A 114,564-nucleotide genomic window follows, 5' to 3' on the forward strand; every position below is an offset into this window, starting at 1 on the left:
CGACGATCGCGCCGGACTCGTCTCCGCCCTGGCCGACCGGGTCTCCGCCGCGGGCGCGAACTGGGAGCAGAGCGAGCTCGCCGAGCTGGCCGGCGCGTTCGCCGGAATCGTGCTGGTGAGCGTTCCCGACGACCGGCTGGACGAACTCACGGACTCTCTGCGCTCGCTCGACGGTCTGCTGAAGGTCGCGGTGCACGCCGGGGGAGCGCCCTCCGCGGCGGCATCCGACGATGCGGCATCCCACGACGTGCACCTGCTCGAGGTGACCGTGCTCGGGAACGGCCGGCCCGGCATCGTGCGCGACGTGTCAGCCGCGATCGCGGCGCACGCCCTGTCGATCGAGACTTTCCGCAGCCGCACGCTGGCGGCTCCCATGGCGGGCGGCACGCTGTTCGAGGCGACGGCCGCGGTGCGACTACCGGCGGGGGCGGATGCCTCGCAGATCAGGGCCGCACTCGAAGAGCTCGCGAGCGAGATCCAGGTCGATCTGACGGTGGTCTGACGCTCGTGGACGAGCGCCCGGGCGAAGACGACCCGGCGGTGGTCGCTGCTGCCGTCGGCGTCGAGCTGCGGGCCGGCGCCGACCGCACCGTGCGGCGGACCAGCAGGCGTACATGAAGTCGGACATGCCGTTCCTCGGCGTGCGGGTGCCGCAGGCGCGCGCCGTGGCACGCCGGATCGGTCGGGATGCCTCACCCGAGACCGTCCTCGCCGTCGTAGGCCTGCTGTGGGATGAGGCGACCCACCGCGAAGAGCGATACGCCGCACAAGCCCACCTCCGCGCCCGGCGCGGTCGGCGCGCTCAGCGCAGGGCGAGGGGCGCGACGGCGCACGCGACCACGAGCGGCGCGGCCACGGCGCCCGCGAGCACGGAGCGCCGCCATGGCGCGTCGATGCCGACCCCGCGCAGCCGCTCGTGCCAGAGGATGGTCGCAAGGGACGCCCACGGCGTGACGAGCGGGCCGGCGTTGACGCCGACGAGCAGCGCTGCCAGTCGCGCGGGGGAGTCGCCGACAGGTTCGAGGGCGAGGTAGGCGGGCAGGTTGTTGATCGTGTTCGCGCCGAGTGCGCCGACGCCCGCCGCACGCCAGAGTGCCGGCAGGTCGTCGCCTGAACCGGTCGCAGCCGCCAGCAGCATCGGCAGGCCCCTGCGCCACGTCGCCGACCGCCAGGAACAACCCCGCAGCGAACAGGACCAGCTGCCAGGGCACGACCGAGGCGCTCAGGCGGCGGGGCGAACGCCACGCGAACACGGCAATGAGCACGAGAGCTCCGAGCGTCGTCGGCATCCACGGCGCCAAGCCGCTCACGAGCAGCGCAAGCATCACGACGAGGACGATCGCAGCGACACGCAGGAGCGTCGGATCGCTCACCCATGGCGTCGGTCGGGGCACAAAGCGCCCGCGCAAGGCGCGCCGGTGCAACACCCAGAGCAGCAGGGCCGTCACGACCACCGCCACCACCGCCGACGGGCCGAGCAGCCCCACGAACGCCGAGAGCCAGTGCCACGGCATCCATCATGGCCCCGCGATAGGATCGAGACATGGATTCCGTTCGCGTCATCGTCGCCGCTGCCGCGGCGCCCTCGACACGAACGCGTCAGGCCTGAGCGGGCGGAGCGCGGCAGGCGCTCGAAGCTGAGTCGCCTTTCCGAGCCACCACCTATGGAGTTGTTCCCTTGACCGATGTCTCACCCGCGGCCGACGTGTCCTACCCGGCCGACGGTTTCGCCCTCTTCCCCGATCGTTCCGTCATCGCTCTGCGCGTCAACGGCGAGCTGAAAGACCTCGCCACGGCGGTGCACTCCTCCGACGAGGTCGAGCCCGTCACGGTGGAGAGTCCCGACGGGCTCGCGATCTTGCGCCACTCGACGGCGCACGTTCTCGCACAGGCGGTGCAGCGCATCCGCCCGCAGGCGAACCTCGGCATCGGACCGCCGATCACCGACGGCTTCTACTACGACTTCGGTGTCGCCGATCCCTTCACGCCCGAAGACCTCAAGGCGATCAAGAAGGAGATGGAGCGCATCGTCCGCGAGGGCCAGCGGTTCGTCCGCCGGGTCGTCACCGAGGACGAGGCGCGCGCCGAGATGGCCGACGAGCCGTTCAAGCTCGAGCTCATCGACCTGGCCGGCGGGCCCGGATCGGGAGCGAACGCGGCCGAGGGAGCGTCGGCGGAGATCGGCGCCGGCGAGCTCACGATCTACGACAACGTCACCAAGGACGGCGAGACGGCCTGGCGCGACCTCTGCCGCGGACCGCACGTGCCCTCCACGCGCCTCGTCGGAAACGGCTGGGACCTCACCCGCATCGCGGGCGCGTACTGGCGCGGCAGCGAGAAGAACCCGCAGCTGCAGCGCATCTACGGCACCGCATGGCCCACGAAGGACGAGCTGCGCGCCTACCAGGCGCGCCTCGAAGAGGCTGCCAAGCGAGACCACCGCAAGCTCGGCAAGGAGCTCGACCTGTTCTCGTTCCCCGACGAGATCGGTTCGGGGCTCTCGGTCTGGCACCCCAAGGGCGGTATCGTCCGCGGCGAGATGGAGCAGCACGCGCGCCGCCGCCACATCGCGGGCGGCTACACCTACGTGTACACGCCGCACATCTCCAAGGAAGACCTCTTCCTCACCTCGAACCACCTGGTGACGTACAAGGAGGGCATGTTCCCGCCGATCGTCATGGATGAGGAGCGGGATGCCGAGGGCAACATCACCAAGCAGGGCCAGGACTACTACCTGAAGCCGATGAACTGTCCGATGCACATCCTCATCTACAAGGAGCGTGCGCGCAGCTACCGCGACCTGCCGATGCGTCTCGCCGAGAACGGCACGGTGTACCGCAACGAGCTCTCGGGCGCCCTGCACGGTCTCACCCGCGTGCGCGGGTTCACGCAGGACGACTCGCACCTGTTCGTGACCGAGGATCAGCTCGAGACCGAGGCGACCCGCGTGCTGGAGTTCGTCATCTCGATGCTGCGCGACTTCGGCCTCGACGACTTCGAGCTCGAGCTGTCGATGCGCGACGACGAGAAGTCGAAGTGGATCGGCTCGGATGAGTTCTGGGAGTACTCGACCAACGCGCTGCGCAACGTCGCCGTGGCATCCGGCCTCAAGCTCACCGAGGTGCCCGGCGAGGCCGCGTTCTACGGTCCGAAGATCGACCTCAAGACGCGCGACGCGATCGGCCGCACCTGGCAGCTCTCGACGGTGCAGGTCGACCCGAACCTGCCCGAGCGCTTCGGCCTGGAGTACACCGGCCCGGACGGCGAGAAGCACCGCCCGATCATGATCCACCGGGCGCTGTTCGGCTCGATCGAGCGGTTCTTCGCGATCCTGCTCGAGCACTACGCCGGCGCATTCCCGGTGTGGCTCGCGCCCGTGCAGGTCGTGGGCATCCCCGTCGCCGACGACTTCGCGCCCTACCTCGACGAGATCGTGACGCGGCTGCGCGAGCGGGGCGTCCGTGCCGAGGTCGACCACTCCGCCGACCGCATGCCGAAGAAGATCCGCACGCACACCACGCAGAAGGTGCCGCTGCAGCTCATCGCGGGCGAGCAGGACCGGTCGGCGGGCACGGTGTCGTTCCGCTTCCGCGACGGGTCGCAGACCAACGGCATCCCCGTCGACGAGGCGATCGAGAAGATCGTCGCCGCGATCGGGTCGCACGCGCTCGTCAACACCGCGGAAGACCTGGCGTGACGGTCGAGGATGCCGGCGACGCGCGCCTCGAGCAGGCGAGCGAGTTCGCCGGCGTCCCCGACGGCTTCCAGCGGCTGTGGACTCCGCACCGCATGGTGTACATCAACGCCGGCGCCGACGTGAACCGCGGCGACGGATGCCCGTTCTGCGCGGCGCCGCAGAAGTCGGATGCCGACGGCCTGATCGTCTACCGCGGGGTCACGTCCTACGCGCTGCTGAACCTCTTCCCGTACAACTCCGGGCACCTGCTCGTCTGCCCCTACCGCCACGTCGCGACGTACGATCAGGCGACCGAGGAAGAGGTCGCCGAGATCGGCGCGATCACCCAGACCGCGATGCGGGTGCTCCGCCAGGTCAGCAACTGCGACGGCTTCAACATCGGCATGAATCAGGGTGCCGTCGCGGGCGCCGGGGTCGACGAGCACCTGCACCAGCACATCGTGCCGCGGTGGGCAAGCGACGCGAACTTCTTCCCGATCATCGCGCGCACGAAGGCCCTGCCGCAGCTGCTCGGCGAGGTGCGCGAGGCCGTGGCATCCGCCTGGCCGGCCTGATCGCGCCGCGCCGGCTCAGCGCACGCGCGTGACGGCGAACTGCTCGCGCGGGTGCGCGTAGAACTCCTGCGCCTCGACGAGCTGCAGCTCGCGCTGACCCGACTCGTACGTCAGCTGCAGCAGGTCGAACACGCTCGAGACGGTCTTCGAGAGTGCGGATGCCGCGTCGCCGGTCGCCCGGTAGTGCGCCGTGAACAGCGCGGCCGTGACGTCTCCCGACCCATTCGCCTTCATCGGGATGTGCGGCGTCTGCACGATCCACGCGCCCTCGGCGTCGGCGGCGAGCATCTCGATCGTGCCCTCCGGGCGGTCGGGGCGCTCCACGCTCGTCACGAGCACCGTCGAGGGGCCCATCGCGCGGGCGGCGTCCACGGAGGCGAGCGTCGAGTCGAGGTCGGTCGGCTCGGTCTCGGTGAGAAAGCCCAGCTCGAACTGGTTCGGCGTGACGATGTCGGCGTTCGGCACGACCCGCTCACGCAGCAGCACCGGGATCGCCGGGGCGACGAAGCATCCGCTCTTCGCGTTGCCCATCACGGGATCGCACGCGTACACGGCATCCGGGTTCGCCGACTTCACCCGCGCGACCGCGTCGAGGATCACGTCGCCGATGCCGTCGCTGCCCTGATAGCCCGAGAGCACGACGTCGATCTCGCCGAACACGCCGCGCTCCTCGATGCCGATGATCACGTCGCGCACGTCGTCGGGTGAGATCAGCGGCCCGCGCCACGCCCCGTATCCGGTGTGGTTCGAGAAGGTGACGGTGTACACCGGCAGCACCTCGACGCCGATGCGCTGGAGCGGGAAGACGGCCGCGGAGTTTCCGACGTGGCCGTACGCCACGGCCGACTGGATGGAGAGGATCTTCATGACGGGTTCGCCCTGCTTTCGGGGGATCGGGGATCGGATGCGGACGGCGCGGCCGCGGCGGCCGCGACCGTCCGGGCGGCGACGAGGTCGGTGACGAGGCGTTCGGCGTCGGCGTCGTCGAGGTCGTGCACGGTGAGGCGGAGGTGCCGGGAGGCCGCGGCGCCCGCGAGCATGAATTCGTCGCCGACGCGCGCGAGCCAGCCGCGGCGCATGAGCTGCTCGGCGACGAGGCGCGCGGGCGCGCCGACGTCGAGCCAGAGGCTCAGTCCGTCGCCCGCGCGGGTCGGCAGTCCGGCAGCGTCCAGGCGTCGGGCGAACGCGGCGTTGCGTTCCGCATAGTGCGCGCCGGCCGCCTGGATCTGCGCGGTCACGTCGCCGTCGGTCAGCATCGCGACGGCGAGGCGCTGCAGCAGGTGGCTCACCCAGGTGGTGCCCGGGCTGAGGCGGAGCGCCAGCCGCTCGGCGGTGTCGGGATCGGACGCGGCGACCGCGAGGCACATGTCGGGCCCCAGGAACTTCGACACCGAGCGCACGAGCGCCCAGCGCTGATGCGCGGGACCGATCACGGAGTGGTACGGCTCGGGGGAGAGCAGCGAGAAGTGGTCGTCCTCGATGACGAGGACGTACGGATGCCTCGCGAGCACCGCGCGCAGCGCCTCGGCGCGCTCTGCGGTGAGGCTCGCTCCGGTGGGGTTCTGCGCGCGCGGGGTGCAGACGACGGCGCGCACCCCGGCGTCGAGTGCGGCCTGCAGGCCCTTGACCGTCATGCCCTCGTCGTCGACGGGGACGGCGACGGGCCGGTAGCCGCCGAGGCGCACCGTGTTGAGGCTCGACAGGAAGCACGGGTCTTCGAGGGCCACGGCGTCCTCGCGCGTGAGCGCCTGCGAGAGCAGACGGTCGATCGCGTCGGACGCGCCCCCGGTGATCGTGAGCGCGAACTCGCGCTCACCGCCGACGGCGTCGCGCATCCAGTTGGTCGCCCACGCGGCGAGGTCCGGGTCGATGACCGGCTCGCCGTAGAGCACGGGCCGCCCGGCGGCGCGGCTGAGCGCTCGCGAGGGGTCGGGGATCCGCGCCGGGTCGGGGTTGCCGGTGCCGACGTCGCGGAGCACGCTGCCCGCGGCGAAACCCTCCTGCGGCATCCGGCGCACCGCGGCGAGGCGGGTGCCCGCGCGGCCGCGAGACTCGACGATGCCCGCCTGCGCGAGCTGGCGGTACGCGGCGACGACGGTGTTGCGGTTGATGCCGAGCGCATCGGCGAGCGCGCGCACAGAGGGGAGCGCGTCGCCCGCGGTGAGCTGCCCCCGCTCGGCGAGCTCGCGCACGCTCTCCGCGATCTCGCCGGCGGTGCGGCCCACGATCGGGGGCGCGGGCACGTCGAGGATCATGCGCCCAGCCTATGACACGGGTCATGCTACGTTTTGGCCTAGGTCATAATCCGGACTTTTGAGAGAGGCATCCATGTCTGCATCCACCACCGGCACCTCGCGCGTCAAGCGCGGCCTCGCCGAGATGCTGAAAGGCGGCGTCATCATGGACGTCGTCACCCCCGACCAGGCGAAGATCGCCGAGGACGCCGGGGCGGTCGCCGTGATGGCGCTCGAGCGCGTGCCCGCAGACATCCGGGCGCAGGGCGGCGTGTCGCGGATGAGCGACCCCGACATGATCGACGGGATCATCTCCGCCGTGTCTATCCCGGTGATGGCGAAGGCGCGCATCGGACACTTCGTCGAGGCGCAGGTGCTGCAGGAGCTCGGCGTCGACTACATCGACGAGTCGGAGGTGCTCTCGCCCGCCGACTACGTCAATCACATCGACAAGTGGGACTTCACGGTGCCCTTCGTCTGCGGGGCGACGAACCTCGGCGAGGCGCTCCGGCGCATCACCGAAGGCGCCGCGATGATCCGGTCCAAGGGCGAGGCCGGCACGGGCGACATCTCCGAGGCGATGAAGCACATCCGCACGATCCGCGGCGAGATCGCGGCGCTCCAGGCGCTGCCGAAGGACGAGCTGTACGTCGCCGCGAAGAACCTGCAGGCACCGTACGAGCTCGTCGCGGAGGTCGCGGCGGCCGGCGCGCTGCCGGTCGTCATGTTCGTCGCCGGCGGGGTCGCGACGCCGGCCGACGCCGCCCTCATGATGCAGCTGGGCGCCGACGGCGTGTTCGTCGGCTCGGGCATCTTCAAGAGCGGCGACCCGGCGGCCCGGGCGGCGGCGATCGTCAAGGCGACGACCTTCTTCGACGACCCGAAGGTCATCGCCGAGGTCTCGCGCGGCCTCGGCGAGGCGATGGTCGGCATCAACGTCGCCGATCTGCCGGCCCCGCACCGGCTCGCCGAGCGCGGATGGTGACCGCCCGGCGGCGGCTCTGCCGGCGGCTCCGGCGCGTGGCGTCATCAGGCGTCGGAGAGGTGGGGCTGGTGTGTACGCGCGGTGCGCGGCAGGTGACACCCGCACCGCCGGTCCGACGGATGATGACCGGGGGCGGGCCGCGATGACCGTGCGCGTCGGGGTGCTCGCCCTGCAGGGCGACGTGCGCGAGCACTCCCGCGTCCTGGCGGCCCTCGGCGTCGAGCCGGTGCCGGTGCGCCGACCGGGCGACCTCGACGCCGTCCAGGGCCTGGTCCTTCCCGGCGGCGAATCGAGCGTCATCGACAAGCTCGCACGGGCATTCGGAATGCGGGAGCCGATCCGGGCGGCGATCGCGGAGGGGATGCCGGTCTACGGCACCTGCGCGGGCCTCATCCTGCTCGCCGCTCGCATCGCGAACCCCATCGTCGGGCAGGAGAGCTTCGGCGGCCTCGACGTCACCGTCCGCCGGAACGCGTTCGGCGGTCAGGTCGAGTCGTTCGAGACCGATCTCGTCGCGCACGGCTTCGACGCGCCGGTGCACGCGACCTTCATCCGCGCGCCGGTCGTCGTCGGGACGGGTCCCGACGTCCAGGTGCTGGCGTCGCTGCCCGAGTCGGCCGGCGGAGGCATCGTGGCCGTGGCGCAGGGGAACCTCCTCGCCACTGCCTTCCACCCCGAGGTGTCGGGCGACACCCGGTTCCACGAGATGCTCCTCGCGCGCATCCGCGGGCGTGAGGTCGGCGGCGCCCGCTAGCCTGCAGTCATGACCAGCTGGGTGGCGCTCCTGCGCGGTGTCAACGTCAACGGCGTGACGATCCGGAACGCCGACCTCGCCGCGGTGTTCCGCGACGAGGGGCACGCGGACGTCGTGACCGTACTCGCGAGCGGGAATGGCCGGTTCAGGGCGCAGGCCGAGGCGGCCGATCGCTCCGCACTGAAGGCGTCGATCGAGGCCGCGCTGCGCCGCCGGTTCGACTACGACGCGTGGATCGTGCTCGTCACCCTCGACGAGCTCGCCGCCGCGCTCGAGGGTTTCCCGTTCGACGCCGCGGACGCCGACCGCCAGCCGTATGTCATCTTCTGCGCCGATGCCGGCGTGCGGGACGCGCTGATGGATGCCGCGGCGACGGTCGATCCCGCCGAGGACCCGAACGGCGCCGGGTTCGGCTTCGTCTACTGGAGCCCGGTGAAGGGTCACACGGTGGACAGCCCGTTCGGGAAGATCGTCGCGAAAGCGGCCTACCGGCAGACGACGACCACGCGGAACCTCCGCACGCTGGCCAAGATCGTCGGGTGACGCCGACGACGGGCGGATGATGCCGAGGGCCGCAGGCCCGTAAACTGGGCGTCATGTCCGGACACTCCAAATGGGCCACGACCAAGCACAAGAAGGCGGTCATCGACTCGCGCCGTGCCAAGTCGTGGGCGAAGCTCATCAAGAACATCGAAGTCGCCGCCAAGCTCGGCGGCGCCGACCTGGCCGGCAACCCGACCCTGTACGACGCCGTACTGAAGGCGAAGAAGACCTCGGTCCCCAAAGACAACATCGACCGCGCCATCAAGCGCGGCGCGGGCATCGGCGGCGAGTCGGTCGAGTACACCTCGATCATGTACGAGGGGTACGGCCCGAACGGTGTCGCCCTGATGATCGAGTGTCTGACCGACAACAAGAACCGCGCCGCCGCGGAGGTGCGCACCGCCCTCAGCCGCAACGGCGGGACGCTCGCCGATCCCGGTTCGGTCGCCTACAACTTCACGCGCAAGGGCGTCATCGTCGTCTCGGGTGAGGGAACCACCGAGGACGATGTCATGCTCGCCGTGCTCGAGGCCGGCGCCGAAGAGGTCGAGTCGCACGCCGACGGGTTCGAGGTCATCACCGAGGCGACCGACCTCGTGCCGGTGCGCTCCGCGCTGCAGGACGCGGGCATCGAGTACGAGTCGGCCGATGTCGAGTTCGTGCCGAACCTCAAGGTCGAGATCGACGCCGACACCGCGCGCAAGGTGTTCCGCCTGATCGACGCGCTGGAGGACAGCGACGACGTGCAGAACGTCTTCAGCAACTTTGACCTCTCCGTCGACGTGCAGGCGGAGCTCGAGGACGACGAGTAGGAGCTGACGCCGCAACCCTGATGCGCAGACGCGCCGCACCTCGCCGGTGCGGCGCGTCTCGCGTCTGGCGTGCTGTGCCGCGGCGCGTCACGCCGCCGAGGCGGCGCGCCCGCACGTAGCGTGGGGGAGTGGCATCCGCTCTTCGCGTGCTCGGCATCGACCCGGGCCTCACCCGTTGCGGCGTCGGCGTCGTCGACGTCGCGCGCGACCGCTCGGCGACGCTCGTGCACGTCGGTGCCGTGCGATCGGGCAGCGAGCTGCCGATCGGCGAACGCCTGGCCGTGATCGCGGCGGGCCTTCGATCGGTGCTTGCCGCGCACCGCCCCGACGTCGTGGCCGTGGAGCGCGTGTTCGCGCAGCAGAACCGCGCCACGGTGATGGGCACCGCGCAGGCGAGCGGGGTCGCACTGCTGCTCGCCGCCGAGCACGGCCTGCCTGCGGCGACCCACACGCCCTCCGAAGTGAAGGCCGCGATCACCGGCTACGGCTCGGCGGACAAGCTGCAGGTGCAGACGATGGTCGCGCGTGTGCTGCGCCTCGACGCGCTGCCGCAGCCGGCCGACGCCGCCGACGCCCTCGCCATCGCGCTCTGCCACGCGTGGCGTCGCGGCTCTGCGACGCCGGGCGCCTCGGGCGCGCTCACCCCCGCGCAGCGCGCGTGGGCCGACGCCGAGCGCGCGGCCGCCCGGCGATGACCGTGGCGGTGGACGCGCTCTGATGCGGTCAGTCCTGCACCTCGAGACGCCCCGACGCGTGTCGCTCGAACAAACGTCCGAACCGGGTCGTAGGCTGACGGGATGATCTCCTCGCTGCGCGGCTCGGTGCTGCATGTGGATGCCGAGTCGGCCATCGTCGAGGTGGGTGGCGTCGGGTTCGCCGTCGCCGTGCCCGCCCCGCTGGCCCGCACGCTGCGGGTCGGCGACGAGGCGTTTCTGCACACGAACCTCGTCGTCCGCGACGACGCGCTCTCCCTGTTCGGCTTCGCTGAGCGCGGCGAGCTCGAGACGTTCGCGCTGCTGCTCAGCGTGTCTGGCGTCGGACCCAAATCGGCCCTCGGGGTGCTGTCGGCGCTGTCGGTCGACCAGATCGCCGATGCGGTCGCGGCAGAGGACGACGCGCCGTTCCGGCGCGTGTCGGGCATCGGGCCGAAGACGGCCAAGCTCATCGTCGTCCAGTTGGCGGGAAAGCTGCACGCCGCACCGCGCGGCGGGGGCGATGCGGGCGGCGCCGCGCCCACCGCGATCGCGGCGCAGGTCGTCGCCGCGCTCGTCGCGCTCGGCTGGAGCGAGCGGGTCAGCACCGAGACGGTGCACGAGATCGTCGGCGGAGCCTCGGCGGCCGAGCGCGCCGCCGTGCCCGCTCTGCTGAAGCTCGCCCTCGCTCAGCTGGGCCCGAGCAGGACGGAGCGCACGGGTGTCTGACGCATTCCCCGGGAACGCCGACCGCGACGCCCCGCACGACCCCGCCGCTCCCGAGGACGAGTCGGAGCTCGCCGTCGAGGGGGCGCTCCGCCCGGGCTCGCTCGCCGAGTTCGTCGGTCAGCAGAAGGTGCGCGGGCAGCTGCAGCTGCTGCTCGACGCCGCCCGCATCCAGCAGCGCCCGCCCGACCACATCCTGCTGTCGGGACCTCCCGGCCTCGGCAAGACGACCCTCGCGATGATCGTCGCCTATGAGAGCGGCCGCCCGCTGCGGCTCTCGTCGGGGCCCGCGATCCAGCACGCCGGCGACCTCGCGGCGCTCCTGTCGAGCCTCGTGCCCGGCGAGGTGCTGTTCATCGACGAGATCCACCGCATGGCGCGCTCCGCCGAGGAGATGCTGTACCTCGCGATGGAGGACTTCCGCATCGACATCATGGTCGGAAAGGGCGCGGGCGCGACGAGCATCCCGCTCGATCTGGCGCCGTTCACCCTGGTGGGCGCGACGACGCGGTCGGGGCTGCTGCCCAACCCGCTCCGCGACCGCTTCGGCTTCACCGCGCACCTCGAGTATTACGAGCCCGACGAGCTCGAACGGGTGATCGCCCGCTCGGCGAACATGCTGGGCGTCGAGGTGCCGCCCGCCGCGCGTGACGAGATCGCCCGACGCTCGCGGGGCACACCCCGCATCGCGAACCGCCTGCTCCGGCGCGTGCGCGACTACGTCATCGTGCACGGCGATCAGTCGACGACCTCATCGACCTCGACGCGCGGAGCGGCAGGGGGTAGGGCGGCGACCGAGAGCGACGTGCACGCGGCCCTCGACCTCTACGACGTCGACGCGATCGGCCTCGACCGGCTCGACCGCGCCGTGCTCGACGCCGTGGTGCGCCGGTTCCGCGGCGGCCCGGTCGGCCTGTCGACCCTCGCCGTCACGGTCGGCGAGGAGGCGGAGACGATCGAGTCGGTGGTCGAGCCCTACCTCGTGCGCATCGGATTCCTCGGCCGCACCCCGCGCGGGCGCATCGCGACGCCCGAGGCCTACGCGCACCTGCGCGTGCCACAGCCGGGCGAGGCCGCGATCTTCGATGACCTATAGATCTTCGATGACCTATAATCGCTGAAGGCTTCTGCCGCCCTCTTCGCGCCGATCGGCGCGCACTCGAAAGGTCGTTCCCATGGATTGGATCCTGCTCGTCGCGATGGCGGCGCTGCTCGTCTTCATGTTCTGGAGCTCGCGCCGTCGCGCGGCCCGGATGAAGGCCGAGCAGGAGGCGAAGTCGCGGGCGATGCTGCCCGGCGTCAAGGTGCTCCTCCAGGGCGGCCTGTACGGCACGCTCGTCGAGTACGACGGTGAGGACCTCTCCAAGTCGGCGCGTGTCGAGCTGGCCCCCGGCATGGAGGTCGAGGTGCACAGCCAGGCCATCCTCCGCGTGGTCGACGAGACCGAGGAGACCGTCAGCGAGGACGAGTACCTGCAGGCGGAGTCCGACCAGGCCGAGTACGCGGCCGATGTCGCCGACGGCGGTCTGTCGTCGCTGAGCGACGACCAGGAGCGCGAGCGCGCGAAGGCCGCGGATGCCTCGGCATCCACCGACGCGGCGGCGAGCGACCTCACCGCCTCCGACGTCGACCCTCGCGACAAGCCCCAGTCCTGACGCGCGCCGCCGCGGCGGCGTCCCCCGAAGAAAGCTGAGCCTTTCGTGGCCACTCCCACCCCTGTGCGTCACGCGTGGCGCGCACTGACTGCGCTGCTCGCGATCGTGGTCGTGCTGTTCGGCATCAACGCGATCGGCGTGTACGTCGTCGGCAAGAGCTCGTGGCTGCCGTCCCTCGCCCTCGACCTGCAGGGCGGCACGCAGATCATCCTCGAGGCGAAGACGCCCGACGGCTCGAACCCGACGTCGGAGCAGATGGATCAGGCCGCGTCGATCATCCGGCAGCGCGTGGATGCCTCGGGTGTCGGCGAGACCGACATCACGACGCAGGCGGGCAACCAGATCGTCGTGCAGATCCCCGGCCAGGCCGACGACGAGACCCGCGACCGCATCACCGCCTCGGCGCAGATGCAGCTGCGCGCCGTGCTCTACACGACCGCCGCGAGCACGTCGTACGTGGGCGAGGACGGCAACCAGACGCCGTACCCCACCCCCGACCCGGGACTCGCGTCGACCCCGACGGCGTCGCCGACCAACGGCAGCGACCTCAACTGGGTGACGCCGGCCCTGCAGGCCCGCTTCCTCGCGTACGACTGCGCCGACGAGGCGAACGACCCGGGCAACGAGCCCAAGGACCAGCCGCTCATCGCCTGCAACCCCGCAGGAACCGAGAAATACATCCTCGGCCCGGTGGAGCTCGACGGATCGTCGATCACCGACGCCACGGCGGGCATGGACACGCAGAACGGCCAGTGGGTCGTCAACGTGGTGTTCGACGCGGACGGCGCGAAGACCTTCGGCGAGGTCAGTCAGCGCCTGTACGCCTACACGCAGGCCGGCACCACGCCGCAGAACCAGTTCGCGTTCGTGCTCGACGGCAGCGTGATCTCCGCCCCGTCGATGAACGGCGTGATCCTCGACGGCAAGCCGCAGATCAGCGGGTCGTTCGACCAGGACAGCGCGAAGGTGCTCGCCGATCAGCTGAAGTACGGCGCGCTGCCGCTCAGCTTCGAGGTGCAGAGCTCGAACTCGATCTCGGCGACCCTCGGCTCGCAGCAGCTGCAGATCGGTCTCATCGCCGGCCTCATCGGTCTGGCGCTCGTCGCCCTCTACTCGCTGATCGTCTATCGCGCGCTCGGCTTCGTGATCATCGCGTCGCTCGCGGTGATGGGCGTGCTGACCTACATCACGCTGTGCATCCTGGCCTGGCGCATGGGCTTCCGCCTGTCGCTGGCCGGCGTCGCGGGCCTCATCGTCACGATCGGCTTCACGGCCGACTCGTTCATCGTCTACTTCGAACGCATCCGAGACGAGCTGCGCGACGGCAAGTCGATCACGGCAGCGGTCGAGGACGGCTGGGGTCGGGCCAAGCGCACGATCTACATCTCGAAGTCGATCAACATCCTCGCCGCCGTGGTGCTCTACATCCTCGCGGATGCCACGGTGAAGGGCTTCGCGTTCACGCTCGGCCTCACGACGGTGATCGACATTCTCATCTTCATCCTGTTTACCCACCCGGTGATGCAGCTGCTCGCGCGCACTCGCTTCTTCGGCGGCGGTCACCCGCTCTCGGGGCTCGACCCGGAGGCGCTCGGCGCGGTGTACCGCGGTCGCGCGCAGTTCCGTCAGCCGGTCGCGGCGTGCGTCGGAACCGGCGGCGCGGCACGGCGTGCGGGGCGCTCGCGCGGCGAGGCCGAGCGGCGCCAGACCATCGCGGAACGCAAGCAGGCGGAGCTCGCCGCCAGCAGTCGCAAGGCGACGGAGGGGGACGACTGATGCGCTCCATGAACGAGCTCGGCAACGACCTCTACACCGGCAAGACCTCCTTCCCGTTCGTCGGGCGACGGAAGCTCTGGTTCATCATCGCCGCGGTTCTCGTGATCGGTGCGGCCCTCGTGCCGCTCATCCGCCCCGTGCAGTTCTCGATCGAGTTCACCGGCGGATCGCAGTTCACCGTCAGCGGCCTGTCGAGCCCCGATCAGACCGTCGCCACCGACGCGGTGCGCGAGGTCGTTCCCGGCGCGAACACGAAGGTCACGACGATTGGCACGACCGAGGGCGAGCAGTCGCTCCGCGTGCAGACCGACCAGATGACCGACGCCGAGACGCGGGCGGTCAGCGCGGCTCTCGCCGAGGCGTTTCAGGTGCCCGCCGACGAGGTCAGCTCGTCGTTCATCGGCCCCAGCTGGGGGCAGGATGTCACGCGCCAGTCGCTCTGGGGCCTCGCGATCTTCCTCGCGCTCACCTTCGTGATCCTCGCGCTGTACTTCCGCACCTGGAAGATGTCGGTCGCCGCCATCATCGGCCTGATCGACGTGCTCGTCATCACGATCGGGGTGTACGCGCTGTTCGGCTTCGAGATCTCGCCGGCGGCGGTGATCGGCTTCCTCACGATCCTGTCGTACTCGCTGTACGACACGACCGTCGTGTTCGACAAGATCCGGGAGAACACCCGCGCCGGCGAATCGTCGGGGCGCACCTTCGGCGAGTCGGTGAACCTCGCGGTGAACCAGACTCTCATCCGCTCGATCAACACAACGGTGGTCGCCGCGATCCCGACCGGAGCGATCCTGTTCATCGGCGCCCTGTGGCTCGGTGCGCAGACCCTCACCGACATCTCGCTGTCGATCTTCGTCGGCACGATCGTCGCCGCGTACTCGACGCTGTTCGTCGCGGCACCGCTCTACTCGCTGCTGCGCGAGAACGAGCCGGCGATCAAGGAGCGCGACGCACGGGTGCTCGCCGCGCGCGAGCGCGCCGCCGTCGAGGTGTGAGCGGACCGACGTTCGCCCGGGCATAGGATTGTCGGATCGCAAGGGGAGGTGAGCGGATGACCGAGACGGTGCCCGTGCCCGCTTCGGCCGCCCCGGGAAGCGCCCCCGCGCCGCAGGGCTCGTCGCTTCGCCGTCTCGTGCCGCGGATCTTCTCGCGCACGCCCTCGCGCAACGGCGTCGAGCAGCTCGTGCGGATCGTCCGCACACACCACCCCAAGGGCGACGTCGCGATCATCGAGCGCGCATATCAGACTGCTTCCCGCGCGCACGCGAGTCAGAAGCGCCAGAGCGGCGAGCCGTACATCACCCACCCGCTCGCGGTCGCCCAGATCCTCGCCGACCTCGGGCTCGGTCCGCGCGCGATCGCCGCCGCGCTCCTGCACGACACGGTGGAGGACACCGACTACAGCCTCGAGCAGCTGACCGCCGACTTCGGCGACGAGGTCGCGATGCTCGTCGACGGGGTGACCAAGCTCGACAAGGTCAAGTACGGCGACGCCGCGCAGGCCGAGACCGTGCGCAAGATGATCGTCGCGATGTCCAAGGACATCCGCGTGCTCCTCATCAAGCTCGCCGACCGGCTGCACAACGCGCGCACCTGGGGCTTCGTGCCGCCCGAGAAGGCCGCCAAGAAGGCGACCGAGACCCTGGAGATCTACGCTCCGCTGGCCAACCGCCTCGGCATCCAGGCGGTCAAGAGCGAGCTCGAAGACCTCTCCTTCGCGGTGCTGCACCCGAAGCTCTACGCCGAGATCGACAGCCTCGTCAAGCAGCGCACGCCCCAGCGCGAGGAGTACGTGCACACCGTCATCGACGCCGTCGAGTCGGACCTGCGCGACCTCCGCATCCGCGGACGGGTGATGGGACGGCCCAAGCAGCTGTACTCCGTGTACCAGAAGATGGTCGTCCGCGGTCGCGAGTTCGACGACATCTACGACCTCATCGGCATCCGTGTGCTCGTGGCGACGGTGCGCGACTGCTACGCGGTGCTCGGCGCGATCCACGCCCGCTGGACCCCCATCCCCGGGCGCTTCAAGGACTACATCGCGACGCCGAAATTCAACCTGTACCAGTCGCTGCACACGACGGTGATCGGCCCCGGCGGCCGCACGGTCGAGATCCAGATCCGCACGAACGAGATGCACCAGCAGGCCGAGTACGGTGTGGCCGCGCACTGGAAGTACAAGGAGCGGATGGCGGGGAAGACCCCCGACACCAAGTCGGTCGACGCCGACATGGCCTGGCTCGCGCACATCTCCGACTGGCAGGCGGAGACCGCCGACCCGGGCGAGTTCCTCGACTCGCTGCGCTTCGAGATCGGGGCGAAGGAGCTCTACGTCTTCACGCCGAAGGGGCGCGTGATCGGCCTTCCCGCCGGCGGCACCCCCGTCGACTTCGCCTACGCCGTGCATACCGAGGTCGGCCACCGCACGATGGGCGCGAAGGTCAACGGCCGCCTCGTGCCGCTCGACACGCCGCTGAACTCCGGCGACGTCGTCGAGGTCTTCACCTCGAAGAACCCCGACGCCGGCCCGAGCCAGGACTGGCTCTCGTTCGTGAAGTCGACCCGCGCGCGCAGCAAGATCCGCGGCTGGTTCACGAAGGAGCGGCGCGAAGAAGCGGTCGAGCAGGGCAAGGAGGCCATCGCGCGCGCGATGCGGCGGCAGAACCTGCCGCTGCAGCGCCTGATGAACCAGGACTCGTTCACCGACGTCGCCCACCAGCTGCGCTACGAGGACGTCACCGCGCTGTACGCCGCGGTCGGCGAGGGGCACGTCTCCACGCAGTCGGTCATCGAGAAGGTGACGGCGCTCGTCAGCTCGCAGGAGGACACCTCCACCGGTCCGATCGAGATCCCGCACGTCGGGCGCTCGAAGGCGCCGCGCGGGGGAGACTCCGGCGTGCTCGTGCGCGGGGCGCCCGACATCCTCGTCAAGCTCGCGAAGTGCTGCACGCCGGTGCCGGGTGACGAGATCGTCGGCTTCGTCACGCGGGGGAGCGGCGTGTCGGTGCACCGCGCCGACTGCACGAACGTGCGCTCGCTGATGGATGACCCGGACCGGATGATCGACGTGTCGTGGGCGCCCACGACCAAGAGCGTCTTCCTCGTGCACATCCAGGTGGAGGCGCTCGACCGCTCGGGCCTGCTGAGCGACATCACGCGGGTGCTGAGCGAGCACCACGTCAACATCCTCTCCGCCTCGGTGCAGACCAACGACGACCGCCTGGCGCTCAGTCGCTACGTCTTCGAGATGGGCGACATCGTGCACCTCGACCGGGTGCTGAACGCGGTGCGCCGCATCGACGGGGTCTACGACGTCTACCGCGTCACGTCGTCCTGACCGTCTCGGAGGCCGCGGGAGTCACCGCGTCCGCACGCTCGCGCAGCATCGCCAGCGCGGCGCGCTTGAAGTGCACGGCGCCCGCGCGTTCGAGCACCGCCACCGCCTCGGCGGCGAGCTCGGGGCGCCAGCGCAGCAGCGCGTCGACGTGGGCGCCCGAGACCTCGCCGCTGTGCTGAGCGCGGGCGAGGTCGGCGAGGGTCTGGGCGGGCGTGGTCACCCAGATGCCGCCGACCCGTTCGTCGACCCCGGGCGGGAGCGGATGGTCGTGGTACACCAGCCGCGCGTCGAGCAGCTGGTGCGGTCGCACGGCGGACCGGCGCTGCACGGCGTGCCGGGTCGGGGCATCCATCACCGCGCCGTGCACCCACGCCGCGCTCGCGCGCACGACGGTGAGGAACGGCGGGATGAGCCGGCGCAGCGACGCGGCACGCAGCTCGCGGGTCTCCACGGCGTCGGCGGGCATGTACGCCTCGCCGACTTCGACGAGGTCGCCGTCGAGGCGCGCGCCGGTCAGCTCCGCACGCGACAGGGGGTCATCGGCGAAATACAGGAACGGCCAAGACATGTCTGGCAGTGTGCCACCGCGGGCGCGCCCAGAGGGTCTCGGCGATGGATCTGTGGAGGAACGCGCGCCGAGCGCTCAGCCGCCGAGCGCCTTCAGCCAGCTCTTGCGGGCCTCGAGCGCCTCGGTCGCCTTCGCGATGGCGGCGGCGTTCTTCGACGCCTTCGCCTTCTCGAGATCGGCCTCGAGCCCCGAGATCGCATCGCGCAGCTGCTGCGTCATATCGTTCTGACGCGCCGTGGTCTCCGGGTTGTTGTTCTTCCACGCGGCGTCTTCGCGCGCCTTCAGCGCCTGCTCGATCTTGCGCAGGTCGTCGTCGAGCGCACGCTCGGCCTCGCGCGGGTAGACGCGGCCGATCTCGTCCCACTTCCGCTGGATGCCGGTGAGGATCGTGCGGGCCTTCGCGTTGTCCTTCTCGGCGCGGACGGCGGCCGCCTCGTCGAGGAGCGCCCGCTTGGCCTCGATCTTCTCCTTCGACGCCTCGGCGTCGGCGAGCTCGCGCCCGGCGCGGGCGGCGTAGAGCGCGTCGCCGGCCGCCTTGAAGCGCGCCCAGAGTGCGTCGTCGGCCTTCTTGCCGGCGCGGCCCGAGAGCTTCCACTCGTCGAGCAGGGTGCGGTAGGCGCCGATGCCGTCCTCGCCGCGGCTGGCGAGCGCCTCGGCGCGCTCGACGAGACGCGCCTTCGAGTCGCGCGCCGACTTGTGCTGCTCGTCGAGGCCGGCGTAGAACTCGCGGCGGTGCTTGTCGAGCGTCGCCCGCGCGTCGCGGAAACGCTTCCAGAGCTGCTGGCCGGTCGCCTTCGGCAGGCGCGGGCCGGATGCCTGGTGGGCCTGCCACTGCTCGAACAGGGCCGTCACCTCGGCGCTCGTCTGCTTCCACTGGATCGACTTCGGGTCGCGCGCGGCGATCGCCTCGATGCGCTCGACGAGCGCGGTGCGCTCGGCGATGGCGGCGTCGACGGCGGCGCGCTGCGCCTGCGCCTCCTCGGCCGAGGCCTCCGAGAGCGCGGCATCCAGCGCGGCGAGCCGGGCTTCGAGTGCGGCGAGGTCGCCGACGGCGGCGGCACCGACGACGCGCTCGCGCACGGCGCGCGAGGTCGCACGGAGGTCCGACGCCGAGGCGCCGCCGGCACGGTGGCGGGTCTCCAGCAGGGTGACCTCGCCGGCGAGATCGGCGAACTTGCGCTCGAAGTAGGCGAGGGCCTCGTCAGGAGTGCCGTCGGGGTACTGGCCCACGACGCGCCATTCGGAGCCCTCGCGCACCGAGACTGTGCCCTCGTCGTCGACGCGGCCGAAGGGCTCCGCGCTGGCGGGCGTCTGCGGCGCGGGAGCGCGGCGTGCGGGCGGGCGGGGGACCGGAACGCGACCCGGGGTCGGGGCAGGTGCGGGCACCGGCGCGGGGGCGTGGCTCGGCGCGGCCTCGAGCTCGACGGCCTGCTCGACGACCTCGCCCTCGACGATCTCCTCGGCGACGACGTCGGGGGCCTCGGTCTCGCCCTCGACGACCTCGATGCGCACGATGTCGATCGCGGTCGAGGAGGTGTCGGTCGCCGCGGGCTGCGCCTCGTCGGCGGCGGAGTCGTCGGTGGACTCGCGTGCGACGGGCTCGGCGGCGGCCGCTTCGTCGTTCGCGGGAGCAGTGGCGTCAGTCACAGGTAGCACCTCGTCGCGGATCGCGCCGCGTGGGGGTCGAGCGACGGGCGGCGCAGCAGGTGCTCCGTCCGGTCGGCACGGGAGTTCGGTCGGCCAACAGCCTATACGTCGCGCGCCCCGCGCACCGCGGGGGCCGCGATCACGGCGTGGGTGTCGGCGTCGGAGTCGGCAGCTCCGTCGTGGTGGGTTCGGGCGCCGGCGTCGTCGACGACGTGGGCGACGGCGTGGGCGTGGGCTCGGGGGTGCCCGGGCCGACGGTGAAGTAGGCGACCTGTGCGGCGATGATCGCGACGAGAAGCACACCGCCCGCGACACCCGCGACGAGGTTGTCGCGGCGGCGGCGCGCGGTCAGGCTCTCGTGGAACTCCTGACGCGCACGGTACGCGCGGGCGCGCTCCCGCTCGTCGCGCGACTGCTTCTTGCCTGCACCGTTCGCCACGGATTCCTCCTCGCAGCACCGGTCGTCGGAGCCGCATGAATCCTATCCCGGCGGGCCTCGGTCGCCCGTGCGGCCCGGTGTCGGCCCCCGCGGTTAGCCTGGACGGGTGGCACAGGCATCCGCGCTCTTCCAAGGTCAGACACCGCTGGCCGTGCGCATGCGTCCCACCTCGCTCGACGAGGTCGCCGGGCAGGGCCATCTGCTGCGGCCCGGCTCTCCGCTCGTCGCTCTCGCCGACCCGGCCGGCACCTCGAAGAACACGGTCTCGGTGATCCTCTGGGGGCCGCCCGGCACCGGGAAGACGACGCTCGCCCAGGCGATCGCGCGCACGTCGGGGCGGCGCTTCGTGGAGCTGTCGGCGGTGACGGCGGGCGTCCGCGACGTGCGCGAGGTGATGCAGGATGCCATGACGCAGCGCGACCTCTACGGCGCGTCGACGATCCTCTTCCTCGACGAGATCCACCGCTTCACGAAGGCCCAGCAGGACGCCCTTCTGCCCGGGGTGGAGAACGGCTGGGTGATCCTCATCGCCGCGACGACCGAGAACCCGTCGTTCTCGGTGATCTCGCCGCTGCTCTCCCGCTCGCTGCTGCTCACCCTGCAGCCCCTCACCGACGACGACCTCGGCGCGCTCGTCGACCGTGCCGTCGGCGATCCACGCGGGCTCGCCGGCGAGGTGACGCTCGACCCTGCCGCGCGCTCCGCGATCGTGCAGCTCGCCTCGGGCGACGCCCGGCGGGCTCTCACCTCGCTCGAGGCCGCGGCGGCGATGGTCGCGCCGGCGTCGGATGCCGCGGAGGACGGCGAGAGCCCCGCAGAAGCCCCGACGGATCGGCCGGTGATCACCGCCGACGTCGTCGCGCAGGCCGTCGATCGGGCGCTCCTGCGCTACGACAAGCAGGGCGACGAGCACTACGACGTCATCAGCGCGTTCATCAAGTCGATCCGCGGCTCCGACGTCGACGCGGCCATCCATTACCTCGCGCGCATGATCGAAGCCGGCGAAGACCCGCGCTTCATCGCACGGCGACTCGTGATCTCGGCATCCGAGGACATCGGCCTGGCCGACCCGCAGGCCCTCGTCATCGCGGTGGCCGCGGCCGACGCCGTGGCGTTCATCGGCATGCCGGAAGGGCGCATCCCGCTCGCCGAGGCGACCGCGTACCTCGCGACGACCGCGAAGTCGAACGCGGCGTACGTCGCGATCGACAAGGCGATCGCCGATGTGCGTGCGGGCGGGTTCGGCCGCGTACCCCCACCGCTGCGCGATGCGCACTACCCCGGCGCCAAGCGGCTCGGGCACGGCAAGGGGTACATCTACCCGCACGACCTCGAGGTCGGGGTGGCCACCCAGCAGTACCTGCCCGACGAACTGCGCGGACGGCACTACTACGAGCCGACCGGGCGCGGGCTCGAACGCGACATCGGGGCGCGCGTGGAGAAGATCCGGAAGATCCTCGGCGACTGAGCCCGGCGAGACGGGACGCCGCGCGCCGCGGTGCGAGGATCGATGCCATGGACGACGCTCGCATCCCGCACTGGCAGCTCCTCGGCAGCACCCCGATGTTCGACGGATACACGCGCGTTCGGCGCGACACCTACCGCCTCCCCGACGGGTCGGAGTCGGACTGGGACCTGCTCGAGCAGGGCGACACCGTCGCGGTCGTCGCGTTCACCACCGCGGCCAGCGTGCTGGTTTTCGAGCAGTTCCGGGTCGGCCCCGCCCGGCCGATCGTCGAGCTGCCCGGCGGGCTGATCGACCCCGGCGAGAACGCGCTCGAGGCCGGCGCCCGCGAACTCCTCGAAGAGACCGGGTTCGCGGCCGCAGCGCTCTTCGACGCGGGCAGCGAATGGGCAGGCGCCAACTCCACCCGCCGGAAGTCCGTCGTCATCGCCGCCGGATGCCGCCGTGTCGCCGAGCCCCGATGGGAAGCGGGCGAGACCGGGAGGATCGGCGAGCTCGAGGCATCCGCCCTCGTGCCGCACCTGCTCTCCGGCGCGCTCAGCGACGCCGGGGCCGCCCTGCGGGGCCTCCACGTGTTCGCCCGCGCCGAGCTGACTGACCCGCCGCTCGTCGCGCTGCAGGCGCGCGTGCGCACACTGCTCGACCCCGCCACCGAACGGCCGGGGGACACTGACGCCGGGGATCCGTTCGATGCGTTCTGGAGTGACGTCGACCTCAGCGACGCGGATGCCGCCCGTACCCTCCTCGAGGAGACGATCCGCGCCGCGGAGGCGAGCCCCGCGCGCATCGACTACGAGCGGGCGTCGCTGCACGACTCGCTCGGCGAAGAGGATGCCGCGGTGCCGCTCTACCGCGCCGCGCTCGCGGGCGGCCTCGAACCCGCCCTCCGCACGCAGGCGACGATCCAGTTCGCCAGCACGCTCCGGAACGTCGGCGACGCGTCGGGCGCGATTGCGCTGCTGCGCGACGTGCCGGGGGATGATCCGCTCATCGCCTCGGCGCGGGCGTTCCTCGCCCTCGCCCTGCACTCCGACGACAAGCCCGTCGACGCGCTGCGGGTGGCGCTCCAGACCCTGGCGCCGCGCCTGCCGCGTTACCAGCGGGCGGTCGGCGCCTACGCCGGAGAGCTGGCGAAGCCCGACCGCGTGCGCGCGATCTCCGTCGGAGTGCTCGTCCGCGGCGATGAGGTGCTGCTGGAGGCGTACCCGGCGAACGACCGGCACGCCGAGTTCCTCCGGGCGCCCGGCGGCGGGATCGACTTCGGCGAGTCGGCCGAGGAGGCGCTGCGCCGCGAGTTCGCCGAGGAACTGGATGCCACGCTCGAGCACGTGCGACCGCTCGCGGTCACGGAGAACATCTTCGACGGCGCGGGCGCTCGTGGCCACGAGGTCGTGCACGTCTACGCCGTGGAGAGCGCGGACCTCGCCGGCCTGCCGAGCGGGGATCGACTCGCCGTGCGGGACAGCCACACGACGGTCGGCTGGTACGACCTCGCCGCGCTCCGCCGCGGCGGCGTGTCCGTGTACCCCGTGGGAGTGCTCGACCTGTTCGGGTGAGCGTGTGTCAGGCTGTCCGCGTGTCTGCCTTCGCTCTCGGCGTGATCTCGGTCGTGCTGCTGAACCTCTACGCGGTCGTGCTCGTCGTGCTGCGATCGCGGGTGTACGGCGTGCCGCTGTACCGCCCGATGCTCCTGAACGTCGCGCTGTCGTCGCTGCCGGTGCTGCTCGCGATCGTGTTCGGGCTGGGGTTGATCGTGCTGACCCCGGTGTTCGGGGCGATCACCGAACGCCTCTCGGGAGCGGGCGCGGTGTTCCTCTGGGCGTACCTGCTGACGGCGACCGTCGCGTGGCTGCTGCTCTTCCCGAACTCGGTGTACCTCATCACCGAACTGAACTTCAGTCACCGCTCCGAGGTCACTCCCGTGCCGCTCTGGTACGACATCGTGCAGACCCTCGCCCTGACGCTCTCCGGCATCGCCAACGCCGTACTGAGCCTCGGCGTGGTGCAGCTCGTGTACATCGTGATGGTCGACGCGGCCGGGGGCGGGATCCCCGCCGGCAGCTGGGTCTTCGCCGCCGTGATCATCGTGCTGGGCGCCGTCGGTGTGTACCTCGGGCGCTACCTGCGGCTGAACAGCTGGGATGCGCGGCATCCGGGCTCGCTCCTGCGGAAGCTCCGCGCGCACCTCGGACAGCGCGGCAAGGCGCTCGAGGCGTTCGGGTTCGTGCTGACCCACGCCCTTCTCATCGGGCTGCTCTACGTGCCGCTGTTCACCCTCGCCTGGTCGGCGCTGCGCTCCACCGCCGGTTGAGGCCCCGGGGACCCGCTCTGATAGCATGGGGTGGCTCGAAACCGGTTTTCGGGCATCCCCTCTCTTCTTCACCGACCTTCCGGCATGCCCCGGCGTGCAGTCCGGACAGGGCGAGGAGAGGCGATACGTCCGCGAGGCGCGACAGTCGCGTCCGCGTAACGAAAGGAACACTTCGTGGCTACGAAGTCTCAGGACCGCCGCAAGGTGCGTCTGTCGCGCGCCCTCGGCGTCGCGCTCACCCCGAAGGCCGCCAAATACCTCGAGAAGCGTCCGTACGCTCCGGGTGAGCACGGCCGCACCAAGCGCAAGCAGGACAGCGACTTCGCCGTCCGCCTTCGCGAGAAGCAGCGTCTGCGCGAGCAGTACGGCATCCGCGAGAAGCAGATGCGCAACACCTTCAACGAGGCCCGCCGCAAGGACGGCCTGACCGGTGAGAACCTGGTCGAGCTGCTCGAGATGCGTCTCGACGCCCTCGTGCTGCGTGCCGGCTTCGCCCGCACCACCGCGCAGGCCCGCCAGCTCGTCGTGCACCGTCACATCCTCGTCGACGGCCAGCTCGTCGACCGTCCGTCCTTCCGTGTGAAGCCGGGCCAGCTCATCCACGTCAAGGAGAAGAGCGAGGCGCTCGAGCCCTTCCAGGTCGCCGCCGCCGGTGGCCACGCCGAGGTGCTGCCGAACGTTCCCGGCTACCTCGAGGTCGAGCTCGACAAGCTGCACGCGAAGCTCGTGCGTCGTCCCAAGCGCGCCGAGGTGCCCGTCACGTGTGACGTGCAGCTCGTCGTCGAGTACTACGCCGCGCGCTGAGCGGATCCGCTCCACCGCACAGGTGCACGGAAGGCGTCGGGGTTCACCCCCGGCGCCTTCCGGCGTTTACGGCCTAACATGGATGCCATGAAGAGCTTGCTGTGGTTCGTGCTGGGACTGGCGGGGGGCTTCGTCGCGGCCCACCTCGTGAACAAGGACCCGCGCGGCCACGAAGCGCTCGTGGAGGTCGACGCCCGCATCACCGAGTTCACCGACCGCATCGGCGAGGCCTACCGCGCGCAGGAGGCGAAGATCGACGGCATCGCCGCCGAGGTGAAGGATGCCGCGGCGAACGCCCTCGGCGCCGCGAAGGACGCCGCCGCCGACGCGATCGACGCGGCGGGAGACGCGGCATCCACCGCCGCCTCCGCCGCCAAGAAGACGGCCGCCCAGCTCACCGACTGACCCCGGCACATCGCCGCGCCCCACGGGGGCGCGGGTGCCGCATGCCCGAGGACCCACTCATGAAGACCGCCGAGATCGCGAAGCGCTACCTGACCTATTTCGAGAAGAACGGGCACACGATCGTGCCCTCCGCACCGCTGGTCAGCGACGACCCGGCGCTGATGTTCGTGATCGCCGGCATGGTGCCGTTCATCCCCTACCTCTCCGGTGACGTGCCGGCGCCCTACAAGCGCGCCGCGGACAACCAGAAGTGCATCCGCACGAACGACATCGAAGAGGTCGGCAAGACGCCCCGCCACGGCACCTTCTTCCAGATGCTCGGCAACTGGTCGTTCGGCGACTACTTCAAGGAGGGTGCGATCCGCTACGCCTGGGAGCTCCTGACGAGCCCCGAAGCGGACGGCGGCCTCGGCTTCGACCCGAAGGACCTCTGGGTCACGGTGTACGAAGAGGACGACGAGGCCCACGACCTGTGGCGCGAGATCGCCGGGCTTCCCGAGGAGCGCATCCAGCGGCTCGGCAAGGACACGAACTACTGGTCGACGGGTCTTCCCGGCCCCGCCGGCCCCTGCTCGGAGATCTTCTTCGACCGCGGCCCGGCCTACGGCATCGACGGAGGACCGGCGACCGACGACGACCGGTACGTCGAGATCTGGAACCTCGTGTTCATGCAGTACGAGATCACGAACGTGCGCTCGAAGTACGACTTCGAGATCGTGGGGGAGCTGCCCGCACGCAACGTCGACACCGGCATGGGCCTCGAGCGCATCGCCTTCCTCAAGCAGGGCGTCGAGAACATGTACGAGACCGACCAGGTGCGCCCCGTGCTCGATCGGGCAGTGGAGCTCTCCGGCAAGACGTACGGCGCGAACCACGACGACGACGTGCGCTTCCGCGTGGTCGCCGACCACGTGCGCTCCTCGCTGATGCTCCTGAGCGACGGCGTCACGCCCTCCAACGAGGGGCGGGGGTACATCCTTCGCCGCCTGATGCGCCGGGTCATCCGCGCGATGCGTCTGCTCGGCGTCGAGGGCCCGACGTTCGCGGAGCTGTTCGCCGCGTCGCGCGACGCGATGAAGGAGGCGTACCCGATCGTCGAGATCGACTACCCGCGCATCTCGCAGTACGCCCTCGCCGAGGAGGCGACGTTCCTGCGTACGCTCGCCGCCGGGTCGGAGAACCTCGACGCCTCGATCGCCGCGGCGAAGGGCGCCGGCCGGGAGCGCATCGACGGTGCGGAGGCCTTCCTGCTGCACGACACCTACGGCTTCCCGATCGACCTCACGATGGAGATCGCCGAGGAGGCCGGGCTGCGTGTCGACCGCGACGCGTTCGACACGCTCATGCAGGAGCAGCGCGCGCGGGCCAAGGCCGACGCGCGCTCGCGCAAGCGCCAGCTCGCCGACACGAGCGTCTACCGCGACCTGCGCGCGCAGGGCGAGACGGTCTTCACCGGGTACACCGACCTCGAGACCGCCTCGACGGTGCTCGGCATCCTGCACCACGGGGTGCCGGTCACGCGCGCGTCGGCAGGACAGATCGTCGAGGTCATCCTGGCCGAGACGGCGCTCTACGCCGAGAGCGGCGGACAGGTCGCCGACAAGGGCGTGATCGTCGGCCCCGGCTACGAGCTCGAGGTCATCGACGTGCAGCGGCCGGTGCCGGGCCTCGTGAGCCACACCGTCGAGGTCACGAGCGGCGAGGTGGGCGTCGACCAGCCCGCGACGAGCGTCGTCGACGCGGTGAACCGCCGCGCCGCCCAGCAGGCGCACTCCGCGACGCACCTCGTGCACGCGGCGCTGCGCGACACGCTCGGCAAGAGCGCGACGCAGACCGGTTCGCTCAACCGCGCCGGCTACCTCCGCTTCGACTTCTCGTGGGGTCAGGCGCTGTCGGATGCCACGAAGAGCGAGATCGAGGAGATCGCCAACGTCGCCGTGCGCGACAACCTCGAGGTGACCACCCGGGTGCTCTCGCTCGACGAGGCGAAGGCCGCCGGCGCGATGGCGCTGTTCGGCGAGAAGTACGGCGAGACGGTGCGGATGGTCGACATCGGGGGGCCGTGGTCGCGCGAGCTGTGCGGTGGCATCCACGTCGCCTCCAGTGCCGAGATCGGCCTCATCAACGTCATCGGCGAGTCGTCGGTCGGCGCGTCGAACCGTCGCGTCGAGGCGCTCGTCGGCCAGGACGCCTTCCGCGAGCTCGCCACCGAGCGCGCCATCGTCGCGCAGCTGACCTCGTCGCTGAAGACCCCGAAGGACCAGCTCGCCGCGCGGATCGCCCAGCTCTCGGCGAACCTGAAGGCCGCCGAGAAGAAGATCGCGCAGTTCGAGGCCAAGGCCCTCGAGGGGCGCGTCCCCGCCCTTGCCGCCGCGGCGACTGCCTCCGGCCCGTTCCGCGTAGTCACCGAGTCGGTGGGCACTGCGGCATCGGGAGACGACGTGCGCACGCTGGCGCTGCAGGTGCGCGAGCGCGTGGGCGCCGACGCCGTCATCGCCCTCGGCGCGGAGGTCTCCGGTCGCCCGGTCGTGATCGTCGCCACCGGCGAGGCGGCTCGTGGTGCCGGCGCCAAGGCGGGCGTGCTCGCCAAGGCCGCGGCCGCCGCGCTCGGCGGCGGCGGAGGCGGACGCGACGACGTCGCTCAGGGCGGTGGTACGGATGCCGCGGCGCTGCCCGCAGCGCTGCGGGCCGTCGCCACGGCACTGGAGACCGCGAGCGCGTGAGCGGCTTCCGCCGCGGCGTGCGGATCGGCATCGACGTCGGCAAGGCCCGCGTCGGGGTCGCGCGGTGCGACCCCGACGGCCTGCTGGCGGTTCCCGTCGAGACCGTGCCGCGGAACGAGGCATCCATCGCGCGCATCACGGCGCTCGCGTCGGAGTACGACGCGTTCGAGCTGCTCGTCGGCCTGCCGGTGAGTCTCGCGGGCAACGACACCGCCTCGACGGACGACGCGCGCACGTTCGCGGCCGAGCTCGGAGCCGCGTCGGGCCTTCCGGTGCGCCTCGTCGACGAGCGGCTGAGCACCGTCACGGCGCATGCGGCGCTGCGAGGTGCCGGGCGCTCTCAGCGATCGTCTCGTAGGATTGTCGACCAAGTCGCCGCAGTGGTGCTGCTCCAGCAGGCCATCGACGTCGAAAAGGGCACCGGTACCCCGGCCGGTGAACCTTCGCCAGACCCTCAGGAGCCCGCCTGATGCCCGAAACGCCGCCGAACGACGACCCGTTCGCGGAGCTGTTCAGCCGCTTGCCGACCGCACCGTCGCGAGATGCGGCGGCCACGCCGCGCGCCGCGGCGCGAGCTGACACCGCGCCTGGCGCGGGTGAAGACACACCCGCCGCCGGTGAGCGCGTCGCCGCGCGCGGTGCGGCTACCGCTGCCGGCTCTCCGGATGCTGCCGCGTCCGCCTCGCCCGACCCCGCCGAGGGCGCCGCCCCGGCGCCGCGCTCCCGTCGCGCGGCGCGTGAGGCCGCGCAGGCCGCGGAGCGGACGTCCGCCGATCAGTCCGCACCGGCGTCGCAGGAGTCCGTCGCGACGGCGCCGCAGGAGGCGGCAGCGCCCCAGTCGCAGGAGCCCGCCGCGACGGCGCCGCAGGAGGCCGCGCCGGCGCCCGTCTCGGCCGCGTCGGCGGTCGGCACCCCCTCTGCCCCGCAGGCCGCGCCGCCCCCCGAGAAGCCCGCCCGCGCCGTGTCGGCGGCGCCCGCCGCCGGTCCGGCACGCCGCACCGCCGCGGCGCCCGAAGAACCGGCGGCGGCCAAGACGCCGCTGCCCACCGCGGCGGCGGCATCCGCCCCGGCGGCGGGAGGCCGCACGCCGCAGACCCTCGACGCGCTGTTCGAGTCGTCGCACGACGATGACGAGCACGCCCGGACCGCACGTCACCACCGCGAGCGGCGCAAGGGGCGCATCGCCGCCTGGGTGATCCTCGGCGTGGTGCTGGCGATCCTCGGGGGCATCGTCGCCGGCGGCTTGGCGGTGTGGAACACCTACGAATCCCAGATCCGCTCATTCATGGGCTGGGAAGAGCCGAAGGACTACGAGGACGGGATCGCCGAAGGCGAGGCGACCGTCACGATCGTGTCCGGCGACACCGGGGCATCCATCTCGACCTCGCTCTACCAGGCGGGGGTCACGAAGACCGATGAGGCGTTCTACGACTACCTCATCTCGACCGGGCAGAACCCCGAGTTCCAGCCGGGTGTCTACACGCTGAAGCAGAAGATGACCTCGGCCGCCGCGCTGACGATGCTCGAGGATCCGGCCAGCCGCCGCGAGAACACCGCGCAGCTGCCCGAGGGGCTCACGATGGAGTCGACGCTCATCCGGGTCTCCGACGGCACGGGCATCCCGCTCGCCGACCTCCAGGCCGCCGCGGCCGACCCCTCGGTCTACGGCGTGTCCGCCGCGTCGCTCGAGGGATGGCTCTTCCCGGCGACGTACACGTTCGACCCCGACACGACGCCGCAGGAGGTGATCAAGACGATGGTCGACCGCACCGTGCAGTCGCTCGACGCGGCCGGCGTGCCCGTCGACCAGCGGGAGCGCATCCTGACCGTCGCCTCGATCATCCAGCGCGAGGCGCGGTTCACGGCCGACTTCTACAAGGTCTCGCGCGTCATCGAGAACCGCCTCGCCCCGGACAACGACGAGACCCACGGCTACCTGCAGATGGACTCGACCGCCCAGTACGGGTACAGCGAGATCAACAAGGGCACCGCGAGCTCGTCTGCCGAAGCACTCGAGAACGACAACCCGTGGAACACATACGTCCACCCCGGGCTGCCGATCGGGCCGATCGCGAACCCGGGCGATGTCGCCATCGATGCGGCGATGCACCCCGCCGACGGGCCCTGGCTGTACTTCGTCACCGTCAACCTCGACACCGGCGAGACCGTCTTTACGACGACCTACGCCGAACACGAGAAGGCCGTGGCGCAGTGGCAGGAGTGGTGCTCGGCCAATGACAGCGACGACTGCTGACGCGCCCGGCACGCCCGGGGCGGAGGCATCCGTCCTCGAGGTATGGGGTGACCCCATCGCGCACAGCCTTTCGCCGCGCCTACACGCCGCGGCGTATCGCGAGCTCGGCTGGGCGTGGCAGTACGGGCGTCGGCGGGTGGCGGCGGACGAGTTCGCCGCCGAGATCGCCGGGCTGGGCCTCGCCTACCGGGGGCTGTCGATCACGTTCCCACTGAAGGCCGAGGCGTTCGCCGCGGCGACGCGCCTCGACGAGACATCCGTGCTGACCGGTGCGGCGAACACGCTCGTTCTGCGCGGCGGGGAGCGGCTCGGATTCAACACTGACGTCGACGGCCTCGTCGCCGACCTGACCGAGCAGGGCGTGGCCGGTCTCGCCGAGGCGCGGATCGTCGGCGCGGGCGCGACCGCGACCTCCGCGCTCGTGGCCCTCGCGCGCCTGGGCGCCGACCGCGTCGAGGTGCTCGCCCGGCGACCCGAGGCGGCGGCGCCGCTCGTCGGCCTCGGTGAGCGTCTCGGTGTCGGGATCTCCGTCGCCACCCTGCTCGGGTCCGACGGGGGGCCGGTCCCGCTCACGCTCTCGACGCTGCCGGGCGGGGCGGAGCTCCCCGCCGACGCGGCGGCGCGCCTCGCGGGCGACGGCGGGCTGCTGTACGACGTCGTGTACGGCCACTGGCCGACGGTGCTCGCCGATGCGTGGCAGCGCGCGGGCGCCCCGGCGGTCGACGGGCGCGGGATGCTGCTCCAGCAGGCGGTGCGGCAGATCCGCGCGTTCGCGACCGGCGAGGTCACTGAACCGCTGCCGCGGGAGCAAGACGTCGTGGCCGTCATGCGCTCCGCGCTCATGGAAGACTAGAGGGATGCTCCGCGTGCTCACGGCCGGCGAATCGCACGGCCCCGAACTCGTCGCCTTCATGGAGGGCCTGCCGGCCGGCGTGCCGATCTCGCGCGCCGCCATCCAGCAGGACCTCGCCCGCCGCAAGCTCGGCTACGGCCGCGGGTCGCGGATGAAGTTCGAAGAGGACGAGCTGACGATCTCGGCCGGTGTGCGCCACGGACTGTCGATCGGCAGCCCCATCGCGCTTCGCGTCGGCAACACCGAATGGCCCAAGTGGACCGAGGTGATGAGCGCCGAGCCCGTCGAGCTCACTGACCGCTCCCGCGGGCGGGGCGCTGCGCTCACCCGGCCTCGGCCGGGGCACGCCGACCTCGTCGGCATGCAGAAGTACGGATTCGACGAGGCGCGGCCGATCCTCGAGCGCGCGAGCGCCCGCGAGACGGCGGCCCGGGTCGCCCTCGGCGCGATCGCCCGGTCGTTCCTCGGCGAGCTGGGCATCCGCCTCGTGAGCCACACCCTCTCGATCGGACCGGTGCGGGTGCCCGACGGCGCCGCTCTGCCGACCCCCGACGACGTCGACGCACTGGATGCCGATCCGCTGCGCTGCTTCGACGCCGCGACCTCCGCGGCGATGGTCGCCGAAGTCGACGACGCGAAGAAGGACGGCGACACGCTCGGCGGGATCGTCGAGGTGCTGGCCTACGGCGTGCCGCCCGGGCTCGGATCACACGTGCAGTGGGACCGGCGGCTCGACGGGCGCCTCGCGCAGGCGCTGATGTCGATCCAGGCGATCAAGGGCGTCGAGGTCGGCGACGGCTTCGAGACCACCCGTCGCCGCGGCTCCGCCGCGCACGACGAGCTGTTCGCCGCGGACGGCGGCATCACCCGCGCCTCCGACCGCGCCGGCGGCACCGAGGGCGGCATGTCCACCGGCACCGTCTTGCGCGTGCGGGCGGGCATGAAGCCGATCGCGACCGTGCCGCACGCCCTCCGCACGATCGATGTCTCGACCGGCGAGGCGGCGACCGCGCACCACCAGCGCTCCGACGTGTGCGCGGTGCCCGCCGCGGGTGTCGTGGCCGAGGCGATGGTCGCGATCGTGCTCGCCGAGGCGGTGCTGGAGAAGTTCGGCGGCGATGCGCTTATCGAGACGCGCCGGAACCTCGAGAGCTTCCTCGCGGCCATTCCCGAGGAGCTGCAGACGGCGGCGGACAGCGACGCCGCGCTCGCATGAGCGCGCGGGCGATCGTGCTGATCGGCCCGATGGGGGCCGGCAAGACGAGCGTCGGGCGGCGGGTCGCTCGCGCGCTCGAGGTGCCCTTCGCGGACACCGACAAGATCGTCGCGCGCGACCACGGGCCGATCCCCGACCTGTTCGAACGGCACGGTGAAGAGCATTTCCGCGCGCTCGAACGCGACGCCGTGGCCGAGGCTCTCGGGCGGGGCGGCGTCGTCGCGCTCGGCGGCGGCGCCGTGCTCGATCTCGAGACCCGCGAGCGGCTGCGGGCGCACCGCGTCGTGCTGCTGACGGTGCAGCCGCACACCGTGGGATCGCGCATCGGCGGCGGGGGACGTCCGCTGCTCGCCGGCGAGGACCCCATCGCGCGCTGGACCCGCATCTACGAAGAGCGGCGCGGCGTCTACGAAGACGTCGCCGACTTCGCCCTCGACACCTCGACCGGACCCCTGTCCGACGTCGTCGCGACCATCGTCGCCTGGGCGCGGGCCGAGGAGTCCGCCCCGGCATCCACGGAAGAGACCGCATGACCACTCCGACCCCCGCATCCACGCCTCCCGAGCAGTCCGGCGAGACCACCGTCATCTCCGTCGCCGGCGACCAGCCGTACGACATCACGATCGGCCGAGGCATCCTGCCGCTCGTGGGGGAGGCACTGCCCGAGGCATCCCGCAAGGTGCTCGTCGTGCACCCGCCGACCCTCGCCGCGCAGGCGGCGGAGCTGCGCACGCTGCTGCAGGAGTCGGGGGAGCGTCAGGTGTTGCTCGCTGAGATCCCCGACGCCGAGTCGGGCAAGCGCGTCGAGGTCGCCGCGTTCTGCTGGCAGGTGATGGGGCAGGCCGATTTCACGCGGACCGACGTCGTCGTCGGCTTCGGCGGGGGAGCGGTGACCGACCTCGCCGGTTTCGTCGCCGCCACGTGGCTGCGCGGCGTCGCCGTCGTGCAGGTGCCGACGACGGTGCTCGGCATGGTGGATGCCGCGGTCGGCGGCAAGACCGGCATCAACACGAACGAGGGCAAGAACCTCGTGGGGGCGTTCTGGCCGCCGCGCGCGGTGATCTGCGACCTCGCGCTGCTCGACACGCTGAGCCGCAACGAGCGGGTCGCCGGGTTCGCCGAGGTCGTGAAGGCCGGGTTCATCTGGTACCCCGAGATCCTCGATCTGATCGAGGCCGACCCCGAAGCCGCGGTCGACCCGCAGAGCGCCGCGTTCCGTCGGTGCATCGAGCTGGCGATCCAGATGAAGGCGCGCGTCGTCGGCGAGGACCTCCGCGAAGCGGGGTTGCGCGAGGTGTTGAACTACGGGCACACGCTCGGGCACGCGATCGAGCACGCCGAGCGCTATCAGTGGCGGCACGGTGCGGCCATCTATGTCGGCATGATGTTCGCCGCGGAGCTCTCGCGTCTGGCTGGACGGCTCTCGGATGCCGCGGCGCAGCGCCACCGCGACATCCTGGAGCTGCTGGGGCTGCCGACGAGTTACCGCGCCGGGGCCTTCCGGCAGCTGCTCGCGACGATGCAGCGCGACAAGAAGACTCGCGGCTCGATGCTGCGCTTCATCGTGCTCGACGAGATCGGCAAGCCGACGGTGCTGCAGGCGCCCGACGAGTCGCTGCTGTTCGCCGCGTATCAGGAAATCGCGGACTGACGGGTCTGTTTGCGGGCGCTGGTGCGCGGGGTGTCTCGCTCATTGGTCGGTGCTCGTCGCGATCGCGGGGCTTCTTGACTTGGTCACCGGCGGCGCGGTCGCGATCGGCTTCACCGTGGCGGTGGTCGTGCTCCTCTTCGGGACCGTCGCGATCTCGTTGGTGAAGGCGAACCGCGCGGGCTCAGCTGTCGACCAGTCCTGAGGCCGCTCGTCGCTGGGCCTGCGCGACGCCCCTCGATGTCTGACCCCCTTCATACACTCGAAGATATGGACGAGTATTCGGGGTCGATGGGCAGCGACGCAGACGTCGCCGCTTTGGCGTCGATCGTGGGTGAGGTCGAGGGGGCGGCTGCGGTGGTGCGGGCCGGGCAGGTCGCGGAGGTGCGTGCGCTCGCGGCGGCGGGGCAACTCGCCGCGCGGCAGGCCGCCGGATCGCCGGCGGTGGTGCGCGCGCACGACATGGCGTTGCGGTCGGTGGCGGCCGAGCTCGGTGGGGTGTTGCGGGTGACGGATCGGACCGTGCAGTCCCGGATCGACGAGGCCCGCGACCTGGTCGAGCATTACCCGGCGACCCTCGTCGCCTGGGAGACCGGTCGGATCACGCGCGGACATGTCCGGGTGATCACGGATGCGGGGTCGGTGCTGGTCGACGCGTCGCCCGAGCGGCGGGCCGAGTTCGAGGCTGCGGCGATCAGCCGGTGTGAGCGGGATACGCCGAATCGGGTGCGGTCGGAGGTGGAGATCCTCGCCGAGAGGTTCGCGGAGCGGTCGTTCACCGACCGGCACCGGGATGCGGCGGCGGAGCGGCGGGTGCGGGTCGTGCCCGGGGCGGCGGGCATGTCGGATCTGATCGCAACGCTGCCGACGGTGATCGCCGATGGGATCCTCGACCGGCTCACCCAGCAGGCGCAGATCATCGTCGATGCGCGCGAGCCCGGGAACGCGGGCAGTGCGTTCGGCGCACGAGGTGCGGGTGACGCGGCCAGCGCGGGTGACGCCGAGCCTGATCGGCGTCGGATCGATCAGGTCCGCGCCGACGTGTTCTCCGATCTGTTGCTTGCCGGGGCGCCGGCACTCGATCCCACCGCGTCGGGTGACGGGGAGGGGTCGCTGGGTGCGATTCGTGCGCAGGTGCAGGTCATCGTCCCCGCTCTCACTCTTCTCGGTGTCGATGACGGTCCGGCGGATCTGGTCGGCCGTTCCCCGATCGATGCGGAGACGGCGCGTTGCCTCGCGGGGGACACGCATTCGTGGGCGCGGGTTCTGACCGACCCGGTGGAGGGGACTGTGTTGGCGGTGGATCGGTATCGGACGCCGTGGCCGCAGCGCCGGTTCTTGCGGGCGCGGGATCAGCATTGCCGGTTCCCCGGGTGTCGGCGTGCGGCGATCCGGTGCGAGATCGACCACACCATCGACGCCGCCAAGGGCGGACCCACCGCGCTGTGGAACCTGGCACACCTGTGTCAGCGGCATCATTCGATGAAGCAGTTCACCCGCTGGAAGGTGAGGCAACTCCCCGGCGGGGTCCTCGAATGGACTTCACCCACCGGACGGATCTACCGCGAAGACGCCCCCGCACCACCCGTCTCGTTCACCCCGGCATCCATCGGCACCACCGCGGTCGACGAACCACCACCGTTCTGACACTTCGCTCGATTCTCGGGTCGACTCGACTGACGGGCGAGCCCGGAGTGCAGCCGCGCCGAGTAGCGAGCGTTTGTCGATCTGACCCGAGGAGCGAGCCGGGGAGTTCAGGCGAGCCCGACGTTAGGGTTGGGCCGTGAGCAGCTATCCGCCCTGCCAGTTGATCGTCAACGAGCCGTGCGCCGCGGAGCATCACCGCGCGCGCACTCGGAACGCGAAGGGCATCGCCTCCCGCGCGCACGGCCGGAAGGCGCGGGCGTGAGCGACGGCCCGGTCGTGCGGCGCGTGCGCGTGCAGGAGTGGCGCGAGATCCGCGCACTTCGCCTCCAGGCACTCGCAGATCCCGTCGCGGAGATCGCGTTCCTGACGACCCTCGAGCAGGAGCGAGCCCGCACGGACGCGTTCTGGCAGGAGCGCGCCGCAGGCTCGGCGATCGGCGAGAACGCCGCGCAGTTCGTCGCGATTGCCGGGTCCGACTGGGTTGGCACGGCGGCCGTGCTGCTGCGCGAAGACGGCGATGCGGAGCCCGGCCGCCACGCGGAGAGCGCGGGTGAGATGCCCTCCGTGTGCGCCGGACGGGCCGACGTGGTTGCGGTCTACGTCCATCCTCGGCACCGCGGCGTGGGCATCCTCGATTCACTCTTCGAAGCCGCGGCGGAGTTCGCAGCGCTGCGCGGTGCATCGGCGCTCACCCTCGACGTCCACCCCGAGAACGAGCGCGCGCAACGCGCGTACCGACGCCTTGGCTTCGCGCCGACCGGCGTCACGGTCCCGAGTGCGATCGGGCGCCACATCGAGATGCGCCGCGCGCTCGACGCTAGGGTGGGCGCGTGAGCACTCCGCGCCGCCTGCTGCTCGTCAACGGGCCGAACCTGAACCTCCTCGGCATCCGCGAACCCGAGATCTACGGCCACGAGACGCTCGCCGACGTCGAGCGGATCGTCACGGATGCCGCCGCCGCGCGCGGGGTCGAGGTCACCGCCGTACAGAGCAACCACGAGGGCGTGCTCCTCGACGCGATCCACGACGCCCGCACCACGTGCGCGGGCATCGTCATCAACCCCGGCGGCCTCACCCACACCTCGGTAGTGCTCCGCGACGCACTGGCCGGCGTCGCGCTGCCGGTCGCCGAAGTGCACATCTCCAACGTCGCCGAGCGCGAGAAGTTCCGTCACCACTCCTACGTCGCCGACGTCGCGGTCGTGCACGTCACCGGCGAGGGCGTCGCCGGCTACGCCCGCGCGACCACCCTCCTCCTCGACGTCATCTCGGGCAGCGCCGAGGGCTGATCGCTCAGAGCCCCACCCCGCCCGCCGCCCCGGCAACGCCGCGCCGCACCCCCGAAGCGCGCGCCATCGCCCTGCGCGTCGCACCGACCCGAGCCTTGCGCAAGGGAGTAACGGCCGCGCGCGGCGCGCGAGTACCGTCGCCGCCATGCGCACTCGTCATTCCTCCGTCTCCGCACCCTTCGCCGCCCTGGCGGCCCTCGTCGTCACCCTGACCCTCGCCGCCTGCGCCTCCGGCACCGACACCCTCGCCGCTTCGTCGAGCGCGCCGCCCGCATCGTCGGCGTCCGCCTCGCCGGCGTCCGCCTCGCCGACGCACTCCGCCACGGCGTCACCGGCGCCCACCGAGATTCGCCACGCAGAACCCGCCATACGTCGCCACCTGGTACCGCGAATCCGATCTCAGCGCCGCCGTGATGCCCTGACCGCGAGGCACCCAGAACAGACTGAGTGCGCTCAATAATGAGTACAATCATTATGTGAGCGCATCGACTTCCCGGCGCGAGCGCAACATGGCCGACAAGAGTCGGCGCATCCTGAGCGCGGCCGCCGACCTGTTCGACGAGCACGGCTACGCCGGCGTCACCACTCAGCAGATCGCCGAGCGCGCCGACGTCGCCGCCGGCACGGTGTTCCGGTACGCCGACAGCAAGGCCGAACTGCTGCTCGCCGTGTTCAACGAGCGCATCGCGGCCGCCGTCGACGAGGGCGCGCGGACCGCGGCATCCTGCACCGACCCCGTCGACGCGGTCACAGCGCTCCTGGAGCCGCTCCTGCAGTCGGCCGCTCGCACACCGGTTGACACGGCGATCTACCAGCGCGAGCTCCTGTTCGGCGACCGGGGCGCGAGCGGCATCGGCCGCTATCGCCGCGAGGGCCTGTGCGTCATCGACGACCTCGAGGCGCGCATCGCCGAGGCCATCGAGCCGTACGCTGCCGGCGTCCCCGCTCGCGTCGCCGCGCGCTCGATCTTCGCAGCGACGCATATCTTCCTCGTCCAGCCGAGCCTCGGGCTCGGCCACGACGCCGCCGGACTGCGCGCGCAGATCGCGCAGATCATCGCCGGCGCGCGGACCGAGGCCCACACGCACGCGGCCACCCCGCCGCGACGGCACGAAAGTGAACACGAAGGCGGCACACCGCCAGTAGGAGAAGACCATGAGTGACATCACCACCGTCGCCGTGCTCGGCACGGGCGTTCTCGGCTCGCAGATCGCGTTCCAGACCGCCTACAACGGCTTCCCGGTGATCGCGTACGACATCGACGACGCGGCGCTCGACGCGGCGAAGGAGCGGTTCTCGCGGCTCGTCGCGACCTACCGGGTCGAGGTGCCGGGCGGGGCCCGCGGCCGCGCGGACGAGGCGCTGGCCCGCATCACCACCACCTCCGATCTCGCCGAGGCCGCGCAGGCCGACCTCGTCATCGAGGCGATCCCGGAGATCGCCGACCTCAAGCGCTCGACCTACGAGAAGCTCGGAAAGCTCGCCCCCGAGCACACGATCTTCGCGACCAACTCGTCCACGCTCCTGCCGAGCGACCTGGCGGCCTCGACCGGCCGGCCCGACCGCTTCCTGGCGCTGCACTTCGCCAACCGGGTGTGGAAGTTCAACACCGCCGAGATCATGGGCACCCCGGAGACCACGCCCGAGGTGTTCGACCAGGTCGTCCGCTTCGCCGGTGACATCGGCATGGTGCCGATCCCGATCCACAAGGAGAAGGCCGGCTACGTGCTCAACACCCTGCTCGTGCCGCTGCTGAACGAGGCGATGGGGCTCGCCGCCGGCGGCTACGCCGAGGTCGAGGACATCGACTGGACGTGGCGCATCGCGACCGGAGCGCCGCTCGGACCGTTCCAGATCCTCGACGTCATCGGACTGAACACCCCGTACAACATCCTGACCCACGGCCCGGAGGGTGATCTCGAGATCGCCGCCTGGCTCAAGGAGAACTACATCGACAAGGGCAAGATGGGCGTCGCCACCGGCGAGGGCTTCTACTCCTACGCCTGATCGGAGCGCGGTGCAGCGGGTGGGCTAAGATCTACTGTCGGCCGCCTGCCCGCGTGCACGCCGCCTCCTCGAACCTCACGAACGGAACTCCACACTTATGGCATCCACCGCAGACATCCGCAACGGCGTCGTCCTCTCCATCGACGGGCAGCTCTGGAGCGTCGTGGAGTTCCAGCACGTCAAGCCCGGCAAGGGCGGCGCGTTCGTGCGCACCAAGCTGAAGAACGTGCTCACCGGCAAGGTCGTCGACCGCACGTTCAACGCCGGCGCGAAGGTCGAGATCGAGAACGTCGACCGCCGCGACTTCACCTACCTGTACAACGACGGCGACAGCTTCGTGTTCATGGACGTCGACAACTACGACCAGCTCTCGGTGGGCGCGGCGACCGTCGGCGACGCCGCGAACTTCCTGCTCGAAAACCAACAGGTGCAGATCGCGCTCAACAACGAGAACCCGCTCTACGTCGAGATGCCCGCCTCGGTCGTGCTCGAGATCACCTACACCGAGCCGGGCCTGCAGGGCGACCGCTCGTCGGCGGGCACGAAGCCGGCGACCGTCGAGACCGGTTACGAGATCCAGGTGCCGCTCTTCGTCGAGCAGGGCACGAAGGTCAAGGTCGACACCCGCACGGGCGACTACCTCGGCCGCGTCAACTGATCCGGGGCGCGATCACCCATGAGTGCCCGTTCCAAGGCGCGCAAACGCGCCCTCGACATCCTCTACCAGTCGGACGTGCGCGGTGACGACCTCGCGGTGACACTCGCCGCCGAGGCGAAACGCGCCGCCGCCGAGCCCGCGCGCGAAGCCTCGTGGCTGTACGCGCGCGAGATCGTCGACGGCGTCATCGACGCGCGCGACGAGATCGACGAGCAGATCGTCACGAACGCCCGCGACTGGAAGCTCGAGCGCATGCCCGCCGTCGACCGCGCGATCCTGCGGATCGGCGTGTGGGAGCTGCTGCACAACGACGAGGTGCCCACCGCGGTCGCGATCGACGAGGCGGTCGAACTCGCCAAGGAGTTCTCCACCGACGACTCGGGCTCGTTCGTGCACGGCGTGCTCGCCCGCATCGCCCGCGCCGGCTGAGCCGGACCCCGCTCGGCGACACCCCGCGGCGTCCGCCGGCGCAGCGAGGGTGTCAGCTCGTGCGCCCGTCGGGTGCGCGTCTCGCGTGTGCCGTGAGTCCTGCGTGCCCCGCGTGTCCCGCGTGCCGCGTGTGTCGGAGGGGCGAGGCAGGATGGATGCCATGACCGCGCCCCTCGTGCCCGACGCCGCCGTGCGCGCCGCGGCCTTCGGGTATGCGTACGACCGCGGCGTCGCGTACGCGCGGGACGGCGCGGTGCGCCGGGTCGTGTGGGATGCCCCGCGCCGCACGATCTCGGGGCTCGTCGCCGGGTCGGGGCGCGAGCTCTACCGCACCTCGATCTCCCTCGTCACCGAGGGCGCGGTGCGCGTCGCGGCGAGCCGCTGCTCGTGCCCGATGCAGAGCGAGTGCAAGCACGTCATCGCGACGCTCCTGCGCAGCAACGCCGAAACCGTCGGAGCGGTCCACCTCGCCGCCGCCGCGCCCGTTCCGCCGCAGGTCGCCTCCTCCGCGGAGCCCGCCCTCGCCGTCCAGCCGGCCCTCCCACTCGGCGCCGCCCCGGACCGTGGTGCCCCGACGTGGCGGTCCGTGCTCCTGCCGCCCGCGCGCCAGAACGCCCTCGACCTCGCCCTCGGTGTCGAACTTCGCCTTCGCGAATCGGCCGCGGTCGCGCACTGGGGTCCCCGTCGCATGCGGCCCGCGACCGTCGCCGACCTGCAGGACGAGCGCGCCGAGCTGAGCGTGGGGCTCCGCCCGCTGACCCGCAGCCGCACGACCGGCGCCTGGGTGCGCGCGGAGGTGTCCTGGGATCTCCTCCGCCGCGATGCCGGACGATTCCGCGCCGCCCAGCGCCGCTGGCTCATCGAGCTCTACGGCATCGCCCACGACGCGCGGCTGCTGACCGGGCTCCGCGACGACTCCGACTGGCTGAGCCTCGACACCGCCACCTCCGGGCTCCTCTGGAGCCACCTGCGCGCGGCGGCGGACGACGGCGTCGCCCTCGTCTCGGCCGCGAAGAAGCAGACGGTGCGGATCGCCGATGCCGCGACCACCGCCGTGCGGGTCACCCCGTCGGCGGAGGGCGGCCTGCGCCTCCGCCCCGAAATCACCGTCGACGGCGAGATCGTCGACCCGACGGCGGTGCGGCCGGTGGGGGCGACCGGGCTCTACCTCGCCGAGGCTGACGGCACCGGCATCCGTCTCACTCTCGCGCCCGTTGCCCTCGGCGACGGCGTCCGCGCCCTGCTCGATGCGGGCGGCGGCATCGAGGTGCCCGAGGCCGACACCGCCGCGTTCGCCCGGGAGGCCTACCCGCGTCTGCGGCGGAGCGGTCCGGTGCTCCTGCCTCCCGGGCTCGTGCTGCCCGAGCCCGAGCCGACCGTGCTCGTCGCGACCGTCGCATTCGGCGCCCGCGACACCGTCGACTACCGGCTCGAATGGGTGCGCGAGGGCGTCACTCGTGTGCCGTGGGGCGCGCACGTCGAGGGTGACGAGCGCGAGAGCGACCTCCGCGCCGCCGTGCAGCGCGCCTGGGAGGGCGCGCCCGAGCTCTCCTTCGCCGCCGCCGCGTCGCTCACCGGACTGGATGCCGCGGAGTTCGTCTCGGGCGTCCTCGTCGCCCTCGAGCAGACCCCCGGCGTGCGCGTCGAGACGCACGGGCGGCGGCGCGAGTACCGCGAGCTCCTCGGCGACCCGCGCATCACGGTGAAGACCGTCGAGACGGATGACCCGGACTGGTTCGACCTCGGGTTCCTCGTCGAGATCGACGGGCGCAGCATCCCGTTCCGGCCCCTGTTCACGGCGCTCGTCCTCCGGCACAAGAAGATGCTGCTCGCCGACGGGTCGTACTTCTCGCTCGCGCACCCCGCGCTCGACCGACTGCGCGATCTGCTCGTCGAGGCGGCGGAGCTCGCCGAGTGGGAGGCCGGCCCGATCATCAGCCGCTACCAGCTGCCGCTCTGGGAAGACTTCGAAGACCTCGCCGACGAGACGGTGCCCGCCGTCGCCTGGCGCACCGCCGCCCGCGAGCTCCGCTCCGCCGGCACGCCGGCCGAGGTGCCGCCGCCCGCGGGTCTTCATGCACAACTGCGCCCCTATCAGCAGGAGGGCCTCGACCGCCTCGCGCTGTGGTGGCGGCACCGCCTCGGCGGCATCCTCGCCGACGACATGGGCCTCGGCAAGACTCTGCAGGTGCTCGCCCTCATCGCCCACGCGCGCGAGGGCGGCGAGCGCCGCCCCGTGCTCGTCGTCGCGCCGACCTCCGTGCTCGGCACCTGGCGCGACGAGGCATCCCGCTTCGCGCCCGGTCTCGCGGTGACCGTCCGTGACACGACCACCGGCAAGGGCGGCCCGATTCCGGGCGACGCCGACGTCGTCGTCACCTCATACACCGTGCTGCGGCTCGACGAGCAGGCGTTCGCCGCGGTCGACTGGGCGATCGTCGTGCTCGACGAGGCGCAGTTCGTGAAGAACCCGCGCACGCGCCTGCACCGTGCGGTGAAAGAGCGCCGGGCGAGCATGGTGCTCGCCGTCACGGGCACGCCGCTGGAGAACTCGCTCACCGAGCTGTGGGCGATCCTCTCGCTCACCTGCCCCGGGCTGTTCGCCTCGCCCCGCCGCTTCCGCGAGGAGTACGTCAAGCCCATCGAGCAGGGCAAGGTGCCCGAGAACGAGGAGGGTGCGCCCTACCGCGAACGGCGCCTCGAGCGACTGCGCACGCGGCTGCGCCCGTTCGTGCTGCGGCGCACGAAGGAGCTCGTCGCCCCCGACCTGCCCGCCCGGCAGGAGCAGGAGCTGCGCGTCGACCTGACGCCGGCGCACCGCGCGATCTACGACACCGTGCTGCAGCGCGAGCGGCAGAAGGTGCTGCGGCTGCTCACCGACCTCGACAGCAACCGCTTCATCGTCTTCCGCTCGCTGACGCTCCTGCGCATGCTCGCCCTGGCGCCCGCGCTGGTGGATGCCGGTGACCCCGGCATCCCGTCGTCGAAGCTCGAGGCTCTGCGTGAGCGCCTGCGCGAGCTGATCGCGGAGGGGCACCGGGCGCTCGTGTTCAGCCAGTTCACGTCGTACCTCGACCTCGTGCGCGCCGACCTCGACGCCCACGGCATCGGCTACGAGTACCTCGACGGGTCGACGCGCCGCCGCTCGGAGGTGATCGACGCGTTCCGGCAGGGCACGGCGCCGGTCTTTCTCATCAGCCTGAAGGCGGGTGGGTTCGGGCTGACGCTCACCGAGGCCGACTACGTGTTCCTGCTCGACCCGTGGTGGAATCCCGCCGCGGAGGCGCAGGCGATCGACCGCACCCACCGGATCGGGCAGACCCGGCCCGTCAACGTCTACCGGATGATCGCGGCGGGCACGATCGAGGAGAAGGTCGTCGCCCTGCAGCAGCGCAAGGCGCGTCTGTTCCGCTCGGTGCTCGGCGACGACGACACGCTGGCGCGGAGCCTCACCGCCGACGACATCCGAGGCCTCCTCGACGGCTGACGGATGCCCGACCGGCGGGCGCCTTTTCCCGGCCGGTCGCCAGGGAGCGCCCCGCGCGCCCGCGTAGACTCTACGCCCGAGAAGGGGAAGGATCCGCATGCGCATCACAGGCCTCGGCCACGCCGGCATGTTCATCGAGACGACGGGGGGCTCCATCCTCTGCGACCCGGTGATCGGCCCGAGCTTCTTCGGCTCGTGGTTCCCGTTCCCCGACAATCGCGGGCTCGACTGGGAGCGGTTCGGCGCTGCCGACTTCCTGTACATCTCGCACCGTCACCGCGATCATTTCGACCCGGCGCTGCTCGAGCGCTACGTGCCGAAGGACATCCGCGTGCTGCTGCCCGCGTATCCGACCGACGACCTCGAGGTCGACCTCCGCGGCCTCGGCTACGAGAACATCGTCTACACGCAGCCGGGCGAGGTGCTCGAGTACTCGGGGGGCCTGAAGATCATGGTGACGCCGCTGCGCGCGCCGAGCGACGGCCCGATCGGCGACTCGTCGCTGTCGGTCGACGACGGCACCGCGTCGATCCTGAACCAGAACGACTCGCACCCGCTCGACCTCGAGAAGCTGCTGTCGTTCTCGAAGCCGGATGCCTACTTCACGCAGGTCTCGGGTGCGATCTGGTGGCCGATGGTCTACGACCTGCCGCACGATGCGAAGGTGAACTTCGCGCAGCTGAAGCGCGACGCGCAGAACAAGCGCGCCATGTACTACATCGAGAAGGTGGATGCCGCGCACGTGTTCCCGATGGCGGGGCCGCCGATGTTCCTGCGCGACGACCTGTTCCGCTACAACGGGCTCGGCCTCGAGAACGATTCGATCTTCACCGATCAGCGGCAGTTCCTGGCGCACATGCGCGAGGAACGGCCGGCGCAGAAGGGGTACGAGTTCGTGCCCGGCACGCAGGTCGACCTCGATGGCGGCGCGCTGACGGTGACGCAGACGCTCTACACGGCCGAGGAGATCGACTACATCTTCGACGAGAAGTGGGACTACCTGGCATCCCAGCGCGACTCCCGCCAGGACGAGGTGACGGCCGAGATCGCGCGCCGGGCCGAGGTCCTGCCGCCGGACGAGATGCTCGCGGCGATCAAGGAGTGGTGGGAGCCGCTGCTGCGCCGCGCGCGGACGATCCGCACGGGCGTCGGCGGCAACGTGCGCTTCCGCATCGGCGAGCTCGACATGATCGTCGACTTCCCGAAGGCGAAGGTGCGCGAGTACGCGGGGGAGGAGTGCATCTACTGGTACACGATCCCCGCCGACCTCGTCTCGACGAACATCGCCGATCACGAGATCGACTGGTCGAACTCGATCTTCCTGTCGATGCAGTTCGAGGTCGGGCGCTCGGGCAAGTTCAACGAGTTCCTGACGACGTTCCTGAAGTGCCTGTCGCGGGACCGCATCGAGTACGTCGAGAACTGGTACGCGGAGCAGTCCGACCAGACCGAGGATGCCGAGATCGACGAGTGGACCGTGCAGCGCCGTTGCCCGCACCTGCGCGCCGATCTCACGAAGACCGGCAAGATCGTGGACGGCGTGCTCACCTGCGCGTTGCACGACTGGAAGTGGGATCTGGCGACCGGCCAGTGCCTCACGACTCCGGGGCATCCGATCCGCGCGTCGCGCATCATCGAGACGGCCTCTGCCGGCCGCTGAGCACGTGGTGATCACTGTCTCAGCGGTCCCGGTTGAGACGTGGCTGACCGAAGCGGCGTTGTATCGACTCGACACCCCGGAGGTCACCGCTGCCCTGGAGGGAAGGCACGAGACGGACGCTCGGCACGCCGACGCGGTTGCGATGCTGGACTCGGCGCAACGGCGGCTCACGGACGTGGCGCAGATGTTCGCCGCTGGCGACGAAGGACACGCTGGACAGCCTGGTCGGCAACGGCACCATCATCCGGGAACGATGGGACACGTACTCCCTGGACCGACAACATGCGATCATCCGCGCGATCCTGCAGTCTGCGACGATCGCAGCGGGAAGTCCGGGGCGCGGGAACTTCGATCCCGAGCGAGTTCAGCCGCATTGGGCGGCTTGAAAGGCGATGCGGTGAGGAGCTCGGCGTTCACGTTGGCCGGAAACGCGTCGCCCGGCTGATGCGAATCGACGGGCCCGCGGTTGCCGGGGAAGCTCTCGCCGACCAATTCGCGGCACGACCGTGGATCCGACGCTACCTCGCTGCCCTGCGAATCGTAGGTGGGCAAGGAGGCGAGCGCTGGTCGATCGCGGGTTTCGGGCCTGCTCTCTTCGCGAACGATATTCCCCGCAGCATGCGCCGGTCGGGACATCTCATCATCTGGCGAGATGATGAATATCAGCTCGTGGCCGAGACAGGACGCCGTTTCAAGCTAGGACGGGAGACGGCCATCGCAGTCCAGGCTCTTCTCGAGGCCGGGACGTTCGAGCAGAGGACGACGCGCCCTGCCGACGCGGGAGCGACCCCCGTCGCCCACTGGAAGACCGCTGACGATACTCTCCGCTCACGGGAGTCCGCGGCCTGCGCCGTCGTGTCGATGAGATCGGTGTTGTCGTGTCGAAGGCTCACGGACGGATCAGTCTCCGTGCGAAGCCGACGGATTCGGCGTCGCCGAGCGGCGCCAGAAAGCGTAGATTACGTTCGCGATCCCCGCCAGCAAGCAGATCGCACTGCTCACATAGCCCTCGACTTGCCCGTCGGCGTTCACAAAGATGAGAACGGCGTTGATGAGCAGGATGACACCCAGCAAGAGTGCCCAATATCGGATGCGCAACACGGATATCCCCCGGATTCCCTCCAAACGGACCGTCCGCTATTCCTAGAAGATTGGGGTCCGCTGCGGCCCGAAGACTGGGTTCCGACCATACCTATCCGTGATCGTGAAATCCAATTCTTGGGTGCAGTTCATCAATTTCCTAGACAGAAGTCTCCATTGAAGCCAGCGGAAGTCCCAACCACAGCTATCAAGATCAAGGCTCTTCGACAAACCCAGGGCGACTAAACGGGCGCTGGGCGCTGAAAAAGGTGCCCTTAACAACTTGTGCCGTTGTCGGTGTGCGTCGGCCCACCGCGGGCGTGCTCGGTGACGTGGTGGATCTCGCACCATCCGGCCGGGGTGGCGCAGCCGGGAATGACGCAGCCGCCGTCGCGCAGGGCGATCGCGCGGCGCTGATGCCGATTGAAGACCCGCTCCTCGGTGCCGATCGCAACGATGCGTCCGTTCGAGCGGCTGACGATGCGCTGGATGACCCCGCCGCAGGCGATGTGCCGGGCGACCGAGCCGCTCACCGGCTGGGCGCAGCCGTCTGCGTGCGCGTACCCGGCGCCGGAGGCGAGGTCGCTCTCGGCGACCGAGACGACGAGGGTGGGCGCGTGCCCGCCGATGGTGGGCAGCTGACCACCATCGGAGGGAGTAGCTCGATCTCCCGCGACAGTCGCGGCGGGTCCGCCGCGACCGCCGCGGAGCGATCGAGAGAAGGAGTGCGTCTCACCGAAGGTCCCGTCGACGGAACGTGAGGAACGAGGCCGCCAGCCGATCGTCGTCGCCCAGACGCCCAGCTCGAAGCGCACCGTGGCCCCCGGCAGGAACGACATGTCGTCGAGGGCGACCCCGACGTGGCGGGCGGCGTCGACGGTGGTCGAATACGGCCGTCCGTTGATCTCGGCGGTCCCCCGCTCCGGACGGACCAGATCCAACAGCATCTTGATAGTCGTCGTCTTGCCTGCACCGTTCTTCCCGAGCAGGCCGAGCACGCGTCCAGACCGCCCGGCGAAGCTGACGTCGTCAACCGCGGCGCGACCTTTATAGGTCTTCGACAGATGAGAGGCGACGAGGGGCGAGGTCATAGGTGCTGGCTCCCCTTTAGCAGTGCGAAGAGGGTCGCACCGGCGGCGACGGCTGCGAGGAGGGCCACGCCGAGGGCGATCCAGCGGATCGGACCGGTCACGACCACCGCGACCACCGCGGCGGTGATGACCAGGACGCTGACGAAGATCAGCAGAATCGACAGGGTGGGATTTTTGTTCATGATTTTCGTTTCCTCTCAAACAGGGCGCTGAGGGCGGTGCCGCGCCCTTCGACACGGCACCGCCCGTTCATCAGGTGGCCACGAGCGCGGCGGCACCAAGGTACAACCCGGCACCGGCGACGCCAGCACCGACGACACCGGCACCGATGGCGAAACCGGTCCAGAAGCCGGGCGCTTCAAGAGCTTCGAGCTCCTGCAGGCCCATCTCAAGCGTGGTTGCGGTCATGAATTTCACCTCCGTCGTCGTCTAGATCCTGTGATGGTCGGTCGCGACTCAGGTCGCGATGAGAGCCGCCGAAGCGGCCCATCCGCCGTAAACGGCAGCACCAGTCACGACGACGCCGGCAGCGATGCCCGCAGCAGTCCACCAACCGGGCGCCTCGAGGGCCTCGAGCTCCTGCATAGCCAGCTCCAGTCCAGGGGTACTTGCTTCCATGTGTTCACCTCCTCCATCTTCAGTCGGGTCAGAGCGCCGACGGGATCGATGGCACCGGGGTCGCCACCCGCGACGACATCGATAGTCGCTGGAGTGGACGTGGGGGACGCGACGCGTCGCGCACAAGGCGCTGCACGTCGGCGGGCTCGAGATCGGGCAGCATGGGAAGCCCCTGCCCCCAATGGCGCAGGGTCCGCTCGGCCAGCGCGGGCACGGTCGCAGCGGGGACGCCGATCGTCGTCGCCAGTCCCGCGCCCTGCAGGAGTCCAGTCAGCCAGTCGGAAGCCGTCCTCCCCGAGGCATCCAGCTGTCCGCGCAGCGCCTCCAGACGCTGCGCGGAACCCCAGCGTTCGTCGCCCGCTTCGATCAGCCGCCAGGCCGCAATGGTCACGGCGGGCAGCACCGCCATCTTGCGCAGGCCGAGCACGGCGGACAGCTCCGTGCCGACGTACCAGGCCCGGGCGCCGTACGGGTTGCCTTGGGGCAGCTCGCCGTGGTGGCTCAGTGCCCCGGCACGGAGCACGAGGTGGCGCGCCGCGTCGCCGAGGTCGCGGTGCAGCACGTCGATCACCCCACGGCACAACGTCGGCACCAGGGCGTCTCGCAGCGGATCGCCGTCGACATCGCCGACGAACGAGCTCGCGAGGCGGAGCAGAACCTCCACGACGCCCTCGCGTTGCAGGGGATCGGGAAGGGTGGACGCCGCATCGCCGAGCAGCACGCAGGAGTCCGGCCGCAGATGCGCACCACTGACCAGACGCCGCCTTCCGGCTACGTCGGCGATGGCGACGGAGCTCGACTCGCTGCCGGTGCCGAGTGTCGTCGGCACCGCAACAAGTACCGTCGCAGGCTGCGCCATGGTGGGGCGCAGGGCCACGAATCCACTGCGCGTGCGCGCCGTCAGCCGTTCTCGAAAGCCGCGCTGCGCCCATAGCCGAACGAGCTTGGCGGCATCCAGGAGGCTCCCCCCGCCGATCGCGACCGTCGCCGCCGACGTCGACATGAGGTCATGCAGTTGCGCGACCGTGTCCAGACCGGCGTGCGGCGCCACCCGGCGCACGACGGGATTCCTGCCCAGAGAGCTGATGACGTCGCCCACCGTAGTCAGGAACGGCGCGGATTCCGGCACACCGGAGTCGACCAGCACGGTCACGTCGCCCGCACGCGCGGTCAAAAGTGCGTGCGCGGCGGCGCTCCACGCCGTCAGTGTCGGGGCGTAACTCACGATGTGCGTGCGGCGAAGGCGGCGAGGCCGATCCGGATGCCCGCGAAGAGGGCGGCGAGGGCGTCATCGGTCATGGTTAGAGCGGGGGCGAGCTGTATACCGGCGAGTCCGGGATGGACGATCACCCGGCCCGTCGTGCGCAGCGCGGCCACGACGTCCGGGACCTGTGCCTGTGGCAGCGCGGAGCCGTCCGGCAGCGACAGGCTCAGGGCGCGGAAGCATCCCCTGCCCTGCACCCCTGTGATGCTCGGCGTCGTCGCGATCAGATCGTCGATTGCGGTGTCGAGGCGGGCGGCGAGCCGGGCGCCGCGCGCCAGGGCGTCCAGTTCGGCGAAGCGCTGCACGGTCGCGGAGATCGCGGCGCACGATGCGGCGTTGCCGGCCTGGGTCTCGGCGTGCACGAGCACCGCCCCGGCATCGTGGAAGGTGCGCGCGACGCGCGGGGCGACCAGGATCGCCGCGATGGCGGAGGTGCCGTTGCTGAGGCCCTTCGAGGTGACCAGCAGGTCGGGTGCCCAGGGCCACTCGGAGGAGGCGAACAGGGGCCCGGTGCGGCCGAAGCCGGTGGCGACCTCATCGACCACGAGCAGGACGCCGTGGGCGTCGCGGGCCGCACCGAGCGCCTCGACGAACTCCGCCGTCAGCACGGTGTTGCCGGTGCCGAGCACGGGTTCGACGACGAGCGCGCCGATCGTGCCGCCTGCACGCGACATCAGCGCCGTCAACGCGTCGACGTCGTTCGCCGGGATGTGCCGCACCAGGCGCGTCTCGGCACCGTAGAGGCTGCGACCGAGATCTTCTCCGGTCAGGCCGAAGGCGCCATAGGTGAGGCCGTGGAAGCTCTGCTCGAGTCCGGCGACGATCTTGCGGTGGGGCATGTCGCGCAGCGCCCAGAACTGGCGGGCGATCTTGAGCACGGCGTCGTTGGCCGACCCGCCGGAGGTGGTGAAGACCACCGTGTCGAAGCGCTCGTCGGTGAGGCGGATCAGGTCCTCCGCCGCCCGTCGAGCGTAGACGTTCTCATAGCGGAACACCCCCGCGTAGGAGGAGGCCGTCGTCGCCTCGGCGATCGCGGCCGCGATCGCCGGATCCCCGTAGCCCAGATTCACGTTCCAGAGCCCGCTCGTCCCGCACACCAGCCGGCTCCCATCGGCCATCTGCACCGTGGTGCCGTGCGCCGAGACCACGCAACGCCCGTCGTCGGCGACCGAGACGACGAGGGTGGGCGCGTGCCCGCCGATGGTGGGCAGCTGACCGCTGGATGCCGCGACGCCGAGAGCCGCGGCGAGGGCGTCGTGCTGCTTCTGCGCGCGCGTGCGGTCGTCCACGGCGGGCAGGGGCAGCGGCTCGCCGTTCTCGTCGAGCGCGAAGGGGTCGTCGAACTGCACCGCGGGAGCGAGTTGCGCGTCGAAGATGGTCTGCAGCTGCGCCGCGACCTCGGGCAGCAGCATTCCTCGAGCGGGTACGCCGTGCGGCGTCGCGGTGCCGAGGACGAACGAGCGCTTCCGGACCGCCGCGCGCTCGCGCGGCTCGGAGCCGTCTTGATCGAGGGCGACCGACCAGGTCTGCGCGTGGATCGCGAGCACCGCGGCGCAGGCCGGCGGCGCACCGTCGGGGCCTTCGCCGCGGGCTTCGGCCACCACGACATCCGCGGCCGCGTGCCGCGCCTCGGTCGACACCCGCGGCGCGGTCTCCTGCAGCGGGCCGGTGATCGCGAGGATGCCGTCGACACCGATCACTCCGTCGACCATCGCCGCACGCACGGAGGGGAAGTCGGACGCGAGCAGCTCGCCGGTCAGGTCCGAGACCTGAGGGCGCACCGCTTTGGCGGCGCGCTGCCACCGGCCGGCGGTCGCGGTGGAGACCCGTGTCGTCTCTTCGAGGAGTTCGGTGACGTTCCGGCATCCGAGGTGCGATGTCATCCGCTCGTCGCGGACGGCGGTTTCCGAGCGCCGCACGACCTCGCCGGTGGCGTCGACGAGGAGCGCTTCGACGAGTCGTTGCAGCGCCGCGAGCGCCGCGAGCTGCGCCCCGAGCTCGCGCTCGTTCGCCCGTTGCAGGGCGCGTGTGGACGCGCACTCCGCCACCAGCCCCGCGACCCGCGACTGCAGGCCTTCGAGCGGGTGCGACAGGAGGTCCATACCGCCCATTCTGCCGAGGGGGTCGGACATCGCGGCTCGAAAAAAGCCCGGTCTAGGGTGGAAACAATCGTCGTGCGATGAGAGTCCTCTCACCTGCTGCGCGCGTACCGGACCGGGACATCCGATGACGGTGACCCGCCAGCCGGGCGGGCGACACGCCGTCCTCCGACGTCATACCTGACGCCCGGGGAGGGCGCGGGTCTAGGTGTACTGACCTCGACCGTTGTTGATTCGGTCGATGGGGGTTTTGCCTCCGATGCCGAGGTGGTGCCTGTCTAGGTTGTAGTAGTCGAGCCAGGTCGTCAACCCTGCTTTTCGGTCGTCGTTCGAGCTCCAGGGGCGGGCGTAGGCCCACTCGGTGGCGAGGGTGCGGTTGAGGCGTTCGACTTTCCCGTTGGTCCAGGGGCAGTGCGGTTTGATGAACCGCTGTCGGATGCCGTGCGCGTCGACCACGGCCTTGAACGCGGCCGAGTGGCGGTAAGCGAACGCGTTGTCGCTGATGACGCGTTCGACTGTGACGCCGAGGCGCGCGTAGAACGCGATCGCGCGGTCGAGGACGCCCGCCGCGGTGGTGCCTTTCTCGTCGTCGTGGATCTCCGCGTAAGCAACTCGGGAATGGTCGTCGATGACGGTGTGCACGTAGTCGTAACCCAGGCCCCGCTTGCGCGCAGGACGTTGCCCGCGGCCATGCAGACGCCATCCGCCGCCGTCGGGGATACGGCCGAGTTTCTTCACATCAACGTGGATCAGGGACCCGGGATGATCATGCTCGTAACGCTGCGCGGATCGGCGGGTCGCGCGGATCACGGACCCCGTGACCGGGTCCAGCTCCCGCAGCAACGGCACGTGGTGGCGGCGCAACACCCTACCGACCGTTGAGGCCTGCAAGCCGAGCTTGTCAGCGATGAACACCGGCCCACGCCGAGTGAGGTGCCGCATGATCCGCACCCTCGCCTCCACGCACGCTTTGGTCTGGCGAGGGTGGGAGCGGGCGACGCTGGAACGATCGATCAGGCCCGCCGGGCCGCACTCCCGGAACCTGCGCCACCACCGCCACGCGGTCGTGCGGGAGATCCCCATTTCCGCGGCAACATGCGCGACCGCACGCCCCGACTGGATGCGCTGAACCATGATCAACCGGCCGGCCGGAGTCAGCCGGGCATTAGCGTGAGACAAGAGAGACCTCCGTGCGTTTGAGCTGAAGAACTTAGACAGCTCCAACTCGACCCCGGAGGTCTCTCCTACGTCAACAACGATCTGGGTCAGTACATCTAGGGTGAGCCGCAGAACGACCGGGGCAGCCGCACCGGCCTCTCTCGAAGGAGTCGACATGAGTGATCAGCACATTCCTCCCGTCCCGCCGCAGCCCGGATCGGGGTCGGGCTCCACGCCTCCGCCGTCGAACCCGGGTCAGACCCCGAATGCGGGTCAGACCCCGCCCTCGAGTCAAGCCCCGAACGCCGGCAACCAGTGGGAGAACGTCGCGAGCGGCGCGGCCCAGTCGTTCGGCACCAGCATCTCCGACGTCGGCACGCCGGGCTTCTTCGCCGGGCTGTTCGACTACAGCTTCTCGAAGTTCATCACGACGAAGGTCCTCGGCGTGCTGTACGGCCTCATCACCGTGCTCCTCGTGATCGGCTACATCATCGCCGTGATCAGCGCGTTCACCTCGAGCGTCTGGCTCGGGCTCGTCATTCTGATCCTCGGACCGCTCATCGGGCTCGTCTACCTGATCTTCGCCCGCATCACGCTCGAGTTCTACGCGGCCGCGATCCGCACGGCGAGCAACACGACGACGCTCGTCGAGCAGGGCGGCCTGCGCCGCTGACCAGCGCCCCTGGTGCGCGCCCAACCGACCGGTGAGAATGAGGCGATGAGCGCCGCGAACAGAATCGTCACCTCGAACGCGATCATCACGATGGACGACGACGCGCTTCGCGTCGAAGCCATCGCGGTCGACAGCCGCTCTGGGAAGATCGTCGCCGTCGGCGCGCTCTCCGACCTCCGCGACGCGCATCCGCGCGCCGAGGTGGTCGATCTCGGCTGCGACGTCGTCCTCCCCGGTTTCATCGATCCACACAGTCATCCGCTCTTCAGCGGGATGGTCTGCATGGAGCCGACGCACTGGATCGCCCCGTACGTCGGCTACGGCACCCACGACGACGTGACGGCGCTCAAGATCTGGGCCGACGGGTCGCCTTGGGTCGGGAATATCGCCGCCACCTACCCCTACCTCGACAACGAGACGGTGCACGCCGCCGGCATCGCCGTCGGCCCCACGCGCGAGAGCGCCCTCAACTACACGCCCGCCGAGCTCGACGACCTCCTCGACAGCTTCAGCGACGACGACTGGCAGTTCGCCGTCCACATGAACGGCGACTACGCCCTGGACGTCGTGCTCGACTCCTACCAGCGCGAGCTCACCCGGTGCGCGCTGCTGGGCACCGATCATCGCTGGCGCGTCAAGCACGTCGGCGGTGCGCGCAAGGACCAGTTCGAGCGCGCCGCGAAGCTCGGCGTGGCGGTCTCGATGGCGCCGTTCCAGTTCCTCTACTGGGGCGACGTCCTCGACGGCACGCTCTTCCCGCACCGCATCGGCTCGCAGTGGCAGCGCTTCGCCGATGCGGTGGATGCCGGGGCATCCGTCAGCTTCCACAACGACGGCTCCGTGAGCCCGCCGATCCCGCTCCGGAACATCCAGGCGGCCGTCACGCGCCACACGTTCTCGGGGGAGGAGCACGGGCCCGAGCAGCGCATGAGCCTCGACGACGCGCTCCGCGCGCACACCGTCGTCGCCGCCCAACACATCCGTCGCCCCGACCTCGGCTCGATCACGCCCGGCAAGCGCGCCGACTTCACGGTGCTCTCCGCCGATCCGTATCAGGTCGATCCGGCGCGAATCGAGAAGGACATCGAGGTGCGCGGCACGTGGCGCGACGGCCGCGCGCTCGACCTCGACGCGTTCGACCAGCAGATCCGCGACTTCGCGGGACGCACCGAACTGCTCGAGAAGATGCTCACCCGCCTCGCGTCCTCCGCCTCGAAGCGCGGTCGCTCGCGCTCCGCCGATTCGGCCGACGAGACGCCCGCCGAGTCGACCACCGATTCGCCCACCCAGCCGTCCGAAGAGTCGCCCGCCGAGACGCCCGCGTCGTGACGTGCAGGCCGGATCGACCGGCTAGAGTGGGAGTCATCCGCAACCTTTAACCCCGTCCCGTGAGGCGGAGAAGGGAGCTGCGCATGGTCATGCCCGAGTCGTCTCGGACCGTCATGCACGCCGCCGACATCGCCCGTGCCCTCACTCGGATCTCCCACGAGATCCTCGAGTCCAACAAGGGGGCCGCGGATCTCGTCCTCCTCGGCATCCCGACCCGCGGCGTCACGCTCGCCGAACGCATCGGCGGCCTGCTCGCCGACATCGCCGGTGTCTCCGTGCCGGTCGGCGCGCTCGACGTCACGATGTACCGCGACGATCTGCACCGGAACCCGACCCGGGCCCCGCACCCGACCTCGATCCCCGCGGGCGGCATCGACGGCAAGACCGTGGTGCTCGTCGACGACGTGCTCTTCTCCGGTCGGTCGATCCGCGCCGCGCTCGACGCCCTGAACGACATCGGCCGCCCCGCCGCGGTGCGCCTCGCGATCCTCGTCGACCGCGGTCACCGCGAACTGCCGATCCGTCCCGACTTCGTCGGCAAGAACCTGCCGAGCGCCCGCAGCGAGCGGGTCAACGTGCAGCTGGCCGAGGTCGACGCATTCGAGGCGGTGACGATCGGCGCATGAGGCACCTGCTCGACACCAAGACCCTCGGACTCGACGAAGCCCTGCAGATCCTCGACGTCGCCGAGGACATGCGCGACACGCAGTCGCGAGAGGTGCGGAAGCTCCCGACTCTTCGCGGCAAGACCGTCGTCAACCTCTTCTTCGAAGACTCCACCCGCACGCGCATCTCCTTCGAGGCCGCCGCGAAGCGCCTCTCCGCCGACGTCATCAACTTCTCGGCGAAGGGGTCGAGCGTCAGCAAGGGCGAGTCGCTGCAGGACACCGCGCAGACCCTGCAGGCGATGGGCGCCGACGCGGTCGTGATCCGCCACGGCGCCTCCGGCGCGCCGCAGACCCTCGCCACGAGCGGCTGGATCACCGCGGGCGTCGTCAACGCCGGCGACGGCACGCACGAGCACCCGACGCAGGCGCTGCTGGACGCCTTCACCATCCGCAAGCGGTTCTTCGGCGCGGAAAGCCGCGGGCGCGACCTCGCCGGCCTGCGCGTCACGATCGTCGGCGACGTGCTGCACTCGCGGGTCGCCCGCTCGAACGTGTGGCTGCTGACGACCCTCGGCGCCCACGTCACGATCGTCGCCCCGCCGACCCTCATCCCGCAGGATGTCTCGGCCTGGCCGGTCGAGGTCGCCTACGATCTCGACGAGGCGATCGCCGCCGCCCCCGACGCGATCATGATGCTGCGCATCCAGCTCGAGCGCATGAACGCCGCGTATTTCCCCACTGAGCGGGAGTATTCGCGCCGCTGGGGGCTCGACGCGGCGCGCCTGCACGCGCTGCCGGAAGGTAGCATCGTCATGCACCCGGGTCCCATGAACCGGGGCCTGGAGATCTCCGCCGACGCCGCCGATTCGCCGCAGTCGACCGTGCTCGAACAGGTCGCGAACGGGGTGTCGGTGCGCATGGCGGCCCTCTACCTGCTGCTGTCCGGTGAGCGGGACGCGGCAGCGGCCCGCGAGCCGGAGCCTGCATCCCGAGCCCGTCGACCCGAGGAGGACGCGCGATGACGTACCTGATCAGAGGTGCCCGCCTGAACGGTGCGGATGCCGCGGACCTCATCGTCGACGGCGGCGTGATCGCCGAGGTCGGCACCGGCCTCAGCCGCGCGGGCGCCACCGTCGTCGACGCCGACGGACTCGTCGCCCTCCCGGGTCTCGTCGATCTGCACACGCATCTGCGCGAGCCCGGCTACGAGGCATCCGAGACGATCCTCACCGGGTCGCGCGCCGCGGCGGCGGGCGGATTCACGACCGTGTTCGCGATGCCGAACACGTCGCCGGTCGCCGACACCGCGGGCGTCGTCGAGCAGGAGCTCGCCCTCGGCGAGGCCGCCGGCTACGCGCACGTGCAGCCGATCGGCGCCGTCACGGTGGGCCAGAAGGGCGAGCGGCTCGCGGAGCTCGGCGCCATGGCATCCAGCCGCGCGCGCGTCCGCGTCTTCAGCGACGACGGCTTCTGCGTCTTCGACCCGCTCATCATGCGCCGCGCCCTCGAGTACGTGAAGGCGTTCGACGGCGTCGTCGCGCAGCACGCGCAGGATCCGCGGCTCACCGAGGGCGCGCAGATGAACGAGGGCACCGTCTCGGCCGAGCTCGGCCTCGCCGGCTGGCCCGCCGTCGCCGAAGAGGCGATCATCGCCCGCGACGTGCTGCTCGCCGAGCACGTCGGATCGCGCCTGCACGTGTGCCACCTCTCCACCGCCGGTTCGGTCGACATCATCCGCTGGGCCAAGAAGCGCGGCGTGAACGTCACCGCCGAGGTCACCCCGCACCACCTGCTGCTCACCGAGGAGCTCGTGCGCGGCTACGATCCGCGGTTCAAGGTGAACCCGCCGCTGCGTCGTGACGAGGACGTGCAGGCCGTGCGCGAGGGCCTCGCCGACGGCACGATCGACATCGTCGCGACCGACCACGCGCCGCACCCCGACGAGAGCAAGTCGTGCGAGTGGCAGGCTGCCGCCAACGGCATGGTCGGCCTCGAGTCCGCCCTCCGCGTCGTGCAGCAGGCCGTCGTCGACACCGGACTGCTCGACTGGAACGACGTCGCCCGTGTGATGTCCGCCGCCCCCGCACGGATCGGCCGCCTCGAGCGGGCCGGCACGCCGCTCGTCGCCGGCGCCCCGGCATCCCTCACCCTCTACGACCCGCGCCCCGGACGGACGTTCACGACGGCCGACCTGCGGGGACGGAGCGTCAACTCGCCCTACCTCGGCCGCGAGCTGCCGGGCGAGGTGCGCTGGACGTTCTTCGACGGGCGCCCCACGGTGTCCGACGGCGTCCTCGCCGCGTCGATGACGGAGGTGCCGGCATGAGCCGCGAAGGCGCCCTCCTCGTCATGATCGGCGTCGCCGTCGTGCTCCTCGCGCTCGGCGTGATCGCCTGGCGTCGTCGCACCCGTCGCGACGCAGGGCTCGCCGCCCCGGTCGGCGAGATCCCGCCCGACGCCGCGACCGTCGCGAGCGCGTCGGGCCTCTACGTCGCGACCACTCGGCACGGCGAGCCGCTCGAGCGCCTCGCGATCCGCGGGCTCGGGTTCCGCTCCCGCGTGGATGTCACGGTCACCGATCGCGGCGTCGCGCTCGATCTCACCGGTCAGCCGCGCCTGTTCCTGCCCGTCGGCCGCATCGACTCCGTCGATCAGGCGCAGGTCGCGATCGACCGCGTGGTCGAGCCCGGCGGCCTCGTGCGCCTCAGCTGGCGCACCGTCGACGGCTCCGACGCGGTCGCCGTCGACAGCTACCTGCGCCCGCAGGACGGCTCCGCCCGCGCCCTCGCCGACACGATCGCCGCGACCCTCCGACGACGCGAGGGGGCCCCGGACGACGCCGCACCCGGCGCGCCGGCCACGCCCTCCACCCCCGCGACCTCACCGACAGACACTCCGACGGGACCTGACGCATGACCCGCACCACCTCCTTCACGACCGATCCGGCCGTCCTCGTGCTCGAAGACGGCTCCCGCCACCCCGGCCGTGCCTACGGCGCCCGCGGCACGACCCTCGGCGAGGTCGTCTTCTCCACCGGCATGACCGGCTACCAGGAGACCCTCACCGACCCCTCCTACGCGGGCCAGATCGTGCTGCAGACCGCGCCGCACATCGGCAACACCGGCATGAACGACGAAGACCCGGAGTCCCGCCGCATCTGGGTCGCCGGATACATCGTGCGCGACCCCTCGCGGGTCGTCTCCAACTGGCGCGCCGACGAATCGCTCGACGACGCGCTCGTCCGCGACGGCATCGTCGGCATCTCCGGCGTCGACACCCGGGCGATCACGCGCGTCCTCCGCTCGGCCGGCTCGATGCGCGGGGGAGTGTTCTCCGGCGAGGCCGCAGAGCTGGCTGCCGAGGAGCAGCTGCGCCTCGTGCGCGAAGCTCCCGAGATGAGCGGCCAGAACCTCTCGGCCGAGGTCTCCGTCGCCGCGGCCCAGGTGACCCCCGCCGCCGACGGCGTCGAGCGGATCGGCAACCTCGCCGTCCTCGACCTCGGCGTCAAGCAGGCGACGATCCTGAACCTCGCCGCACGCGGGTTCGAGGTGCACGTCCTCCCGCAGGACGTCACGATCGAGGGCATCCGCGCGATCGACCCCGTCGCGGTGTTCTACTCCAACGGACCCGGCGACCCCGCGGCATCCGGTGATCACGTCGCGCTCCTGCGGGCCGTGCTCGACGAGAAGCTGCCGTTCTTCGGCATCTGCTTCGGCAACCAGCTGCTCGGCCGCGCCCTCGGGTTCGGCACGTACAAGCTGCCGTTCGGGCACCGCGGCATCAACCAGCCGGTGCTCGACAAGCAGACCGGACGCGTGGAGATCACCGCGCACAACCACGGGTTCGCCGTCGACGCGCCGCTCGAGGGCGAGGTGGACTCGCCGAACGGCTACGGCCGCGTCGAGGTGAGCCACATCGGCCTCAACGACAACGTCGTCGAGGGCCTGCGCGCCCTCGACATCCCCGCCTTCAGCGTGCAGTACCACCCCGAGGCGGCCGCCGGCCCGCACGACGCCAACTACCTCTTCGACCGTTTCCGCGACCTCGTCGTCGCGCACACCTCCCGCCCGACCATGGAGGCCAGCAAGTAATGCCCAAACGCGACGACATCACCTCCGTCCTCGTCATCGGCTCCGGCCCGATCGTCATCGGTCAGGCCTGCGAGTTCGACTACTCCGGCACCCAGGCGTGCCGCGTGCTCCGCGAGGAGGGCGTGCGCGTCATCCTCGTGAACTCCAACCCGGCGACGATCATGACCGACCCGGACTTCGCCGACGCGACCTACATCGAGCCGATCACCCCCGCGGTCATCGAGACGATCATCCAGAAGGAGAAGCCGGATGCCATCCTGCCGACCCTCGGCGGACAGACCGCGCTGAACGCGGCGATGGCCCTGCACGAGCAGGGGATCCTCGAGCGCTACGGCGTCGAGCTCATCGGCGCGAAGGTCGACGCGATCCGCAAGGGCGAGGACCGGCAGATCTTCAAGCAGCTCGTGCTGGATGCCGGGGCCGACGTCGCCCGCTCGGTCATCGCGCACACGATGGACGACCTGCTCGCCGGCGCCGAGGAGCTCGGCTACCCGCTCGTCGTCCGCCCCTCGTTCACGATGGGCGGGCTCGGCTCGGGCTTCGCCTACGACGAGGAGGACCTCCGCCGCATCGGCGGCGCAGGCCTGCGCGACTCGCCGACCACCGAGGTGCTCCTCGAGGAGTCGATCCTCGGCTGGAAGGAGTACGAGCTCGAGCTCATGCGCGACACCGCCGACAACACGGTCGTCGTCTGCTCGATCGAGAACGTCGACCCGGTCGGCGTGCACACCGGCGACTCGATCACGGTCGCCCCGGCGCTCACCCTCACCGACCGCGAGTACCAGAAGCTCCGCGACATCGGCATCGACATCATCCGCGCCGTCGGCGTCGACACCGGCGGCTGCAACATCCAGTTCGCCGTCGACCCGGCGACCGGGCGCATCATCGTCATCGAGATGAACCCGCGCGTCTCGCGCTCGTCGGCCCTGGCATCCAAGGCGACCGGCTTCCCGATCGCCAAGCTCGCCGCGAAGCTCGCGATCGGCTACCGCCTCGACGAGGTGCCCAACGACATCACGCAGGCGACGCCGGCGAGCTTCGAGCCGACGCTCGACTACGTCGTCGTCAAGGTGCCGCGGTTCAACTTCGAGAAGTTCCCGAACGCCGATGTGACCCTCACGACGACCATGAAGTCGGTCGGCGAGGCGATGGCGATCGGCCGCAACTACACGACGGCGCTGCAGAAGGCGCTCCGCTCGCTCGAGAAGCGCGGGTCGAGCTTCCACTGGGGCCGGGAGGACCGCTCCGTCGAGGAGCTCCTCGAGATCGCGACGACGCCCACCGATGGCCGCATCGTGGTGCTGCAGCAGGCGATGCGGAAGGGCGCCACGATCGAGCAGGCGTTCGAGGCCACGAAGATCGACCCGTGGTTCCTCGACCAGATCGCCCTCATCAACGAGGTCGCCGCGTTCGTCGCGGAGGCCCCCGAACTGGATGCCGCGACGCTCCGCGTCGCGAAGGAGCACGGCTTCTCCGACGCGCAGCTCGCCGAGCTCCGGGGCGTCGGCGAAGCCGAGATCCGAGGCATCCGTCACGGTCTCGGCATCCGCCCGGTCTACAAGACCGTCGACACGTGCGCGGGGGAGTTCCCCGCGCTGACGCCGTACCACTACTCGAGCTACGACCGCGAGACCGAGGTGACCCCGTCGGAGCGCACCAAGGTCGTCATCATCGGGTCGGGTCCGAACCGCATCGGGCAGGGCGTCGAGTTCGACTACTCGTGCGTGCACGCGTCGTTCGCGCTGTCGGACGCCGGGTACGAGACCATCATGGTCAACTGCAACCCCGAGACGGTGTCGACCGACTACGACACGTCCGACCGGCTGTACTTCGAGCCGCTGACCCTCGAGGACGTCCTCGAGGTGCTGCACGCAGAGGCGCAGTCCGGCACGATCCTCGGCGTCGTCTGCCAGCTCGGCGGGCAGACCCCGCTCGGGCTCGCGAAGGGCATCGAGGAGGCGGGCTACCCGATCCTCGGCACGTCGCCCGCGGCGATCGACATCGCCGAGGAGCGCGAGCTGTTCTCGCAGCTGCTCGACCGGGCGGGTCTGCTCGCGCCGCGGCACGGCACCGCCACCGACGAGGCCGGTGCCGTCGCGATCGCCGAGGAGATCGGCTACCCCGTGCTCGTGCGCCCGAGCTTCGTGCTCGGCGGCCGAGGCATGGAGATCGTCTACGACACCGAGAACCTGCGCGACTACTTCGTGCGCACCGCCGGCGAGGTCGTCATCGAGGAGGGCAAGCCCCTGCTCGTCGACCGGTTCCTCGACGACGCCGTGGAGCTCGATGTCGACGCGCTCTACGACGGGCACGAGCTGTACGTCGGCGGCGTGATGGAGCACCTCGAAGAGGCGGGCATCCACTCCGGCGACTCGTCGTGCACCCTGCCGCCGATCTCGCTCGGCCGCACCGAGATCGACCGCGTGCGTCAGGCGACGCTCGCGATTGCGGAGGGCGTAGGCGTACGGGGCCTGCTCAACGTGCAGTTCGCCGTCTCGGCGGGCGTGCTCTACGTCATCGAGGCGAACCCCCGCGCGTCGCGCACGGTGCCGTTCGTCTCGAAGGCCCTCGGCATCCCGCTCGCGAAGGCCGCGAGCCGCGTCATGGCGGGCGCCACCATCGCCGAGCTGAAGGCAGAGGGGCTCCTTCCCGAGCAGGACGGCTCGCGCGTGCCGCTCGACGCCCCCGTCGCCGTGAAGGAGGCGGTGCTGCCGTTCAAGCGGTTCCGCACCGCCGACGGGCACACCGTCGACTCGGTGCTCGGCCCCGAGATGCGCTCGACGGGCGAGGTCATGGGCATCGACCGCGACTTCCCGACGGCGTTCGCGAAGTCGCAGGCCGCAGCCTACGGCGGCATGCCGACCGAGGGGACCGTGTTCCTCTCCGTCGCCGACGACGACAAGCGCGCCGTCATCCTCCCCGCCCACCGGCTGCAGGAGCTCGGCTTCCGCCTCACCGCGACGGAGGGCACCGCCGAGATCCTCGCGCGCAACGGCATCCGCGTCGACGTGGTGAACAAGTACTCCGAGACGCAGGAGTCGGGGGAGCGCAACGTCATCGACCTCATCAACGCGGGCGAGATCGACATCGTCGTGAACACGCCCTCGGGCGGCATCGCGCGGGCGGACGGCTACGAGATCCGCGCCGCCGCCGTCGCCGCCGACAAGGCCCTGTTCACCACGATGGCGGTGCTCGGCGCCGCGGTGAGCGCGCTGCCGGTGCTCCGCTCGGGCTTCGAGGTGCGGAGCCTGCAGGAGTACGCCCACGACCGCGCCGAGCGCCTCGCCGGAGCCGCCCGGTGAGCGAGCCGCAGCCGGGCCGCCCCGGATTCGGCCAGCGGCTGCGCGCCGCGCTCGACGCGTACGGACCGCTGTGCGTCGGCATCGACCCGCACGAGGCGCTGCTGCACGCGTGGGGGGTGGATGCCTCGGCCGCCGGCGTCCGCGAGTTCGGGCTGCGGACGGTCGAGGCCGCCGCGGGGCGTGTGGGCGTCGTGAAGCCGCAGGTCGCGTTCTTCGAGCGCTTCGGCGCGGCCGGGTTCGCGGCGCTCGAAGAGGTGATGGCGGCGGCTCGCGCGGCGGATCTGCTCGTCATCGCCGACGCCAAGCGCGGCGACATCGGCACCACGATGGACGGCTACGCCGCCGCGTGGCTCGCGCCGGGCGCCCCGCTCGAGTGCGACGCGCTGACCCTCAGCCCGTACCTCGGAACCGACTCACTGCACGCGGCGTTCAGCATGGCGACCGCCCACGAGAAGGGCGTGTTCGTGCTCGCCGCGACGAGCAATCCCGAGGCATCCACGCTGCAGCGCGCCCGCGTCGACGACGAGGGGGAGAGCGTCGCCGAGAGCGTCGCGCACGACGTCGCCGCGCGGAACATCGGCGCGCCCGGCTCACTCGGCCCGATCGGGCTCGTCGTCGGCGCGACCGTCGACCGCCGGGCGTACGGTCTCAGCGACATCGTGCTCGCCGGCACGCCGATTCTCGCGCCGGGCTTCGGTGCGCAGGGCGCCGAGCCCGGCGACCTGCAGCGGCTCTTCGGATACGTCGCCTCGCAGGTGGTCGCGAGCGAGAGCCGCAGCATCCTCGCGGCCGGCTCCGCCGGCGACGCGGCCCTCGCGCGGCGAGTCGAAGAGCGTGCGGCGCTGTACGGCGCGTCGCAATCCGGCACGGTGCGCTCCGGCACGGTGCGGTAGCGGGCGGGCGGTATCGTGGAACCACCCATGACTGAGACGCGCCGCCCACCCGAGGTCGACCGCGCCGCCGCTTCGCGGCGCGCCGTCGCCGCCCGCCGTGAACGCGCGGCACTCAAGCACGACGTCGCGATGCGGGTGATCACGCCGCAGGAGCTGCTGCGGCGCGCCCTCGCGCACCCCGAGTCGCCCGCCGGCGCGATGCGGATCACGGAGTACCTCACGGCCCTCCCCGCGATCGGCGAGGGGAAGCGCGACCGCATCCTCGCCGCCCTGGAGATCTCACCGGTCAAGCGCCTCGGCGGCCTCGGCGCCCGCCAGCGCGCCGCGCTCGCGCAGTGGCTCGACGAGCGCTTCCCCGAGCCGGTCGCCCGGCCCGGCCGCAGCCGTCTCGTCGTGCTCGCCGGACCCACCGCGGTCGGCAAGGGTACGGTCGCCGCGCACATCCGCGACCACCACCCCGAGATCATGCTGTCGGTCTCCGCGACGACCCGCCCCCCGCGACCGGGCGAGGTCGACGGCGAGCACTACTACTTCGTCGACGACGACGCCTTCGACCGGCTGGTGGAGACGGGCGCGCTCCTCGAGCACGCGACGGTGCACAACAAGTACCGCTACGGCACCCCGCGCGAGCCGATCGAGCGGGCGCTGGCGGACGGCCGCTCCGTGCTGCTCGAGATCGACCTGCAGGGCGCGCGCCAGGTGCGCGCCGCGGCGCCCGACGCGAAGCTCGTGTTCCTCCTCCCGCCCAGCTGGGACGAGCTCGTGCACCGGCTCGTCGGGCGCGGCACCGAGGGCGAGGAGGAGCGGGCCCGGCGCCTGCGCACCGCGAAGCACGAGCTCGCCTCGCAGGGCGAGTTCGACTACCGCGTCGTCAACGACGACGTCGCCCGCGCGGCGGCCGAGGTCGCGACGCTCGCGCGCTGATAGAATGAACGGATGCCAGGGCGCGAGCGCGGGCATCCACAGTTTTCCCACCGCCATCCGATCCTGGAGGTTCACCATGGCTGGACGTGACAAGGGCATCATCGACCCGCCCATCGACGCACTGCTCGAGAAGGTCGACTCGAAGTACCAGCTCGTCATCTACGCGTCCAAGCGTGCGCGCCAGATCAACGACTACTACTCCGACCTGCACGAGGGAAACCTCTTCGACAACGTCGGCCCGCTCGTCGACTCGTCGGTCGAGGACAAGCCGCTGACCATCGCGCTGCACGAGATCCACGAAGACAAGCTGCGCCTGCGCCACGTCGACTGATGCCTCCGGCCGCCGGCGCGTGACGCCGTGTGGCACCGTTCATGCCCGCGTCTCCGGGATGCCTGTTCACTGGGTGTCGGGACCCGCGGGCATGATTGCGTCGGAACCCGAAGAACCTTGAGGAGCGTCCCATGAGCCGGCTGAGGCTGTTCACGTCCGAGTCCGTCACCGAGGGGCATCCCGACAAGATCTGCGACCAGATCTCCGACTCGATCCTCGACGCGCTCCTCGCTGAAGACCGCGGCAGCCGCGTCGCCGTCGAGACGCTCGTGACCACCGGCCTCGTGCACGTCGCCGGTGAGGTGCGCACGGACGGCTACGCCGACATCCCCGGCATCGTCCGGAGCGTCGTCAACCGGATCGGCTACACCTCCAGCGAGACCGGGTTCGACGGCGACTCGTGCGGCGTCACCGTCTCGATCGGCGAGCAGTCGGGCGACATCGCCGCGGGCGTCGACACCGCGATCGAGCATCGCGAGGGCGGGTCGAGCGACCCGATCGACGCGCTCGGTGCGGGCGACCAGGGCATCATGTTCGGCTACGCGACGAACGAGACGCCGCAGCTCATGCCGATGGCGATCTGGACGGCGCACCGCCTCGCCGAGCGCCTGACCGATGCCCGCCGCTCGGGCGCGCTCGGGTTCCTCCGCCCCGACGGCAAGACGCAGGTGACGCTCGGGTACGACGGCGCCGTGCCGCGCACGGTCGACACCGTCGTGCTCTCCACGCAGCACAACCCCGACATCTCGCTGCCTGCCCTCCGCGCCGCCGTGCAGGCCGAGGTCATCGACCCCGTGCTCGCGACGACCGGGCTCGACGTCTCGAACGTGCGCTACGTCATCAACCCGGCCGGCCCGTTCGTCATCGGCGGGCCGAAGGGCGACGCCGGTCTCACCGGACGCAAGATCATCATCGACACCTACGGCGGCGCCTCGCGGCACGGCGGCGGCGCGTTCAGCGGCAAGGACCCGTCGAAGGTCGACCGCTCCGCGGCGTATGCGATGCGCTGGGTCGCGAAGAACGCGGTCGCCGCGGGCCTCGCCGACCGGCTCGAAGTGCAGGTCGCCTACGCGATCGGGCGCGCCGAGCCCGTCGGGCTCTACGTCGAGACGTTCGGCTCGGGGCACGTCTCCGACGAGCAGATCACGACCGCCATCCGCGACGTGTTCGACCTGCGCCCGCAAGCGATCATCGACCAGCTCGACCTGCTGCGGCCGATCTACGCGCAGACGGCCGCCTACGGGCACTTCGGCCGTGAGCTGCCGGAGTTCACGTGGGAGCGCACCGACCGGGTCGGCGAGCTGCGCGCGGCCGCCGGTCTCTGATCCGTCCGAGCCCATGCCGCTCGTCGCGCGCGTGCTGATCGACTCGCCGCTGCCTCAGCTCGACCGCCTGTTCGACTACGTGATCCCGCCCGCCCTGCGCGCAGACGCCGTGCCCGGCGTGCGCGTGAAGGTGCCCCTCCGCACCGCGGGGCGGGTCGTCGAGGGGTATCTCGTCGAGGTGGTCGAGCGGCCCGAGCCGTCGGTCGCGGGCAAGCCGCTGTCCGAGCTCGACGCGGTCGTCTCTCCGGTCGCCGTGCTCACGCCGGAGCTCTACGCCCTCGCTCGCCGCGTCGCCGACCGCGCCGCCGGGTCGGCGAGCGACATCCTCCGCCTCGTCATCCCGAAGCGCATGGTGCGCGCCGAGAAGGCGTGGCTCGCCGCGCGCGTGGCGGCGGTGGCGGATGCCTCGGACGCCGTGGTCTCGGGTGGCGGGGATTCCGGTGCGACGGGTGCGGATGCCGCTGTTTCGGATGCCGGTGCCGCGAAGGCTGCCGATGCCGATGCCGATGCCGATGCCGATGCGGCTGCCGATGCCGGTGTTGTGGATGCGGGGGCTTCGGATGCCGAGGCTTCGGCGGCCGGGGCGTCGGACACCGCGGCGTCGGACGTCGAGTCCACGGAACCTGCGGCGGCGGGCGTCGCGTGGGCGCGAGGCATCCTGAGCGACTTCCCGGACCTTCCCGCCGCTCTCGCGGACCACGCCCGGATCGCCCTCGACGCACCGCCCCGCCCCGCGGCGGCGGGCCCGTACGGCGCGTGGGCGGAGCTCATCAGCGCGATCGCGCTCGACACGCTCGCCCGCGGGCAGAGCACGCTCATCGTCGTGCCCGACCAGCGCGATGAAGACCAGGTGCTCGCGGTGCTCGCCGCGCATGCGCCGGAGGGCGTGGTCGTGCAGGGTGACGCGCGCCGGTCGGGGCCGGAGCGCTACGCCTCGTACCTCCGCCTCCTCGGCGGCGAGACGGCGATCGTCGTCGGCAACCGCTCGACGGTCTACGCGCCGGCGGCGGACGTCGGCACCGTGATCATCTGGGACGACGGCGATCCGCTGCTGTCCGAGCCGCTGAGTCCCGGCGTGCACGTGCGCGACGCCGCGCTCGTGCGGCAGGAGCTCGAAGGGTCGGCCCTCGTGCTCGCCGGGCACACCCGCACGACCGACGTCGAACGCCTCGTGCAGCTCGGCTGGGTGCGCGAGGTCACGGCGCGCCGGCGGGAGAGCCCGACCGTCGTGCTCTCGGCCACCCGCGACGGCGAGGCGCGCGGCCAGCGGGTGCCGTCGGCGGCGTTCGCCGCCGCGCGTGAGGCCCTGACCCACGGCCCGGTGCTCGTGCAGGTCGCCCGGCCCGGCTACGCCCCGGTGCTCGTCTGCGCCGACTGCCGCACGCCGGCCCGCTGCCCGCACTGCACCGGTCCGCTGCGCTCGCGCCGGCCGGGCGCCGCGCCGGAGTGCACCTGGTGCGGGCGCACGATCGGCTCGTGGGCCTGTGGCAACTGTCAGAGCACGCGCCTGCGGATGGCCTCGTCGGGCAGCGAGCGCACCGCCGACGAGCTCGGTCGCGCCTTCCCGAACACGCGGGTCATCGTCGCCGACGGCGACCACCCGGTCACCCGCGTCGACGCGCGGCCCGCGCTCGTGGTCGCGACCCGCGGCGCCGAGCCGCACGCCGACGGCGGCTACCGCGCCGTCATCCTGCTCGACGGGGATCGGATGCTGCTGGCCGAGCATCTGCGCATCGGCGAGTCGTGCCTGCGCTGGTGGTCGAACGCCGCCGCCCTCGCCGCGCCCGGCGCTCCCGTGCACCTCGTCGGCGTCACCGGACCGGTCGCCCGCGCGCTCGCGACGTGGACGCAACCCGCCTACGCCCGCGCCGAGCTCGCCGACCGCGCACCCCTGCACATGCCCCCGACCGTCCGCGTCGCCGCGGTCGAGGGCACGGCGACGAGCGTCGAGACCGCGCTCGGCGCGCTCCGCGAGGCGGTGCCGACGCTCGACGCCGGCGCCGTGCTCGGTCCGGTGCCGCGCGACGGCAGCGGCGCGGGGGGAACGGCCACCAGCGGCTCTTCCGGCCGACCGGCGGGCACCGGCGCGGGCACCGGCGCCGGGGTGCGCGCGTTGGTGCGCTTCGACTACGCGCTCGGCCGGCCGGTCGCCGAGGCGCTCCGCGCCGCGGTCGTCGCCGACGCGCTGCACGGCCGCTCGCGAGACCGACGGGCGGGCGCCGACCGGTTCGCCTCCCGGACTACGCTGAAAGTGCGTCTCGACGTGCCCGAACTCGACCTCTGAGCGAGCGGCCCCGTCGAGGCCGTCCGACGTCAGGTCCACGCGGCACGCGCGATCTGCAAGCCCCACCACACCGAGGATCTCCCATGCGCATCGTCTTCGCCGGAACGCCGGCGCCCGCGGTCCCGTCGCTCACGGCGCTGGCCGCCTCGGCGCACGAGGTCGTCGGCGTCGTCACCCGCACCGACGCGCCGCTCGGCCGCAAGCGCGTGCTCACCCCGTCACCGGTCGCCCAGGCCGCGGGCGATCTCGGCCTGCCCGTGATCAAGGCCGACCGCCTCGACGCCGACGCCACCGCCGCGATCTCGTCGCTCGCGCCCGATCTCGGCGTGATCGTCGCCTACGGCGGCCTCGTGCGCGAGCCGCTGCTCTCGACACCGCGGCACGGCTGGATCAACCTGCACTTCTCGCTGCTGCCGCGCTGGCGCGGCGCCGCGCCCGTGCAGCACGCTCTCATCGCGGGCGATCGCACCACCGGAGCGGAGGTCTTCCAGCTCGTGCCCGCCCTCGACGCCGGCGACGTGTTCGCCGAGCTCCGCTACGACGTGCCGCGCGAGGCGACGGCGGGAGAGGTGCTGGGCACGCTCGCCGAGCTCGGCGCGGGACTTCTCACCGGCGTCGTCGACGACATCGCCGCGGGCACCGCGGTCGCGACGCCGCAGCGGGGCGAGGCGACGCTCGCGCCGAAGCTCACGCTCGCCGACGGCGCGCTCGACCTCACCGCGCCCGCCGCCGTCGTCATCGACCGGTACCGCGGCACGACGCCCGAGCCCGGCGCCCACCTCCTCGTCGACGGTCAGCGCCTCAAGGTGCTCGCCGCGCTCCGCGGCCCCGACACCGCGGCGGATGCCGGGGTGCTCGCGCCGGGCGAGTTCGGCCTGTCGGGCCGCGACGTGCTCGTCGGAGCGGGGGAGGGCACCGTGCTGCTGAAGACGGTGCAGCCGGCAGGCAAGGGCGCGATGCCCGCGGCCGACTGGTGGCGCGGGCGGCGCGGCGACGCTCCGCGCGCGGCCCTCCCGGGAACGGAGACCCGATGAGCGACGAACGCGACCGCGCCGGGAAGAGCGGCGCCCACGGGTCGGGCGCGAAGCGCGGGCCCCAGCATCCGATCGGAAAGAGCGGCCCCCACCGTGCGGGCGGCCCCGCCCGCCCGTTCGACAAGAACAGCACCACGGGCGGCACCGAGCGTCCGGCACCCGGCCGCGGCCCGCGCTGGGTCGCGTACGACACCCTCCGCGCCGTGCACACCTCCGACGCGTACGCCAACCTGCTGCTGCCGCGGGCGATCACGCGCGCCGGCCTCTCCGGCCCCGATGCGGCTCTCGCCACCGAGCTCACCTACGGGACTCTCCGCCGCGAGGGCACCTACGACGCGATCATCGCCGACGCCGCGGCGCGCCCCGTCTCGGCGATCGACCCCGCTGTGCTCGACGCGCTGCGCCTCGGCACGCACCAGCTGGTGGCGATGCGGATCCCCACCCACGCCGCCGTGAACGAGACCGTGCGCCAGGTGCGGCAGGCCGCCGGCAAGCCGGCCGCCGGCTTTGCCAACGCGGTGCTCCGGCGCGTCTCGGAGCGCACCCGCGACGAGTGGCTCGACCGGCTCGAAGCCGCCGCGCGCTCCGACGACGAGCGCCTCGCCGTCCGCTACGCGCACCCGGTCTGGGTCATCCGCGCCTTCCGCCGCGCCCTCGACGCCGAAGGCCGCGCCGACGAGCTGGCGCTGCTCCTCGAAGCCGACAATGTCTCTCCCGTCGTCACGTTCGCCGCGCTCCCGGGGCTCGCCGATATCCCGGCGGGCGCCGAGGCCACGCCCTACTCGCCGATCGGCTTCCGTTCCGCCGGCGGCGACCCGGCGGCGCTCGTCACCGCGTCGGGCGGCCGCGTCCGCGTGCAGGACGAGGGCTCGCAGCTCGCCGCACTAGCCCTCACTCGCGCGCTCCCGGTGCGCGAGGGGGAGCGCTGGCTCGACCTGTGCGCCGCCCCCGGCGGCAAGACGGCGGTCCTCGCCGCCGAGGCCCTCGCCCACGGCGCGCTGCTCGAAGCCAATGAACTGTCCCCGGCCCGCGCGGGCCTCGTGCGCGACTCCGTCGCCGGGGTGCCGCTCGAGGTGCCGGTCTCGGAGGAGGACGGACGTGCGCGCGCCGGCCGCGGCCGCTACGACCGCATCCTCGTGGATGCCCCGTGCACGGGCCTCGGCGCGCTCCGCCGGCGCCCCGAAGCGCGCTGGCGCAAGCAGCCCGCCGACGTACCCGCGCTCGCGACCCTGCAGGGCGAACTGCTCGACGCGGCGCTCGGCGCCCTCGCCCCGGGCGGCATCGTCGCGTACGTGACGTGCTCGCCGCACCTCGCCGAGACCGCGGCCGTCGTCGCCGATGCGCTCCGCCGCAACGAGGGGATCGTCGAACTCGACGCCCGCGGCGTCGTGGCATCCCTCTCGCTCTCGCCGATCGATCTGCCCGATGTCGCCGGCACCGGGCGCGCGCAGCTGTGGCCGCACCGGCACGGCACCGACGCGATGTCGATCTCCCTGCTGCAGCGCGCCTGACGGGACGCCTCCGCGCGGGGCGCCCTGACCGACACCGGGCGCCGGGATCAGGCGCCGCATCGGGCGCCGGCATCCGGCGCCGGGATAAGCCGCAATAATGGGGCTCATGCCCGACCTTCGCATCAACCCCAGCATCCTCTCGGCCGACTTCGTGAACATGCAGGCCGACCTCGAGCGGATCGCGTCGGCCGACTTCGTGCACGCCGACGTGATGGACAACCACTTCGTGCCGAACCTCACCTTCGGGCCGCAGATGGTCGAGCGCATCCAGCAGACGAGCCCCGTGCCGCTCGATGTGCACCTGATGATCACCGATCCCGATCGCTGGGCGCCGGGCTACGCCGAGATCGGCGCGGCCTCGGTGACCTTCCACCTCGAGGCGGCGACCGCCCCGATCACGCTGGCCCGCCGGCTGCGCCAGCTCGGCGCGCGCGCCGGCGTCGCGGTGAAGCCCGCCACGCCGGTCGAGGGACTCTACGACGTGCTCGACGAGTTCGACCAGATCCTCGTGATGACCGTCGAGCCCGGCTTCGGCGGCCAGTCGTTTATGGCCGACCAGATGCCGAAGCTCGCGCGGCTCCACGACGAGGCCCGTCGGCGCGGATCGCAGGTGTGGCTGCAGGTCGACGGCGGCATCTCCGAGTCGACGATCGCCCAGGCCGCCGAGGCGGGGGCGGACACGTTCGTGGCGGGCTCCGCCGTGTTCGGGGCCGACGACCCGGGCCAGGCGATCGAGGCGCTGCGCCGCGAGGCATCCGCGCACCAGCACTGATTCCGGGTTTTGGGGCCTTCACCCGCACCCGGTCTGCGCCCGCCTCAGGCCTCCACGCGCACCGTGCCGCCGAGTCCGTCGACCTGCTCGCGCAGCACGGCGAGCGCCGCCGGCTGCAGCTGCGTCACGCGGGTGAGATCGACGAGGAGCGGCGCGCTCGAGGCGGGCAGCTCGACGTTCCGCAGCGCGTTGAGCACGCGTTCCGCGCCGCCGAAGGACAGCTCCCCGTCGAGGGCGACGCGCACCGTGCCGTCCTCGCCGTGCGAGACGGCCACGTGCGGGGTGGCGATGCTCTGGTGCTGCTCGAACACGTGGAGGCCCAGCGCGTCGGAGAGCCGCTCGAGCAGCCGCTGACCGCGGGTGCTGTTCCCGTACTCGTCGAGTCTCGGGCTGAACACGCCCACCCCGAACTGCGACGGCGAGATGGCGATGAGCCCGCCGGACACGCCGCTTTTGGCGGGGAGGCCGACGCGGATCAGCCACGAGCCCGACGCGTCGTACATGCCGCAGCTGGTCATGACCGATACGACGTCGCGCGCCGTGCGCGCCGACACCACCTGCTCGCCGGTCACCGGGTGCCGCCCGCCGAAGGCGAGCGTGCCGGCCATCACGGCGAGGTCGGCGACGGTGACGAGCACGGAGCACTGCCGGAAGTACGCCTCCACGACCTCGTGCGGGTCGGTCTCGATCACGCCGTACGAGCGCAGCAGGTGGGCGAGCGCGCGATTGCGGTCGCCCGTCGACGCCTCCGACGCGTAGACCTCCTCGTCGACCTGCAGCGTCCGCCCCGCGAACCGCGAGAGGCCTTCGACGATCCGCGCCGCGCGCTCGCCTGCACTCGGCCCCGGGATGAGGCCGGTCGTGGCGATCGCGCCGGCGTTGATGAGCGGGTTGGCGGGGCGGCCGGTGCCCTCCTCCAGGCTGATCGCGTTGAACGGCTCGCCGCTCGGCTCGACGCCCACGTGGCGCAGCACCTCGTCGCGCCCGAGGGCGTCGAGGGCGAGGGCGAAGACGAACGGCTTGGAGATCGACTGGATCGTGAACGGGTCCTCGTCGCCGAGCGCGATCCGGCGCCCGTGCGGGTCGGCGATCGCCAGCGCGAGGCGGTCGGGATCGGCGGAGGCGAGTTCGGGGATGTACTGGGCGGTCTCCCCGGCATCCTCCCCGCGCACCTCGTCGAGCACGGACGTGAGCATCTCGCGGACGGGATCCATGCCTCCCACCCTAGCGAGCCGCGGCCGGCGTCATCGGGTCATCCGACCCGCACGCCCGCGTCATCGAGGCGCCGGGCGCGCGGGGGACCGGTAGCCTGTCAGGGTGAAGACGTTCGACGGCCTGTTCGCAGAGCTCACCGCCACCGCGGCGGCCCGCCCGGAAGGCTCCGGGACGGTCGCGCAGCTCGACGCCGGGGTGCACGCCATCGGCAAGAAGGTCGTCGAGGAGGCCGCCGAGGTGTGGATGGCCGCGGAGTACCAGACGGATGCCGAGACGGCCGAGGAGATCTCGCAGCTGCTCTACCACCTGCAGGTGATGATGCTCGCGAAGGGTCTGAGCCTCGAAGACGTCTACCGACATCTCTGAGCCGCTCCCGCCGACAACCGCCGACACCGAAAGACACCGCACCATGCTGCGAATCGCCGTGCCGAACAAGGGGTCGCTGGCCGACACCGCCGCCGAGATGCTCGCCGAAGCCGGATACACCGGCCGGCGCGATCCGAAAGACCTGCACGTCATCGACCCGATCAACGAGGTCGAGTTCTTCTACCTGCGCCCGAAGGACATCGCCACCTACGTCGGCTCCGGCGCCCTCGACGTCGGCATCACCGGCCGCGATCTGCTGCTGGATGCCCGGATGCCGGGCGCCCGCGAGATCGAGCAGCTCGGCTTCGGCGCCTCGACGTTCCGCTTCGCCGGCCCTCCCGGCGCGTTCGCCTCGCTCGGCGACCTCGAGGGTCTGCGCGTCGCGACGGCGTATCCCGGCCTCGTCGACGCCTACCTCGACGACCACGGCGTCGCGGTCGACCTCGTGCCCCTCGACGGCGCCGTCGAGTCCGCGGTGCAGCTCGGCGTCGCCGACGCCGTCGCCGACGTCGTCTCGACCGGCACGACGCTCCGCCAGGCGGGCCTCGAGATCTTCGGTCCGGTGCTGCTCGAATCGGAGGCGGTGCTGATCGGCGCTCCCGACGAGGCCGCCGGCACCGAGACGCTGCTCCGGCGCCTGCGCGGTGTGCTCGTCGCGCGCCGGTACGTGCTGATCGACTATGACCTGCCCGCCGACCTCGTCGATGAGGCCGTCGCGATCGCGTCGGGCATCGAGTCGCCGACGATCTCGCCGCTGCGCGACCCCGCCTGGGTCGCCGTGCGCGTCATGACGCCGCGCGCGAGCGTCAACCAGGTGATGGATGCCCTGTACGCGATCGGTGCGCGAGCGATCCTCGTCACGCCCATCCACAACGCGAGGCTCTGACATGGCTCTCGCGAGCCGCGTCATCCCGTGTCTCGACGTCGCCGCCGGCCGCGTCGTGAAGGGGGTCAACTTCGCGAACCTCCGCGACATGGGCGATCCGGTCGAGCTCGCCGCGGCGTACTTCGCGCAGGGCGCCGACGAGCTGACGTTCCTCGACGTCACCGCGACGGTCGATGCCCGGGCGACGACGTACGACGTCGTCCGGCGCACCGCGGAGGAGGTCTTCATCCCGCTCACGGTGGGCGGGGGAGTGCGCACCGCCGACGACGTCGCGCGCCTGCTCGCCGTCGGGGCCGACAAGGTCGGGGTGAACTCCGCCGCGATCGCCCGCCCCGCTCTCGTCGACGAGATCGCCGACCGGTTCGGCGCGCAGGTGCTCGTGCTCTCCCTCGACGTCATGCGCGCCCCCGGCGCGCACTCCGGGTTCGTCGTGACGACGCACGGCGGTCGCACCCAGACGGAGCTCGACGCCCTCGACTGGGCCCGCGAGGCGATCGACCGCGGCGCGGGCGAGCTCCTCGTCAACTCGATCGACGCCGACGGCACGAAGGACGGCTTCGACCTCGAGCTCGTCGGGCTCATGCGCGAGGTCTCGTCGGTGCCGGTGATCGCCTCCGGCGGGGCGGGATCGGTGAGCGACTTCGCCCCGGCGATCCACGCGGGCGCCGACGCCGTGCTCGCGGCATCCGTGTTCCACTCCGGCGAGCTCACCGTCGGCGCCGTCAAGTCGGCTCTCGCCGCCGACGGAATCGAGGTGCGCCGATGAGCGCCGAGCCCACGTCCGAGCCGACGTCCGACACCCTCGAGGCGCGCATCGCCCGCGTCGCGTTCAACGCCGACGGCCTCGTGCCCGCGATCATCCAGCAGCACGACAGCGGCGAGGTGCTGATGCTCGGCTGGATGGATGCCGAGGCCCTCCGCCGCACGCTCACCGAGGGGCGCGTGACGTTCTGGTCTCGCTCGCGTCAGGAGTACTGGCGCAAGGGCGACACGTCGGGTCACGCGCAGTACGTGCAGGGCGCGCGCCTCGACTGCGACGGCGACGCCGTGCTCGTGACGGTCGAGCAGATCGGCGCCGCCTGCCACACCGGCGACCACACCTGCTTCGACGCCGACGACCTGGCGCCCGCCGCGCGCGCCGCCGGTTCGCCGTCCGAGGGCGCGCTGTGATCGCACGGGCACGCATGCTCGGCGTGCTCGCGATCATCCTGGGCGGCGCCGTCGCCATCATCGGCTCGACGCAGCCGTGGCTCGAGGTGACGCTCCGCTCGGGCGCCACCGAGGCGCTGGCGGTGCCGGGCGCTTCGGCGCTGCCCTTGCTCGCCCCGCTCAGCCTCGCGGCGCTGGCGCTCGGTCTCGCCCTGACCGTCGTCGCCCGTGTGCTGCGCTACGTGTTCGGAGTGATCGCGACCGCCATCGGCGTCGTGCTGCTGATCGGCTCGGCGCGGATCGCGATCGAGCGGCCCCTGGATGCCGTGGCGTCGGTCGTCACGAAGGCGACCGGTCTGTCGGGCGCCGACGCGATCGCCGACCTCGTCGATTCGGTCACCGCGACCGCGTGGCCCGTCGTCGTCGCTCTCGCGGGGCTCGTGATCGCGCTCGGCGGCCTGTGGACGCTCGCCACCGCGCACCGCTGGCGCAGCGGCGGCCGCCGGTTCGAGCGCGACGGCGCGCACGCGTCGACCTCGGCGCCCGCCGTCGCGGCCAGCCGACGCGGCGAGGCCCCGGTCGCCTCTCGCGACCGGGCGATCGACTCGTGGGACGACCTGTCGCACGGCGACGATCCGACCGCCCGCTAGACTGATCGCGACCCGCCACGCGCCCTCGAGGCACACCGAAGGAGAACCATGAGCAGCATCGACGACCCCGGCCACGGACACTCGCCGGCCGCTTGGACCGCCGTGGTGATCATGCTCCTGGCCGTCACGCTCGGCACGCTGTTCTTCGTCCTCGACATGCCCGCGCTCGTCTGGGCATCGGTCGGCCTCTTCGTCGGCGGTGCGATCGTCGGATGGGCGATGTCCAAGGCCGGCTACGGCGCCTACGGCGACAAGTACCAGCCGAAGCAGCACTGATCATGCTGGCAGACCTCACCGCCGGCGCGGTGGAGGATGCCGAGGCCCGCGCCGCTCGTCGGCCGCTCGCCGACGTCGAACGCGACGCTCTCGCGCAGGCTCCCGCCCTCGACGCTCTGGCCGCGCTCGCTCCGGCGGAGCGCGTGAAGATCATCGCCGAGGTCAAGCGCGCGAGCCCGTCGCGCGGCGACCTCGCCGACATCCCCGATCCCGCCCTGCAGGCGGCGAGGTACGAGGAGGGCGGTGCGTCGGCGATCTCCGTGCTGACCGAGGGACGCCGGTTCAAGGGCTCGCTCGCCGATCTCGAAGCCGTCAAGGCACAGGTGTCGCTGCCCGTGCTGCGCAAGGACTTCGTCGCCACGCCGTACCAGGTGCTCGAGGCCCGGGCATCCGGGGCGGACCTCGTGCTCCTGATCGTCGCCGCGCTCGAGCAGCCCCTGCTGCAGCAGCTGCACGATCTGGTCCGCGAGCTCGGCATGACCCCGCTCGTCGAGACGCACTCGCGCGAAGAGCTGTCCCGCGCCGCCGACCTCGGTGCGACGCTCATCGGCGTCAACGCGCGGAACCTGTCGACGTTCGAGCTCGACCGCGACCTCTTCGGCTCGCTCGCCGGAGAGTTCCCGGAGGGCGCCGTGAAGATCGCCGAGTCGGCAGTCAGGGCCCCCGCCGACGTGGCGCACTACCGCGCGGCGGGCGCCGACGTCGTGCTCGTCGGCGAGGCGCTCGTCACGAACGACCCGGTCGCGACGCTGCACGCGTTCCTCGCAGCGGGCGACGTCCCGGCCGGGGAGCTCGCGGCGGGGGAGCTCGCGGCGGAAGATGTCACGGCCGAAGAAGGAGCATCCCGATGAGCCTGCGCGACCAACACGGCCCGTTCTTCGGCGAGTTCGGCGGCCGCTACATGCCCGAGTCGCTCATCGCCGCGATCGATGAGCTCACCGCGGTGTACGAGACGGCGATGGCCGATCCCGCGTTCGCGGCCGAGCTTGAAGCGCTGCTGCACTCGTACGCGGGCCGTCCCTCCGCGCTCACCGAGGTGCCGCGTTTCGCCGAGCACGCCGGCGGGGCGCGCGTCTTCCTCAAGCGCGAAGACCTCAACCACACCGGCTCGCACAAGATCAACAACGTGCTGGGCCAGGCGCTGCTCACGAAGCGCCTCGGCAAGACGCGCGTCATCGCCGAGACCGGTGCCGGACAGCACGGCGTCGCGACGGCGACCGCCGCGGCCCTCTTCGGGTTCGACTGCACGATCTACATGGGCGAGGTCGATACCGAGCGTCAGGCGCTCAACGTCGCCCGCATGCGGCTGCTGGGCGCGGAGGTGATCCCGGTCACGACGGGATCGCGCACCCTGAAGGACGCGATCAACGAGGCGTATCGCGACTGGGTGGCCTCGGTCGAGACGACGAACTACATCTTCGGCACGGCCGCCGGCCCGCACCCGTTCCCCGCGATGGTGCGCGATTTCCAGAAGATCATCTCCGAAGAGGCGCGCGCGCAGCTGCTCGAGACGACCGGGCGCCTCCCCGATGCGGTCATCGCCTGCGTCGGCGGCGGGTCGAACGCGATCGGGATGTTCGACGCGTTCCTCGACGACGAGGGCGTGCGCCTGTACGGCGTCGAGGCCGCCGGCGACGGCGTCGAGACCGAGAAGCACGCGGCATCCATCGAACGGGGACGCCCCGGCGTGCTGCACGGCGCGAAGACATACGTGCTGCAGGACGAGGACGGGCAGACCGTCGAGTCGCACTCGATCTCGGCAGGCCTCGACTACCCCGGGGTCGGCCCCGAGCACGCCTGGCTCTCCGACATCGGGCGTGCCGAGTACATCCCCGCGACGGATGCCGAGGCGATGGACGCCCTGCGGCTGCTGAGCCGCACCGAGGGGATCATCCCCGCGATCGAGTCGGCGCACGCCCTCGCCGGGGCGCTCCGGATCGGCCGCGAGCTGGGGCCGGACGCGATCCTCGCGGTGAGCCTCTCCGGCCGCGGCGACAAGGACATGGACACCGCCGCCACGTGGTTCGGGCTGTACGACGAGGGCGAACGGCCCGTCGAGACCCCTCCCGCCGACGACGCGGCGCGCGGAGAGGGGATCGAGCTGTGAGCCGCGTCGCCGCCGCGATCGACGCCGCCGAGGCCGCCGGCCGAGGCGCCTTCGTCGGCTACCTGCCCATCGGCTACCCCGACCTGCAGACCTCGATCGACGCCGCGGTCGCCCTCGCCGAATCGGGTTCCGACGTGCTCGAGCTCGGTCCGCCCTACTCCGACCCGGTGATGGACGGCGTCGTCATCCAGGAGGCGACCCAGGCGGCCCTCGCCGCCGGCTTCCGCCTGCGCGACACCTTCACCGCGGTCCGCGAGATCGCCGCGCGCACCGACGTGCCGATCCTCGTGATGACGTACTGGAACCCCGTGCTGCTGTACGGCGTCGACCGTTACGCCGACGACCTCCTCGCCGCCGGCGGCGCGGGGCTCATCACCCCCGACATCACCCCCGACGCGGCCGCCGAGTGGATCGCCGCCTCCGAGCGCACCGGGCTCGACCGCGTGTTCCTCGCGGCGCCGACCTCGACCGACGAGCGCCTCGAGATGATCGCCCGGGCATCCACCGGCTTCGTCTACACCGTTTCGACGATGGGCATCACGGGGGAGCGCGCCGAGCTGGATGCCGCGGCGCGCGGTCTCGTCGCACGTCTGCGCGAGCACGGCGTGCCGCGTGCGTGCGTCGGCATCGGCATCTCGACGCCCGAGCAGGTCGCCGGCGTCGTCGAGTACGCCGACGGGGCGATCGTGGGCACCGCGCTCGTGCGCGCGCTCCGCGACGGCGGGGTCGAGGGCCTGCGCGCCGAGGCGCGCGCCCTGGCATCCGGCACCCCCCGCTGACCCCCCACCCCATCCCCGCGAGCCGCTATCCCGCGGCCGAGCCGCCACGTTCTGTGCGGGCCATATCGTGCCGGCTCGGCCAAAGCTTGGCGGGTCGGCGAAAGTGGGGGGATGCCTCGTGGGGGGGCCCGGGGCGCGTGGGGTGGTGCGCGGGGCGAAGTAGACTGCCGCTCGTGCTCTTTTCGTCCTCCGTGGCCCTGTCGATCCCCAGTCCGCCGGTCAGCTCCTTCCAGCTCGGCCCGCTGACGATCCACTTCTACGCGCTGTGCATCCTCGCCGGCATCGTCGCGGCGGCCATCATGACGAACCACCGGCTCACCAAGCGCGGCGCCGAGCCGTGGGTGGTCATCGACATCTGTCTGCTCGCCGTGCCGCTCGCGATCATCGGCGCGCGCATCTTCCACGTCGTGACCCACTGGGGTTTCTACTTCGAGCAGGGCCGCGAGTGGTGGAACCCGTTCGTGCGCGACGCGATCTGGAACGTGTGGGACGGCGGCATCGCGATCTTCGGCGCCCTCATCGGCGGCGCGATCGGCGCGTGGCTCGGCTGCAAGTGGACCGGAATCCGGTTCTGGACGTTCGCCGACGCCCTCGCTCCGGGCCTCCTCCTCGCCCAGGCGATGGGCCGGTTCGGCAACTGGTTCAACCAGGAGCTCTACGGCCTCCCCACCGACCTGCCCTGGGGTCTTCAGATCGACTACCCGAACGCCGCGTGGCCGGTCGGCCTGCCCGAGGGCACCCTGTTCCACCCGACGTTCCTCTACGAGGCCATCTGGAACGTGCTGGGCGTCATCTTCCTGCTCTGGGCCGATAAGCGCTTCACCCTGCAGTGGGGACGCCTCTTCGCGCTCTACCTCGTCTGGTACAGCGCCGGGCGGATCGTGTGGGAGAACATCCGCATCGATCCGAGCGAGGTCTTCCTGGGCCTGCGCACGAACGTGTGGGCCGCGATCATCGGCGTCGTGGTCGGTCTCGTGATATTCTTCGTGCAGAAGCGCCGCCACCCGGGCCTCGAGCCCTCGCCCTACTACCCGGGGCGCGAATGGACCGGCGGCGGGGATGTACAATCGCAGGACACCGATGCATTCGTCGACGTCAGCGCACCCCCGACGTCCGAATCCACCGCGGACTCCGCCACAAGCACAGTCGTCTCCAGGTAACACCCCGCAGGACATCAGGGCCGACGTCGTCCCCGTTTCAGCAAGACTATGAGGACGGTAGCTATGGCCTCCAGCCCCCGTCGTGAAGACACCACCCGGCACGCCTCCGCGTTCCCCGTCAAGCAGGGCATGTACAACCCTGCCTTCGAGAAGGATGCCTGCGGGCTCGCGATGGTCGCGACGCTCCGCGGCGAGCCGGGGCACGACATCGTGGAGCTGGCCCTCGAGGCGCTTCGCAACCTCGAGCACCGCGGTGCGATCGGCTCCGACGCGGGTACGGGAGACGGCGCCGGCATCCTGACGCAGATGCCGGATGCCTTCCTCCGCGCGGTCACGCACTTCGACCTGCCGCCGGCGGGTGAGTACGCGGCGGGCATGGCGTTCCTGCCGCGCGACGACGACGAGCGCGCCGCCGTCAAGGCCGGCGTCGAACAGATCGCCGCCGCCGAGGGGCTGACGGTGCTCGGCTGGCGCGAGGTGCCGACAGTGGAGGAGCACCTCGGCAAGCTCGCCTACGCCGCGCGCCCCGCATTCGAGCAGCTGTTCGTCTCGCGCCCCGCCGTCGGCGACGCGCCCGCGCTCGCGGGCATCGACCTCGACCGCCGTGTCTACCGGTTGCGCAAGCGTGCACGCCGCGAGCACGACGCCTACTTCGTGTCGCTGAGCGCCCGCACGCTCGGGTACAAGGGCATGGTCACGACCCTCCAGCTCGAGCCGTTCTACCCCGATCTGCAGGACGAGCGCTTCGAGAGCGAGCTCGCCGTCGTGCACTCGCGCTACTCGACGAACACGTTCCCGTCGTGGCCGCTCGCGCAGCCGCTGCGCATGCTCGCCCACAACGGCGAGATCAACACCGTCGGCGCCAACCGCAACTGGATGCGCGCCCGTCAGTCGCAGCTCGAGTCCGAGCTCGTCGGCGACATCCGCCCGCTCCTGCCGATCTGCACGGGCGGCGCGAGCGACTCTGCCTCGTTCGACGAGGTGCTGGAGCTGCTCACCCTCACCGGGCGCAGCCTCCCGCACGCGATCATGATGATGGTGCCCGAGGCCTACGAGAAGCAGACCGGCATCGCGCCCGACCTCCGCGCCTTCTACGAGTACCACTCGATGCAGATGGAGCCGTGGGACGGCCCCGCCGCGCTGATCTTCACCGACGGCACCCTCGTCGGCGCGACCCTCGACCGCAACGGCCTGCGCCCCGGCCGCTGGACCGAGACGACCGACGGACTCGTCGTGATCGGCTCGGAGACGGGCGTGCTCGACTTCGCCCCCGAGCGCATCAAGCGCCGCGGACGCCTCCGCCCGGGGCGCATGTTCGTCGTCGACACCGCCCAGCAGCGGATCATCGAGGACGACGAGGTCAAGCGCGACCTCGCGGCCCTCCAGCCCTGGCAGGAATGGCTCGACGCGGGTCGGGTGCGCCTGAAGGACCTCCCCGAGCGCGAGCACATCGTGCACCCGATCGCCTCGATCACGCGCCGCCAGCGCACGTTCGGCTACACCGAGGAAGAGGTGCGCATCCTCCTCACGCCGATGGGCCAGAACGGCGCCGAACCGCTCGGCGCGATGGGGTCGGATGCCCCGATCGCGGTGCTCAGCGAACGGCCGCGCCTGCTCTTCGACTACTTCGTGCAGCAGTTCGCGCAGGTGACCAACCCGCCGCTCGACTCGATCCGCGAAGAGGTCGTCACCTCGCTCGCCCTCGGTCTCGGTCCGGAGCGGAACCTCCTCGATTGGGGGCCCGACCACACCCGCACGATCACGCTCGACTTCCCGGTGATCGACAACGACGAGCTCGCCAAGCTCCAGAACATCGACAAGGCGCTGCCCGGCCGGCGGTCGGTGACGATCCGCGGTCTCTACCCCTTCGAGAAGGGTCCGGATGCCCTGGAGCAGCGCATCGACGAGATATGCGCCGAGGTCGACGCCGCGATCGAGCAGGGCGCGGAGTTCATCATCCTGAGCGACCGCGACTCGAACAAGGACCTCGTCCCGATCCCGTCGCTGCTGATGCTCTCCGCGGTGCACCACCACCTCATCCGCCAGGAGAACCGGATGAAGGTCGGTCTCGTGGTCGAGGCGGGCGACGTGCGCGAGGTGCATCACGTGGCGACGCTGATGGGCTACGGCGCCTCTGCCGTCAACCCGTACCTCGCGATGGAGACGGTCGAGTACCTCGTGCGCGCGGGCTTCATCACGGGCGTCACGCCCGAGAAGGCCGTGAAGAACCTCATCTACGCGCTCGGCAAGGGCGTGCTGAAGATCATGTCCAAGATGGGCATCTCGACGGTCTCCTCCTACGCCGGATCCCAGGTGTTCGAGGCGGTCGGGCTCTCGGAGGAGTTCGTCGCGAAGTACTTCACGGGCACCGAGACGAAGCTCGGCGGCATCGGCATGCGGGAGATCGCCGCCGAGAACCAGGCCCGGCACGACTACGCATATCCCGAGGACGGCGCCGCGCGCGCCCACGAGCGTCTCTGGACCGGCGGCGAGTATCAGTGGCGCCGTGATGGGGCCCCGCACCTCTTCAACCCCGACACCGTCTTCCGTCTGCAGCACTCGACGCGGGCACGCCGCTACGACATCTTCCGCGAGTACACGAAGCTCGTCGACGACCAGGCGAGCGAGCTGAAGACCCTGCGGGGCATGTTCCGCCTGAAGACGGGGGAGCGGCCCGCCGTGCCGATCGACGAGGTCGAACCCGTCGAATCGATCGTGAAGCGCTTCTCCACCGGCGCGATGAGCTACGGGTCGATCTCGAAAGAGGCGCACGAGACGCTCGCGATCGCGATGAACTCCATCGGCGCCAAGTCGAACACCGGCGAGGGCGGCGAAGACGTCGACCGCCTGCTCGACCCGGCCCGCCGGAGCGCGATCAAGCAGGTGGCATCCGGTCGCTTCGGTGTGACGAGCATGTACCTGACGCACGCCGACGACATCCAGATCAAGCTCGCGCAGGGCGCCAAGCCCGGCGAGGGCGGCCAGCTGCCGCCCGGCAAGGTCTACCCGTGGATCGCGCGCACCCGCGGCGGCACCCCCGGCGTCGGGCTCATCTCGCCGCCGCCGCACCACGACATCTACTCGATCGAAGACCTCAAGCAGCTGATCTTCGACCTGAAGCGCGCGAACCCCGCGGCGCGGGTGCACGTGAAGCTCGTGAGCCAGTCGGGCATCGGCGCGGTCGCCGCCGGCACGGCGAAGGCCCTCGCCGACGTCATCCTCGTCTCGGGGCACGACGGCGGCACCGGCGCGAGCCCGCTCAACTCGCTCAAGCACGCGGGCACGCCGTGGGAGCTGGGTCTCGCAGAGACGCAGCAGACGCTCATGCTCAACGACATGCGCGACCGCGTGGTCGTGCAGGCCGACGGCCAGCTGAAGACCGGTCGCGACGTGATCGTCGCGGCGCTGCTCGGCGCCGAGGAGTTCGGGTTCGCGACCACCGCGCTCGTCGTCGAAGGCTGCATCATGATGCGCGTCTGCCACCTCGACACCTGCCCGGTCGGCGTCGCGACGCAGAACCCGGTGCTGCGCAGCCGCTTCACCGGCAAGCCGGAGTTCGTCGTGAACTTCATGCAGTTCATCGCCCAGGAGGTGCGCGAGTACCTCGCCGAGCTCGGCTTCCGCTCGCTCGACGAGGCGATCGGGCGCAGCGACGTGCTCGACGTCAACGGTGCGATCGAACACTGGAAGGCGTCGGGGCTCGACCTCGCGCCGATCCTGGACGGCCCCGCCTTCGCACCCGATGCCCCGCGTCGGCACGCGCGCGAGCAGGACCACGAGCTCGAGAAGCACTTCGACGTGCCGCTCATCGAGCAGGCGCAGGACGTCATCGCGCACGGCGGGCACTTCGAGGTGTCGCTGCCGATCCGCAACACCGAGCGTGCCGTGGGCACGATGCTCGGCAACCGCGTCACCCTGGCGCACGGCGAGCACGGCCTGCCCGCGGGCACCATCGAGGTAAACCTCACGGGCTCGGCCGGTCAGTCCTTCGGCGCCTTCCTCCCGGCGGGGATCACCCTGCGCCTCGAGGGCGACTCGAACGACTACGTCGGCAAGGGCCTCTCCGGCGGTCAGATCGTCGTGCGACCGCCGCGCGACGCGTCGTTCGACGCGTCGCGGAACGTCATCGCGGGCAACGTGATCGGCTACGGCGCGACGCAGGGCAGCATGTTCCTGCGCGGCGTCGTGGGGGAGCGGTTCCTCGTCCGCAACTCCGGCGCGACCGCGGTCGTCGAAGGCGTGGGCGACCACGCGCTGGAGTACATGACCGGCGGGCTCGCCGTGATCCTCGGCGCGACGGGCCGCAACCTCGGCGCCGGCATGTCGGGCGGCACCGCCTACGTCTACCGCCTCGAGCGGGAGCTGGTGAACCGCGAGGCGCTCGCGAGCGGCGAGCTGGAGCTGCTCGAGCTCGGCTCGGGCGACGTGGAGATCCTCCGCGACCTGCTCGAGCGGCACGTCGCCGAGACCGGGTCGACCCTGGCATCCGCTCTGCTGGACGACTTCGAGGCGGAGTCCGAGAACTTCGTCCGCGTGCTGCCGCGCGACTACGCGGCAGTGCTGCAAACCCGACAGGACGCCGCCGCCGAGGGGCTCGACCCCGATGGCGACGTCGTCTGGAACCGCATCATGGAGGTGACCGGTGGCTGACCCCAAGGGCTTTCTGAAGACCACCGAGCGCGAGCTCCCGGCGCGCCGGCCGGTTCCCGTGCGCATCATGGACTGGAAAGAGGTGTACGAGCCGGGTGACTCGGCCGTGCTCCGCCGGCAGGCCGGCCGCTGCATGGACTGCGGCATCCCGTTCTGCCACAAGGGATGCCCCCTGGGAAACCTGATCCCGGAGTGGAACGACCTGATGTGGCGCGGCGAGGGCCGTGCCGCGATCGAGCGTCTGCACGCGACGAACAACTTCCCGGAGTTCACCGGACGCCTCTGCCCGGCGCCGTGCGAGTCGTCGTGCGTGCTCGGGATCAACCAGCCCGCCGTCACGATCAAGCAGATCGAAGTGGCGACGATCGACGACGCGTTCGCGAACGGCTGGGTCGAGGCCGAGCCGCCGGCCCGCCTCACCGGCAAGACCGTCGCGGTCGTCGGATCGGGCCCCGCCGGCCTCGCGGCCGCGCAGCAGCTCACCCGAGCGGGCCACACCGTCGCCGTCTTCGAGCGGGACGATCGGATCGGCGGACTCCTCCGATACGGTATCCCCGACTTCAAGATGGAGAAGCGCCACCTCGAGTCGCGCCTGCGCCAGATGCAGGACGAGGGCACGCGGTTCCGTGCCGGCGTCGAGATCGGCGTCGACATCACGTGGAGCGAGCTGCGCGCCCGCTACGACGCGGTCGTGGTCGCCACCGGTGCCACCGAGGCGCGCGACATCGCGATCCCGGGGCGCGACCTCGACGGCGTGCACTTCGCGATGGAGTATCTCGTCGAGTCGAACAAGGCCGTCGCGGGCGACCAGGTGCCGCACCAGATCCACGCCGAGGGCAAGCACGTCATCGTGATCGGCGGCGGCGACACCGGCGCCGACTGCATCGGCACCGCGCACCGCCAGGGTGCCCTCAGCGTCACGAACCTCGCCATTGGCAAGCAGCCGCCGACCGCGCGCCCCGACCACCAGCCGTGGCCGACCATGCCGACGCTCTTCGAGGTCTCCTCGGCGCACGAGGAGGGTGGCGAGCGCGCCTACCTCGCATCCACCGTCGAGTTCCTCGGCAACGAGGCCGGCGAGGTGCGGGCCCTGCGCCTGGCCGAGACCGAGTACCTGCCCGATGGCCGTCGCGTGCCCCGTAGCGGCACCGAGCGCGAGATCCCGGCCGACCTGATCCTCATCGCGATGGGTTTCACCGGCCCGGAGCGGAGCGCCCTCGAGGAGCAGCTGGGTACCGTGTTCACGGGCCGCGGCAACGTCGAGCGCGGTGACGACTTCCAGTCGACTGCCCCCGGCGTGTTCGTGGCCGGGGACGCCGGCCGTGGCCAGTCGCTGATCGTCTGGGCGATCGCGGAGGGTCGCGCGGCGGCGGCCGCGGTCGACGAGTACCTCATGGGTCGCACCAACCTGCCTTCGCCCGTCGGGCCGAGGGACGTCGCGATCGGCCTCCAGCCCGCGTAGGCTGGATCCACCCCCGAAAACCGAACACAGACCGGAGATCAGTCAGTGAGACGCGCAAAGATCGTCGCCACCCTGGGGCCCGCCACCGAATCGTATGAGATGATCCGTGCGATCATCGATGCCGGTGTGGACGTGGCCCGTTTGAACCTCAGCCACGGCTCCTACGCCGAGCACGAAGGCCGTTTCGCCAACGTGCGCAAGGCTGCCGACGACGCGGGCCGCGCCGTCGCCATCCTCGTCGACCTGCAGGGGCCGAAGATCCGTCTGGGCAAGTTCAGCGACGGACCGCACGACCTCGCCGTGGGCGACACCTTCCGCATCACGACCGAGGATGTCGTCGGCACGCGCGACCTCGTCGGCACGACCTTCAAGGGCCTCGCCGGCGATGTCTCACCGGGCGACTCCCTGCTCATCGACGACGGCAAGGTCCGCGTTCAGGTCGAGAGCGTCGACGGCCCGGTCGTCACGACCAAGGTCGTCGTCGCCGGCACCGTCTCCAACAACAAGGGCATCAACCTGCCCGGCGTCGCCGTCAGCGTCCCCGCCCTGTCCGAGAAGGATGAGTCGGACCTGCGCTGGGGCCTGCGGGCGGGCGCCGACCTCATCGCGCTGTCGTTCGTGCGCGACGCCGCCGACGTCACGCGCGTGCACGAGATCATGGCGGAGGAAGGCCGCAAGGTCCCCGTCATCGCCAAGATCGAGAAGCCGCAGGCCGTCGACAACCTCGAGGAGATCATCGACGCCTTCGACGGCATCATGGTCGCCCGCGGCGACCTCGCCGTCGAGCTGCCGCTCGAAGTTGTCCCGATCGTCCAGAAGGAGGCTGTCGAGCTCTGCCGCCGCATGGCGAAGCCGGTCATCGTCGCGACGCAGATGCTCGAGTCGATGATCCACTCCCCCGTGCCTACGCGTGCTGAGGCGTCCGACGTCGCCAACGCCGTCCTCGACGGCACGGACGCGGTCATGCTCTCGGGCGAGACGAGCGTCGGCGAGTACCCCGTCATCACGGTCCAGACGATGGCCCGCATCGTCGAATCGACGGAAGACCACGGTCTCGAGCGCATCCTCCCGGTCAGCGCGAAGCCCCGCACGCAGGGTGGCATCATCACGCTGGCCGCGAACGAGGTCGCCGAGTTCGTCGGGGCGAAGTTCATCTGCATCTTCACCGAGTCGGGCGATACCGCGCGTCGCATGTCGCGCCTGCGCCCACGCATCCCGATGATGGCGTTCGCGGTCGACCCCGCGATCCGCCGTCGTATGGCGCTCACGTGGGGCGTGCAGTCGACGCTCGTCGAGCACGTCGCGCACACCGACCTCATGTTCATCCAGGTCGACGAGTTCTTCCTCGGCCAGGGACTCGCGAAGGAAGGCGACAAGGTCGTCGTGATCTCGGGTTCGCCTCCCGGAATCATCGGATCGACCAACGACATCCGCATCCACAAGATCGGCGACGCCGTCAACGGCAAGGCGCCCATCTACCAGTCGGAGAAGTAGTCGGTCGACAGACATGACGAAGGGCGGATGCCGGGGGAGACCCCGCATCCGCCCTTCGGCGTTCTCACGCTCGTGCCGGTGGTGGGAGTCGAACCCACACGCCCTTTCAGGCAACCGAGTTTGAGTCGGTCGCGTCTGCCATTCCGCCACACCGGCGCACGTCCAGAAGAGACTATCGCAGGTGCGCCCTCTCGCTGGCTCTAGGATGGACAGGTGACTGAGCAGGAACTGAACCCCGCCTCGAGCCCGTCTGCCCCGCGCCGGGTCGTCGTCGCCGAGGATGAATCGCTGATCCGCCTCGACATCGTCGAGATCCTCCGCGACAACGGCTTCGACGTCGTCGGAGAAGCCGGCGACGGTGAGACGGCCGTCCAACTGGCGACCGAGCTGCGCCCCGACCTCGTCATCATGGACGTGAAGATGCCCGTCCTGGACGGCATCTCCGCCGCCGAGAAGCTCAGCAAGAACCACGTCGCCCCCGTCGTGCTGCTGACGGCCTTCAGCCAGAAGGAGCTCGTCGAGCGCGCGAGCGAAGCCGGCGCCCTCGCGTACGTCGTGAAGCCCTTCACGCCGAACGACCTGCTGCCGGCGATCGAGATCGCCCTCGCCCGCTACGAGCAGATCATCACGCTCGAGGCCGAGGTCGCCGATATGGTCGAGCGCTTCGAGACCCGCAAGCTCGTCGACCGGGCCAAGGGCCTCCTCAACGAGAAGATGGGCCTCAGCGAGCCGGAGGCGTTCCGTTGGATCCAGAAGGCGTCGATGGACCGTCGCCTCACGATGCAGGACGTCGCCAAGGCGATCATCGAGCAGCTCTCGCCCAAGAAGGCCTGACCCGCCGCCGCGCCCCGCGTGCGGGTGGGCGGATGCCTCGGTCAGGCGCCGGGGCGGTCGGTGATCATGTTGGTGATGCGGATCGTCGAGCAACGGCGACCCTGATCGTCGGTCACCGCGATCTCGTGCACCGTGATCGAGCGGCCGAGGTGCACGGGCGTGCAGACGCCCGTGACGATGCCGCTCGTGGCCGAGCGGGTGTGCGTCGCGTTGATGTCGACACCGACCGCGAGGCGGTCGGGCCCGGCGTGCAGGTTCGCCGCCATCGAGCCGAGCGACTCGCCGAGCACGACGTACGCACCGCCGTGCAGGAGCCCGACGGGCTGCGTGTTCCCCTCGACCGGCATGGTGGCCACCGAGCGCTCGATCGAGAATTCCGTGAACTCGATGCCCATCTTCTCGGCGAGAGCGCCCATCCCGCGGCGCCGTGCCCAGTCGAGACCGTCGGATGCCAGGGCGGGGGAATCTGAGCTCATCGTTCACCTTCGAGATCGAGCGGCGGGAGTGTCCGGACCCCTGACTACGCTGGTGGGGTGACGGACTCGGAAAAGCCTACCCTTCTCGTCGTCGACGGCCACTCGCTGGCCTACCGCGCGTTCTTCGCGCTGCCCGTCGACAACTTCTCCACGAAGGACGGGCAGCACACCAACGGCATCTACGGGTTCCTGTCGATGTTCGTGAACCTCGTCAAGGCCGAGCAGCCGACGCATCTGGCGGTCGCGTTCGACACCTCGCGGCACTCCTTCCGCACCGACGAGTACCCGGAGTACAAGGCGAACCGCTCCGCCTCACCGGCCGAGTTCACCGGTCAGATCCCGCTCCTGCAGGAGGCCCTCGCGGCGATGAACGTCACCGTGCTCACCAAGGAGGGGATCGAGGCCGACGACATCCTCGCCACCCTCGCCACTGAGGGCGCGGCTGCGGGGTACGACGTGCTCGTCTGCTCCGGCGACCGCGACACGATCCAGCTCGTCACCGACGATGTGACCCTGCTGTACCCGAGCGTGCAGGGCGTGTCGCAGCTGAAGCGCTACACGCCCGATGCGGTCGTCGAGAAGTACGGCCTGCCGCCGGCGAACTATCCCGACATCGCCGCCCTCGTCGGCGAGACGAGCGACAACCTGCCCGGCGTGCCGAAGGTCGGCGAGAAGACCGCGGTCAAGTGGCTGAACCAGTGGGGGAGCCTCGACGCGCTGCTCGAGAACGCCGACAAGATCACCGGCGTCGTCGGCGGCAACCTCCGCGAGCACCTCGACGACGTGCGCCGCAACCGGTCGCTGAACGCGCTGCTGCGCGATGTCGAGCTGCCGGTCGGGCCGGACGACCTCGCCGTGCAGCCGATCGACGCGGAGGCGGTGCGCGATATCTTCGCGCGCCTGGAGTTCCGCACGCTCCTGCCGCGCGTCTTCGACGCTCTGGGTGGCGACGCCGACGAGGCATCCACCGCCGCACCCACCGTCGCGGCGCCCGTCGCGGCCGAGGTCGACCCCGCCGGCGCCCGCGCCTGGGTCGACGCGCAGGAGGGTGAGCTCGCGCTCACCGTCACGGTCGAGGGCGGCCTGCCCGCGCGGATCGGCATCGCCTCGCTGGATGCCGCGGTCGAGGCGCCCTGGAGCGACGACATCGCCGAGGCGCTGCGCGACTGGCTCGAATCGGACGCCCCGAAGGTGCTCACCGACGCCAAGCCCCAGGTGAAGGCGCTCCGCCGCGCCGGCGTCGCGCTCGGCGGGCTGTCGTTCGACCCGATCCTCGCCGGCTGGCTCGTGCGGCCGAGCTTCCCCGACAAGACCCTCGGCGACCTCGTGGGCCGCTACCTCGACGAGAAGCTGCCCGAGGCCGATCCGCGCCAGCTCGTGCCCGAGACCGAGGGCGCGACACCCGGTCAGCTGGGCTGGTACGCCCTGCGCGTGACCGAGCGGATCCGCGAAGAGATGCCCGCGTCGGTCGCCGCAGTGCTCACCGACATCGAGCTGCCGACCCTCGGCGCGCTGGCCGACATGGAGCTCGCCGGTGTGGCGATCTCGCACGAGAAGCTCTCGGCGTTCTCGTCGGAGCTCGCCGCCCGCGCTGACGACATCGCCACCCGCGCGTACGCGGAGATCGATCGCGAGGTGAATCTCGGTTCGCCCAAGCAGCTGCAGGACGTGCTCTTCGAGCAGCTCCACCTGCCGAAGACCCGCAAGACCAAGACCGGCTATTCGACGGATGCCGCGGTGCTCGCCGATCTGCAGGAGTCGAACCCGCACCCCTTCCTCGATCTGCTGCTGCAGCATCGCGAGGCGACGAAGCTCCGCCAGATCATCGAGTCGCTCGACGTCGCGATCGGACCCGACGGGCGCGCGCACACGACGTATCTGCAGACGGGCAGCCAGACGGGGCGACTCTCGAGCACCGACCCCAACCTGCAGAACATCCCGATCCGCAACGAGGAGTCGCACCGCATCCGCGCGGCGTTCGAGGTCGGCGAGGGCTACGAGACGCTGCTGACCGCCGACTACTCGCAGATCGAGATGCGCATCATGGCGCACCTGTCCGGCGATGAGGGGCTCATCGAGGCGTTCAACTCGGGGGAGGACCTGCATCGGTTCGTCGGTTCGCGGGTGTTCGGCGTCGCCCCCGCCGATGTCACGCCCGCTATGCGCACGAAGGTGAAGGCGATGAGCTACGGCCTCGTCTACGGGCTCAGCGCGTTCGGGCTGTCCAAGCAGCTGCGGATCGACCAGTCCGAGGCGAAGCTGCTGATGACCGAGTACTTCGCCCGGTTCGGCGCGGTGCGCGACTACCTGCGCGAATCGGTCGCGCAGGCGCGCGTCGACGGATACACCGAGACGATCTTCGGCCGCCGCCGGCCGTTCCCCGACCTCGCCAGCCCCAACCGCGTGCTCCGCGAGAACGCCGAGCGGGCGGCGCTCAACGCCCCGATCCAGGGGAGCGCGGCCGACATCATGAAGCTCGGCCTCCTGCACATCCATGACCAGCTCATCACCGACGGGCTGCGCTCGCGTGTGCTGCTGCAGATTCACGACGAGCTCGTCGTCGAGGTGGCGCCGGGGGAGGGGGACGCGGTGGAGTCGATCGTGCGACAGCGCATGGGCGACGCCGCCGAGCTGTCGGTGCCGCTCGACGTGCAGATCGGGCGCGGCGCGAACTGGGACGTCGCCGGGCACTGACCGGCGCGACCCGGCGCGACCGGCATCCACCCGGCGCGACGGGCACCGGCATCCACTGACACGCGGTGGCGCCCGGCGTGGGATTAGGCTCGAAGGATGACCGACGCACAGTCCACTCCGCGTACCCCCACGGCCATCGATCAGATCGCCGAGGCGTGGGTCGACGACATCGCCGAGATGCTGCCGACCGTCGCGACCTACATCGGCCGCTTCGAGCACAACGGACGCCTCGAAGACCTCTCGCCCGCGGGGCACGAGGCCCGCTACCGTGCCGCTCAGGCGACGCTCGCCGCTCTCGAGGCGGCGGAGCCCGTCGACGAGGTCGACGTCGTCACGAAGGCCGAGCTGGCGGGCGACCTGCGCCTCTCGCTCGAGCTCTACGAGGCCGGCGCGCACCTGCGCGACCTCAACGTGATCGCCTCGCCGCCGCAGGACCTCCGGAGCGTGTTCGACCTCATGCCGACCGACACGATCGAGGACTGGACGCTGATCTCCGATCGGCTGCGCGCCGTACCCGCCGCGCTCGACGGCTACGTGCAGACCCTCCGCACGGGCATCGAGGCGGGCGTCGTGCCGGCCCGCCGACAGGTACGCGAGGTCGTCACCCAGATCGCGCGCTACACGGCCGACAACGGATTCTTCGCCTCGTTCGCGCACGAGGCGGCGCCCGCCGAGGGGCACCTGCCGGCCTCGCTCGCACGCGCCGTCGCCGAGCACGCCGGTGCCGCGCGCGTCGCGTACGACGAGCTGGCCGACTTCCTGCGCGACGAACTGGCACCGGTGGCATCCGAGCACGATGCCGTCGGTCGGGAGCTCTACGCGCTGCACTCGCGCCGCTTCCTCGGCGCCGAGATCGACCTCGACGAGACGTACGAGTGGGGTGTCGCGGAGCTCGCCCGCATGGTCGCCGAGCAGGAGTCGATCGCGAACGAGATCCTCCCCGGTGCGACCGTGGAGGAGGCCGTCGCGTTCCTCGAGCAGGACCCGGAGCGCAAGCTCCACGGCACCGACGCGCTGCAGAAGTGGATGCAGGAGACCAGCGACCGGGCCGTCGCCGAGCTCGGTGAGAGCCACTTCGACATCCCGGAGCCCATCCGCACGCTCGAGTGCCTGATCGCCCCCACGAACGAGGGCGGCATCTACTACACCGGCCCGACCGACGACTTCTCCCGCCCGGGCCGGATGTGGTGGTCGGTGCCCGAGGGCGTCGACTCGTTCGACACGTGGCGCGAACTGACCACGGTCTACCACGAGGGCGTGCCGGGCCATCACCTGCAGATCGCGCAGGCGGTCTACAACCGCGCCGAGCTCAACTCGTGGCGGCGGCTGCTCGCCGGATCGAGCGGGCACGCCGAGGGCTGGGCGCTCTACGCCGAGCGGCTGATGGAGCAGCTCGGCTACCTCGACGACCCGGCCGACCGGCTCGGCATGCTCGACGGTCAGCGCATGCGCGCCGCCCGCGTCGTGCTCGACATCGGCGTGCACCTCGGCAAGCCGCGCCTCGACGGCGAAGGGGTGTGGGATGCCGACTACGCGCTCGAGTTCATGCGCCGAAACGTCAACATGCCCGACGAGTTCATCCAGTTCGAGGTGAACCGCTACCTCGGCTGGCCGGGCCAGGCTCCCTCGTACAAGGTCGGCCAGCGCATCTGGGAGCAGATCCGCGACGAGACCGCCGAACGCGAGGGCGACGACTTCGACATCAAGCGGTTCCACATGCGCGCCCTGCGTCTGGGCGGCGTCGGACTCGACACCCTCCGCCTCGCCCTCGCGAACTGAATCGGCTCAGCACGCGGGCCGGTCATCTGCGTCCGGTGCGATCGTGCGGTGCCGCAACGGTGACGGTCGCGCCCTGCTGCGAGAAGGAGCCGCCGACGACCGTTCGCACGCGCTGATCTCCGTCGAACGTCCACGCCAGCTTCCACGCCCGCAACGGTTCTGTGCCCGAGTTCTTGACCGTCAGCGCGGCAAGGAAGCCGGCGCCCACCTTCGTGCCCGTGACGACGACGTCGCAGGTCAGTGGAGCCAGCGAGGGGTTGCCGAGCGCGATGAGCTCCCTCGCCTGCTCGACGAACCAGTGGCCCGCCGGCGGGTCTTCCATGCCGCGCCGGATCAGTGGGGCCGCCCGTGCCACGGAAGCACTGGCCGTCGGACTCGCCGGGCACCTTGATCCACAGGTACGCATCCACTAGGGGGACGTTCGTCGTCGTGGTGGGAAGAGCGCCCCTGCCGCGCGCGGGCGGGTTGCACCAGTCCTCATGCTCGGGATAGACGCCTGCGGGGTACGGCCAGGGTCCGAGGCCGTTGCGGCTCGTGTCGGCGACGAGGATCGCCGTGCGCCGAGGGCGTGAGGTGAACATAGGGGGGAGGCCTCCACAGGGGTAAGCGATGGCGGCACGGTGACGTCATCGTCGTGATGCACCCATGGGTGAGAGCGCTCCCATGGACGCATCGCCCGCCACTTTGGCGCGACCGTCCCAGCTCCATCAAGACCCCTCGTCTGGCCAGCGGGTCATTCCGGAGCGGCTCCACCGAGGCCACCCACCGGCGTTGGCGACTCTCGCGGTTTGTGCGACGTTCCTCGTGACAGAGACGATGGCGCGTCACTCGCTGGGTCATTAGGAGGCCCGATCCGAGACCGCGACGAGCGCTCCGCGTCGGTCGCCGCTCGCCCGCATCACGGCCGCCGGGAATGCGGCATCCGCTCTCGTGGTTCACATTCACATGCATGAAGTAGCACTCGGTCTCGACACGTTCGGCGACATCACGATCCGCCCCGACGGCACGCGTTCCACCGACGCGCAGACGATCCGCGACATCGTCGACGAGGCGGTGCGCGCCGACGAGGTCGGACTGTCGTTCTTCGGGGTGGGGGAGCACCACCGTCACGAGTTCGCGGTGTCGAGCCCGGAGCTCGTGCTCGCGGCCGCCGCCGCGCGGACCGAGAAGATCCACCTCGGCACCGCCGTGACGGTGCTCTCGAGCGACGACCCCGTGCGCGTGTACGAGCGGTTCGCGACCCTCGACGCGATCTCTGACGGGCGCGCCGAGGTGATCCTCGGGCGCGGCTCGTTCATCGAGTCGTTCCCGCTGTTCGGCTACGACCTCGCCGACTACGAGGTGCTCTTCGAGGAGAAGCTCGACCTCTTCTCACGCCTCCGCGACGAGAAGCCCGTCACCTGGCAGGGCACCACGCGCGCCGCGCTCGAGAACGCCGACGTCTACCCGAAGACCGCGAACGGCATCACCGCGTGGGTCGGGGTCGGCGGCTCGCCCGAGTCGGTCGTGCGCACCGCCCGATACGGGTACGGACTCATGCTCGCGATCATCGGCGGCTCCGCCGAGCGCTTCCGGCGGTATGTCGACCTGTACCACCGCTCGCTCGACTCGTTTGGGCGGGATCGCCTGCCCATCGGCATCCATTCGCCCGGGCACATCGCCGACACCGACGCGCAGGCGTGGGAGGAGCTCTACCCAGCGATGGAGGCAAACCGCAACGCGATCGGCGCCGAGCGCGGCTGGCCGCCGTACAGCCGGCTGCAGTTCCAGCACGACATCGGCCCCGAGGGCGCCCTGTACGCCGGGTCGCCGGAGACGGTCGCCCGCAAGATCGCCGCGACGGTCGAGACGCTCGGCGCCGACCGCTTCGACCTGAAGTACGCCAACGGCACGCTCGATCACGGCAAGCTGCTGCACTCCATCGAGCTGTACGGCGAGGTCGTGGCCCCGATGGTGCACGATCTGCTCGCGCGCGGCTGAGTAGCATGCATCCATGACGGATGCCTCCCCCCGCACCACGCCGACGGTCGCCGGGCGCCTCGACGCACTGCCCTTCACGCGGGCGCACCTGAAGGTGCTGACCGGCTCCGGGCTCGGCTGGGCACTGGATGCCATGGACGTCGGCCTGGTCTCGTTCGTGCTCGCGGCGCTCATCGCCGAGTGGTCGCTGACGGGGGAGCAGGCGTCGTGGATCGCGTCGGCCGGGTTCGTCGGCATGGCGATCGGCGCGAGCCTCGGAGGTCTCCTCGCCGACCGCTACGGCCGGCGCTCGGTGTTCGCCGTGACACTCCTCGTCTACGGGCTCGCGACCGGAGCGAGCGCGCTCGTCGGGGGCCTCGCCGCACTCATCGTGCTGCGGGTGTTCGTGGGGCTCGGCCTCGGCGCCGAGCTGCCTGTCGCGAGCACCTACGTCAGCGAGTTCGCGCCGGCACGGATGCGCGGCCGGCTGATCGTCATCCTCGAGGCGTTCTGGGCGGTGGGGTGGACGGCGGCCGCGCTCATCGGATACCTCGTGATCCCGAACCTCGCCGACGGCTGGCGGTGGGCGTTCGCGCTCGGGGCGCTCCCCGCGGCCTACGCGCTGGTGGTGCGCTGGGGCCTGCCCGAGTCGGCGCGCTGGCTCGAGCGCCAGGGTCGGCACGACGAGGCGGAAGCGGTCGTGGAGCGGTTCGAGACGGCGGCGCCGCTCGGCACGTCGCGGCGTCGCCGACCGCAGCGGTCTGTGGAGCCGGTGGCCCAAGCCGCGCCGGCCGCCACGCCGGTCCGGCTGTCGGCCGGCGAGCGGTTGCGGACGCTCTGGGCGCCGGAGTTCCGCGTGCGCACCGCAGCGCTCTGGATCGTCTGGTTCTGCGTCAACTTCGCCTACTACGGCGCGTTCATCTGGATCCCGTCGATCCTGTTCGCGCAGGGCTACGACCTCGTCAAGTCGTTCGGGTTCACCCTGCTGATCACCCTGGCCCAGCTTCCCGGGTACGCCGTGGCCGCCTGGCTCATCGAGGTGTGGGGCCGGCGCACGACACTGTCGGTGTTCCTCGTCGGCTCGGCGATCGCCGCGGTGCTGTTCGGCACGGCGACGGGGGAGGGGGCGATCATCGCGACCGGCATGGCGCTGTCGTTCTTCAACCTCGGCGCGTGGGGCGCGCTCTACGCCGTGACGCCGGAGAACTACCCGACGTCGCTCCGCGCGACGGGATCGGGGTGGGCCGCGGGGGTCGGCCGCATCGCGTCGATCATCGCACCGCTGACGGTGCCGGTGCTTCTCGGCCTCGGCGGCGCGCCGCTCCTGTTCACCGTGTTCGGCGCCTTCTTCGTGATCGCCGCCGCGGCGGCCTGGGGGCTCGCCGACCGGCGCGGCGCCGCGCTCGACGATCGCTGAGCGCGGCGCCCCGGACCTCGACAGCATCCCGCCCGGCGACACCGTCGCCGGGCGCGGCGGTCGCCGAGCGGGGTGGGAGGCGTGCGCGGGGTGACGCTGCTGCGCGCGTAGGCTCGTCGGGTGGCATCCGTTCGCTTCGTCGCCATCGGCGACTCGTTCACCGAAGGCGTGGGCGATGAGCTCCCCGATGGCACCGTGCGGGGGTGGGCCGATCTCACCGCGCAGGGCTGGGCCGATTCGCGCGGCGACAGCATCGAATACGCCAACCTCGCGATCCGCGGCAAGCTCGTGTGGCCGATCGTCGCCCAGCAGCTCGAGCCCGCGCTCGCCCTGAAGCCCACGCACCTGTCGTTCAACGGCGGCGGCAACGACATGCTCCGCCCGCGCACCTCCATCTCCCACATCGCCGACGCGTTCAGCCAGGTGCTGCGCCGTTGCGATGAGGAGGGCGTGCAGCTGATCCTGCTGTCCGGCGCGAACCCGTCGGCGCAGCTGCCGCTCAGCCGGCTGATCCAGCGCCGCGGCGACCTCATGTCGGAGGCGGTCGTCGCGCGGATGGGCGGGCGGTCCGACGTCGTGCAGGCGCTGAACTGGCCGGATGCCGCGCTGTCGAGCCCCTCGTTCTGGTCGGAGGATCGGCTGCACATGAACAGCCGTGGCCACCACCGTGTCGCCGCTCGGGTGCTCGACGCGCTGGGGGAGACCGTGCCGGAGGGCTGGTGGGAGCTGCCCGAACGGGACGATACGGTACGGCTCGCGCGGGGCGACTACTTCCGCGAGCACCTCGGGCCGTGGGTCAAGCGGCGCCTCACCGGCACGTCGTCCGGCGATGGGCGCGCGGCGAAGTTCGGCGGCGAGTGGATCGAGGTCGCGCCGCGATCCATGTTGTGAGCATGCGGAGGGGGACGCTGTCAAGGGGGACGCACGATCTCGTGGCATCCACGAAGATTGTGCGGTCCACCCCGGAACACCCGCCGTCAGGAGCATCATCGTGAGTATCGGAGCCGGCATCGCCCTGTTCGTCATCGGAGCGATCCTCGTTTTCGCCGTCAACGTCGACACGAGTCAGTTCATCGACCTCGACCTCGTCGGCTACATCCTGATGGGAGCGGGCGTCGTCGTCTTCCTCATCGGGCTCGTGTTCGTGTTCCGTCGCCGGTCGACCGAACAGGTGACGCGCACGGTCGACCCGGTCGCGGGGGAGCGGGTCACCCGCACCGAGGCCAGCAGCTCGGGCGACGGCGTCGTCTGATTAGTCGCGTGCTCGGGCTGGGCGGCCGCGACGCGGTTCGTCGAGCCCGAGCAGCATGCGGGTCTTCCGGCGTTCGATCACGATGAACATCCAGCCGATGACCCAGAGCGGCACCTGCGTGAGGAACGCGAGCCGGAAGGCATCCAACCGGTAGGTGTCCGGCGTCCCGGCGCCCTGGAGGTCGAGCGCCAGGCCGATCATGAAGATCGCGATCAGCGCGGCGAGGAACCCGCCGACGTTCGTGATGCCGGTGGCGGTGCTGAGCCGATGCGCGGGATTGTGTGTGCGCGCGTGGTCGAAGGCGATCATCGACGCGGGCCCGCCCATCGCGAGAGCGAACGCGAGCACGTAGAGCAGCCACACCGGCGCGGCGCCCGGCCACGCGATGACGACGAGCCAGGCGATCGCCTGCACAGCGATCGCCGGCAGGACGAGCGCGCGCGAACGCAGGTGGGGGATGCGGCGGGACAGCTCGCCCATCACCGGTCCGAGAGCCATGCTGCACGACGGCGAACATCGACAGCGTCGAGGCATCCGCACCGAACCGTTCCGCGGTGTCGACACCGACCGCGGAGAGGGAGCTGCGGTTGACGACGGCGAGCATGTACGCCGCCACCCCGACACCCCAGATGAACCAGCCGCGCCATCCCGGCCCGGTGGCGGCGGGCGGGCGGTGCAGGGTCACCCCGTCTACGCTACTCGCGCGCGGGCGCCGCTCCGGACCGCGTCAGAGGGCGAGGACCCGGGTGAAGAAGTAGAGCAGGCCCGCCAGCACGACCGCGCAGATGATCACCATGGCCACGGTGCTCCAGCTGATTCGAAGCCGCTTCCGGAAGACGACGACGAGAGCGATGCACAGAAGCGTCACAAGAGGTCGTTGCGGGAGTGGCACTCGAGGGGGGCCATCCGGAGAGGCTAGCAGCGCTTCGCTCGTTCAAGCTGACATAATGTACATTATCGGCGTGAGTCCAGAACCGCTGAGTGGACTGATCATCAACCGATCTACTGGTCTGCGACTCCAGTCCACCGGAGCCAGCGTGCGTCGCTCCCGGGCCACAACGAAGCAGTCGCCTCGAACCCCTCGCGAAGGTAGAAGCCTCGAACCCGTTCGTTGCTCGGGTCGTACTCGGTCACCAGTTCTTTGCCGTGCGCGCCCGCGTGGCTCTTCGCGGCGCCCACCAGCAATCTGCCGATCCCGTGGAGCTGATGGTCCGGAAGGACGTACAGCTTCCACATGACCATGTCGGCGCCCAACTCCTCCACGTGGACCATTCCGACGATGCCCTGTTCCGACTCCGCGACGTAGATGTTTCCAGCCTGGATCGCGGAGCCGATGGCCTCCGCATTCCAGAACTGGTCCAACCCCGACATCACGTAAGCGGCGCCCTTGTCGGATCCGTATGTAGCCGGCCAGCTCACGGTGCCGACATAACGCACGCCCGGGGCGTCATCCGGTCGAGCTGGACGGATCGTGATCACCATAGCCAGCAGACTATGGCGCGTCGTCGGAGTGCAGAGAAATGCCCGTCCCGCGACTGCAGCAGGTGGCCGGCGATCGCGTGCGGGTGCTCGCTCCTCGACGACCCCGCGGGTCAGAGCCTCGACCGCGTGCGAGCCATCCGCGACGAGATCCGGCGCCGCGTCGAGGCGCTGATCTCCGAACTCGAGTGACGCTTCTTGTGACGACAATCCCCCACATCGCCCCCTGTGAGCGCTAGCCTGAAAACACCTCCCTCGAAGGAGACTTTCAGAAAGGGCTTGTCATGACAGAACCCCCCATCGCAAAGACCGCCACCAACGGCATTCGGACCGCCCTCGGTATCGGCGGTGTCCTCTCGATCATCCTCGGTACCCTCATCCTCGTCTGGCCCGGCAAGACGATGATGGTCGTCACCGCGATCATCGCGATCTACGCGATCGTCGCGGGCCTCGTGTACGCGGGACTCGGAATCTTCAGCGCCGGTAAGGACGGCTGGTCGCGCATCGGCCACATCCTCCTCGGCGTCCTGTTCGTCATCTCCGGCATCCTCGCGTTCATGAACCTCGGTGCGACGACCGTGTGGCTCGCGATCTTCCTCGGCATCCTTGTCGGCATCATGTGGATCGCCGAGGGCGTCGTGGCGCTGTCGACCCTGAGCGTGGCGTCGTCGAAGGGCTGGACCGTCTTCTTCGCGATCATCTCGATCCTCGCCGGCATCACCCTGCTCTTCTCGCCCCTGTGGGGAGCGATTGTGCTGTGGTGGCTGCTAGGCGTCTTCGCGGTCGTCATGGGTGTCATCCAGGTCTTCCGCGCGTTCACGTTCGGCAAGTAGCACCTCTTTCACGACGAAGCGCCCCGGGCCGGTCGGCTCGGGGCGCTTCGTCGATGAGGGGATGCCGCTCAGCCGAACGAGCTCACATCTCCCACAAGTCGCGTGTTGTCGCTCGGAATGGGTTCGACAGCCGCGAGAGCCACCTCTGCCGCGAACTCCGACACGTTGTAGAGCTTTCCGGCCGACTCGCGACGGTCCGCGATCGCCCCCGGATTCGCACGCTCGAGCAACGTCGCGGTGATCGTGCCCTCGATCATGTCGCCCGAGACCACGACGAAGTCGATACCCTGCTCGGCAAGGCCCGGGATCCGCTCGCGCAGCGCATCCTCACCGGCACGCTTGGACAGCGCAACCGGCTCGTACTCGGGCATCGTCGGGGTCGTGCGGATGAAGTGGGCCTGGTGGCTCGTCACGAACACGACGCGCGAGCCGTCACCCATCAGCGGCACCGCGGCATCCAGCACATTCAGCTGCGCGTCGCGGTTCAGCACGAGCGCGTAGTCCTCGCCCATGCCGCTTTCCATGCCGCCCGAGGCGTTGAGCACCAGCAGATCCAAGCCCCCGAAGGCATCCCTGACCTGGCTCATCATGTCCGAGACAGATGCCGGGTCGGTCAGATCCGCGCCGACGACGAGCACCTCGACGCCGAGCTCACGCAACTGCGTGGCGAGCTTCTCGGCGCGCGGCGCCTTGTTGCGGAAGTTGATCACGACGTTGGCGCCCGCCTGCGCGAAATAAGTGGCGGTGTCGGCGCCGATACCGCGCGACGATCCGGTCACGAGGGCTGTCTTTCCGCTGAGAGAGCCGGCGGGGATGGGCTGTGTCATGGTGACTCCTGCAGTGCGTTTCGTGGCGTCGTCGGATGGTCTCGCACGACCTCTCGACACTACCAACGGAGCCGCGGCCACCGGGGAATGTTAGGGTGCACGAAAGGGGCGAAGGAGCAGCGGATGTTGCCGGATCTGACACAGTACATGTGGATCGCCTGGCTCGTGCTCGCGATCCTGTTCGTGATCGTCGAGCTTCTCACGCTCGAGTTCACCTTCCTGATGCTCGCGGCCGGCACGCTCATCGGCGGGCTCGGCGTGAACCTCCTCGGCGGCGTCTGGTGGCTGCAGATCCTCGCCGCGGCCGCGATCTCGGCCCTGCTGCTGTTCACGATCCGCCCACTGCTGCTGCGGGCACTGCATCGTTCGAGCGCGCTGCAGCCCACGAACGTCGACGCGATCTACGGCCTCGGCGGGCGCCTCATCGCCCCGTTCACCGGCGACGTCGCCTCGGTCCGTCTCGACAACGGCGAGCTGTGGTCGGTCACGGCGTCCGACGACAGCGCGAACATCGCCGTCGGCGATCGTGTCATCGTCACGGCGGTGCGGGGCGCTATGGTCGAGATCGCCCCGGCGAACACCACCGTGGCCCCCCTCCCCCACACCGACAGGAGCACAGACTGATGCCGGTAGACATCGGAGCGTTCGTGGGACAGCTCTTCATCATCGTCCTGCTGATCGTCATCGCGATCTTCGTGGTCGTGGTGATCTTCCGGTCGATCCGGATCATCCCGCAGGCCTACTCGGGTGTCGTGGAGCGTCTCGGACGCTATCAGCGGACCCTCTCCCCCGGCCTCAACATCCTGGTGCCGTTCATCGACCGTCTGCGCCCGCTCGTCGACATGCGCGAGCAGGTCGTGTCGTTCCCGCCGCAGCCCGTCATCACCGAGGACAACCTCGTCGTCTCGATCGACACCGTCGTCTACTTCCAGGTGACGGATGCGCGTGCCGCGACCTACGAGATCGCGAACTACCTGTCCGCCGTCGAGCAGCTCACCACGACGACCCTCCGCAACGTCGTCGGGGGTCTGAACCTCGAAGAGGCCCTCACGAGCCGTGACAACATCAACGGCCAGCTGCGGGTCGTCCTCGACGAGGCGACCGGCAAGTGGGGCCTGCGCGTGTCCCGCGTCGAGCTGAAGGCGATCGACCCGCCGCACTCCATCCAGGACTCGATGGAGAAGCAGATGCGCGCCGAGCGCGACCGGCGCGCCGCGATCCTCACGGCCGAGGGTTCGAAGCAGTCGCAGATCCTCGAGGCGGAGGGCCGCCGACAGGCGGCGATCCTCAACGCCGAGGGTGAGAAGCAGGCCTCGATCCTGCGCGCGGAGGGCGAGGCTGCGGCGATCCAGAACGTCTTCGACGCGATCCACGCTGGACGTCCGGACGACAAGCTCCTCGCTTACCAGTACCTGCAGACCCTGCCGAAGATCAGCGAGGGCACCGCCAACAAGATGTGGATCATCCCGAGCGAGTTCACCGAGGCCATGCGCGGGCTCGGGTCGGCCTTCACGTCGGGCGCCGGTGCGGTCTCCACGGCCGCGCGCGCGACGCAGGCTCCGCCCACGCCGCCGTCCACCGACCCCGGCCCCGCTCCGACCCCGTGACGCATCCCTGGTTCCACGCGACAGGCACACCGCGCGTCCTCGCACATCGCGGTTTCGTCCCTCCCGACTCCGAGGGCTTCGTCGAGAACACCCTTGCGGCGTTCGCGGCGGCCCACGCGGCCGGCGCAACGTATGTGGAGTCGGACTGCCACGTGACCTCCGACGGAGTCGTCGTCCTCTTCCACGACGACAACCTGGCGCGCGTAACGGGTGACCCGCGCCGCATCGCCGACGTGCGCCATGCCGAACTCGCCGCCATCATGGCCGACCGTGGTGGTCTGCTCACGGCGGTCGAGGCGCTCGAGGCGTTCCCGACGCTGCGTTTCAACCTCGATGTCAAGTCCGACGGGGCGACCCGGCTGGGCCGGCTCATCCCGCCCTACGCCGACCGGGTGCTCATCACGAGCTTCTCCGACCGCCGCCGGCGGGCCGCGCTCACGGCCGCGATCGAGCGCGGCGCCATCCCCGCGACCTCCGCCGGGCAGGGGACGGTCATCCGGATGCTGCTGGCCCGCGCGACGGGGTCCAAGAAGCTCGTACGGCGCGTGCTGAAGCGCATCGACGCCCTGCAGGTTCCCGAGCGGTTCGGCTGGTTCCGGCTCGTGACCACCGGCTTCGTCCGCGCCGCCCACGATGCGGGCTGTGAGGTCCACGTCTGGACGATCAACGACACCCCCACGATGATGCGGCTGCTCGAGCTCGGCGTCGACGGCATCGTCACCGATCGCACCGATCTCGCCCTCGCGGCAGTGGCGGCGCGGCGCTGATCCCCCACGAGGCGGGCAGTCCCTCAAGCGCTGAGCATCCGCTGTGAAAGGCCGATGCGCCCCGTCCGTTCGGATGATGCGCACAGGTGAGCACGTTATACCTGTACGGACGAGAGGACCACACAATGGCAGACCGCAGCCTGCGCGGCATCCGACTCGGCGCTTCCAGCCTACAGAGCGAGGAAGGCGTCGTGTTTCATGAGCGCGCCAACCACACGTACGTCTGCACGCAGTGCGGACGTGAGACCGTGATGACGTTCGCGGCAGATGCCGAGCTTCCTGAAGCTTGGGAGTGCCGCACGTGCGGCGCCGAGGCCGTCCGACGCGTCGGCGACACCGTCATCGAGGTCGACCACTCGGGCGACAAGGTCACCCGCACCCACTGGGACATGCTGATGGAGCGTCGCACCGTGCCCGAGCTCGAAGAGCTGCTCGAAGAGCGCCTCGCGCTCCTGCGCGCACGTCGCGGCGCAGGCGGAGACACCACCCGCCTCACGGCCTGAGTCCGCAGCACACCGCGTCGACGATCCCCCGGACGTCGGCCTCCGCCTGAACCGGAGGCCGACGTCTTCGTCGTACCCGCCGGTGCTCGGCGTCCTCGGCGGTGGCCGCCGCGGAGGACGCCCCCAGTGCCCGCCGTGTCAGCTGGGCCCGCCGTGCCTGCCGCGCCCGGGCTACGCCCGCCGCGTCCGGCGTCGCGAGAGCAGTCCGACGATCACGAGCGCCACGATGCTCCCCCAGCCGAGCAGCGTCTGCAGGCCCTCGCCGATCACCATCGCCGGCGTCATGCCGGTGCGCAGCGGCACGTCGGTGACCATCGCGCCCGGCTCGCCCTCGGGCAGCGCGTCGATCGTGGCGCCGTCGGGGGCGATCAGCTGGCTCGTCCCGACGGTCGAGAGGTTCACCACGGCGCGACCCGACTCGATCGCGCGCATGCGGGCGAACGCGAGCTGCTGCAGGTTCTCGTCGGTGCCGCGGAAGTCGGCGTTGTTCGTCTGGAACATGAACACCTCGGCGCCGGATTGCGCGCCGTCTCTGATGACGTCGTCGTAGATCACGTCGAAGCAGATCGCGAGACCGACGGTCACGCCGCCCACTTCGAGCGCGGGCGTGGCCGTGCCCGGCGTGTACTCGCGCTGGATGAGGTCGATCAGGTCGGAGGCGAACAGGCGGTAGAACCACCGGTCGGGCACGTACTCGCCGAACGGCACCGGATGCCTCTTGTCGTACGTTCCCACGGGGTTGTCCGCGCCCGCCTCCCAGACGAGTGACGAGTTGAAGTACTGATTCCCGCGCTGGGTGATCGCGCCGATCAGCAGCGGCGCCTGCACGCGCTCCGCGAGCGCGTCGAGCTCGCGGGCGACGGGCGCGTTCTGCGTGGGATCGGCGTCGACGCCGCCCTCGGGCCACAACAGTACGTCGAGCCGCCCGTCCTCGATCGGCTTCGTCGCCGCCAACTGGGCGCGGAACACGTCGTAGGGCTGCCGCTGGTCGAAGTAGCCGGCCGGGCCGTTGCCCTGCACCGCGCCGACGCGCATCGCGCCGGCCTCCGTCGTCGGGAACTGCGGCAGCAGCACCATGACGACGACCACCGCGACGGTGGGAAGCGCCGTCAGTGCGGCCCGCCACCGGGGCCGTCTGTCGCCCGAGATGGTCGTGGCCGCCCGGCGCCAGTCCCGCCAGGGCTGAAGCCGCACGCACTCCACGGCCGCCGCGCACGCGAAGGCGATGAGGAACGACAGCCCGGTCATCCCCGTCCACGATGCGACATCGGCCAGCGGCGAGGATGCCTGGGTGACGCCCAGTCGCGCCCACGGGAAGCCGCCATAGGGGAACGTGCCGAGAAGCTCCTCCCGCGAGACCCAGAGCCCCGCCACGAGCGCCGGAAGCGCCACGAGCCGAACCCAGCCGCCCGAACTGCCCGAGCTGCTCGAGGCGCTGGAGTCGCGCGTGGCACCCCGCGCGAGCCGTGGCAGCCAGCGGTACGCCCACGTGATCGGCACCGCCATCACGGCGGTGAGGGCGGCCTCGAGGGTCGACAGCGCGATCCACGGCACCGGGCCGAGGTAGCGCGCCGTGAACGAGAGGTTCACGAAGAACAGGGCCGCTCCGAAGACGAACCCGACGAGCAGCGCCCCCCAGGCGCTTCGGCCGATGAGCGCGACGAGCGCGAGCGGCACCGAGACGAACACGACCGGCCACCACGACAGCGCCGGGAACGCGAGCGCGAGCACGAGGCCCGCGACCGCGGCGGCGACGAGCGCCGCCCAGAGCGGGAGCAGCGGGCGCAGCAGGGGGCGGAGAGCTCGGTCGGACGCGGCCATCGATGCCAGAGCGGTGTCCCGGCTCACAGCGACCCGTACACGACGATGCCCCGGCGCACCGCGTCGAGCGCCGCGCGTGCGGTCGCGGCGACCGGCGGCGCGGCGACGAGCGAGAGCTGGTCGAGCAGGTCGATCGTCTGCTTCGCCCACCGCACGAAGTCGCCCGCTGCGAGGTCGGCCTCCTGGAGCACCCGGTCGAGCGAGGCTCCGCGCGCCCACGAGTGCATCGCGGTGGCGAGGCCGGTGGCGACCGGCTCGGTGCCCGGCAGGTGGTGGTCCTGCTCCAGGTCGTCGAGGCGGGCCCAGAGCTCCTGCGTGGCGGACAGGGCCTGCCGGAAGGGTCCGCGCGGCAGACCGTGCTCGCCGGGCCCGGCCTCGTCGCGGCGCGGCTCGTAGACGAGGCAGCAGGCGAGGGCGGCGAGCCCCGGGGCATCCAGCGAGGTCCACAGTCCGCGTCGCAGCGCCTCGGCGACGAGCAGGTCGCGTTCGCCGTAGATGCGCTTCATCGTCGCGCCGGCGGGCGTCAGCGTCGCCTCGCCGCCGTCTTCGAGGTGCACGTAGTCGACGGCGACGAGCACGTCGACGACGCGGTCGAACACACGCGCGACGGTGCCGGTGCGCGCGTCGATCTGGCGGCGGATCTTCTCGACCCGGCGCTGCAGCTTGGCGTAGCGCTCACCCCAGCGGGCGTGCGCCTCACGGTCGGGGCACGTGTGGCACGGGTGGCGCTGCAACCGCCGGCGGAGGTCCTGGATCTCCCGCTGACGCTGGTCGCGGATGCGCGCCGGCGCGGTGCGGTCGGCGCGGTTCAGCTTCTCGAGGTCGCTGAGCTCCCGCCGCATCCCGGCGTACTCGACGAAGTCGCCGCGGTCGCAGGTCATCGCCTTCGCGTAGCCGGCGAGCGACTCTTCGGCATCCTTCACCTCGCGCGCGAGCCCCACGACGGCCCGGTCGGCCTGGAACTGTGCGAACGACGATTCGAGGATCTCGCGCGCGCGCCGCCGCCCGAACTGGTCGATGAGGTTCACGGCCATGTTGTACGTCGGCCGGAAGCTCGAGTTCAGCGGGTAGGTGCGGCGGGATGCCAGTGCCGCGACCGCCTGCGGGTCGAGCGCTTCGGTCCACTGCACGACGGCGTGGCCCTCGACGTCGATGCCGCGGCGCCCGGCGCGGCCGGTGAGCTGCGTGTACTCCCCCGACGTGATCGCGACCCGCGCCTCGCCGTTGAACTTCTCGAGCTTCTCCAGCACGACGGTGCGCGCGGGCATGTTGATGCCGAGCGCGAGGGTCTCCGTGGCGAACACGACCTTCACGAGCTTGCGGCGGAAGAGCTCCTCGACGACCTCTTTGAAGGCGGGCAGGAGGCCCGCGTGGTGGGCGGCGACGCCCCGCTCGAGGTTGTCGCGCCATTCCCAGTAGCCGAGCACTTCGAGGTCGTCCTCGTGCAGGGTGCGGGTGCGCTCGTCGATGACCCGGCGGATCTCGTCGCGCTCCTCGCGGGTCGTCAGCCGCAGCCCCGAACGGCGCACCTGCTGCACGGCGCCATCGCAGCCGGCGCGGCTGAAGATGAAGAAGATCGCCGGAAGCAGGTTGGCCCGTTCGAGCAGCTGCACCACCTGCGGGCGGTCGAGGCGTTCGATGCGCTGCATGTTCGACGACCGCACCGGTCGCCGTCCGCCGCGGGGCGGTCGCTTGCGCACCGCGTCGTACCCGCCCTGCGAGCGGAACTGCTGCGCCTGGCGGTTGTTCTCGTAGCGGGCGCCGCTGCCGCCGCGGATGCGCATGAGCTCCTGGTTGACCTGCGCGGTCGCGATGCCGGCGCGGTCGTCGAACAGCGGCAGCAGGTCGCCGCGCACGAGCACGTGCTGCTCGAGCGGCACCGGCCGGGTCTCCGAGACGATCACCTCGACGGCGGGTTCGTCGGCGCCGCCGCCGCGCACGGTGTCGAGCCAGTCACCGAACTCCTCCGCGTTCGACACCGTCGCCGACAGGGCGATCAGCCGCACCTCGAGCGGGAGGTGGATGATGACCTCCTCCCACACCGCGCCGCGGAAGCGGTCGGCGAGGTAGTGCACCTCATCCATCACGACGTAGCGGAGTCCGCGGAGCGCCGCCGAGTCGGCGTAGAGCATGTTCCGCAGCACCTCGGTGGTCATGACGACCACGCGCGCGTTGCCGTTGATGTTGGTGTCGCCGGTGAGCAGGCCCACCTCGCTCTCGCCGTACACCTCCTGCAGCTCGCGGAACTTCTGGTTCGACAGCGCCTTCATGGGGGTCGTGTAGAACGCCTTCTCCCCCGCCGTGAGCATCGCGAGGTGGATCGCGAACTCGCCGACGATCGTCTTGCCGGCGCCCGTCGGCGCCGCGACGAGAACGCTCCGGCCCTCCTCGAGCGCGTGGCATCCGGCGATCTGGAACGGGTCGAGCTCGAACCGCTGCGCCCCGGCGAAGGCCGTGGTGATCGGATGCGCCCGGGCGCTCTCGGCGCGCGCGTAGCGCGCGGCGGGATCGCTCACGCGAGCGGCCTGAGATCGGCCGCGGCACGCTTGGCCCGCCGCCGGTCGAAGAGCATCGACAGCCCCGCCGCCGCGAAGAAGAGCACGATCAGGATGCCGGCGAGCATGAGCATGCTCACGACGTCGGCGGCCGGTGTGGCGAGGCCGGCGAAGGCGACCGTGACGAGCACCGCGACCCGCCACGACTTCAGGATCGCCTTGCCGCTCATGATGCCGGCGAGGTTCAGCGCCACGAGGAAGACGGGGATGACGAAGGAGACACCGACGACGATGACGAGCTTGAAGACGAAGTCGTAGTAGTACTTCGCGTCGTACATGTTCGCGGCGCCCTCGGCCGAGAACGACGCCATGATCTCGACGATGTGCGGCATGACCCACCAGCCGACGAAGCACCCCGCGAAGAACAGCGGGATCGCGGCGGCGACGAACCCGATCGTGGAGCGGATCTCCTTGCGGGTGAGCCCGGGCATGAGAAACGCCCACAGCTGCCACAGCCAGACGGGGGCGGAAAGGATGATGCCGACGACGAACGAGATGCGCAGTCGCATGTCGAACGGCCCGGTGATCGTCGGGTACATCAGCTTCACCAGCTCGCTGTCGCCGCGCTGCTCCGCGACGATCCGGATCGGCTCGGTCATCGCACCGATGATCCAGTCGGTGAGGAAATACGCGACGGCCATGCCCACGACGAGGGCGATCATCGCGATCACCAGACGCCGGCGCAGCTCGACGAGGTGCTGGCCGAGCGACATGCGCTTGTCGCGCCGCGGAGCGTTCTCCGCGTTCAGAGGGGGGTGTTCGGCCGTGGCCACGGAACGATCAGGACTTGGCGTCGGGCGCGCCGGGGGCAGGTTCGACCGGCGTCGGCACCGCGGGCGTCTGGATCGCCGTCGTCTGCGGCGGCGTGGCGGCGGCGTTGTCGACCGTGGATGCCTCGGCGCCCGCGGTCTTGTCGTCGTCCTTCATCGCCTTCATCTCACCCTTGAAGATGCGGGCGGACTGACCCATGCTCTTGGCCAGTGCGGGCAGTTTGGCGGCACCGAACAGCAGCAGGATCACGATGAGCAGGATCCACAGGTGCGGACCGGCGAACAGGTTGCTGGGCATTGTGTCCCCTTTGTCGAAGCGTGCGCCCCAGTGTACCCGGCGCACCTTTGTCCGAGGCGTGAGCGGCACCGCGGTTCGCTATCGGGCTCAGGTGTACTGCGCGAGCCCGGCCTGCGCCCAGGCGGCGGTCGCCTCGCGCACCTCCGGCGGACCGAGCACCTCGAGGTCTCCGCCGAAGCGCGCCGCGAGCCGCTTGAGGCTGCGCGCGTCGCCCACACGGATGCCCGCGGTGCGCGTGCGCGCGGCATCGGGAGCCCCGGGCGCCTCGGGGGCGACGTCGCCGTCCGATTCGTACACGTCGAGGACGAAGTCGGCGAGCATGGGCGCAATCGTCTCGCGGTAGCGCACCTGCACCTCGACATCCGCATCGGAAGGCTCGAAGAGCGCCGGCACGGCGTCCGCGGCGTGGGTGCTGGCGGTGTCGGTGAGCGTGACGCGGGACACCCGGTCGAGGTGGAAGGTGCGCATCGCCTGTCGCAGGTGGCACCAGCCCTGCAGATACCACTCCCCGTTCGCGATGTGCACCTTCACCGGATCCACGGTGCGGGTGGTCACCGGCGCGTCAGGAGCCTGGTAGTCGAACGACAGCGCCACGCCGCGCTGCACGGCCTCGGCGACGGCGACCCGCACGTCGTCGACCGCCGGCGGGGCGACGAGCACGTCGGCCGGCGTGCTCGACGCGCCGCGCGCGAGCTTGGCGAGCAGCCCCTGCACGACGCCGCTGTCGCCCACGCCGGGGAGCGACGCCGCGAGCTGCAGCCCCGCGAGCAGCGCCGCCGCCTCGCGGGCGCTGAGCCGCGGCGTGCGCTCGAGGCCGACGGCGTTGGTGATGACGATCAGGTCGCGTTCGTCGAGGAGGTCCCAGTCGATGTCGAAGAGATCGTTGGCCATCTGCCAGAACCCGCTGTCACCGGGGAGGCCGATGACCGTGAGCTTCTCGACCATGCTCCGCATCTGCGCCGTGGTGACGTCGAACTCGTCGGCGGCCTCCGCCAGCGACACCTCGCCCTTGCCGATGAGGTACGGCACGAGCTGCAGGATGAGCGCGGCGCGGTCGGCGCCGAGCAGCGGGCGCGCGGCGTTCATGCGGCACCCCCGTGCGCGGCGAGCACCCGGCGGAGGCGCTCCTGCACCTGGTCGCGCAGCTCCGCGGGCTCGACGACTCGCACCTCGGGGCCGTACGAGGCGAGCTCGTCGGCGAAGATGTGCGCATCGACGTAGGGCACCCGGAAGCCCTGTTCGACGGGCGCCGCGCGCCGGCTGAGCCGCAGGGCGGCCTCGGTTCCGGGGGCGATCTCGACGAGCGCCTGCTGCCGCTCGGCGAGGTCGGCGAGCCCCGTGAGGGCCCGCTCCCCCGCGCCCTCGCGGGCGGACAGATCGAAGGACGACCTCGTGACCTCGATGTCCGACGTGATGCGCGAAAGGAGGAAGGTGCGGGTGTCCTGCTGGTCGGGATCGAACCCGTAGACGTGCCAGCGCGCCTCATACTCGACGAGGGCCAGCGGGTGGATGCGGCGGCGGTGCGGGGCATCCTCCCCCGGCTTGAGGTAGTCGAACGCGACCACGCGGCCCTGCTCGATCGCCCGCTGCAGGGGGGCGAACGAGGGCTCGCGCAGACTGAGGCGCGGCGAGTAGCCGATGATCGGCGCGTCGACGTCGATGCCGAGGGCGCGGATCTTGCGGAGACCGGCGCGCGCGTCGGAGGACATAGAGCTCTCGCTCCAGACGCCGCCGGCGAGGTTCAGGACGGCGAGCTCGGCGGGCGTGAACGCGATGTCGGCGGGCAGCTCGTATTCCGCCGTCGGAATGCGGTAGCGCGCCTCGCGGAGATCGTCGGGATCGGCGTAGTCGCCGATCGTCTCGACCTGGATCGAGAGCCCACGCAGCGTCTGCTTGTCACGCTCGAACATCTTCTCCAGCGCGTCCTTCGACGCCCCCGCGCCCACCTGCTCGCGGTAGCCCGCGACCGACGACAGGATCGTCTCCTTCGTCAGCCCCTGCTCGGTGGCCATGAGGGCCACGACGAGGTTGACGAGACGCTCCTCGGGAGCGGTACGGGTCGTCTCGGATGCCACCCGCCCATCCTAGGGCGGCCCCGGAACCACCGGGCGCGCGGCGGCGCGTGTCAGCGCGTCGCGGCGGGGTCGTCGATGCCGAGCAGATCGACGACGTAGATCGTGGCGTCGCCGTCCGACGAAGGGGCGACCACGAGCAGCTGCGAGCCGACCGTCATACCCGAGAGGTCGGACGCGAAGGCGAGGTCGCTGTTGGGTGCCACCGCGATCGACGCGCCGTTCTCCCACGTGGAGTTCGTGACCTTGCGGGTGTTCCAGTCGACGCCGGTGTACTGCACGCGCGCCGTGTCGCCCGAGCCGACCTGCGGGCCGTCACCCTTCTTCAGCACCTCGACCACGCGGTCCGACGGAGCGGCCGCGTCGGGCACGATCACGCCGGGGCGTCCGCCCGGGGCGAGCACGACCGAGGGCATGCCGCGGCGGTCGTTGTACTGCGGGGTGCCGTCGGCGGCGGCGAGGTAGACCTTCTTGATGTCGATCGCCACGGCGATCGACTGGTCGTCCGTGACGCCGAGGTCCTGCGCGCCGGCCGCGGACAGCTCCCTCGCCGGGATCGCGGCGACGACGCGCGTGCCCTCCGTGGCGCACATCATCGCTGTCACGAGACCCTCGTAGCTCGAGTGCCAGCTCGACAGCGGCTGCACGGGCGGCGCCGCCTGCACGAGCGACTGACCGGTGGCGCCGTTCGCGATCGCGATGCTGAACACGACGTCCTGCGCGTCGCTCGTGATCTGCCGCCCCGTGCCGACCTCGGTGTCGGTGTAGGTCGTGTGGTCCACGTAGACGGGCGCCTTGAGCGTCAGGGCGGGGGTGCCGAACGTGCCGGATGCCTGTGCGAAGTCGAGCACCGAGGCATCCGAATCGTTGCGCTCGCACGACGTCGAACCGGAGGCGGCGGGCGACGACGCGCATGCCGCGAGGGTCAGAGCGGAGAGGCCGAGAACGGCGAGGGCGGCAGGGATCCGGAGCACCGGATCAGTCTACGACGCCGCCCGAGCCGGCCTGCGCGCCGGCGGCGTCGTCAGCGTCGTCGGTCGCGGCGCGCGAGGCGATCCGCGCCCCGTCGACGGCGCGCTGGGCCTCCCGCACGCGCTTGCGCAGGTTCTTGTCGGTGATCTGCCGGTCACCGACGGCGCCGGGGGTCCACGCCTCGACGTCGTCGTCGGCGTAGCTCGGCTTCTTCAGCGCGCGCTTGCGGACGTCGGGCGGCACCGCGCCCGGCGCGAGGCGGCGCGCGGTGATGAGGAATCCGGTGTGCGCGACCATGCGGTGGTCGGGGCGCACGGCGAGACCCTCGACGTGCCAGCCGCGCACCATCGTCTCGCTCGCCTCGGGCTCGGTGTACAGGCCCGTGCCGCGCAGGTACTCCGCGACGCGGCTCAGCTGCGTCGCGGTGGCGACGTAGCAGATCACGACCCCGCCGGGGGTGAGCGCGTCGGCGACGACGTCGAGGCACTCCCACGGGGCGAGCATGTCGAGCACGACACGGTCGACGGATGCCGGGGCGAGCGCGGTCGGCAGCTCGGCGACGAGGTCGCCGACGACGACCGACCAGGTCGTCGGATACTCGCCGAAGAAGGTCTCCACGTTCGCCTCGGCGACCTGCGCGAACTCTTCGCGCCGCTCGAAGGAGACGAGCCGTCCCGCCGGGCCGATGGCGCGCAGCAGCCACAGCGACAGGGCGCCCGAGCCGACACCGGCCTCGACGACCGTCGCCCCCGGGAAGATGTCGGCCTGAGCGAGGATCTGCGCGGCATCCTTCGGGTAGACGATCGCGGCGCCGCGCGGCATGGACATCACGAAGTCGCGCAGCAGCGGACGGAGGGCGAGATACTCGTGCCCGCCCGAGTTCGTGACGACCGATCCGTCGGGCTGGCCGACGATGTTCTCGTGCTTCAGCACGCCGTGATGGGTGTGCAGCTCGCCGTTCTCGCGGAGGGTGACGGTGTGCATCCGACCCTTGGGGCCGGTCAGCTGCACGCGGTCGCCGAGGCGGAACGGCCCGCTCGGGCGGAGGTCGTCGGCCGGCTGGGAGTCGGCGGGCTGCTGGTCGGTGGTCATGCGTGGCCTTTCCGCGCCGCCGCGGCGGCGTGTGCCGACGAGACGTCGGCGAGGTCGTGGGGGGTGCGGTTCTCGAGCGTCGGCCACAGTTCGTGGGCGCCGGCGCCCACGAGGGAGACCATGAGCGGCACGCCGACCGTGGGGACGCCGGCGGCGACGGCGGCGCGCACGCCCGTGGGCGAGTCCTCGATCGCCACGGCGCGGGCGGGGTCGACGCCGAGCGCGGCGCACGCCTGCAGGTAGGCGTCGGGGAACGGCTTGGGGCGGGTCGCGTCGTCGCCCGAGACGATCAGCTCGAACAGCCCCTCCGGCAGGCCGCCGACGACGAGTTCGGCCATGCGCCGCAGCGACATCGTCACGAGGGCGCAGCGCACACCCGCGTCGCGCAGGGCGCCGAGCAGTTCGAGGGCGCCCGGGCGCAGCGGCGGACCGAGCTCCTCGAGCGCCGTCATGACCTCGGCGGTCAGGTGGTCGACGATCTCGTGCGCGGGCATCCGCACGCCGGCCTCCTGCAGGATCCCGGCGGAGGTCTCGAGCCCCTGACCCACGAGGGTCATCGCCTGCTCGTGCGTCCACGTGCCGCCGAAGCGCTCGACGAGCGCGCCCTCGGCGGCCATCCAGTGCTTCTCGGTGTCGACGAGGGTGCCGTCCATGTCCCACAGCACGGCATCCGGGAGGGCAGGGGCGAGGGGGGCGGA

At 71.1% G+C, this 114,564-nt stretch carries 109 protein-coding genes, 1 tRNA gene and 3 pseudogenes (2 of these 113 cut by a window edge); 80 read left to right on the forward strand and 33 right to left on the reverse strand.

Going from position 1 to position 114,564, the window contains the following annotated elements; genetic code table 11:
* Both FHX68_RS03015 and FHX68_RS16400 read left to right on the forward strand, forming a co-directional pair.
* Positions 1–502 carry the 3' portion of a glycine cleavage system transcriptional repressor gene (locus FHX68_RS03015; protein WP_141380653.1) on the forward strand. 29 nt of this gene lie to the left of the window's left edge, so only the last 502 of its 531 coding nucleotides appear in the window; its start codon lies beyond the left edge, outside the window; it ends in the stop codon at positions 500–502.
* 124 nt (positions 503–626) lie between these two features.
* A pseudogene (locus FHX68_RS16400) lies at positions 627–746 on the forward strand (DNA alkylation repair protein); the annotation flags it as partial.
* 56 nt (positions 747–802) lie between these two features.
* Here the strand turns inward: FHX68_RS16400 and FHX68_RS15440 are convergent.
* Complete coding sequence (locus tag FHX68_RS15440; RefSeq protein ID WP_176583100.1) at positions 803–1,138, reverse strand: transporter permease; 336 nt, start codon at positions 1,136–1,138, stop codon at positions 803–805.
* Between the two features lie 540 nt (positions 1,139–1,678).
* Here FHX68_RS15440 and thrS point away from each other — a divergent pair.
* Both thrS and FHX68_RS03030 read left to right on the forward strand, forming a co-directional pair.
* Complete coding sequence (thrS, locus tag FHX68_RS03025; protein ID WP_141380655.1) at positions 1,679–3,697, forward strand: threonine--tRNA ligase; 2,019 nt, start codon at positions 1,679–1,681, stop codon at positions 3,695–3,697.
* A complete protein-coding gene (locus tag FHX68_RS03030; protein ID WP_170214240.1) occupies positions 3,694–4,251 on the forward strand; it encodes an HIT family protein in 558 nt (185 codons plus the stop codon). The genes thrS and FHX68_RS03030 overlap by 4 nt, the downstream gene beginning before the upstream one ends.
* A gap of 15 nt (positions 4,252–4,266) precedes the next feature.
* Here the strand turns inward: FHX68_RS03030 and pdxY are convergent, their stop codons facing one another.
* Both pdxY and FHX68_RS03040 read right to left on the reverse strand, forming a co-directional pair.
* A complete protein-coding gene (gene pdxY / locus FHX68_RS03035) occupies positions 4,267–5,118 on the reverse strand; it encodes a pyridoxal kinase PdxY (protein WP_141380656.1) in 852 nt (283 codons plus the stop codon).
* Positions 5,115–6,506 carry an aminotransferase class I/II-fold pyridoxal phosphate-dependent enzyme gene (locus tag FHX68_RS03040; protein WP_141380657.1) on the reverse strand — a complete coding sequence of 464 codons (1,392 nt, stop codon included), beginning with the start codon at positions 6,504–6,506 and terminating at the stop codon, positions 5,115–5,117. Before FHX68_RS03040 ends, pdxY begins: the two co-directional genes overlap by 4 nt.
* 73 nt (positions 6,507–6,579) lie before the next feature.
* Here FHX68_RS03040 and pdxS point away from each other — a divergent pair, with 73 nt between their 5' ends.
* The 11 genes from pdxS (at position 6,580) to FHX68_RS03095 (ending at position 17,768) form a co-directional block, all read left to right on the forward strand.
* Positions 6,580–7,470: a pyridoxal 5'-phosphate synthase lyase subunit PdxS gene (gene pdxS / locus FHX68_RS03045; RefSeq protein ID WP_141380658.1), complete on the forward strand. Its 891-nt coding sequence runs from the start codon at positions 6,580–6,582 to the stop codon at positions 7,468–7,470.
* Positions 7,471–7,612: 142 nt separating this feature from the next.
* Entirely contained in the window at positions 7,613–8,224 is a 612-nt protein-coding gene (gene pdxT, locus FHX68_RS03050; protein WP_141380659.1) for a pyridoxal 5'-phosphate synthase glutaminase subunit PdxT, read from the forward strand.
* A 9-nt stretch (positions 8,225–8,233) separates the two neighbouring features.
* Positions 8,234–8,767, forward strand: coding sequence for a DUF1697 domain-containing protein (locus FHX68_RS03055; protein ID WP_141380660.1), 534 nt, complete (start codon positions 8,234–8,236; stop codon positions 8,765–8,767).
* Positions 8,768–8,820: 53 nt separating this feature from the next.
* On the forward strand, positions 8,821–9,579 hold the full coding sequence (locus tag FHX68_RS03060) for a YebC/PmpR family DNA-binding transcriptional regulator (RefSeq protein ID WP_141380661.1): 759 nt from the start codon (positions 8,821–8,823) through the stop codon (positions 9,577–9,579).
* Between the two features lie 128 nt (positions 9,580–9,707).
* A complete protein-coding gene (ruvC, locus tag FHX68_RS03065) occupies positions 9,708–10,274 on the forward strand; it encodes a crossover junction endodeoxyribonuclease RuvC (RefSeq protein WP_141380662.1) in 567 nt (188 codons plus the stop codon).
* Positions 10,275–10,376: 102 nt separating this feature from the next.
* A complete protein-coding gene (ruvA, locus tag FHX68_RS03070; protein ID WP_141380663.1) occupies positions 10,377–11,000 on the forward strand; it encodes a Holliday junction branch migration protein RuvA in 624 nt (207 codons plus the stop codon).
* Positions 10,993–12,093, forward strand: coding sequence for a Holliday junction branch migration DNA helicase RuvB (ruvB, locus tag FHX68_RS03075; protein WP_141380664.1), 1,101 nt, complete (start codon positions 10,993–10,995; stop codon positions 12,091–12,093). Before ruvA ends, ruvB begins: the two co-directional genes overlap by 8 nt.
* A 79-nt stretch (positions 12,094–12,172) precedes the next feature.
* A complete protein-coding gene (locus FHX68_RS03080; protein WP_141380665.1) occupies positions 12,173–12,652 on the forward strand; it encodes a preprotein translocase subunit YajC in 480 nt (159 codons plus the stop codon).
* Between the two features lie 45 nt (positions 12,653–12,697).
* On the forward strand, positions 12,698–14,428 hold the full coding sequence (secD, locus tag FHX68_RS03085; protein ID WP_141380666.1) for a protein translocase subunit SecD: 1,731 nt from the start codon (positions 12,698–12,700) through the stop codon (positions 14,426–14,428).
* Complete coding sequence (gene secF, locus FHX68_RS03090; protein ID WP_141380667.1) at positions 14,428–15,426, forward strand: protein translocase subunit SecF; 999 nt, start codon at positions 14,428–14,430, stop codon at positions 15,424–15,426. The genes secD and secF overlap by 1 nt, the downstream gene beginning before the upstream one ends.
* Before the next feature lie 56 nt (positions 15,427–15,482).
* On the forward strand, positions 15,483–17,768 hold the full coding sequence (locus FHX68_RS03095) for a RelA/SpoT family protein (protein ID WP_141380668.1): 2,286 nt from the start codon (positions 15,483–15,485) through the stop codon (positions 17,766–17,768).
* Here FHX68_RS03095 and FHX68_RS03100 read toward each other — a convergent pair.
* The 3 genes from FHX68_RS03100 to FHX68_RS03110 form a co-directional block, all read right to left on the reverse strand.
* Positions 17,755–18,336: an SAM-dependent methyltransferase gene (locus FHX68_RS03100; RefSeq protein WP_141380669.1), complete on the reverse strand. Its 582-nt coding sequence runs from the start codon at positions 18,334–18,336 to the stop codon at positions 17,755–17,757. The two genes, FHX68_RS03095 and FHX68_RS03100, sit on opposite strands and share 14 nt — an antisense overlap.
* A gap of 75 nt (positions 18,337–18,411) precedes the next feature.
* The gene (locus tag FHX68_RS03105) at positions 18,412–19,983 is read right to left on the reverse strand and encodes a DUF349 domain-containing protein (RefSeq protein WP_307723059.1); all 1,572 of its coding nucleotides are present in this window, start codon (positions 19,981–19,983) and stop codon (positions 18,412–18,414) included.
* Positions 19,984–20,122: 139 nt separating this feature from the next.
* Complete coding sequence (locus FHX68_RS03110; protein WP_141380670.1) at positions 20,123–20,422, reverse strand: dioxygenase; 300 nt, start codon at positions 20,420–20,422, stop codon at positions 20,123–20,125.
* A gap of 157 nt (positions 20,423–20,579) precedes the next feature.
* On the opposite strand from FHX68_RS03110, the gene FHX68_RS03115 reads away from it, so the two are divergent.
* From FHX68_RS03115 to aroQ, 17 genes are all read left to right on the forward strand, one after another.
* Positions 20,580–21,890: a replication-associated recombination protein A gene (locus tag FHX68_RS03115; RefSeq protein ID WP_141380683.1), complete on the forward strand. Its 1,311-nt coding sequence runs from the start codon at positions 20,580–20,582 to the stop codon at positions 21,888–21,890.
* A 47-nt stretch (positions 21,891–21,937) separates the two neighbouring features.
* The gene (locus tag FHX68_RS16105; protein WP_141380671.1) at positions 21,938–23,443 is read left to right on the forward strand and encodes a tetratricopeptide repeat protein; all 1,506 of its coding nucleotides are present in this window, start codon (positions 21,938–21,940) and stop codon (positions 23,441–23,443) included.
* Positions 23,444–23,463: 20 nt separating this feature from the next.
* Entirely contained in the window at positions 23,464–24,198 is a 735-nt protein-coding gene (locus FHX68_RS03125) for a DUF1361 domain-containing protein (RefSeq protein ID WP_141380672.1), read from the forward strand.
* A gap of 174 nt (positions 24,199–24,372) precedes the next feature.
* A complete protein-coding gene (rpsD, locus tag FHX68_RS03130; RefSeq protein WP_141380673.1) occupies positions 24,373–25,002 on the forward strand; it encodes a 30S ribosomal protein S4 in 630 nt (209 codons plus the stop codon).
* Between the two features lie 87 nt (positions 25,003–25,089).
* Positions 25,090–25,407 carry an ATPase gene (locus tag FHX68_RS03135; protein WP_141380674.1) on the forward strand — a complete coding sequence of 106 codons (318 nt, stop codon included), beginning with the start codon at positions 25,090–25,092 and terminating at the stop codon, positions 25,405–25,407.
* Positions 25,408–25,466: 59 nt separating this feature from the next.
* Positions 25,467–28,130, forward strand: a complete 2,664-nt coding sequence (alaS, locus tag FHX68_RS03140) for an alanine--tRNA ligase (protein ID WP_141380675.1) — start codon at positions 25,467–25,469, stop codon at positions 28,128–28,130.
* On the forward strand, positions 28,127–28,600 hold the full coding sequence (ruvX, locus tag FHX68_RS03145) for a Holliday junction resolvase RuvX (RefSeq protein ID WP_141380676.1): 474 nt from the start codon (positions 28,127–28,129) through the stop codon (positions 28,598–28,600). The genes alaS and ruvX overlap by 4 nt, the downstream gene beginning before the upstream one ends.
* Complete coding sequence (gene mltG / locus FHX68_RS03150) at positions 28,600–30,384, forward strand: endolytic transglycosylase MltG (protein WP_229661553.1); 1,785 nt, start codon at positions 28,600–28,602, stop codon at positions 30,382–30,384. Before ruvX ends, mltG begins: the two co-directional genes overlap by 1 nt.
* The gene (locus FHX68_RS03155) at positions 30,365–31,237 is read left to right on the forward strand and encodes a shikimate dehydrogenase (protein WP_141380677.1); all 873 of its coding nucleotides are present in this window, start codon (positions 30,365–30,367) and stop codon (positions 31,235–31,237) included. Before mltG ends, FHX68_RS03155 begins: the two co-directional genes overlap by 20 nt.
* A 4-nt stretch (positions 31,238–31,241) precedes the next feature.
* Positions 31,242–32,453 (forward strand): chorismate synthase, encoded by a 1,212-nt coding sequence (aroC, locus tag FHX68_RS03160; RefSeq protein WP_141380678.1) that lies wholly within the window; start codon positions 31,242–31,244, stop codon positions 32,451–32,453.
* Positions 32,450–32,986 carry a shikimate kinase gene (locus FHX68_RS03165; protein ID WP_141380679.1) on the forward strand — a complete coding sequence of 179 codons (537 nt, stop codon included), beginning with the start codon at positions 32,450–32,452 and terminating at the stop codon, positions 32,984–32,986. The genes aroC and FHX68_RS03165 overlap by 4 nt, the downstream gene beginning before the upstream one ends.
* The gene (aroB, locus tag FHX68_RS03170; protein ID WP_141380680.1) at positions 32,983–34,104 is read left to right on the forward strand and encodes a 3-dehydroquinate synthase; all 1,122 of its coding nucleotides are present in this window, start codon (positions 32,983–32,985) and stop codon (positions 34,102–34,104) included. Before FHX68_RS03165 ends, aroB begins: the two co-directional genes overlap by 4 nt.
* A gap of 49 nt (positions 34,105–34,153) precedes the next feature.
* On the forward strand, positions 34,154–34,306 hold the full coding sequence (locus tag FHX68_RS15105; protein WP_170214241.1) for a hypothetical protein: 153 nt from the start codon (positions 34,154–34,156) through the stop codon (positions 34,304–34,306).
* Between the two features lie 65 nt (positions 34,307–34,371).
* Positions 34,372–35,748, forward strand: a complete 1,377-nt coding sequence (locus FHX68_RS03175; RefSeq protein ID WP_141920036.1) for an HNH endonuclease signature motif containing protein — start codon at positions 34,372–34,374, stop codon at positions 35,746–35,748.
* Between the two features lie 136 nt (positions 35,749–35,884).
* Positions 35,885–36,010 carry a hypothetical protein gene (locus tag FHX68_RS16110; RefSeq protein ID WP_255314040.1) on the forward strand — a complete coding sequence of 42 codons (126 nt, stop codon included), beginning with the start codon at positions 35,885–35,887 and terminating at the stop codon, positions 36,008–36,010.
* Positions 36,007–36,582 carry a GNAT family N-acetyltransferase gene (locus FHX68_RS03180; protein ID WP_141381276.1) on the forward strand — a complete coding sequence of 192 codons (576 nt, stop codon included), beginning with the start codon at positions 36,007–36,009 and terminating at the stop codon, positions 36,580–36,582. The genes FHX68_RS16110 and FHX68_RS03180 overlap by 4 nt, the downstream gene beginning before the upstream one ends.
* Positions 36,579–37,037 carry a type II 3-dehydroquinate dehydratase gene (gene aroQ, locus FHX68_RS03185; protein ID WP_141381275.1) on the forward strand — a complete coding sequence of 153 codons (459 nt, stop codon included), beginning with the start codon at positions 36,579–36,581 and terminating at the stop codon, positions 37,035–37,037. The genes FHX68_RS03180 and aroQ overlap by 4 nt, the downstream gene beginning before the upstream one ends.
* A gap of 156 nt (positions 37,038–37,193) precedes the next feature.
* On the opposite strand, the gene FHX68_RS03190 is transcribed toward aroQ, so the two are convergent.
* Complete coding sequence (locus FHX68_RS03190; protein WP_141381274.1) at positions 37,194–37,379, reverse strand: hypothetical protein; 186 nt, start codon at positions 37,377–37,379, stop codon at positions 37,194–37,196.
* A 134-nt stretch (positions 37,380–37,513) separates the two neighbouring features.
* On the opposite strand from FHX68_RS03190, the gene FHX68_RS03195 reads away from it, so the two are divergent.
* The 6 genes from FHX68_RS03195 (at position 37,514) to FHX68_RS03220 (ending at position 45,278) form a co-directional block, all read left to right on the forward strand.
* Complete coding sequence (locus FHX68_RS03195) at positions 37,514–38,200, forward strand: TetR/AcrR family transcriptional regulator (RefSeq protein ID WP_211345040.1); 687 nt, start codon at positions 37,514–37,516, stop codon at positions 38,198–38,200.
* Positions 38,193–39,044: a 3-hydroxyacyl-CoA dehydrogenase gene (locus FHX68_RS03200; protein WP_141381273.1), complete on the forward strand. Its 852-nt coding sequence runs from the start codon at positions 38,193–38,195 to the stop codon at positions 39,042–39,044. Before FHX68_RS03195 ends, FHX68_RS03200 begins: the two co-directional genes overlap by 8 nt.
* Positions 39,045–39,141: 97 nt before the next feature.
* Positions 39,142–39,702 (forward strand): elongation factor P, encoded by a 561-nt coding sequence (gene efp, locus FHX68_RS03205; protein WP_141381272.1) that lies wholly within the window; start codon positions 39,142–39,144, stop codon positions 39,700–39,702.
* Between the two features lie 18 nt (positions 39,703–39,720).
* Positions 39,721–40,131 carry a transcription antitermination factor NusB gene (gene nusB / locus FHX68_RS03210; protein ID WP_141381271.1) on the forward strand — a complete coding sequence of 137 codons (411 nt, stop codon included), beginning with the start codon at positions 39,721–39,723 and terminating at the stop codon, positions 40,129–40,131.
* A 160-nt stretch (positions 40,132–40,291) separates the two neighbouring features.
* Entirely contained in the window at positions 40,292–43,618 is a 3,327-nt protein-coding gene (locus tag FHX68_RS03215) for a DEAD/DEAH box helicase (protein WP_141381270.1), read from the forward strand.
* A 97-nt stretch (positions 43,619–43,715) separates the two neighbouring features.
* Positions 43,716–45,278 (forward strand): Rieske 2Fe-2S domain-containing protein, encoded by a 1,563-nt coding sequence (locus FHX68_RS03220; RefSeq protein WP_141381269.1) that lies wholly within the window; start codon positions 43,716–43,718, stop codon positions 45,276–45,278.
* A gap of 900 nt (positions 45,279–46,178) precedes the next feature.
* Here the strand turns inward: FHX68_RS03220 and FHX68_RS15110 are convergent.
* From FHX68_RS15110 to FHX68_RS03250, 8 genes are all read right to left on the reverse strand, one after another.
* Positions 46,179–46,352, reverse strand: coding sequence for a hypothetical protein (locus FHX68_RS15110; RefSeq protein WP_170219039.1), 174 nt, complete (start codon positions 46,350–46,352; stop codon positions 46,179–46,181).
* A 281-nt stretch (positions 46,353–46,633) separates the two neighbouring features.
* Positions 46,634–47,449 (reverse strand): ATP-binding cassette domain-containing protein, encoded by an 816-nt coding sequence (locus tag FHX68_RS03225; RefSeq protein ID WP_229661622.1) that lies wholly within the window; start codon positions 47,447–47,449, stop codon positions 46,634–46,636.
* The gene (locus FHX68_RS03235; protein WP_141381267.1) at positions 47,446–47,631 is read right to left on the reverse strand and encodes a hypothetical protein; all 186 of its coding nucleotides are present in this window, start codon (positions 47,629–47,631) and stop codon (positions 47,446–47,448) included. Before FHX68_RS03235 ends, FHX68_RS03225 begins: the two co-directional genes overlap by 4 nt.
* A gap of 70 nt (positions 47,632–47,701) precedes the next feature.
* Positions 47,702–47,857: a hypothetical protein gene (locus FHX68_RS15115; protein WP_170214285.1), complete on the reverse strand. Its 156-nt coding sequence runs from the start codon at positions 47,855–47,857 to the stop codon at positions 47,702–47,704.
* Positions 47,858–47,905: 48 nt separating this feature from the next.
* Positions 47,906–48,067, reverse strand: a complete 162-nt coding sequence (locus FHX68_RS15120) for a daptide-type RiPP (RefSeq protein WP_170214284.1) — start codon at positions 48,065–48,067, stop codon at positions 47,906–47,908.
* Between the two features lie 28 nt (positions 48,068–48,095).
* Positions 48,096–49,220 carry a daptide-type RiPP biosynthesis dehydogenase gene (mpaC, locus tag FHX68_RS03240; RefSeq protein ID WP_170219040.1) on the reverse strand — a complete coding sequence of 375 codons (1,125 nt, stop codon included), beginning with the start codon at positions 49,218–49,220 and terminating at the stop codon, positions 48,096–48,098.
* Positions 49,221–49,288: 68 nt separating this feature from the next.
* Complete coding sequence (gene mpaD, locus FHX68_RS03245) at positions 49,289–51,433, reverse strand: daptide-type RiPP biosynthesis aminotransferase (RefSeq protein ID WP_141381265.1); 2,145 nt, start codon at positions 51,431–51,433, stop codon at positions 49,289–49,291.
* A 201-nt stretch (positions 51,434–51,634) separates the two neighbouring features.
* Positions 51,635–52,609, reverse strand: a complete 975-nt coding sequence (locus FHX68_RS03250; protein ID WP_141920038.1) for an IS481 family transposase — start codon at positions 52,607–52,609, stop codon at positions 51,635–51,637.
* Positions 52,610–52,763: 154 nt separating this feature from the next.
* Between FHX68_RS03250 and FHX68_RS03255 the strand changes: the two genes are divergently transcribed.
* From FHX68_RS03255 to rpe, 16 genes are all read left to right on the forward strand, one after another.
* Positions 52,764–53,261, forward strand: a complete 498-nt coding sequence (locus FHX68_RS03255) for a DUF4282 domain-containing protein (protein ID WP_141379715.1) — start codon at positions 52,764–52,766, stop codon at positions 53,259–53,261.
* Between the two features lie 45 nt (positions 53,262–53,306).
* Positions 53,307–54,590 (forward strand): amidohydrolase family protein, encoded by a 1,284-nt coding sequence (locus FHX68_RS03260; protein ID WP_141379716.1) that lies wholly within the window; start codon positions 53,307–53,309, stop codon positions 54,588–54,590.
* Between the two features lie 83 nt (positions 54,591–54,673).
* Positions 54,674–55,216, forward strand: a complete 543-nt coding sequence (gene pyrR / locus FHX68_RS03265) for a bifunctional pyr operon transcriptional regulator/uracil phosphoribosyltransferase PyrR (RefSeq protein WP_141379717.1) — start codon at positions 54,674–54,676, stop codon at positions 55,214–55,216.
* On the forward strand, positions 55,213–56,220 hold the full coding sequence (locus tag FHX68_RS03270) for an aspartate carbamoyltransferase catalytic subunit (protein WP_141379718.1): 1,008 nt from the start codon (positions 55,213–55,215) through the stop codon (positions 56,218–56,220). Before pyrR ends, FHX68_RS03270 begins: the two co-directional genes overlap by 4 nt.
* Complete coding sequence (locus tag FHX68_RS03275; RefSeq protein ID WP_141379719.1) at positions 56,217–57,524, forward strand: dihydroorotase; 1,308 nt, start codon at positions 56,217–56,219, stop codon at positions 57,522–57,524. The genes FHX68_RS03270 and FHX68_RS03275 overlap by 4 nt, the downstream gene beginning before the upstream one ends.
* Positions 57,521–58,114, forward strand: a complete 594-nt coding sequence (locus FHX68_RS03280) for a PH-like domain-containing protein (protein WP_141379720.1) — start codon at positions 57,521–57,523, stop codon at positions 58,112–58,114. The genes FHX68_RS03275 and FHX68_RS03280 overlap by 4 nt, the downstream gene beginning before the upstream one ends.
* Positions 58,111–59,289 (forward strand): glutamine-hydrolyzing carbamoyl-phosphate synthase small subunit, encoded by a 1,179-nt coding sequence (gene carA / locus FHX68_RS03285; protein WP_141379721.1) that lies wholly within the window; start codon positions 58,111–58,113, stop codon positions 59,287–59,289. The genes FHX68_RS03280 and carA overlap by 4 nt, the downstream gene beginning before the upstream one ends.
* A complete protein-coding gene (gene carB, locus FHX68_RS03290; protein WP_141379722.1) occupies positions 59,289–62,591 on the forward strand; it encodes a carbamoyl-phosphate synthase large subunit in 3,303 nt (1,100 codons plus the stop codon). The genes carA and carB overlap by 1 nt, the downstream gene beginning before the upstream one ends.
* Positions 62,588–63,484: an orotidine-5'-phosphate decarboxylase gene (gene pyrF, locus FHX68_RS03295; RefSeq protein WP_141379723.1), complete on the forward strand. Its 897-nt coding sequence runs from the start codon at positions 62,588–62,590 to the stop codon at positions 63,482–63,484. Before carB ends, pyrF begins: the two co-directional genes overlap by 4 nt.
* A 27-nt stretch (positions 63,485–63,511) precedes the next feature.
* Positions 63,512–64,408, forward strand: a complete 897-nt coding sequence (gene gmk, locus FHX68_RS03300; protein WP_141379724.1) for a guanylate kinase — start codon at positions 63,512–63,514, stop codon at positions 64,406–64,408.
* Positions 64,409–64,484: 76 nt separating this feature from the next.
* Complete coding sequence (rpoZ, locus tag FHX68_RS03305; RefSeq protein WP_141379725.1) at positions 64,485–64,739, forward strand: DNA-directed RNA polymerase subunit omega; 255 nt, start codon at positions 64,485–64,487, stop codon at positions 64,737–64,739.
* Between the two features lie 131 nt (positions 64,740–64,870).
* On the forward strand, positions 64,871–66,064 hold the full coding sequence (gene metK / locus FHX68_RS03310) for a methionine adenosyltransferase (RefSeq protein ID WP_141379726.1): 1,194 nt from the start codon (positions 64,871–64,873) through the stop codon (positions 66,062–66,064).
* Positions 66,065–66,077: 13 nt separating this feature from the next.
* Positions 66,078–68,348 carry a primosomal protein N' family DNA-binding protein gene (locus tag FHX68_RS03315; protein WP_141379727.1) on the forward strand — a complete coding sequence of 757 codons (2,271 nt, stop codon included), beginning with the start codon at positions 66,078–66,080 and terminating at the stop codon, positions 68,346–68,348.
* Positions 68,349–68,431: 83 nt separating this feature from the next.
* Positions 68,432–69,382, forward strand: coding sequence for a methionyl-tRNA formyltransferase (fmt, locus tag FHX68_RS03320; RefSeq protein ID WP_141379728.1), 951 nt, complete (start codon positions 68,432–68,434; stop codon positions 69,380–69,382).
* Complete coding sequence (locus tag FHX68_RS03325; protein WP_141379729.1) at positions 69,379–70,893, forward strand: RsmB/NOP family class I SAM-dependent RNA methyltransferase; 1,515 nt, start codon at positions 69,379–69,381, stop codon at positions 70,891–70,893. The genes fmt and FHX68_RS03325 overlap by 4 nt, the downstream gene beginning before the upstream one ends.
* Positions 70,894–70,990: 97 nt before the next feature.
* The gene (gene rpe, locus FHX68_RS03330; protein WP_141379730.1) at positions 70,991–71,665 is read left to right on the forward strand and encodes a ribulose-phosphate 3-epimerase; all 675 of its coding nucleotides are present in this window, start codon (positions 70,991–70,993) and stop codon (positions 71,663–71,665) included.
* 44 nt (positions 71,666–71,709) lie between these two features.
* On the opposite strand, the gene glsA is transcribed toward rpe, so the two are convergent.
* A complete protein-coding gene (glsA, locus tag FHX68_RS03335) occupies positions 71,710–72,879 on the reverse strand; it encodes a glutaminase A (protein ID WP_141379731.1) in 1,170 nt (389 codons plus the stop codon).
* Positions 72,880–72,982: 103 nt separating this feature from the next.
* Between glsA and FHX68_RS03340 the strand changes: the two genes are divergently transcribed.
* From FHX68_RS03340 to pyk, 13 genes are all read left to right on the forward strand, one after another.
* Positions 72,983–73,246: a phosphoribosyl-ATP diphosphatase gene (locus tag FHX68_RS03340; protein ID WP_141379732.1), complete on the forward strand. Its 264-nt coding sequence runs from the start codon at positions 72,983–72,985 to the stop codon at positions 73,244–73,246.
* Between the two features lie 43 nt (positions 73,247–73,289).
* Positions 73,290–74,132, forward strand: a complete 843-nt coding sequence (hisG, locus tag FHX68_RS03345) for an ATP phosphoribosyltransferase (RefSeq protein ID WP_141379733.1) — start codon at positions 73,290–73,292, stop codon at positions 74,130–74,132.
* A 1-nt stretch (position 74,133) separates the two neighbouring features.
* Positions 74,134–74,898, forward strand: coding sequence for an imidazole glycerol phosphate synthase subunit HisF (gene hisF, locus FHX68_RS03350; RefSeq protein ID WP_141379734.1), 765 nt, complete (start codon positions 74,134–74,136; stop codon positions 74,896–74,898).
* A complete protein-coding gene (hisI, locus tag FHX68_RS03355; RefSeq protein ID WP_141379735.1) occupies positions 74,895–75,302 on the forward strand; it encodes a phosphoribosyl-AMP cyclohydrolase in 408 nt (135 codons plus the stop codon). The genes hisF and hisI overlap by 4 nt, the downstream gene beginning before the upstream one ends.
* Positions 75,299–75,931: a Trp biosynthesis-associated membrane protein gene (locus tag FHX68_RS03360; RefSeq protein ID WP_141379736.1), complete on the forward strand. Its 633-nt coding sequence runs from the start codon at positions 75,299–75,301 to the stop codon at positions 75,929–75,931. Before hisI ends, FHX68_RS03360 begins: the two co-directional genes overlap by 4 nt.
* A 48-nt stretch (positions 75,932–75,979) precedes the next feature.
* The gene (locus tag FHX68_RS03365; protein WP_141379737.1) at positions 75,980–76,207 is read left to right on the forward strand and encodes a DUF6704 family protein; all 228 of its coding nucleotides are present in this window, start codon (positions 75,980–75,982) and stop codon (positions 76,205–76,207) included.
* 2 nt (positions 76,208–76,209) lie between these two features.
* Positions 76,210–77,058, forward strand: coding sequence for an indole-3-glycerol phosphate synthase TrpC (trpC, locus tag FHX68_RS03370; RefSeq protein ID WP_141379738.1), 849 nt, complete (start codon positions 76,210–76,212; stop codon positions 77,056–77,058).
* Positions 77,055–78,314: a tryptophan synthase subunit beta gene (gene trpB, locus FHX68_RS03375; RefSeq protein WP_141379739.1), complete on the forward strand. Its 1,260-nt coding sequence runs from the start codon at positions 77,055–77,057 to the stop codon at positions 78,312–78,314. Before trpC ends, trpB begins: the two co-directional genes overlap by 4 nt.
* Complete coding sequence (gene trpA / locus FHX68_RS03380) at positions 78,311–79,093, forward strand: tryptophan synthase subunit alpha (RefSeq protein WP_141379740.1); 783 nt, start codon at positions 78,311–78,313, stop codon at positions 79,091–79,093. The genes trpB and trpA overlap by 4 nt, the downstream gene beginning before the upstream one ends.
* Positions 79,094–79,266: 173 nt before the next feature.
* On the forward strand, positions 79,267–80,253 hold the full coding sequence (gene lgt, locus FHX68_RS03385) for a prolipoprotein diacylglyceryl transferase (protein ID WP_141379741.1): 987 nt from the start codon (positions 79,267–79,269) through the stop codon (positions 80,251–80,253).
* A gap of 63 nt (positions 80,254–80,316) precedes the next feature.
* Complete coding sequence (gene gltB / locus FHX68_RS03390; protein WP_141379742.1) at positions 80,317–84,903, forward strand: glutamate synthase large subunit; 4,587 nt, start codon at positions 80,317–80,319, stop codon at positions 84,901–84,903.
* Entirely contained in the window at positions 84,896–86,365 is a 1,470-nt protein-coding gene (locus FHX68_RS03395; protein WP_141379743.1) for a glutamate synthase subunit beta, read from the forward strand. The genes gltB and FHX68_RS03395 overlap by 8 nt, the downstream gene beginning before the upstream one ends.
* Before the next feature lie 45 nt (positions 86,366–86,410).
* On the forward strand, positions 86,411–87,859 hold the full coding sequence (pyk, locus tag FHX68_RS03400; protein WP_141379744.1) for a pyruvate kinase: 1,449 nt from the start codon (positions 86,411–86,413) through the stop codon (positions 87,857–87,859).
* A gap of 73 nt (positions 87,860–87,932) precedes the next feature.
* Here pyk and FHX68_RS03405 read toward each other — a convergent pair.
* Positions 87,933–88,015 (reverse strand) — tRNA-Leu (locus FHX68_RS03405).
* A 57-nt stretch (positions 88,016–88,072) separates the two neighbouring features.
* Between FHX68_RS03405 and FHX68_RS03410 the strand changes: the two genes are divergently transcribed.
* Positions 88,073–88,693 (forward strand): ANTAR domain-containing response regulator, encoded by a 621-nt coding sequence (locus FHX68_RS03410; RefSeq protein WP_141379745.1) that lies wholly within the window; start codon positions 88,073–88,075, stop codon positions 88,691–88,693.
* Positions 88,694–88,734: 41 nt separating this feature from the next.
* Here FHX68_RS03410 and FHX68_RS03415 read toward each other — a convergent pair whose 3' ends face one another.
* The gene (locus FHX68_RS03415) at positions 88,735–89,169 is read right to left on the reverse strand and encodes a hotdog fold thioesterase (RefSeq protein WP_141379746.1); all 435 of its coding nucleotides are present in this window, start codon (positions 89,167–89,169) and stop codon (positions 88,735–88,737) included.
* A 57-nt stretch (positions 89,170–89,226) separates the two neighbouring features.
* Here FHX68_RS03415 and polA point away from each other — a divergent pair, with 57 nt between their 5' ends.
* A complete protein-coding gene (polA, locus tag FHX68_RS03420) occupies positions 89,227–91,863 on the forward strand; it encodes a DNA polymerase I (RefSeq protein WP_141379747.1) in 2,637 nt (878 codons plus the stop codon).
* A 96-nt stretch (positions 91,864–91,959) separates the two neighbouring features.
* Positions 91,960–93,642 (forward strand): DUF885 domain-containing protein, encoded by a 1,683-nt coding sequence (locus tag FHX68_RS03425; protein ID WP_141379748.1) that lies wholly within the window; start codon positions 91,960–91,962, stop codon positions 93,640–93,642.
* A gap of 22 nt (positions 93,643–93,664) precedes the next feature.
* Here FHX68_RS03425 and FHX68_RS15705 read toward each other — a convergent pair whose 3' ends face one another.
* Both FHX68_RS15705 and FHX68_RS15710 read right to left on the reverse strand, forming a co-directional pair.
* Positions 93,665–93,964: a cellulose binding domain-containing protein gene (locus tag FHX68_RS15705; protein ID WP_229661483.1), complete on the reverse strand. Its 300-nt coding sequence runs from the start codon at positions 93,962–93,964 to the stop codon at positions 93,665–93,667.
* A 91-nt stretch (positions 93,965–94,055) separates the two neighbouring features.
* A pseudogene (locus FHX68_RS15710) lies at positions 94,056–94,223 on the reverse strand (glycoside hydrolase family 6 protein); the annotation flags it as partial.
* 364 nt (positions 94,224–94,587) lie between these two features.
* On the opposite strand from FHX68_RS15710, the gene FHX68_RS03435 reads away from it, so the two are divergent.
* The 4 genes from FHX68_RS03435 to FHX68_RS03450 all read left to right on the forward strand — a co-directional run bounded on the left by FHX68_RS03435 (position 94,588) and on the right by FHX68_RS03450 (position 98,270).
* Positions 94,588–95,622 (forward strand): LLM class flavin-dependent oxidoreductase, encoded by a 1,035-nt coding sequence (locus tag FHX68_RS03435; RefSeq protein WP_141379749.1) that lies wholly within the window; start codon positions 94,588–94,590, stop codon positions 95,620–95,622.
* A 13-nt stretch (positions 95,623–95,635) separates the two neighbouring features.
* The gene (locus FHX68_RS03440) at positions 95,636–97,018 is read left to right on the forward strand and encodes an MFS transporter (protein ID WP_141379750.1); all 1,383 of its coding nucleotides are present in this window, start codon (positions 95,636–95,638) and stop codon (positions 97,016–97,018) included.
* Positions 97,019–97,138: 120 nt separating this feature from the next.
* Positions 97,139–97,909 carry an SGNH/GDSL hydrolase family protein gene (locus FHX68_RS03445; RefSeq protein WP_141379751.1) on the forward strand — a complete coding sequence of 257 codons (771 nt, stop codon included), beginning with the start codon at positions 97,139–97,141 and terminating at the stop codon, positions 97,907–97,909.
* 100 nt (positions 97,910–98,009) lie between these two features.
* Positions 98,010–98,270: a DUF6458 family protein gene (locus tag FHX68_RS03450; RefSeq protein ID WP_141379752.1), complete on the forward strand. Its 261-nt coding sequence runs from the start codon at positions 98,010–98,012 to the stop codon at positions 98,268–98,270.
* On the opposite strand, the pseudogene FHX68_RS03455 reads toward FHX68_RS03450, so the two are convergent.
* From FHX68_RS03455 to FHX68_RS03460, 3 genes and pseudogenes are all read right to left on the reverse strand, one after another.
* Positions 98,271–98,768 (reverse strand): annotated as a pseudogene (locus tag FHX68_RS03455) (MFS transporter); the annotation flags it as partial. It lies immediately after the preceding gene.
* Between the two features lie 229 nt (positions 98,769–98,997).
* On the reverse strand, positions 98,998–99,138 hold the full coding sequence (locus FHX68_RS15125; protein ID WP_170214192.1) for a hypothetical protein: 141 nt from the start codon (positions 99,136–99,138) through the stop codon (positions 98,998–99,000).
* Between the two features lie 134 nt (positions 99,139–99,272).
* Entirely contained in the window at positions 99,273–99,752 is a 480-nt protein-coding gene (locus FHX68_RS03460) for a GNAT family N-acetyltransferase (protein WP_141379753.1), read from the reverse strand.
* 12 nt (positions 99,753–99,764) lie between these two features.
* Here FHX68_RS03460 and FHX68_RS16300 point away from each other — a divergent pair, with 12 nt between their 5' ends.
* Together FHX68_RS16300 and FHX68_RS03470 are read left to right on the forward strand one after the other, a co-directional pair.
* A complete protein-coding gene (locus FHX68_RS16300) occupies positions 99,765–99,941 on the forward strand; it encodes a hypothetical protein (RefSeq protein ID WP_373288689.1) in 177 nt (58 codons plus the stop codon).
* 92 nt (positions 99,942–100,033) lie between these two features.
* Positions 100,034–100,582, forward strand: a complete 549-nt coding sequence (locus FHX68_RS03470) for an HdeD family acid-resistance protein (protein ID WP_141379754.1) — start codon at positions 100,034–100,036, stop codon at positions 100,580–100,582.
* Between the two features lie 68 nt (positions 100,583–100,650).
* Here FHX68_RS03470 and FHX68_RS03475 read toward each other — a convergent pair whose 3' ends face one another.
* Entirely contained in the window at positions 100,651–101,409 is a 759-nt protein-coding gene (locus FHX68_RS03475; protein WP_141379755.1) for an SDR family oxidoreductase, read from the reverse strand.
* A gap of 123 nt (positions 101,410–101,532) precedes the next feature.
* On the opposite strand from FHX68_RS03475, the gene FHX68_RS03480 reads away from it, so the two are divergent.
* The 4 genes from FHX68_RS03480 (at position 101,533) to FHX68_RS03495 (ending at position 104,286) form a co-directional block, all read left to right on the forward strand.
* Complete coding sequence (locus FHX68_RS03480) at positions 101,533–102,033, forward strand: NfeD family protein (protein WP_141379756.1); 501 nt, start codon at positions 101,533–101,535, stop codon at positions 102,031–102,033.
* Positions 102,033–103,016 (forward strand): SPFH domain-containing protein, encoded by a 984-nt coding sequence (locus FHX68_RS03485; RefSeq protein ID WP_141379757.1) that lies wholly within the window; start codon positions 102,033–102,035, stop codon positions 103,014–103,016. The genes FHX68_RS03480 and FHX68_RS03485 overlap by 1 nt, the downstream gene beginning before the upstream one ends.
* Positions 103,013–103,783, forward strand: a complete 771-nt coding sequence (locus FHX68_RS03490; RefSeq protein ID WP_141379758.1) for a glycerophosphodiester phosphodiesterase family protein — start codon at positions 103,013–103,015, stop codon at positions 103,781–103,783. Before FHX68_RS03485 ends, FHX68_RS03490 begins: the two co-directional genes overlap by 4 nt.
* Positions 103,784–103,908: 125 nt before the next feature.
* Positions 103,909–104,286, forward strand: coding sequence for an RNA polymerase-binding protein RbpA (locus FHX68_RS03495; RefSeq protein ID WP_141379759.1), 378 nt, complete (start codon positions 103,909–103,911; stop codon positions 104,284–104,286).
* A gap of 171 nt (positions 104,287–104,457) precedes the next feature.
* On the opposite strand, the gene lnt is transcribed toward FHX68_RS03495, so the two are convergent.
* From lnt to FHX68_RS03540, 9 genes are all read right to left on the reverse strand, one after another.
* Positions 104,458–106,107 (reverse strand): apolipoprotein N-acyltransferase, encoded by a 1,650-nt coding sequence (gene lnt / locus FHX68_RS03500; protein ID WP_141379773.1) that lies wholly within the window; start codon positions 106,105–106,107, stop codon positions 104,458–104,460.
* A 23-nt stretch (positions 106,108–106,130) separates the two neighbouring features.
* The gene (locus FHX68_RS03505; RefSeq protein ID WP_141379760.1) at positions 106,131–108,623 is read right to left on the reverse strand and encodes a DEAD/DEAH box helicase; all 2,493 of its coding nucleotides are present in this window, start codon (positions 108,621–108,623) and stop codon (positions 106,131–106,133) included.
* Positions 108,620–109,375, reverse strand: a complete 756-nt coding sequence (gene tatC, locus FHX68_RS03510; protein ID WP_141379774.1) for a twin-arginine translocase subunit TatC — start codon at positions 109,373–109,375, stop codon at positions 108,620–108,622. The genes FHX68_RS03505 and tatC overlap by 4 nt, the downstream gene beginning before the upstream one ends.
* A 67-nt stretch (positions 109,376–109,442) precedes the next feature.
* A complete protein-coding gene (gene tatA / locus FHX68_RS03515) occupies positions 109,443–109,730 on the reverse strand; it encodes a Sec-independent protein translocase subunit TatA (protein ID WP_174799077.1) in 288 nt (95 codons plus the stop codon).
* An 87-nt stretch (positions 109,731–109,817) separates the two neighbouring features.
* Entirely contained in the window at positions 109,818–110,816 is a 999-nt protein-coding gene (locus FHX68_RS03520) for a helix-turn-helix transcriptional regulator (protein WP_141379761.1), read from the reverse strand.
* Entirely contained in the window at positions 110,813–111,805 is a 993-nt protein-coding gene (locus FHX68_RS03525) for a helix-turn-helix transcriptional regulator (RefSeq protein WP_141379762.1), read from the reverse strand. The genes FHX68_RS03520 and FHX68_RS03525 overlap by 4 nt, the downstream gene beginning before the upstream one ends.
* A 50-nt stretch (positions 111,806–111,855) precedes the next feature.
* Positions 111,856–112,776 (reverse strand): FKBP-type peptidyl-prolyl cis-trans isomerase, encoded by a 921-nt coding sequence (locus FHX68_RS03530; RefSeq protein WP_141379763.1) that lies wholly within the window; start codon positions 112,774–112,776, stop codon positions 111,856–111,858.
* A gap of 4 nt (positions 112,777–112,780) precedes the next feature.
* On the reverse strand, positions 112,781–113,866 hold the full coding sequence (locus tag FHX68_RS03535) for a tRNA (adenine-N1)-methyltransferase (RefSeq protein ID WP_141379764.1): 1,086 nt from the start codon (positions 113,864–113,866) through the stop codon (positions 112,781–112,783).
* On the reverse strand, positions 113,863–114,564 hold the 3' portion of the coding sequence (locus tag FHX68_RS03540; RefSeq protein ID WP_255314010.1) for an HAD family hydrolase. The gene runs 6 nt beyond the window's last position; 702 of the gene's 708 nt are visible here — the last part of the coding sequence; the start codon falls outside the window, past its right edge; it ends in the stop codon at positions 113,863–113,865. The genes FHX68_RS03535 and FHX68_RS03540 overlap by 4 nt, the downstream gene beginning before the upstream one ends.

Source organism: Microbacterium lacticum, assembly GCF_006716815.1.
GTDB classification, from domain to species: Bacteria; Actinomycetota; Actinomycetes; order Actinomycetales; family Microbacteriaceae; genus Microbacterium; species Microbacterium lacticum.

Coding starts and splice junctions, on each gene's coding strand:
- rpoZ (WP_141379725.1), top strand. CDS start 64,485: ATGGCTGGACGTGACAAGGGCATCATCGACCCGCCCATCGACGCACTG.
- FHX68_RS03200 (WP_141381273.1), top strand. CDS start 38,193: ATGAGTGACATCACCACCGTCGCCGTGCTCGGCACGGGCGTTCTCGGC.
- tatC (WP_141379774.1), bottom strand. CDS start 109,375: ATGTCGCTCGGCCAGCACCTCGTCGAGCTGCGCCGGCGTCTGGTGATC.
- alaS (WP_141380675.1), top strand. CDS start 25,467: ATGAAGACCGCCGAGATCGCGAAGCGCTACCTGACCTATTTCGAGAAG.
- aroC (WP_141380678.1), top strand. CDS start 31,242: ATGCTCCGCGTGCTCACGGCCGGCGAATCGCACGGCCCCGAACTCGTC.
- FHX68_RS03165 (WP_141380679.1), top strand. CDS start 32,450: ATGAGCGCGCGGGCGATCGTGCTGATCGGCCCGATGGGGGCCGGCAAG.
- FHX68_RS03235 (WP_141381267.1), bottom strand. CDS start 47,631: ATGAACAAAAATCCCACCCTGTCGATTCTGCTGATCTTCGTCAGCGTC.
- FHX68_RS03040 (WP_141380657.1), bottom strand. CDS start 6,506: ATGATCCTCGACGTGCCCGCGCCCCCGATCGTGGGCCGCACCGCCGGC.
- glsA (WP_141379731.1), bottom strand. CDS start 72,879: ATGGATCCCGTCCGCGAGATGCTCACGTCCGTGCTCGACGAGGTGCGC.
- FHX68_RS03485 (WP_141379757.1), top strand. CDS start 102,033: ATGCCGGTAGACATCGGAGCGTTCGTGGGACAGCTCTTCATCATCGTC.
- FHX68_RS16300 (WP_373288689.1), top strand. CDS start 99,765: ATGGCGCGTCGTCGGAGTGCAGAGAAATGCCCGTCCCGCGACTGCAGC.
- trpC (WP_141379738.1), top strand. CDS start 76,210: ATGCTGGCAGACCTCACCGCCGGCGCGGTGGAGGATGCCGAGGCCCGC.
- FHX68_RS03325 (WP_141379729.1), top strand. CDS start 69,379: ATGAGCGACGAACGCGACCGCGCCGGGAAGAGCGGCGCCCACGGGTCG.
- pdxS (WP_141380658.1), top strand. CDS start 6,580: ATGTCTGCATCCACCACCGGCACCTCGCGCGTCAAGCGCGGCCTCGCC.
- metK (WP_141379726.1), top strand. CDS start 64,871: ATGAGCCGGCTGAGGCTGTTCACGTCCGAGTCCGTCACCGAGGGGCAT.
- FHX68_RS03440 (WP_141379750.1), top strand. CDS start 95,636: ATGACGGATGCCTCCCCCCGCACCACGCCGACGGTCGCCGGGCGCCTC.
- gmk (WP_141379724.1), top strand. CDS start 63,512: ATGACTGAGACGCGCCGCCCACCCGAGGTCGACCGCGCCGCCGCTTCG.
- FHX68_RS03280 (WP_141379720.1), top strand. CDS start 57,521: ATGAGCCGCGAAGGCGCCCTCCTCGTCATGATCGGCGTCGCCGTCGTG.
- hisI (WP_141379735.1), top strand. CDS start 74,895: ATGAGCGCCGAGCCCACGTCCGAGCCGACGTCCGACACCCTCGAGGCG.
- FHX68_RS03535 (WP_141379764.1), bottom strand. CDS start 113,866: ATGACCACCGACCAGCAGCCCGCCGACTCCCAGCCGGCCGACGACCTC.
- FHX68_RS03115 (WP_141380683.1), top strand. CDS start 20,580: ATGCGTCCCACCTCGCTCGACGAGGTCGCCGGGCAGGGCCATCTGCTG.
- FHX68_RS03060 (WP_141380661.1), top strand. CDS start 8,821: ATGTCCGGACACTCCAAATGGGCCACGACCAAGCACAAGAAGGCGGTC.
- FHX68_RS03275 (WP_141379719.1), top strand. CDS start 56,217: ATGACGTACCTGATCAGAGGTGCCCGCCTGAACGGTGCGGATGCCGCG.
- FHX68_RS15705 (WP_229661483.1), bottom strand. CDS start 93,964: ATGGAAGACCCGCCGGCGGGCCACTGGTTCGTCGAGCAGGCGAGGGAG.
- ruvA (WP_141380663.1), top strand. CDS start 10,377: ATGATCTCCTCGCTGCGCGGCTCGGTGCTGCATGTGGATGCCGAGTCG.
- tatA (WP_174799077.1), bottom strand. CDS start 109,730: ATGCCCAGCAACCTGTTCGCCGGTCCGCACCTGTGGATCCTGCTCATC.
- FHX68_RS03460 (WP_141379753.1), bottom strand. CDS start 99,752: ATGGTGATCACGATCCGTCCAGCTCGACCGGATGACGCCCCGGGCGTG.
- aroB (WP_141380680.1), top strand. CDS start 32,983: ATGACCACTCCGACCCCCGCATCCACGCCTCCCGAGCAGTCCGGCGAG.
- FHX68_RS03365 (WP_141379737.1), top strand. CDS start 75,980: ATGAGCAGCATCGACGACCCCGGCCACGGACACTCGCCGGCCGCTTGG.
- FHX68_RS03260 (WP_141379716.1), top strand. CDS start 53,307: ATGAGCGCCGCGAACAGAATCGTCACCTCGAACGCGATCATCACGATG.
- FHX68_RS03100 (WP_141380669.1), bottom strand. CDS start 18,336: ATGTCTTGGCCGTTCCTGTATTTCGCCGATGACCCCCTGTCGCGTGCG.
- FHX68_RS03220 (WP_141381269.1), top strand. CDS start 43,716: ATGCGCATCACAGGCCTCGGCCACGCCGGCATGTTCATCGAGACGACG.
- mpaD (WP_141381265.1), bottom strand. CDS start 51,433: ATGGACCTCCTGTCGCACCCGCTCGAAGGCCTGCAGTCGCGGGTCGCG.
- FHX68_RS03480 (WP_141379756.1), top strand. CDS start 101,533: ATGTTGCCGGATCTGACACAGTACATGTGGATCGCCTGGCTCGTGCTC.
- lnt (WP_141379773.1), bottom strand. CDS start 106,107: ATGGCCGCGTCCGACCGAGCTCTCCGCCCCCTGCTGCGCCCGCTGCTC.
- FHX68_RS15115 (WP_170214285.1), bottom strand. CDS start 47,857: ATGACCGCAACCACGCTTGAGATGGGCCTGCAGGAGCTCGAAGCTCTT.
- FHX68_RS03315 (WP_141379727.1), top strand. CDS start 66,078: ATGCCGCTCGTCGCGCGCGTGCTGATCGACTCGCCGCTGCCTCAGCTC.
- FHX68_RS03520 (WP_141379761.1), bottom strand. CDS start 110,816: ATGAACGCCGCGCGCCCGCTGCTCGGCGCCGACCGCGCCGCGCTCATC.
- rpe (WP_141379730.1), top strand. CDS start 70,991: ATGGGGCTCATGCCCGACCTTCGCATCAACCCCAGCATCCTCTCGGCC.
- FHX68_RS03270 (WP_141379718.1), top strand. CDS start 55,213: ATGAGGCACCTGCTCGACACCAAGACCCTCGGACTCGACGAAGCCCTG.
- mltG (WP_229661553.1), top strand. CDS start 28,600: ATGCCCGAAACGCCGCCGAACGACGACCCGTTCGCGGAGCTGTTCAGC.
- gltB (WP_141379742.1), top strand. CDS start 80,317: ATGGCCTCCAGCCCCCGTCGTGAAGACACCACCCGGCACGCCTCCGCG.
- pdxT (WP_141380659.1), top strand. CDS start 7,613: ATGACCGTGCGCGTCGGGGTGCTCGCCCTGCAGGGCGACGTGCGCGAG.
- FHX68_RS15440 (WP_176583100.1), bottom strand. CDS start 1,138: ATGCTGCTGGCGGCTGCGACCGGTTCAGGCGACGACCTGCCGGCACTC.
- FHX68_RS03175 (WP_141920036.1), top strand. CDS start 34,372: ATGGACGAGTATTCGGGGTCGATGGGCAGCGACGCAGACGTCGCCGCT.
- FHX68_RS03415 (WP_141379746.1), bottom strand. CDS start 89,169: ATGAGCTCAGATTCCCCCGCCCTGGCATCCGACGGTCTCGACTGGGCA.
- FHX68_RS03470 (WP_141379754.1), top strand. CDS start 100,034: ATGACAGAACCCCCCATCGCAAAGACCGCCACCAACGGCATTCGGACC.
- secF (WP_141380667.1), top strand. CDS start 14,428: ATGCGCTCCATGAACGAGCTCGGCAACGACCTCTACACCGGCAAGACC.
- FHX68_RS03495 (WP_141379759.1), top strand. CDS start 103,909: ATGGCAGACCGCAGCCTGCGCGGCATCCGACTCGGCGCTTCCAGCCTA.
- pdxY (WP_141380656.1), bottom strand. CDS start 5,118: ATGAAGATCCTCTCCATCCAGTCGGCCGTGGCGTACGGCCACGTCGGA.
- FHX68_RS16105 (WP_141380671.1), top strand. CDS start 21,938: ATGGACGACGCTCGCATCCCGCACTGGCAGCTCCTCGGCAGCACCCCG.
- carB (WP_141379722.1), top strand. CDS start 59,289: ATGCCCAAACGCGACGACATCACCTCCGTCCTCGTCATCGGCTCCGGC.
- FHX68_RS03425 (WP_141379748.1), top strand. CDS start 91,960: ATGACCGACGCACAGTCCACTCCGCGTACCCCCACGGCCATCGATCAG.
- FHX68_RS15120 (WP_170214284.1), bottom strand. CDS start 48,067: ATGGAAGCAAGTACCCCTGGACTGGAGCTGGCTATGCAGGAGCTCGAG.
- FHX68_RS03225 (WP_229661622.1), bottom strand. CDS start 47,449: ATGACCTCGCCCCTCGTCGCCTCTCATCTGTCGAAGACCTATAAAGGT.
- hisF (WP_141379734.1), top strand. CDS start 74,134: ATGGCTCTCGCGAGCCGCGTCATCCCGTGTCTCGACGTCGCCGCCGGC.
- FHX68_RS03055 (WP_141380660.1), top strand. CDS start 8,234: ATGACCAGCTGGGTGGCGCTCCTGCGCGGTGTCAACGTCAACGGCGTG.
- nusB (WP_141381271.1), top strand. CDS start 39,721: ATGAGTGCCCGTTCCAAGGCGCGCAAACGCGCCCTCGACATCCTCTAC.
- FHX68_RS03435 (WP_141379749.1), top strand. CDS start 94,588: ATGCATGAAGTAGCACTCGGTCTCGACACGTTCGGCGACATCACGATC.
- FHX68_RS03475 (WP_141379755.1), bottom strand. CDS start 101,409: ATGACACAGCCCATCCCCGCCGGCTCTCTCAGCGGAAAGACAGCCCTC.
- FHX68_RS03135 (WP_141380674.1), top strand. CDS start 25,090: ATGAAGAGCTTGCTGTGGTTCGTGCTGGGACTGGCGGGGGGCTTCGTC.
- FHX68_RS03095 (WP_141380668.1), top strand. CDS start 15,483: ATGACCGAGACGGTGCCCGTGCCCGCTTCGGCCGCCCCGGGAAGCGCC.
- hisG (WP_141379733.1), top strand. CDS start 73,290: ATGCTGCGAATCGCCGTGCCGAACAAGGGGTCGCTGGCCGACACCGCC.
- carA (WP_141379721.1), top strand. CDS start 58,111: ATGACCCGCACCACCTCCTTCACGACCGATCCGGCCGTCCTCGTGCTC.
- FHX68_RS03255 (WP_141379715.1), top strand. CDS start 52,764: ATGAGTGATCAGCACATTCCTCCCGTCCCGCCGCAGCCCGGATCGGGG.
- pyrR (WP_141379717.1), top strand. CDS start 54,674: ATGGTCATGCCCGAGTCGTCTCGGACCGTCATGCACGCCGCCGACATC.
- FHX68_RS03080 (WP_141380665.1), top strand. CDS start 12,173: ATGGATTGGATCCTGCTCGTCGCGATGGCGGCGCTGCTCGTCTTCATG.
- trpB (WP_141379739.1), top strand. CDS start 77,055: ATGAGCCTGCGCGACCAACACGGCCCGTTCTTCGGCGAGTTCGGCGGC.
- efp (WP_141381272.1), top strand. CDS start 39,142: ATGGCATCCACCGCAGACATCCGCAACGGCGTCGTCCTCTCCATCGAC.
- fmt (WP_141379728.1), top strand. CDS start 68,432: ATGCGCATCGTCTTCGCCGGAACGCCGGCGCCCGCGGTCCCGTCGCTC.
- FHX68_RS03215 (WP_141381270.1), top strand. CDS start 40,292: ATGACCGCGCCCCTCGTGCCCGACGCCGCCGTGCGCGCCGCGGCCTTC.
- FHX68_RS03155 (WP_141380677.1), top strand. CDS start 30,365: ATGACAGCGACGACTGCTGACGCGCCCGGCACGCCCGGGGCGGAGGCA.